The sequence below is a fragment of the Mycobacterium sp. MFM001 genome (assembly GCF_003402475.1).
In the GTDB taxonomy this organism is placed as follows: domain Bacteria; phylum Actinomycetota; class Actinomycetes; order Mycobacteriales; family Mycobacteriaceae; genus Mycobacterium.
Genome location: NZ_BFAB01000010.1, coordinates 1 through 110,244 on the forward strand (window position 1 = coordinate 1; position 110,244 = coordinate 110,244).

117 protein-coding genes and 2 pseudogenes (1 of these 119 only partly in view) are annotated in these 110,244 nt (G+C 67.7%); 82 read left to right on the forward strand and 37 right to left on the reverse strand.

The window, feature by feature from the left end; genetic code table 11:
• The 5 genes from infB to MFM001_RS17105 form a co-directional block, all read left to right on the forward strand.
• The coding region (infB, locus tag MFM001_RS17085) for a translation initiation factor IF-2 (protein WP_116376469.1) at window positions 1-1,989 on the forward strand (1,989 nt) is incomplete at its 5' end.
• A 2-nt stretch (window positions 1,990-1,991) separates the two neighbouring features.
• Window positions 1,992-2,474 carry a 30S ribosome-binding factor RbfA gene (rbfA, locus tag MFM001_RS17090; protein WP_116376470.1) on the forward strand — a complete coding sequence of 161 codons (483 nt, stop codon included), beginning with the start codon at window positions 1,992-1,994 and terminating at the stop codon, window positions 2,472-2,474.
• On the forward strand, window positions 2,449-3,444 hold the full coding sequence (locus MFM001_RS17095; protein WP_371685557.1) for a bifunctional oligoribonuclease/PAP phosphatase NrnA: 996 nt from the start codon (window positions 2,449-2,451) through the stop codon (window positions 3,442-3,444). The genes rbfA and MFM001_RS17095 overlap by 26 nt, the downstream gene beginning before the upstream one ends.
• Window positions 3,441-4,745, forward strand: a complete 1,305-nt coding sequence (locus MFM001_RS17100) for an MATE family efflux transporter (RefSeq protein ID WP_116376471.1) — start codon at window positions 3,441-3,443, stop codon at window positions 4,743-4,745. The genes MFM001_RS17095 and MFM001_RS17100 overlap by 4 nt, the downstream gene beginning before the upstream one ends.
• Window positions 4,746-4,751: 6 nt before the next feature.
• The gene (locus tag MFM001_RS17105) at window positions 4,752-5,321 is read left to right on the forward strand and encodes a sugar O-acetyltransferase (RefSeq protein WP_116376472.1); all 570 of its coding nucleotides are present in this window, start codon (window positions 4,752-4,754) and stop codon (window positions 5,319-5,321) included.
• A gap of 9 nt (window positions 5,322-5,330) precedes the next feature.
• On the opposite strand, the gene MFM001_RS17110 is transcribed toward MFM001_RS17105, so the two are convergent.
• Window positions 5,331-5,657 carry a hypothetical protein gene (locus tag MFM001_RS17110; protein ID WP_116376473.1) on the reverse strand — a complete coding sequence of 109 codons (327 nt, stop codon included), beginning with the start codon at window positions 5,655-5,657 and terminating at the stop codon, window positions 5,331-5,333.
• A 419-nt stretch (window positions 5,658-6,076) separates the two neighbouring features.
• Between MFM001_RS17110 and MFM001_RS17115 the strand changes: the two genes are divergently transcribed.
• Together MFM001_RS17115 and MFM001_RS17120 are read left to right on the forward strand one after the other, a co-directional pair.
• Window positions 6,077-6,340, forward strand: a complete 264-nt coding sequence (locus tag MFM001_RS17115; RefSeq protein ID WP_116376474.1) for a hypothetical protein — start codon at window positions 6,077-6,079, stop codon at window positions 6,338-6,340.
• Window positions 6,341-6,435: 95 nt separating this feature from the next.
• Window positions 6,436-7,164, forward strand: a complete 729-nt coding sequence (locus MFM001_RS17120) for a DUF5642 family protein (RefSeq protein WP_160118025.1) — start codon at window positions 6,436-6,438, stop codon at window positions 7,162-7,164.
• A gap of 334 nt (window positions 7,165-7,498) precedes the next feature.
• Here the strand turns inward: MFM001_RS17120 and MFM001_RS17130 are convergent, their stop codons facing one another.
• Window positions 7,499-8,245, reverse strand: coding sequence for an enoyl-CoA hydratase (locus MFM001_RS17130; RefSeq protein WP_116376475.1), 747 nt, complete (start codon window positions 8,243-8,245; stop codon window positions 7,499-7,501).
• A gap of 36 nt (window positions 8,246-8,281) precedes the next feature.
• Here MFM001_RS17130 and MFM001_RS17135 point away from each other — a divergent pair, with 36 nt between their 5' ends.
• Window positions 8,282-8,530, forward strand: a complete 249-nt coding sequence (locus MFM001_RS17135; protein ID WP_116376476.1) for a DUF2277 domain-containing protein — start codon at window positions 8,282-8,284, stop codon at window positions 8,528-8,530.
• Window positions 8,527-9,072 (forward strand): DUF1802 family protein, encoded by a 546-nt coding sequence (locus MFM001_RS17140; RefSeq protein ID WP_116376477.1) that lies wholly within the window; start codon window positions 8,527-8,529, stop codon window positions 9,070-9,072. The genes MFM001_RS17135 and MFM001_RS17140 overlap by 4 nt, the downstream gene beginning before the upstream one ends.
• Here the strand turns inward: MFM001_RS17140 and MFM001_RS17145 are convergent.
• From MFM001_RS17145 to MFM001_RS17155, 3 genes are read right to left on the reverse strand one after another with little or no spacing between them, the layout of a single operon-like run.
• Entirely contained in the window at window positions 9,031-10,038 is a 1,008-nt protein-coding gene (locus tag MFM001_RS17145) for an alpha/beta fold hydrolase (protein WP_116376478.1), read from the reverse strand. The genes MFM001_RS17140 and MFM001_RS17145 overlap by 42 nt on opposite strands.
• Before the next feature lie 3 nt (window positions 10,039-10,041).
• Window positions 10,042-11,679 carry a CocE/NonD family hydrolase gene (locus MFM001_RS17150; protein WP_116376637.1) on the reverse strand — a complete coding sequence of 546 codons (1,638 nt, stop codon included), beginning with the start codon at window positions 11,677-11,679 and terminating at the stop codon, window positions 10,042-10,044.
• A 3-nt stretch (window positions 11,680-11,682) separates the two neighbouring features.
• Window positions 11,683-12,276, reverse strand: coding sequence for a DUF3558 domain-containing protein (locus MFM001_RS17155; protein WP_116376479.1), 594 nt, complete (start codon window positions 12,274-12,276; stop codon window positions 11,683-11,685).
• Window positions 12,277-12,340: 64 nt separating this feature from the next.
• Between MFM001_RS17155 and MFM001_RS17160 the strand changes: the two genes are divergently transcribed.
• The 12 genes from MFM001_RS17160 to MFM001_RS17215 all read left to right on the forward strand — a co-directional run bounded on the left by MFM001_RS17160 (window position 12,341) and on the right by MFM001_RS17215 (window position 23,579).
• Window positions 12,341-13,300, forward strand: coding sequence for a metallophosphoesterase (locus MFM001_RS17160; RefSeq protein ID WP_116376480.1), 960 nt, complete (start codon window positions 12,341-12,343; stop codon window positions 13,298-13,300).
• On the forward strand, window positions 13,297-13,974 hold the full coding sequence (locus MFM001_RS17165) for a 4'-phosphopantetheinyl transferase (RefSeq protein WP_116376481.1): 678 nt from the start codon (window positions 13,297-13,299) through the stop codon (window positions 13,972-13,974). Before MFM001_RS17160 ends, MFM001_RS17165 begins: the two co-directional genes overlap by 4 nt.
• Window positions 13,971-14,849, forward strand: coding sequence for a tRNA pseudouridine(55) synthase TruB (gene truB, locus MFM001_RS17170; RefSeq protein WP_116376482.1), 879 nt, complete (start codon window positions 13,971-13,973; stop codon window positions 14,847-14,849). Before MFM001_RS17165 ends, truB begins: the two co-directional genes overlap by 4 nt.
• Window positions 14,850-15,000: 151 nt before the next feature.
• Window positions 15,001-15,582, forward strand: a complete 582-nt coding sequence (locus MFM001_RS17175; protein ID WP_116376638.1) for a TetR/AcrR family transcriptional regulator — start codon at window positions 15,001-15,003, stop codon at window positions 15,580-15,582.
• Between the two features lie 93 nt (window positions 15,583-15,675).
• Entirely contained in the window at window positions 15,676-16,866 is a 1,191-nt protein-coding gene (locus tag MFM001_RS17180) for a lipid-transfer protein (RefSeq protein ID WP_116376483.1), read from the forward strand.
• 2 nt (window positions 16,867-16,868) lie between these two features.
• Window positions 16,869-17,306 carry an SRPBCC family protein gene (locus tag MFM001_RS17185; RefSeq protein WP_116376484.1) on the forward strand — a complete coding sequence of 146 codons (438 nt, stop codon included), beginning with the start codon at window positions 16,869-16,871 and terminating at the stop codon, window positions 17,304-17,306.
• Entirely contained in the window at window positions 17,303-18,169 is an 867-nt protein-coding gene (locus MFM001_RS17190; protein WP_116376485.1) for a MaoC/PaaZ C-terminal domain-containing protein, read from the forward strand. The genes MFM001_RS17185 and MFM001_RS17190 overlap by 4 nt, the downstream gene beginning before the upstream one ends.
• Window positions 18,169-19,035 carry an SDR family oxidoreductase gene (locus MFM001_RS17195; protein WP_192886974.1) on the forward strand — a complete coding sequence of 289 codons (867 nt, stop codon included), beginning with the start codon at window positions 18,169-18,171 and terminating at the stop codon, window positions 19,033-19,035. Before MFM001_RS17190 ends, MFM001_RS17195 begins: the two co-directional genes overlap by 1 nt.
• The gene (locus tag MFM001_RS17200; protein ID WP_116376486.1) at window positions 19,032-20,264 is read left to right on the forward strand and encodes an acyl-CoA dehydrogenase family protein; all 1,233 of its coding nucleotides are present in this window, start codon (window positions 19,032-19,034) and stop codon (window positions 20,262-20,264) included. Before MFM001_RS17195 ends, MFM001_RS17200 begins: the two co-directional genes overlap by 4 nt.
• Complete coding sequence (locus tag MFM001_RS17205) at window positions 20,261-21,118, forward strand: alpha/beta fold hydrolase (RefSeq protein ID WP_116376487.1); 858 nt, start codon at window positions 20,261-20,263, stop codon at window positions 21,116-21,118. The genes MFM001_RS17200 and MFM001_RS17205 overlap by 4 nt, the downstream gene beginning before the upstream one ends.
• Complete coding sequence (locus MFM001_RS17210; protein WP_116376488.1) at window positions 21,115-22,725, forward strand: acyl-CoA synthetase; 1,611 nt, start codon at window positions 21,115-21,117, stop codon at window positions 22,723-22,725. The genes MFM001_RS17205 and MFM001_RS17210 overlap by 4 nt, the downstream gene beginning before the upstream one ends.
• Entirely contained in the window at window positions 22,722-23,579 is an 858-nt protein-coding gene (locus MFM001_RS17215; RefSeq protein ID WP_116376489.1) for an SDR family oxidoreductase, read from the forward strand. Before MFM001_RS17210 ends, MFM001_RS17215 begins: the two co-directional genes overlap by 4 nt.
• Here the strand turns inward: MFM001_RS17215 and mntR are convergent.
• Complete coding sequence (gene mntR, locus MFM001_RS17220) at window positions 23,576-24,271, reverse strand: manganese-binding transcriptional regulator MntR (RefSeq protein WP_116376490.1); 696 nt, start codon at window positions 24,269-24,271, stop codon at window positions 23,576-23,578. The two genes, MFM001_RS17215 and mntR, sit on opposite strands and share 4 nt — an antisense overlap.
• Window positions 24,272-24,309: 38 nt before the next feature.
• Here mntR and MFM001_RS17225 point away from each other — a divergent pair, with 38 nt between their 5' ends.
• The 6 genes from MFM001_RS17225 to MFM001_RS17250 all read left to right on the forward strand — a co-directional run bounded on the left by MFM001_RS17225 (window position 24,310) and on the right by MFM001_RS17250 (window position 31,072).
• Complete coding sequence (locus MFM001_RS17225; protein WP_116376491.1) at window positions 24,310-25,284, forward strand: bifunctional riboflavin kinase/FAD synthetase; 975 nt, start codon at window positions 24,310-24,312, stop codon at window positions 25,282-25,284.
• A 96-nt stretch (window positions 25,285-25,380) separates the two neighbouring features.
• A complete protein-coding gene (gene rpsO, locus MFM001_RS17230; RefSeq protein WP_062541288.1) occupies window positions 25,381-25,650 on the forward strand; it encodes a 30S ribosomal protein S15 in 270 nt (89 codons plus the stop codon).
• A 13-nt stretch (window positions 25,651-25,663) separates the two neighbouring features.
• Window positions 25,664-26,167, forward strand: a complete 504-nt coding sequence (locus MFM001_RS17235) for a hypothetical protein (protein WP_116376492.1) — start codon at window positions 25,664-25,666, stop codon at window positions 26,165-26,167.
• Window positions 26,168-26,453: 286 nt separating this feature from the next.
• Window positions 26,454-28,730, forward strand: a complete 2,277-nt coding sequence (locus MFM001_RS17240) for a polyribonucleotide nucleotidyltransferase (RefSeq protein WP_116376493.1) — start codon at window positions 26,454-26,456, stop codon at window positions 28,728-28,730.
• The gene (locus tag MFM001_RS17245) at window positions 28,708-30,054 is read left to right on the forward strand and encodes a pitrilysin family protein (protein ID WP_116376494.1); all 1,347 of its coding nucleotides are present in this window, start codon (window positions 28,708-28,710) and stop codon (window positions 30,052-30,054) included. The genes MFM001_RS17240 and MFM001_RS17245 overlap by 23 nt, the downstream gene beginning before the upstream one ends.
• 4 nt (window positions 30,055-30,058) lie before the next feature.
• On the forward strand, window positions 30,059-31,072 hold the full coding sequence (locus MFM001_RS17250; protein WP_116376495.1) for a nitronate monooxygenase: 1,014 nt from the start codon (window positions 30,059-30,061) through the stop codon (window positions 31,070-31,072).
• Here the strand turns inward: MFM001_RS17250 and ald are convergent.
• Window positions 31,061-32,179 carry an alanine dehydrogenase gene (gene ald / locus MFM001_RS17255; RefSeq protein WP_116376496.1) on the reverse strand — a complete coding sequence of 373 codons (1,119 nt, stop codon included), beginning with the start codon at window positions 32,177-32,179 and terminating at the stop codon, window positions 31,061-31,063. The two genes, MFM001_RS17250 and ald, sit on opposite strands and share 12 nt — an antisense overlap.
• Before the next feature lie 80 nt (window positions 32,180-32,259).
• Between ald and MFM001_RS17260 the strand changes: the two genes are divergently transcribed.
• The 5 genes from MFM001_RS17260 to MFM001_RS17280 are packed head-to-tail and all read left to right on the forward strand — an operon-like array spanning window position 32,260 to window position 35,368.
• Complete coding sequence (locus tag MFM001_RS17260) at window positions 32,260-32,775, forward strand: Lrp/AsnC family transcriptional regulator (RefSeq protein WP_116376497.1); 516 nt, start codon at window positions 32,260-32,262, stop codon at window positions 32,773-32,775.
• Between the two features lie 5 nt (window positions 32,776-32,780).
• Window positions 32,781-34,403, forward strand: coding sequence for an AMP-binding protein (locus tag MFM001_RS17265; RefSeq protein ID WP_116376498.1), 1,623 nt, complete (start codon window positions 32,781-32,783; stop codon window positions 34,401-34,403).
• Complete coding sequence (locus tag MFM001_RS17270) at window positions 34,396-34,857, forward strand: SRPBCC family protein (protein ID WP_116376499.1); 462 nt, start codon at window positions 34,396-34,398, stop codon at window positions 34,855-34,857. The genes MFM001_RS17265 and MFM001_RS17270 overlap by 8 nt, the downstream gene beginning before the upstream one ends.
• 50 nt (window positions 34,858-34,907) lie before the next feature.
• Complete coding sequence (locus MFM001_RS17275) at window positions 34,908-35,132, forward strand: hypothetical protein (RefSeq protein ID WP_371685558.1); 225 nt, start codon at window positions 34,908-34,910, stop codon at window positions 35,130-35,132.
• Complete coding sequence (locus MFM001_RS17280; protein WP_238159250.1) at window positions 35,132-35,368, forward strand: hypothetical protein; 237 nt, start codon at window positions 35,132-35,134, stop codon at window positions 35,366-35,368. The genes MFM001_RS17275 and MFM001_RS17280 overlap by 1 nt, the downstream gene beginning before the upstream one ends.
• Here MFM001_RS17280 and MFM001_RS17285 read toward each other — a convergent pair.
• Window positions 35,354-36,736 (reverse strand): HNH endonuclease signature motif containing protein, encoded by a 1,383-nt coding sequence (locus MFM001_RS17285; RefSeq protein WP_116376500.1) that lies wholly within the window; start codon window positions 36,734-36,736, stop codon window positions 35,354-35,356. The genes MFM001_RS17280 and MFM001_RS17285 overlap by 15 nt on opposite strands.
• Window positions 36,737-36,890: 154 nt before the next feature.
• Here MFM001_RS17285 and dapB point away from each other — a divergent pair, with 154 nt between their 5' ends.
• From dapB to MFM001_RS17330, 9 genes are all read left to right on the forward strand, one after another.
• Window positions 36,891-37,628, forward strand: a complete 738-nt coding sequence (gene dapB / locus MFM001_RS17290; RefSeq protein ID WP_116376501.1) for a 4-hydroxy-tetrahydrodipicolinate reductase — start codon at window positions 36,891-36,893, stop codon at window positions 37,626-37,628.
• Window positions 37,625-38,080 (forward strand): hypothetical protein, encoded by a 456-nt coding sequence (locus tag MFM001_RS17295; RefSeq protein WP_116376502.1) that lies wholly within the window; start codon window positions 37,625-37,627, stop codon window positions 38,078-38,080. Before dapB ends, MFM001_RS17295 begins: the two co-directional genes overlap by 4 nt.
• Window positions 38,077-38,532: a flavodoxin family protein gene (locus tag MFM001_RS17300; protein ID WP_116376503.1), complete on the forward strand. Its 456-nt coding sequence runs from the start codon at window positions 38,077-38,079 to the stop codon at window positions 38,530-38,532. Before MFM001_RS17295 ends, MFM001_RS17300 begins: the two co-directional genes overlap by 4 nt.
• A gap of 4 nt (window positions 38,533-38,536) precedes the next feature.
• Entirely contained in the window at window positions 38,537-40,063 is a 1,527-nt protein-coding gene (locus MFM001_RS17305) for a class I adenylate-forming enzyme family protein (protein ID WP_116376504.1), read from the forward strand.
• Complete coding sequence (locus tag MFM001_RS17310; protein WP_116376642.1) at window positions 40,060-43,245, forward strand: carboxyl transferase domain-containing protein; 3,186 nt, start codon at window positions 40,060-40,062, stop codon at window positions 43,243-43,245. Before MFM001_RS17305 ends, MFM001_RS17310 begins: the two co-directional genes overlap by 4 nt.
• A 65-nt stretch (window positions 43,246-43,310) precedes the next feature.
• The gene (locus MFM001_RS17315) at window positions 43,311-43,949 is read left to right on the forward strand and encodes a TetR/AcrR family transcriptional regulator (RefSeq protein ID WP_116376505.1); all 639 of its coding nucleotides are present in this window, start codon (window positions 43,311-43,313) and stop codon (window positions 43,947-43,949) included.
• Window positions 43,950-44,035: 86 nt separating this feature from the next.
• Entirely contained in the window at window positions 44,036-44,848 is an 813-nt protein-coding gene (locus MFM001_RS17320) for an SDR family NAD(P)-dependent oxidoreductase (RefSeq protein ID WP_116376506.1), read from the forward strand.
• Window positions 44,849-44,859: 11 nt separating this feature from the next.
• The gene (locus MFM001_RS17325) at window positions 44,860-46,080 is read left to right on the forward strand and encodes an acyl-CoA dehydrogenase family protein (RefSeq protein WP_116376507.1); all 1,221 of its coding nucleotides are present in this window, start codon (window positions 44,860-44,862) and stop codon (window positions 46,078-46,080) included.
• The gene (locus MFM001_RS17330; RefSeq protein WP_116376508.1) at window positions 46,077-46,841 is read left to right on the forward strand and encodes an SDR family oxidoreductase; all 765 of its coding nucleotides are present in this window, start codon (window positions 46,077-46,079) and stop codon (window positions 46,839-46,841) included. The genes MFM001_RS17325 and MFM001_RS17330 overlap by 4 nt, the downstream gene beginning before the upstream one ends.
• Window positions 46,842-46,850: 9 nt before the next feature.
• Here the strand turns inward: MFM001_RS17330 and MFM001_RS17335 are convergent, their stop codons facing one another.
• Together MFM001_RS17335 and MFM001_RS17340 are read right to left on the reverse strand one after the other, a co-directional pair.
• Window positions 46,851-47,864 (reverse strand): TIGR03617 family F420-dependent LLM class oxidoreductase, encoded by a 1,014-nt coding sequence (locus MFM001_RS17335; protein ID WP_116376509.1) that lies wholly within the window; start codon window positions 47,862-47,864, stop codon window positions 46,851-46,853.
• Window positions 47,865-47,875: 11 nt separating this feature from the next.
• Window positions 47,876-48,610 (reverse strand): dienelactone hydrolase family protein, encoded by a 735-nt coding sequence (locus tag MFM001_RS17340; protein ID WP_116376510.1) that lies wholly within the window; start codon window positions 48,608-48,610, stop codon window positions 47,876-47,878.
• 31 nt (window positions 48,611-48,641) lie between these two features.
• On the opposite strand from MFM001_RS17340, the gene MFM001_RS17345 reads away from it, so the two are divergent.
• The 4 genes from MFM001_RS17345 (at window position 48,642) to MFM001_RS17360 (ending at window position 51,974) form a co-directional block, all read left to right on the forward strand.
• On the forward strand, window positions 48,642-49,442 hold the full coding sequence (locus MFM001_RS17345) for a thymidylate synthase (protein ID WP_116376511.1): 801 nt from the start codon (window positions 48,642-48,644) through the stop codon (window positions 49,440-49,442).
• A complete protein-coding gene (locus tag MFM001_RS17350; protein WP_116376512.1) occupies window positions 49,439-49,915 on the forward strand; it encodes a dihydrofolate reductase in 477 nt (158 codons plus the stop codon). Before MFM001_RS17345 ends, MFM001_RS17350 begins: the two co-directional genes overlap by 4 nt.
• A gap of 84 nt (window positions 49,916-49,999) precedes the next feature.
• A complete protein-coding gene (locus MFM001_RS17355; protein WP_116376513.1) occupies window positions 50,000-50,767 on the forward strand; it encodes an ATP synthase F0 subunit B in 768 nt (255 codons plus the stop codon).
• Window positions 50,760-51,974 (forward strand): winged helix-turn-helix domain-containing protein, encoded by a 1,215-nt coding sequence (locus MFM001_RS17360; RefSeq protein WP_116376643.1) that lies wholly within the window; start codon window positions 50,760-50,762, stop codon window positions 51,972-51,974. The genes MFM001_RS17355 and MFM001_RS17360 overlap by 8 nt, the downstream gene beginning before the upstream one ends.
• On the opposite strand, the gene MFM001_RS17365 is transcribed toward MFM001_RS17360, so the two are convergent.
• Complete coding sequence (locus MFM001_RS17365; protein ID WP_116376514.1) at window positions 51,967-52,917, reverse strand: dipeptidase; 951 nt, start codon at window positions 52,915-52,917, stop codon at window positions 51,967-51,969. The two genes, MFM001_RS17360 and MFM001_RS17365, sit on opposite strands and share 8 nt — an antisense overlap.
• A 70-nt stretch (window positions 52,918-52,987) precedes the next feature.
• Between MFM001_RS17365 and thyX the strand changes: the two genes are divergently transcribed.
• From thyX to MFM001_RS17380, 3 genes are read left to right on the forward strand one after another with little or no spacing between them, the layout of a single operon-like run.
• Window positions 52,988-53,752: an FAD-dependent thymidylate synthase gene (thyX, locus tag MFM001_RS17370; RefSeq protein WP_116376644.1), complete on the forward strand. Its 765-nt coding sequence runs from the start codon at window positions 52,988-52,990 to the stop codon at window positions 53,750-53,752.
• Between the two features lie 23 nt (window positions 53,753-53,775).
• A complete protein-coding gene (dapA, locus tag MFM001_RS17375; protein WP_116376515.1) occupies window positions 53,776-54,678 on the forward strand; it encodes a 4-hydroxy-tetrahydrodipicolinate synthase in 903 nt (300 codons plus the stop codon).
• A 7-nt stretch (window positions 54,679-54,685) separates the two neighbouring features.
• A complete protein-coding gene (locus MFM001_RS17380; RefSeq protein ID WP_116376516.1) occupies window positions 54,686-56,362 on the forward strand; it encodes a ribonuclease J in 1,677 nt (558 codons plus the stop codon).
• Here MFM001_RS17380 and MFM001_RS17385 read toward each other — a convergent pair.
• From MFM001_RS17385 to MFM001_RS17400, 4 genes are read right to left on the reverse strand one after another with little or no spacing between them, the layout of a single operon-like run.
• The gene (locus tag MFM001_RS17385; RefSeq protein WP_116376517.1) at window positions 56,359-57,231 is read right to left on the reverse strand and encodes an SAM-dependent methyltransferase; all 873 of its coding nucleotides are present in this window, start codon (window positions 57,229-57,231) and stop codon (window positions 56,359-56,361) included. The genes MFM001_RS17380 and MFM001_RS17385 overlap by 4 nt on opposite strands.
• Before the next feature lie 2 nt (window positions 57,232-57,233).
• Window positions 57,234-58,055 carry a mycofactocin-coupled SDR family oxidoreductase gene (locus tag MFM001_RS17390; protein WP_116376518.1) on the reverse strand — a complete coding sequence of 274 codons (822 nt, stop codon included), beginning with the start codon at window positions 58,053-58,055 and terminating at the stop codon, window positions 57,234-57,236.
• Window positions 58,055-58,369: a putative quinol monooxygenase gene (locus MFM001_RS17395; protein WP_116376519.1), complete on the reverse strand. Its 315-nt coding sequence runs from the start codon at window positions 58,367-58,369 to the stop codon at window positions 58,055-58,057. The genes MFM001_RS17390 and MFM001_RS17395 overlap by 1 nt, the downstream gene beginning before the upstream one ends.
• A 46-nt stretch (window positions 58,370-58,415) precedes the next feature.
• Window positions 58,416-58,868, reverse strand: a complete 453-nt coding sequence (locus MFM001_RS17400) for a DUF2834 domain-containing protein (RefSeq protein WP_116376520.1) — start codon at window positions 58,866-58,868, stop codon at window positions 58,416-58,418.
• Between the two features lie 98 nt (window positions 58,869-58,966).
• Between MFM001_RS17400 and MFM001_RS17405 the strand changes: the two genes are divergently transcribed.
• Together MFM001_RS17405 and MFM001_RS17410 are read left to right on the forward strand one after the other, a co-directional pair.
• The gene (locus MFM001_RS17405; RefSeq protein ID WP_116376521.1) at window positions 58,967-61,423 is read left to right on the forward strand and encodes a DNA translocase FtsK; all 2,457 of its coding nucleotides are present in this window, start codon (window positions 58,967-58,969) and stop codon (window positions 61,421-61,423) included.
• Window positions 61,424-61,799: 376 nt separating this feature from the next.
• Entirely contained in the window at window positions 61,800-63,161 is a 1,362-nt protein-coding gene (locus MFM001_RS17410) for a sugar porter family MFS transporter (protein ID WP_255422436.1), read from the forward strand.
• Between the two features lie 70 nt (window positions 63,162-63,231).
• Here MFM001_RS17410 and MFM001_RS17415 read toward each other — a convergent pair whose 3' ends face one another.
• Window positions 63,232-63,720: an amino-acid N-acetyltransferase gene (locus MFM001_RS17415; protein ID WP_238159251.1), complete on the reverse strand. Its 489-nt coding sequence runs from the start codon at window positions 63,718-63,720 to the stop codon at window positions 63,232-63,234.
• A 78-nt stretch (window positions 63,721-63,798) separates the two neighbouring features.
• On the opposite strand from MFM001_RS17415, the gene pgsA reads away from it, so the two are divergent.
• From pgsA to MFM001_RS17435, 4 genes are all read left to right on the forward strand, one after another.
• On the forward strand, window positions 63,799-64,395 hold the full coding sequence (gene pgsA, locus MFM001_RS17420; RefSeq protein ID WP_192886975.1) for a CDP-diacylglycerol--glycerol-3-phosphate 3-phosphatidyltransferase: 597 nt from the start codon (window positions 63,799-63,801) through the stop codon (window positions 64,393-64,395).
• Between the two features lie 76 nt (window positions 64,396-64,471).
• A complete protein-coding gene (clgR, locus tag MFM001_RS17425) occupies window positions 64,472-64,789 on the forward strand; it encodes a transcriptional regulator ClgR (RefSeq protein ID WP_116376645.1) in 318 nt (105 codons plus the stop codon).
• A gap of 96 nt (window positions 64,790-64,885) precedes the next feature.
• The gene (gene pspA, locus MFM001_RS17430) at window positions 64,886-65,698 is read left to right on the forward strand and encodes a phage shock protein PspA (protein ID WP_116376525.1); all 813 of its coding nucleotides are present in this window, start codon (window positions 64,886-64,888) and stop codon (window positions 65,696-65,698) included.
• Window positions 65,699-65,700: 2 nt separating this feature from the next.
• Window positions 65,701-66,531, forward strand: a complete 831-nt coding sequence (locus MFM001_RS17435; RefSeq protein WP_116376526.1) for a hypothetical protein — start codon at window positions 65,701-65,703, stop codon at window positions 66,529-66,531.
• On the opposite strand, the gene MFM001_RS17440 is transcribed toward MFM001_RS17435, so the two are convergent.
• Together MFM001_RS17440 and MFM001_RS17445 are read right to left on the reverse strand one after the other, a co-directional pair.
• A complete protein-coding gene (locus MFM001_RS17440; protein WP_116376527.1) occupies window positions 66,528-66,938 on the reverse strand; it encodes a DUF5313 domain-containing protein in 411 nt (136 codons plus the stop codon). The genes MFM001_RS17435 and MFM001_RS17440 overlap by 4 nt on opposite strands.
• A gap of 8 nt (window positions 66,939-66,946) precedes the next feature.
• Window positions 66,947-67,369: a limonene-1,2-epoxide hydrolase gene (locus tag MFM001_RS17445; RefSeq protein ID WP_116376646.1), complete on the reverse strand. Its 423-nt coding sequence runs from the start codon at window positions 67,367-67,369 to the stop codon at window positions 66,947-66,949.
• A 43-nt stretch (window positions 67,370-67,412) separates the two neighbouring features.
• Between MFM001_RS17445 and MFM001_RS17450 the strand changes: the two genes are divergently transcribed.
• From MFM001_RS17450 to recX, 8 genes and pseudogenes are all read left to right on the forward strand, one after another.
• On the forward strand, window positions 67,413-68,579 hold the full coding sequence (locus MFM001_RS17450; RefSeq protein WP_116376528.1) for a glycosyltransferase: 1,167 nt from the start codon (window positions 67,413-67,415) through the stop codon (window positions 68,577-68,579).
• Window positions 68,580-68,589: 10 nt separating this feature from the next.
• Window positions 68,590-68,784 (forward strand): DUF3046 domain-containing protein, encoded by a 195-nt coding sequence (locus MFM001_RS17455; RefSeq protein ID WP_116376529.1) that lies wholly within the window; start codon window positions 68,590-68,592, stop codon window positions 68,782-68,784.
• A 148-nt stretch (window positions 68,785-68,932) separates the two neighbouring features.
• Window positions 68,933-69,217, forward strand: coding sequence for a PE family protein (locus tag MFM001_RS17460; protein ID WP_116376530.1), 285 nt, complete (start codon window positions 68,933-68,935; stop codon window positions 69,215-69,217).
• A pseudogene (locus tag MFM001_RS24915) lies at window positions 69,205-69,501 on the forward strand (PE family protein); the annotation flags it as partial. The gene MFM001_RS17460 and the pseudogene MFM001_RS24915, both read left to right, overlap by 13 nt.
• Window positions 69,502-69,795: 294 nt before the next feature.
• Window positions 69,796-70,044: pseudogene (locus tag MFM001_RS24920) on the forward strand (PE/PPE C-terminal domain-containing protein); the annotation flags it as partial.
• A 36-nt stretch (window positions 70,045-70,080) separates the two neighbouring features.
• Window positions 70,081-71,253, forward strand: coding sequence for a PPE family protein (locus tag MFM001_RS17470; RefSeq protein WP_116376532.1), 1,173 nt, complete (start codon window positions 70,081-70,083; stop codon window positions 71,251-71,253).
• 315 nt (window positions 71,254-71,568) lie between these two features.
• Window positions 71,569-73,713, forward strand: coding sequence for an intein-containing recombinase RecA (gene recA / locus MFM001_RS17480; protein WP_116376533.1), 2,145 nt, complete (start codon window positions 71,569-71,571; stop codon window positions 73,711-73,713).
• Window positions 73,679-74,212 carry a recombination regulator RecX gene (gene recX / locus MFM001_RS17485; RefSeq protein WP_116376534.1) on the forward strand — a complete coding sequence of 178 codons (534 nt, stop codon included), beginning with the start codon at window positions 73,679-73,681 and terminating at the stop codon, window positions 74,210-74,212. The genes recA and recX overlap by 35 nt, the downstream gene beginning before the upstream one ends.
• Here the strand turns inward: recX and MFM001_RS17490 are convergent.
• Genes MFM001_RS17490 through MFM001_RS17505 form a run of 4 tightly spaced genes read right to left on the reverse strand, consistent with a single transcriptional unit; the run spans window position 74,209 to window position 77,296 of the window.
• Window positions 74,209-75,036 (reverse strand): amino acid ABC transporter permease, encoded by an 828-nt coding sequence (locus tag MFM001_RS17490; RefSeq protein WP_192886980.1) that lies wholly within the window; start codon window positions 75,034-75,036, stop codon window positions 74,209-74,211. The genes recX and MFM001_RS17490 overlap by 4 nt on opposite strands.
• A gap of 56 nt (window positions 75,037-75,092) precedes the next feature.
• Window positions 75,093-75,773, reverse strand: a complete 681-nt coding sequence (locus MFM001_RS17495; protein ID WP_116376536.1) for an amino acid ABC transporter permease — start codon at window positions 75,771-75,773, stop codon at window positions 75,093-75,095.
• On the reverse strand, window positions 75,770-76,558 hold the full coding sequence (locus MFM001_RS17500) for a glutamate ABC transporter substrate-binding protein (RefSeq protein ID WP_116376537.1): 789 nt from the start codon (window positions 76,556-76,558) through the stop codon (window positions 75,770-75,772). Before MFM001_RS17500 ends, MFM001_RS17495 begins: the two co-directional genes overlap by 4 nt.
• 9 nt (window positions 76,559-76,567) lie before the next feature.
• Entirely contained in the window at window positions 76,568-77,296 is a 729-nt protein-coding gene (locus MFM001_RS17505) for an amino acid ABC transporter ATP-binding protein (RefSeq protein WP_192886981.1), read from the reverse strand.
• 54 nt (window positions 77,297-77,350) lie between these two features.
• Between MFM001_RS17505 and miaB the strand changes: the two genes are divergently transcribed.
• Both miaB and MFM001_RS17515 read left to right on the forward strand, forming a co-directional pair.
• A complete protein-coding gene (gene miaB, locus MFM001_RS17510; RefSeq protein WP_116376539.1) occupies window positions 77,351-78,802 on the forward strand; it encodes a tRNA (N6-isopentenyl adenosine(37)-C2)-methylthiotransferase MiaB in 1,452 nt (483 codons plus the stop codon).
• Entirely contained in the window at window positions 78,799-79,377 is a 579-nt protein-coding gene (locus MFM001_RS17515; RefSeq protein ID WP_116376540.1) for a hypothetical protein, read from the forward strand. The genes miaB and MFM001_RS17515 overlap by 4 nt, the downstream gene beginning before the upstream one ends.
• Before the next feature lie 3 nt (window positions 79,378-79,380).
• On the opposite strand, the gene MFM001_RS17520 is transcribed toward MFM001_RS17515, so the two are convergent.
• A complete protein-coding gene (locus MFM001_RS17520) occupies window positions 79,381-80,697 on the reverse strand; it encodes a DUF349 domain-containing protein (protein WP_116376541.1) in 1,317 nt (438 codons plus the stop codon).
• A gap of 199 nt (window positions 80,698-80,896) precedes the next feature.
• On the opposite strand from MFM001_RS17520, the gene MFM001_RS17525 reads away from it, so the two are divergent.
• The 9 genes from MFM001_RS17525 (at window position 80,897) to MFM001_RS17565 (ending at window position 90,493) form a co-directional block, all read left to right on the forward strand.
• Window positions 80,897-81,766 (forward strand): DMT family transporter, encoded by an 870-nt coding sequence (locus tag MFM001_RS17525; protein WP_116376542.1) that lies wholly within the window; start codon window positions 80,897-80,899, stop codon window positions 81,764-81,766.
• Between the two features lie 124 nt (window positions 81,767-81,890).
• Window positions 81,891-82,835 carry a DMT family transporter gene (locus tag MFM001_RS17530; RefSeq protein ID WP_192886983.1) on the forward strand — a complete coding sequence of 315 codons (945 nt, stop codon included), beginning with the start codon at window positions 81,891-81,893 and terminating at the stop codon, window positions 82,833-82,835.
• A gap of 10 nt (window positions 82,836-82,845) precedes the next feature.
• Window positions 82,846-83,763, forward strand: coding sequence for a DMT family transporter (locus tag MFM001_RS17535; RefSeq protein ID WP_116376543.1), 918 nt, complete (start codon window positions 82,846-82,848; stop codon window positions 83,761-83,763).
• A 1-nt stretch (window position 83,764) separates the two neighbouring features.
• On the forward strand, window positions 83,765-84,451 hold the full coding sequence (locus tag MFM001_RS17540) for a hypothetical protein (RefSeq protein WP_116376544.1): 687 nt from the start codon (window positions 83,765-83,767) through the stop codon (window positions 84,449-84,451).
• Complete coding sequence (miaA, locus tag MFM001_RS17545) at window positions 84,448-85,350, forward strand: tRNA (adenosine(37)-N6)-dimethylallyltransferase MiaA (protein ID WP_116376545.1); 903 nt, start codon at window positions 84,448-84,450, stop codon at window positions 85,348-85,350. The genes MFM001_RS17540 and miaA overlap by 4 nt, the downstream gene beginning before the upstream one ends.
• Window positions 85,351-85,354: 4 nt before the next feature.
• On the forward strand, window positions 85,355-86,227 hold the full coding sequence (gene dapF / locus MFM001_RS17550; RefSeq protein WP_116376546.1) for a diaminopimelate epimerase: 873 nt from the start codon (window positions 85,355-85,357) through the stop codon (window positions 86,225-86,227).
• A gap of 45 nt (window positions 86,228-86,272) precedes the next feature.
• Window positions 86,273-87,697 carry a GTPase HflX gene (gene hflX / locus MFM001_RS17555; protein ID WP_116376547.1) on the forward strand — a complete coding sequence of 475 codons (1,425 nt, stop codon included), beginning with the start codon at window positions 86,273-86,275 and terminating at the stop codon, window positions 87,695-87,697.
• Between the two features lie 258 nt (window positions 87,698-87,955).
• Window positions 87,956-89,245, forward strand: coding sequence for a DEAD/DEAH box helicase (locus tag MFM001_RS17560; RefSeq protein ID WP_116376548.1), 1,290 nt, complete (start codon window positions 87,956-87,958; stop codon window positions 89,243-89,245).
• Between the two features lie 87 nt (window positions 89,246-89,332).
• A complete protein-coding gene (locus MFM001_RS17565) occupies window positions 89,333-90,493 on the forward strand; it encodes an acyl-CoA dehydrogenase family protein (protein ID WP_116376549.1) in 1,161 nt (386 codons plus the stop codon).
• Here MFM001_RS17565 and MFM001_RS17570 read toward each other — a convergent pair.
• Window positions 90,490-91,677, reverse strand: coding sequence for a TerC/Alx family metal homeostasis membrane protein (locus MFM001_RS17570; protein WP_116376550.1), 1,188 nt, complete (start codon window positions 91,675-91,677; stop codon window positions 90,490-90,492). The genes MFM001_RS17565 and MFM001_RS17570 overlap by 4 nt on opposite strands.
• A 312-nt stretch (window positions 91,678-91,989) precedes the next feature.
• Between MFM001_RS17570 and MFM001_RS17575 the strand changes: the two genes are divergently transcribed.
• Window positions 91,990-93,867, forward strand: a complete 1,878-nt coding sequence (locus MFM001_RS17575; protein ID WP_238159271.1) for a hypothetical protein — start codon at window positions 91,990-91,992, stop codon at window positions 93,865-93,867.
• Between the two features lie 5 nt (window positions 93,868-93,872).
• Here the strand turns inward: MFM001_RS17575 and lexA are convergent, their stop codons facing one another.
• Window positions 93,873-94,562, reverse strand: coding sequence for a transcriptional repressor LexA (gene lexA, locus MFM001_RS17580; protein WP_116376552.1), 690 nt, complete (start codon window positions 94,560-94,562; stop codon window positions 93,873-93,875).
• 200 nt (window positions 94,563-94,762) lie between these two features.
• On the opposite strand from lexA, the gene MFM001_RS17585 reads away from it, so the two are divergent.
• From MFM001_RS17585 to MFM001_RS17595, 3 genes are all read left to right on the forward strand, one after another.
• Window positions 94,763-95,233 carry a LysM peptidoglycan-binding domain-containing protein gene (locus MFM001_RS17585; protein WP_116376553.1) on the forward strand — a complete coding sequence of 157 codons (471 nt, stop codon included), beginning with the start codon at window positions 94,763-94,765 and terminating at the stop codon, window positions 95,231-95,233.
• A gap of 103 nt (window positions 95,234-95,336) precedes the next feature.
• On the forward strand, window positions 95,337-95,801 hold the full coding sequence (gene nrdR, locus MFM001_RS17590; protein WP_045382293.1) for a transcriptional regulator NrdR: 465 nt from the start codon (window positions 95,337-95,339) through the stop codon (window positions 95,799-95,801).
• Between the two features lie 65 nt (window positions 95,802-95,866).
• Complete coding sequence (locus tag MFM001_RS17595) at window positions 95,867-96,352, forward strand: peroxynitrite isomerase (RefSeq protein WP_116376554.1); 486 nt, start codon at window positions 95,867-95,869, stop codon at window positions 96,350-96,352.
• Here the strand turns inward: MFM001_RS17595 and MFM001_RS17600 are convergent.
• Genes MFM001_RS17600 through MFM001_RS17610 form a run of 3 tightly spaced genes read right to left on the reverse strand, consistent with a single transcriptional unit; the run spans window position 96,349 to window position 99,084 of the window.
• Window positions 96,349-97,035, reverse strand: a complete 687-nt coding sequence (locus MFM001_RS17600) for a PhzF family phenazine biosynthesis protein (protein ID WP_116376555.1) — start codon at window positions 97,033-97,035, stop codon at window positions 96,349-96,351. The two genes, MFM001_RS17595 and MFM001_RS17600, sit on opposite strands and share 4 nt — an antisense overlap.
• A gap of 26 nt (window positions 97,036-97,061) precedes the next feature.
• The gene (locus MFM001_RS17605; RefSeq protein WP_116376556.1) at window positions 97,062-98,072 is read right to left on the reverse strand and encodes an alpha/beta fold hydrolase; all 1,011 of its coding nucleotides are present in this window, start codon (window positions 98,070-98,072) and stop codon (window positions 97,062-97,064) included.
• A gap of 34 nt (window positions 98,073-98,106) precedes the next feature.
• Window positions 98,107-99,084 (reverse strand): proteasome assembly chaperone family protein, encoded by a 978-nt coding sequence (locus MFM001_RS17610; protein WP_116376647.1) that lies wholly within the window; start codon window positions 99,082-99,084, stop codon window positions 98,107-98,109.
• A 139-nt stretch (window positions 99,085-99,223) separates the two neighbouring features.
• On the opposite strand from MFM001_RS17610, the gene MFM001_RS17615 reads away from it, so the two are divergent.
• Window positions 99,224-100,003 carry a serine protease gene (locus MFM001_RS17615; RefSeq protein WP_116376557.1) on the forward strand — a complete coding sequence of 260 codons (780 nt, stop codon included), beginning with the start codon at window positions 99,224-99,226 and terminating at the stop codon, window positions 100,001-100,003.
• Here MFM001_RS17615 and sthA read toward each other — a convergent pair.
• Entirely contained in the window at window positions 100,000-101,406 is a 1,407-nt protein-coding gene (sthA, locus tag MFM001_RS17620; RefSeq protein ID WP_116376648.1) for a Si-specific NAD(P)(+) transhydrogenase, read from the reverse strand. The genes MFM001_RS17615 and sthA overlap by 4 nt on opposite strands.
• Before the next feature lie 144 nt (window positions 101,407-101,550).
• Here sthA and MFM001_RS17625 point away from each other — a divergent pair, with 144 nt between their 5' ends.
• Window positions 101,551-102,600, forward strand: coding sequence for a DUF4192 domain-containing protein (locus MFM001_RS17625; protein ID WP_116376558.1), 1,050 nt, complete (start codon window positions 101,551-101,553; stop codon window positions 102,598-102,600).
• Here the strand turns inward: MFM001_RS17625 and MFM001_RS17630 are convergent.
• The 3 genes from MFM001_RS17630 to MFM001_RS17640 all read right to left on the reverse strand — a co-directional run bounded on the left by MFM001_RS17630 (window position 102,597) and on the right by MFM001_RS17640 (window position 104,988).
• Complete coding sequence (locus tag MFM001_RS17630) at window positions 102,597-103,283, reverse strand: metal-dependent transcriptional regulator (RefSeq protein ID WP_116376559.1); 687 nt, start codon at window positions 103,281-103,283, stop codon at window positions 102,597-102,599. The two genes, MFM001_RS17625 and MFM001_RS17630, sit on opposite strands and share 4 nt — an antisense overlap.
• 180 nt (window positions 103,284-103,463) lie before the next feature.
• Window positions 103,464-104,453, reverse strand: coding sequence for a sigma-70 family RNA polymerase sigma factor SigB (gene sigB, locus MFM001_RS17635; protein ID WP_116376560.1), 990 nt, complete (start codon window positions 104,451-104,453; stop codon window positions 103,464-103,466).
• Window positions 104,454-104,571: 118 nt separating this feature from the next.
• Window positions 104,572-104,988 (reverse strand): DUF3099 domain-containing protein, encoded by a 417-nt coding sequence (locus MFM001_RS17640; protein ID WP_116376649.1) that lies wholly within the window; start codon window positions 104,986-104,988, stop codon window positions 104,572-104,574.
• A 43-nt stretch (window positions 104,989-105,031) separates the two neighbouring features.
• On the opposite strand from MFM001_RS17640, the gene MFM001_RS17645 reads away from it, so the two are divergent.
• On the forward strand, window positions 105,032-105,271 hold the full coding sequence (locus MFM001_RS17645) for a DUF3039 domain-containing protein (protein ID WP_116376561.1): 240 nt from the start codon (window positions 105,032-105,034) through the stop codon (window positions 105,269-105,271).
• Here MFM001_RS17645 and MFM001_RS17650 read toward each other — a convergent pair.
• A complete protein-coding gene (locus tag MFM001_RS17650) occupies window positions 105,258-106,238 on the reverse strand; it encodes a YihY/virulence factor BrkB family protein (protein ID WP_116376562.1) in 981 nt (326 codons plus the stop codon). The two genes, MFM001_RS17645 and MFM001_RS17650, sit on opposite strands and share 14 nt — an antisense overlap.
• Before the next feature lie 61 nt (window positions 106,239-106,299).
• Complete coding sequence (locus MFM001_RS17655) at window positions 106,300-106,494, reverse strand: hypothetical protein (protein WP_116376563.1); 195 nt, start codon at window positions 106,492-106,494, stop codon at window positions 106,300-106,302.
• A gap of 125 nt (window positions 106,495-106,619) precedes the next feature.
• On the opposite strand from MFM001_RS17655, the gene MFM001_RS17660 reads away from it, so the two are divergent.
• Window positions 106,620-106,985, forward strand: a complete 366-nt coding sequence (locus tag MFM001_RS17660) for a DUF952 domain-containing protein (RefSeq protein WP_116376564.1) — start codon at window positions 106,620-106,622, stop codon at window positions 106,983-106,985.
• Here MFM001_RS17660 and MFM001_RS17665 read toward each other — a convergent pair.
• The 3 genes from MFM001_RS17665 to ppgK form a co-directional block, all read right to left on the reverse strand.
• Window positions 106,934-107,341 (reverse strand): RidA family protein, encoded by a 408-nt coding sequence (locus MFM001_RS17665; protein WP_116376565.1) that lies wholly within the window; start codon window positions 107,339-107,341, stop codon window positions 106,934-106,936. The genes MFM001_RS17660 and MFM001_RS17665 overlap by 52 nt on opposite strands.
• A gap of 34 nt (window positions 107,342-107,375) precedes the next feature.
• The gene (locus tag MFM001_RS17670; protein WP_116376566.1) at window positions 107,376-108,917 is read right to left on the reverse strand and encodes an RNA polymerase sigma factor; all 1,542 of its coding nucleotides are present in this window, start codon (window positions 108,915-108,917) and stop codon (window positions 107,376-107,378) included.
• Between the two features lie 189 nt (window positions 108,918-109,106).
• Window positions 109,107-109,877, reverse strand: coding sequence for a polyphosphate--glucose phosphotransferase (gene ppgK, locus MFM001_RS17675; RefSeq protein ID WP_116376567.1), 771 nt, complete (start codon window positions 109,875-109,877; stop codon window positions 109,107-109,109).
• Window positions 109,878-109,982: 105 nt separating this feature from the next.
• Between ppgK and MFM001_RS17680 the strand changes: the two genes are divergently transcribed.
• Window positions 109,983-110,244: the start of an inositol monophosphatase family protein gene (locus MFM001_RS17680; protein ID WP_116376568.1), read on the forward strand. The gene runs 602 nt beyond the window's last position; only the first 262 of its 864 coding nucleotides appear in the window; the start codon lies at window positions 109,983-109,985; its stop codon lies off the right edge, out of view.

The following is a 110,244-nucleotide window of genomic DNA, read 5'->3' on the forward strand; positions in this document are numbered from 1 at the left end:
GGAGCCCCGCCCGCCGGCGGTTTCCGCGGCCGCCCGGGTGGCGGTGGTGGTCGTCCCGGCCAGCGCGGCGGCGCGGCCGGCGCGTTCGGCCGTCCCGGCGGCGCCCCGAAGCGTGGCCGCAAGTCGAAGCGGGCCAAGCGCGCCGAATACGAAAACATGCAGGCGCCGGTCGTCGGCGGCGTGCGGTTGCCGCACGGCAACGGCGAAACCATCCGGCTGGCCCGCGGCGCATCGCTGTCCGACTTCGCCGAGAAGATCGACGCCAACCCAGCCGCGCTGGTGCAGGCGCTGTTCAACCTCGGCGAGATGGTGACCGCCACCCAGTCGGTGGGCGACGAGACCCTCGAGCTGCTCGGCAGCGAGATGAACTACAACGTTCAGGTCGTCTCCCCGGAGGACGAGGACCGCGAGCTGCTGGAATCGTTTGACCTGTCCTACGGAGAAGACACAGGGGACGAGTCCGCATTGCAGACTCGCCCGCCGGTAGTGACCGTGATGGGTCACGTCGACCACGGGAAGACCCGGCTGCTGGACACCATCCGTCAGGCCAACGTCCGCGAGGCGGAGGCAGGCGGCATCACCCAGCACATCGGTGCCTACCAGGTGCCGGTGGACCTCGACGGCGACCCGCGGCTCATCACCTTCATCGACACCCCCGGTCACGAGGCGTTCACCGCTATGCGTGCCCGCGGTGCCAAGGCCACCGACATCGCGATCCTGGTGGTTGCCGCCGACGACGGCGTCATGCCGCAGACGGTGGAGGCCATCAACCACGCCCAGGCTGCCGATGTGCCGATTGTGGTGGCAGTCAACAAGATCGACAAAGAGGGCGCCGACCCGGCCAAGATCCGCGGGCAGCTCACCGAATACGGTTTGGTGCCAGAGGAATTCGGCGGCGACACGATGTTCGTCGACATCTCCGCCAAGCAGGGCACCAACATCGAGGCGCTGCTCGAGGCGGTGTTGCTGACCGCCGACGCGGCACTGGACCTGCGGGCCAACCCGGACATGGAAGCCCAGGGTGTGGCGATCGAGGCGCACCTCGACCGTGGCCGGGGCCCGGTGGCCACCGTGCTGGTGCAGCGCGGGACGCTGCACGTCGGCGACTCGGTGGTGGCCGGCGACGCCTACGGCCGGGTGCGACGGATGGTCGACGAGTACGGCGAGGACGTCGAGGCGGCGCTGCCGTCGCGGCCGGTGCAGGTCATCGGCTTCACGTCGGTGCCCGGCGCCGGTGACAACTTCCTCGTCGTCGACGAGGACCGCATCGCCCGCCAGATCGCCGACCGGCGCAGCGCCCGCAAGCGCAACGCGCTAGCCGCGCGGTCGCGCAAGCGGATCAGCCTGGAGGACCTGGACTCGGCGCTGAAGGAAACCAGCCAGCTGAACCTGATCCTCAAGGGCGACAACGCCGGTACCGTCGAGGCGCTGGAAGAAGCCCTGATGGGAATCCAGGTCGACGACGAGGTGGCGCTGCGCGTCATCGACCGCGGCGTCGGTGGCATCACCGAGACCAACGTCAACCTGGCCTCGGCGTCCGATGCGGTGATCATCGGGTTCAACGTGCGCGCCGAGGGCAAGGCCACCGAGCTGGCCAACCGCGAGGGCGTGGACATCCGCTACTACTCGGTGATCTACCAGGCGATCGACGAGATCGAGAAGGCCCTGCGCGGCATGCTCAAGCCGGTCTACGAGGAGAATCAGCTGGGCCGCGCGGAGATCCGGGCGCTGTTCCGCTCGTCGAAGGTCGGTGTGATCGCCGGATGTCTGGTCACCTCGGGTGTGATGCGCCGCAACGCCAAAGCGCGGCTGCTGCGCGACAACATCGTGGTCGCCGAGAACCTCACTGTGCAATCGCTGCGACGGGAGAAGGACGACGTCACCGAGGTCCGCGACGGCTACGAGTGCGGTTTGACGCTGGGCTACAACGACATCAAGGAAGGCGACGTCATCGAGACCTATGAGCTGGTCGAAAAGGAGCGTCACTAGGCATGGCTGATCCGGCCCGCGCACGCCGGCTCGCCAAGCGGATCTCGACGATCGTCGCGTCGGCGATCGAGTACGAGATCAAAGACCCGCGGCTCGCCGGTGTCACGATCACCGACGCCAAGGTGACCGCCGACCTGCACGACGCGACGCTGTATTACACGGTGATCGGTCGCACGCTCGAGGACGAGCCGGATTACGCCGGAGCGGCCGCGGCGCTGGAAAGCGCCAAGGGCGTACTGCGCAGCAAGGTCGGGGCGGGCACCGGTGTGCGGTTCACCCCCACCCTGACGTTCAGCAGGGACACGGTGCCCGACGCCGCGCACCGGATGGAAGAGCTGCTGGCCCGCGCCCGCGCCGCCGACGCCGATCTGGCCCGGGTCCGCGCGGGTGCCAAGCCGGCTGGCGAGGCCGACCCCTACCGCCTGAGCCCGGCGGACGCCGGCGGAGAGGGAGACGCCGGTGACGACGATCGATCCGACGACTGAGCCGGCCGTGCAACGCGTCGACGCGCTCGGCGCTGCCGAGATGCTGTCGGCCGCCGCGACCGTCGGAGTGGTCTGCCACGTGTATCCCGACGCCGACACGATCGGCGCCGGGCTGGCGCTGGCGTTGGTGCTCGACCAGTGCGGCAAGGACGTGCAGGTCAGCTTCGCCGCGCCAGCGACCCTGCCGGAGTCGCTGCAGTCGCTGCCCGGCGGTCGGCTGCTGGTCGACCCGGACGCTTTCCGCCGCGACGTCGATCTGGTTGTCACCGTGGACATTCCGAGCGTCAACCGGCTCGGCGGGCTGGCTGATCTGGCGGCCGGTGGGCAGGAGTTGTTGGTCGTCGACCACCATGCCTCCAATCAGCTGTTCGGCACCGCCAATTTCGTCGACCCGTCGGCGGATTCCACCACGATGCTGGTCGCCGAGCTGCTCGACGCGTGGGGCAAGCCGATCGATATCGAAGTGGCGCACTGCCTTTACGCCGGGCTGACCACCGACACCGGATCGTTCCGGTGGGCCAGTGCGCGCGCGCATCGGCTGGCGGCGCGGCTGGTCGAGCTCGGCGTGGACAACGCCGCGATCAGCCGGGCATTGTTGGACACCCATCCGTTCGCGTGGCTGATGATGCTGTCGCGGGTGCTGGGCTCGGCGCAGTTGGTGCCCGACGCCGTGGGCGGCCTCGGGCTGGTGTATGCCGTCGTGGACCACCGGGAGTGGCTCGACTCGCGACCGGAGGAAGTCGAAAGCGTCGTCGACATTGTCCGCACCACCGCACAGGCCGAGGTGGCCGCGGTGTTCAAAGAGGTTGCGCCGCAACAGTGGACGGTATCGATGCGGGCCAAGTCCGCGGTGGACCTGGCCGCGGTCGCCTCGACGTTCGGCGGCGGGGGTCATCGGCTGGCCGCCGGCTATTCGATCACCGGTTCGGCCGACGACGTGGTGACGAGACTCCGGGCCGCCCTCGGGTGAGCGAGGCCGGCGGCCGTCAGATCGCCGGTTTGGCGTTGCCTGCGCTGGGTGTGCTTGCGGCCGAACCGCTTTACCTGTTGTTCGACACCGCGGTCGTCGGCCGGCTCGGCGCGCTGAGCTTGGCCGGGCTGGCCGTCGGCGCGCTGATCCTGGGCCTGGTCGGTTCTGACTCGACGTTTCTGTCCTACGGCACGACGGCGCGATCGGCTCGGTATTTCGGGGCCGGCGACCGGGTTTCGGCCGTGGCCGAGGGCGTGCAGGCGACGTGGCTGGCCATCGGGCTGGGCGTGCTGGTCATCGTCGTGGTGCAAATCGGGGCGGTGCCACTGGTATCGGTGATCGCGTCGGGCCGCGACATCGCCGCCGCAGCGCTTGTATGGCTGCGGATCGCGATCCTGGGCGCACCGGCGATTCTGGTGTCGATGGCGGGCAACGGCTGGCTGCGCGGCGTGCAGGACACCGTGCGGCCGCTGCGCTATGTGGTTGCCGGGTTTGGTCTTTCGGCGTTGCTCTGCCCGTTGCTGGTGTACGGCTGGCTGGGCCTGCCGCGGCTGGAACTCGCCGGGTCGGCGGTGGCCAACCTGGTGGGCCAGTGGCTGGCCGCGCTGCTGTTCGGGCGTGCGCTGTTGGCCGAACGGGTGCCGCTGCGGCTCAACCGCACGGCACTGCGCGCTCAGGTCGTGATGGGCCGCGACCTCATGCTGCGGACTCTGGCCTTTCAAGCCTGCTTCGTATCGGCGGCAGCGGTGGCGGCCCGGTTCGGCGCGGCGGCGCTCGGCGCGCACCAGGTGGTGCTGCAGCTGTGGGAATTCCTTGCGCTGGTTCTCGATTCGCTGGCGATCGCAGCGCAGGCGCTGGTAGGTGCGGCCCTGGGCGCGGGCCGCATCGAAAACGCCAAGTCGGTGGCGCGACGGGTCACCGTGTTCTCGGCGGTCGCCGCGGCACTGCTGGCCGTGGTGTTCGCCGCGGGCGCGTCCGTGCTGCCCGAACTGTTCACCGACGACCGCTCCGTCCTTGCTGTGATCGGGGTGCCGTGGTGGTTTTTGGTGGCCCAATTACCTATCGCTGGAGTCGTTTTCGCCCTCGACGGGGTGCTGTTGGGTGCCGGCGATGCGTCGTTCATGCGCACCGCGACAGTGCTCAGCGCACTGGTCGGGTTCTTGCCGCTGACGTGGCTGTCGCTGGTTTTCGGCTGGGGCCTTGCCGGAATCTGGTCCGGCCTGACCAGTTTCATCGTGCTGCGGCTGTTGTTCGTCGGTGCCCGCACCATCTCGGGCCGCTGGGCGGTAATCGGAACGTGAGGATGCATGGCTAGTCAACGTGATCGAATGCTCAGCGGAGCGCTCTACCAAGCGAGCGACCCCGATCTTGTCGAGGGCCGCACCGCATGCCAGCGCTTGCTCGATGCGTTCAACGCGACGCTGGCCGACGACGACGAGCGCAGACAGCAGCTGCTGCACGAGCTGCTCGGATCGTTGGGCGACGGTTCGGTGATACTGCCGCGATTCCAATGCGATTACGGAAGCTACATCAGCATCGGCGCGAACAGTTTTCTCAACTACGACGCGATTCTGCTGGACTGCGCGCCGATCACCATCGGCGACGACGTGTCGATCGGTCCCCGCGCGCAGCTGCTCACTGCGCATCACCCGGTCGACGACTACGACACCCGCCGCGAGGCCTGGGAATCAGCGTCTCCCATCGCAATTGGCAACAACGTATGGCTGGGCGCCGGAGTCATTGTCTGTCCGGGAGTGGCCATCGGCGACAACTCGGTTGTCGGCGCCGGCAGTGTCGTGACCAGGGATGTGCCACCGGGCGTGCTGGCGGCCGGCAATCCATGCCGTGTCATCAGGGAACTGCGCGGCCGGCGCTAGTCGCTGGATTCAGCGCCGCCCGGATTGGATGGCGCGCTGGATGCGGGCGGAGAGCTCGCGATCCATCAGCAGCTGGTCGATCAGCGCTGTCAGCACCTCTTGTCCGGTGACGCGGGCGAGGCCGAGGCGATCGGCGGCGTCTCGTTGCCAGATGTCCAGCGCCCGGTGCTGGGCCGGCGTGAGATCAACCGTGCGCCGTGTGCGTCGGCCGCGTGTTTGGCCGACGGCGATGCGTTCGGTCGCGGCACCCGAGCCCGGGAATGTGGGCGGGGCGGTTCTGCCGGGCGTGCCGGACCGTTCGGCGTCGGCCTCGAAGCGATCGGCGCCAGCGCTCATTGATGCGGACCTTCCATCGGCGGACGGGACATTGGGCCAAACTGGCGAGTCAGCATATCAGTATGGCTTCACGGCGGAAATCGGCATCCGGAACCGGAGTATGAGAGCAGAGTAGTAGCTAGGCGTCATTAACGTTGCTGCCTAGACGAATGCCATTGCCGGGTCTGCATTCTTATCTCATCGCATACGGAAATACAAAAGTCGAGGCATCAGTAAGCCAGTATAACGTTGTTACCAGGACAAACATGGTCTTTTGATGCTGAAAAAGTATCTACTGAACTCAGGCAATCCCATTCTTGGAAATCCGGTCGCAGCTACTTGTGAAATCGCTGAAAGGTCGCTACAAAAGTTGCTGACAATCAATTAGCTGCGTTAAGTTGGTTATCGAACCAGCAAGGAAATATCTCTAGGAGGTTGTTATGTCGAGTTGGGCGGGTTCGGTGCGCCGGGTGGCGGTCGGCGCGATCGGTGCCGGTGCGCTCAGTGGTGCGATGCTCTTTGGCGCCCTCCCGTCGGCGCAGGCGACCCCGACCGTGGCAAGCAGCACAGCCGCGCCGGCGGCCCTGGGCAGCCCGGCCGACCTCAACAACGTCGTCGCCGCGGGTTGGCACGGCGCACCCATGCCGGAGCACTGGTGGCGTCATCACCACCGGTGGTGGCACCACTGGTGGTGGTGGTGGTGACCCGCGCGATCGAGGCGACACCCGGCCGAAAGGCCGGGTGTCGCCTCGACAGACGCATAGACCTTCTCAACGGACCGACTATTAAGGCTCATGCAATGACTTCCTCACGACGCACCATCCGCCAAACCTCGTGCCTGCTCATCGCACTCGGCGCAAGCGTGGCCATCCCGGCGTGCAGCCATTCCGCAGAACACCCTGCCGGCACCTCGTCGACGCAGTCACAACCGCCGTCGCCAACCAATACGCCGGCCGCGGCAGCGCCCGCCGGCTACGACATCGCACGCGTCGACAATGTCAAGAACGACTTTCCGGCCGGCTTCGCGCCGGAGGCCGAACAACCGAAAACGTTGGCGCAACACGATATTGACAGCTCAGGCATCACCGCATTCACCAAAGCGCAGATCGATCCGCCGCAATGCCGCTCGATGGTCATCCCGCCGAACGTCGAACCGTCCGTCGGCGCACAGGCGGCCGGCGTGCGCGGCGAAGGCGATCAGGGCAACATCTACGTCGTGGCGCTCCGGTTGCCGCAGCCGGTGCCGGCCGGTCAGCCGCCCGCGGGCTGCGATCGGGTCACTTTGTCCGGCGACCCGCAGGCGGCCGGAACCGCCGAGCGCGTCCCCGCCCCGCACATCGACGGCGTCACCACCACGGGGGTCAAGTTGAGCGCTGACGCCTCGGACGACCCCGACTACATCTACACGGCGGCGCTCGACGACCAGACGTCCGTCGTGGTGATGGGCAGTACGGACACGCAACTCAATCCGCAACAGTTGCTGCCGGACTTACTGGTCAAGGCCACATCGGCGGTCCGCGGCCAGTAGCCCGATTGGGGTAGCGGACTACGCGCGACAACGGCGCGTGGCGGGACCAGATTGGTCGTAGCCACGAAGGAGATCTCGAGTGTCATCGCATCGATTCCACCGCGCCAAAGTCGATGCAGGCGTCTACCAGTTGACGGATCGTCTGCATAGGCGCACAGCGCGCGTCTCAGGCGAGGACATCGTGACGACGTTGTCCGCATGGCTGGCCGAGCTGGGCGCTACGACACCATTTGTCGAAGATCTGGCTCGAGCGGTACTTGCCGGCGATTGGCCGAAGGCGCATGCGCTCGCCGACTATTTGTCGGTGGACGTGACGGTGATCGCACCCACGCACTTATCGCACTTGCGCGCGGCCGCGCTGCAACACCGCTTCCCGGTTGGCGGCAATGTCGTCGCCGCTGGTCCGGTATTGCCTGGCCGCGTTCGCCTCCAGCCATAGCCCCGCGCTGGTCTGCGACTCGTCGATGCGGTGGTAGGAGGCCAGCAGCGCGCGCACCGCGTTCTGGTTGTTGCCGACGATCGAGGCGGCCACCTGCCGGGCGGCGGGCAACAGCTGCTCATGCGGCACCACTTCGGTGACCAGGCCGGCGCGCAGTGCGTCCTGGGCGGACAGGTAGTCACCGGTGAGGCTCATCCGGCGGGCCAGGCCGACCCCGACCTTCTGCGGCAGCCGCACGCTCAGCCCCCAAGTCGGCAAAAGGCCCACCCGCGCATGGGTGTCGGCGAACCGGGCCTGTTCGGAGGCGATCAGGATGTCGCAGTACAACGCCAGCTCCAGACCGCCGGTGACGGCCGCGCCGTTGATCGCGCCGATCACCGGTTTGGTCATCGCCGGCCAGCGCGGCGAGATGTCCGGCAGCGCCGACTGCCCGCCCAGCTCCTTGAGGTCCAGCCCCGCGCAGAACACCGGGTCGGCGCCGGTGAGGATCACGACGTCGACGGCGTCGTCCTCCTCGGCCTGCGACAACGCGGCGAAAAACCGGTCCCGCAGCGCCGCGGACAGCGCATTGCGGGACTCGGGGCGGTTCAGGGTCAGGGTGCGGACGCGCTCGTCGGTGTCGATCAGCAGAATGTCGCTCATCGCATCACCGTAGCCAGGCCCACCTATGGTTGATGCATGTGCCGGAACATCACCGAACTGCGCGGACTCGAGCCACCGGCGACAGCCGTGGAGATCGAGGCGGCGGCACGCCAATATGTGCGCAAGGTCAGCGGCATCACCCGGCCGTCGGCGGCCAACGGCGAGGCTTTCGAGGCCGCGGTCGCACAAGTCACGGAGGCGACGACGCGGCTGTTGGCGGCATTGCCCGCGCGGCGTCAACCTCCGAAAACCGTGCCGCCGTTGCGCCGGCTCGCGACGACATGACGGCTGCGCTCAAGGAGTGGAGCGCGGTCGTGCATGCGCTGCTCGACGGTCGTCAGACCGTGCTGTTGCGTAAAGGCGGGATCGGAGAGAAGCGCTTCGACGTCGCCGCCGACGAATTCGTGTTGTTCCCGACGGTGGCGCACAGCCACACCGAGCGGGTCCGGCCCGAGCACCGGGATCTGCTGACCGCAGCGGCCGCCGACAGCACCGACGACCGGCTGATCGTCCGTGCAGCAGCCAAAGTTGTTGCGGCGCTGTCGGTTAACCGTCCCGAACACCTCGAGGCGATCGAGGACCTGCATATTTGGACCACCGAATCGGTGCGCAAAGACCGGCTGGACTTCCGGCCCAAGCATCGGCTGGCCGTGCTGGTCGTGCAGGCCATCCCGTTGGCCGAGCCGGTAACCCTGGGCCGGATTGCGGACTACGCGGGATGCACCAGTTGGGTGCAGGTTCCGATCGCGCCGAGCCTGGAGTCACCCGTGTACGACGAGGCGGCGCTAGCGCGGATCTCCGCCCGGGTCCGCGACGCCGTCGGATGACGTCTGGTCGACAAGCACCGCGCCGTCGGGCCGGTTTCCCAGTGTCTGAAGGGAAATCGGCTCGTCCGCCGCGGTGAGCCGAACGACCTGCGCCAGTTGCTGCGGAGCGTCGCATTGCACATAATGATCCGCGCCCGGCACTATCCAGTATCGGTTGCGCCCGGGCTTGTCCTTCAAGAACGTGTGCCACACGAAGTTGGCGACCCGAACCGGGGCGACGTTGTCGTGCAGGCCCCACACCAGGCTCGTGTTGATCCCACTCTTGGAAAGCGCCTGTAGCCAACTGGTTTCGTCGGCGGCGCGCTCGTTGAGGTACTGGATCGTGTCGGGCAGCACCGCAATCCCGTCGTTGTGCGCGAAACACCGTGACAGCGCCGCGATCTCGGGGTCGTCAAGCGTCCGGCGCGGCGTGAACGTCGTCGCGCCCAGCCCCGCCGCCAGCATGTCGGGAGTCGTGGCCCGCGCCGTGTCGCGCGCGGTAGCGGGGTCGAGTAGTGCGATCTGAAACGCGGTGAGGTTGGCCAGCGGCAGAAAGATGTTGGCGTTGGTCAAAATGACTTCTGTCGGTGGGACAGCCGCATCCGACGACGCGATCATGCCGACACTGGTACCGCGGTCGTGGGTGAGCATCGTGTAGCGGGTCAGCTTCCACACGTTGGTGATCGCGTGCATCAGCAGGCGGGCATCGTCGTACAGCGAATATTTGTATGGCGCCGGCGGTTTGTCGGAGAGGCCGTAGCCGGGGAAGTCCAGCAGGAAGATGTCGAACTCGTCGCCTAGTTCCCGGGTCAGCGCGAAGTAGTCGATGCTCGACGTCGGGAATCCGTGCACGCAGACTAGCGCGGGTGCTCCCGGAGTTCCGCAGCGTCGGCTGAAGACAGCGACTTCCGCTTCGTCATTGTCGGCAGTGGTTGAGCACCAACGGATTTGCGTGCCACCGTGTCGCCACTCGTCGAAGATGTCCATCGTTCATTCGACCGGGAGCAGCAGCCGCGAGTCGCCGAAATGCACGCTGTGGGTGGTCGGTGTCATTCGGCTGCCGCTGACCACCGGCTCACCGGTGCCGAGGTTGCGCGCATAGCGGGGATGCCAACCGCCGGCGACAAGCACGCGGATGCGCGAGCCGGCGCGGAATCGGTGTGCGACAGCGTCGAGTTCGAGCCGCACGGTGTCCGACGGTTCGGCCAGCCGCCGATAGCCGTCGCTGACGTTGCGCGAGCGTCCCCGCGCGTCGACCTCGCTGACCCGGGCGAACACGTCGACGTGCGGATTGTCCGAGCTGTGTGCCAGCTCTACGACCGGGTTGCCGTGCACGTAGAGGTCTTCAGTGAGTGCGTCGCCGGTGAACACCAGCACGTCGTCGCGGCGGGCGAGCCGGCTGTCGTTGCGGTATCCGCTGTTCGGTGCCAGCAGCGGGCCGCCGATCGTGGGGGTCGGGTCGGCCGGGTCGAAGCGGAACGTGGCCGGCGGGGCAGGGGTGGGCGGTGTGGCGGCCAGCCCGCCACCGGTTTGCAGGTACAGCGACCGGGTGGTGGTGGCCGGCGGCCAGTCGGGCAGCTCGCGCCAGCCCTCCCCAGTGACGAAGGCGCGCACGGTGTTCGGCCGTCGTGTGCCCGAGGCGGCGCCGAGATGGGTGTCCAGCCAGGCCAGGGATTCCCGGGTGATCGTGGGCAGGCCCCTGAAGAGGAGCTGGGTGTGGGTCCACGGACCGATGGTCAGCGCCACCTCGACGCCGCGGTCACGTAGATGCCGGTACTGCTGGATCGTCTGCCGCAGGAACAGGTCCTGCCAGCCGCCGAACAGCAGTACCGGGACTTGTACGCGATCCAGTGCGGCGGTCAACCGCAGCGGCTTCCAGAACGGGTCGTCGGGGTCGGAATGTTCCAGCCAGGACTCGTACCACGGCGCGGCCTTGCCCAGCAGCGCCCGGCCGGCGGCGCCCAGCGGTAACTCGAGGGCCGCACGGGCCACCCGGCGTCGGGCCCGCAGCTGATGGATGCCGGCCCGGATCCGCGGGCGATCCTCCTGGTGGGCGATCAGGTCACTCCAGCGCAGGAAGTCGTTGACCCCGAACGAGCCGGTGCCCCACGACGATGCGCTGAAATCGTGCGGGCCGGCGATGATCACCGCCGCGGCCAGTTCCGGCGGTGGATCCTGCAGGATCGCCCACTGGGTGAAACCCAGATAGGAGATCCCGACGGTGCCGAACTGGCCGGTGAACCAGGGTTGCTGCCGCAGCCATGCGACGGTGTCGGCGCCGTCGTCGGCCTCACGACGCATCGGCTCGAACACGCCGGCCGATCCGAACGTCCCCCGGACGCTCTGCAGCACCACGTGGTAGCCGCGTGCGGCGTACAGCGCGCCGAACGCCAGTGAGAACGGAAACCTGCGGCCGTAAGGTCCGCGCGCCAGCAGGGTACCGACGGGTTCACCGCCCGTGGGTGCATAGTGGTCGGCCACCAGCTCGACGCCGTCGCGCATCGGCACCCGAACGGGCGAGACCGTGTACTCGGTCGTCGGCGCCGGCAAGTGCAGCAGGCGGCCGAGGGCATTGCCGGTCAGCACGTGCAGCTTCGACCGCACGGGTCGGGCGGACGTGGTGGTCACCATTTAGAACACGTAGTAGGGCGAAAGCTCGTTGGCCCGTTGCAAATTGGTGGCCGGGCAGTCGACGTCGGGTTCGGAGTAGACGGTCGAGTAGAACAGCGCCTGCTGGATCAGCCCGTAGCTGGTCTTGAACGCCACCATGCACGAAACCCACCAATGGCTGTTGTGGTAGGTCGGCTTGAGCACCCAGTACTGCGCGGCGCGGTGCCCGTTGACGGTGGTCTCGAGGGCATCGGCCGGCAATGTCTGCTCGTAGCTGCGCCAGATGATCGGCTCGACCGCCAACTGGTAGTTGCCCGCGTCGTAGTGGCAGCGCAGCCCCTCCTCGTGCTCGGGCGGGGTGTACGAGAGGCCGAGCCGCTGGACGACGTCGAACGGGATGTCCTCGCACGGGTCGAAAGGGCTGGGGTCGGTGGTCGCCACGATCGGGCTTTTCATCGTGGTGGCCGGTTCCAGCGGTGCGCCGGTGGACCGCAACTGCACGGCCATACCGCCGCTGCCGGCCGGCGGGGCAGTCTGGCAGACCACGACAACTGCCGTCACCAGCGCGCCCAGTGCCGTGATCAGACGCAATTTGACGAGCCACTTTCCGGCCATGGCGGGGAGTCTAACGAGAACACGTTCCAATCCGCACCCGGTTGCCCGGCTAGGCTGAGGAGTCGTGGCGGCAGAAACGACGAGGCACGAGCCGACGCTGTGGGCGGTCTCCGACCTGCACACCGGTCACCTCGGCAACAAGCCCGTCACCGAATCGCTGCATCCGTCGTCGCCGGACGATTGGCTGATTGTCGCCGGTGACGTCGCCGAACGCACCGACGACATCCGGTGGTCGCTGGATCTGCTGCGACGACGGTTCGCGAAGGTCATCTGGGTGCCCGGCAACCACGAGCTGTGGACCACCGGCAAGGACCCGATGCAGGTCTTCGGCCGCGCGCGCTACGACTACCTGGTCCACATGTGCGACGAGATGGGTATCGTCACGCCGGAGCATCCGTTCCCGGTGTGGACCGAGCGGGGCGGCCCGGCCACGATCGTGCCGATGTTTCTGCTCTACGACTACACGTTCCTGCCGGAAGGGGCGACGACCAAAGCCGAGGGCCTGGCGATCGCCCGGGAAAACAATGTGGTGGCCACCGACGAATTCCTGTTGTCCTCCGAGCCGTACGGCACCCGCGAGGCCTGGTGCCGGGATCGGCTGGCGGCCACCCGCAAACGGCTCGAAGACCTCGACTGGATGACGCCGACCGTGCTGGTCAACCATTTCCCGCTGGTGCGCGAGCCCTGCGACGCGCTGTTCTACCCGGAGTTCTCGCTGTGGTGCGGCACCACCGAGACCGCCGACTGGCACACCCGCTACAACGCCACCTGCTCGGTCTATGGGCACCTGCACATTCCGCGCACCACCTGGTACGACGGGGTGCGGTTCGAGGAGGTGTCGGTGGGCTACCCGCGAGAATGGCGGCGCCGCAAGCCTTTCAGCTGGCTGCGCCAGGTGCTGCCCGACCCGCAGTATGCGCCCGGGTACCTCAACGATTTCGGCGGCCATTTCGTCATCACCGCCGAGATGCGCAAGCAGGCCGAAGAGTTCCGGAAACGGTTGCGGCAGCGGCAGTCCCGATGACCGAGACGACGCTGATGTCGTCGGTGTTGCCCGACGACGGTCACGACCTGGCGTTTGCGGAGTTGTATTCCGACCCGCCCGGGCTGGCGCCGCTGCCCGAAGAAGAGCCGCTGATCGCCCGTTCGGTGGCCAAGCGGCGCAACGAGTTCATCACCGCGCGGCACTGTGCGCGAATCGCGTTGGGCGAACTCGGGTTACCGCCGGTGCCGATTCTCAAGGGCGAGAAGGGCGAACCGTGCTGGCCCGACGGGGTGGTCGGCAGCCTCACGCACTGCACGGGCTACCGCGGCGCCGTGGTGGGCCGCAGCACCGCGGTGCGCTCGGTGGGCATCGACGCCGAACCGCACGACGTGCTGCCCGACGGGGTGCTGGACGCGATCACGCTGCCGGAGGAGCGCCACGAAATCGGCGCGCTGCCCGAAGGCATGCACTGGGACCGAATCCTGTTCTGCGCCAAGGAGGCAACGTACAAGGCCTGGTTCCCGCTGACGCGGCGGTGGCTGGGATTCGAGGACGCCCACATCGTGTTCGACGTCGAACCCGAGGGCTCTACCGGCGTGTTCGTCTCCAAGATCCTGATCGACGGCGACGCGCTGTCTGGCCCGCCATTGACCGCGTTGCGGGGGCGGTGGTCGGTGCAGCAGGGCCTGGTACTGACCGCGATTGTGCTATGACCGCTGGCCTTGTCATCGTCGACAAGCCCGCCGGTATGACGAGCCACGACGTGGTGGGGCGCTGCCGGCGGATCTTCGGCACCCGCAGGGTCGGACATGCCGGGACGCTGGACCCGATGGCCACCGGCGTGCTGGTGATCGGGATCGAGCGGGCAACCAAGATCCTCGGACTGCTGACCGGGGCGTCGAAGTCCTACGCGGCCACCATCCGCCTCGGCCAGTCGACGTCCACCGAGGATGCCGAAGGCGAAGTGCTGCATGAGGTTTCGGCAGAGCACGTGAGCGACGACGCGATTGTCGCGGGGATGGCCGAACTGCGCGGCGACATCATGCAGGTCCCGTCGACGGTCAGCGCGGTCAAAGTCGGTGGCCAACGGGCGTACCGGCTTGCGCGGGAAGGCCAGGCCGTCGAACTTGCGCCGAGGCCGGTGCGCATCGACCGCTTCGAGCTACTGGCAGTGCGCCGGCACGGTCGGCTGGTCGCCCTCGACGTCGAGGTCGACTGCTCGTCGGGAACTTACATCCGTGCGCTGGCCCGCGATCTCGGCGACGCGCTGGGCGTCGGCGGTCACTTGACCGCACTGCGGCGCACCCGGGTCGGGCGCTTCGGGCTGGATCAAGCGCGCACGCTCGACGAGCTGGCCGAAGAGCCGCGGCTGAGCCTGGATCTCGACGAGGTGTGTCTGCAGCTGTTCCCGCGCCGTGACCTGACTGCAGAGGAGGCCGACGCGGCTAGCCACGGCCGGCCGCTGCAAACGGCCGGCATCGACGGCGTCTACGCCGCCGCCACCGGCGACGGGACGGTGATCGCGCTGCTGCGCGACGACGGCCCGCGCACCAAATCGGTGGTCGTGATCCGCCCGGCCACGTTGTAGTTGTAGTTCCCACGGTCCATCTCCCATGCAGTTACATGCAGCCGAGCATGTATGCTGAGTCGGGACGATCAGACAGAAAGGTGCAGTCAAAGTGGTGCCACGCGTCGACGGTGAGGCCGTTCGGCGAACGCAGGCCGAACGCAGCGCCACCATGCGCGCGCGTTTGCTCGACGCCACCATCGACTGTCTCGTTTCCTACGGGTACGGCGGAACGACGACCCCCCGTGTCGCGGAAATCGCCGGAGTCACCCGCGGTGCTCAGGTCCACCACTTCGGGTCGAAAGAAGACCTGGTAGTCGCGGCCATTGAACATCTCGCGCAGCAGCGAGCCCAGGCCGCGATACGCGAACTCGGGCGGGTCCAGGGCAGCCCTGACCCCATCACGACGGTGCTGGATTTCCTGTGGGAGTCCCATCAAGGGCCGATGTTCATTGCGACGATCGAACTTTGGGTCGCCGCCCGCACCAACCCGGTGTTGGCGCGGCAAATCGAGCGAGTCGAGCCAGTCGTCAACAGCACGCTGATCGCCGCGATCGCGCAACTGATCCCGGACCAGGCGGCGCAAAAACAGATCCGCAACGTCGTCTACACCGCGATGGACGCTCTGCGGGGAATCCTCGTGGCAAGCTTTGTCGACCAGGACCCGCAGCGTGCCCGGCGGCGCTGGGACCGCGCCTGCGAGCACCTGCGTGCCCTCAGCGCCGGCATGTTGCCGGCGCTGTCGTCAGACTAATTCGGGACTCGACCGCCTTCGTCTGGCCCAATGCCGACCTCTTGCCTAGATACATTCTGGTGTGTATGTTTCTGGGCAGTGGAAAGGAGCGCCATGTCCAGCAAGGTTTACGTCGTCGGCGTCGGCATGACGAAATTCGAGAAGCCCGGTCGCCGAGAAGGCTGGGACTACCCCGACATGGCCCGCGAGTCCGGGACCAAGGCGCTGCAGGACGCCGGCATCGACTACAGCGCCGTCGAACAGGGCTACGTCGGCTACGTCTACGGCGAGTCGACGTCGGGGCAGCGGGCGCTCTACGAGCTGGGCCTGACCGGGATCCCCATCGTCAACGTCAACAACAACTGCTCGACCGGTTCGACCGCGCTTTTCCTTGCTGCCCAGGCGATTCGCGGCGGGCTGGCCGACTGCACGATCGCATTGGGATTCGAGAAGATGAAGCCCGGCTCGCTGGGCACGATGTACGACGACCGCACCCAGCCGATGGACAAGCACGTAATGGCCATGGCCGAGATCTCCGAAGTGCAGTTTCCGGCTGCGCCGTGGATGTTCGGGGCCGCCGGTCGCGAACACATGAAGCAATACGGCACCACGGCAGAGCATTTCGCGAAGATCGGCTACAAAAACCACAAGCATTCGGTCAACAACCCGTATGCACAGTTCCAGGAGTCCTACACCCTCGAGGACATCCTCGGGTCGAAGATGATCTACGACCCGCTGACCAAGCTGCAGTGCTCGCCGACCTCCGACGGCTCGGGAGCCGCGATCCTGGCCAGCGAACAGTTCGTCGACAAGCACGGGCTGGCGGGTCAGGCGGTGGAGATCGTCGGGCAGGCAATGACCACCGATTTCGAGTCGACGTTCGACGGCACCTGCAAAGCGTTGGTCGGTTACGACATGAATGTTCAGGCAGCACAACGGGTTTATGACCAATCCGGCCTGGGTCCGGAGGATTTCCAGGTGATCGAGTTGCACGACTGCTTCTCCGCCAACGAGCTGCTGCTCTACGAGGCGCTGGGCCTGTGCGGCGAGGGTGAGGCGGCCAAGCTGATCGACAACGGTGACACCACCTACGGCGGGCGCTGGGTGGTGAACCCGTCTGGGGGCCTGATCTCCAAGGGCCATCCACTGGGCGCGACGGGTTTGGCGCAGTGCGCCGAACTGACCTGGCAGCTGCGGGGTGTCGCGGACAAGCGTCAGGTCGACGGCGTCACGGCGGCCCTGCAGCACAACATCGGACTCGGTGGCGCCGCCGTCGTCACCGCCTACCAACGAGCGGAGCGTTGACCATGGGACACATCGAAGCAACCCGGGAACTGAGCGCAAGCCCCGAAGCGCTGTGGGAGACCGTCAGCGATTTGGCCAACTGGGACAAGTGGTTCACTGTGCACGAGAAGTGGCTGCAGGAACCGCCGGCCACGCTCACCGAGGGCGCGAAGCTGACCGCCAAGATCGTGATGCTCGGGATGGCGAACAAGATCGAGTGGACGGTCGAATCGGTCGACCCACCGCGCGGTCTCGTGCTCGGGGGGACCGGAATGGCCGGTGTCAAGGCGCAATTCACCTTCACCATCGAGCCAAACGGGGCCGGATCCAAGTTCACCGTCCGCGGTGACTTCGAGGGTGCGATGATCAAGGGCGCGCTGGGCAAGGCGGTGGAAAAGGATGGCATCAAGCAACTCGACAAGACGCTCGACCAGCTCGACGCATTGGCTTCGGCCGCATGACGGAAACGCTGGAGTTCGACGACAGCGGACTGGACCGCTGGACTGACGACGAGCGGTTTGAAGTCACTCGCGAGCGGCTGGCCGAATATGCCGCCGCCACCAATGATCCGATCGACGCGCATCGCAGAGGGGACGTGGCGCCACCGGTTTTCGCGATCGTTCCGGTTTTCGAGGCGCTGCTGACTCCCGCCGTCGACGTGATGCCCGTCGAGGCTATTCCGCGAATCGTGCATGGCGAGCAGGATTTCCACTTCCACCGCCCGATCCGACCGGGAGACAAGCTGGTCTCCCGCGGCAAGATGATCGGATATCAGGGCCTGGAGAAGGGCACCCGCGCTGCGATCCTGCTGGAATGCCGCACCGAGGACGGCGAACTCGTCAACGAACAGTACGTCACCACGTTCGTTCGCGGCCTGTCCGTCGGCAAGTCCGTCGGCGAACTGAGTCCCGACCACAAGTTCGACGACGCGTTGCGCTCGAAGGCGCCGGCGGCCAAGGTGGTGCAGCACATCGACGCCGACCAGACCTTCCGCTACGCCCCGGCGGCCGGCGACCCAATGCCGATCCACCTCGACGAGGAGGTCGCCAAGAGCGCCGGACTGCCGGGCATCATCGCGCACGGCTTGTGCACCATGGCGTTCACGTCATGGGCGGTGCTCACCGAGTTGGCAGACTCGGATGCCAACCGACTCAAGCGGTTCGCGGTGCGGTTCTCCAAGCCGGTGTTGCCCGGTGACGATCTGGAGACCCGAATCTGGGAGAAGTGCAGCGAAAACGGGATCACCAGTTACGCATTCGAGACGGCCCGCGGTGACGACTTCGTGATCACCGACGGGCTAGCGGAAATCAGGGAGACGCGCTGATGGGTGCATTGGAGGGGCGGGTTGCCGTCATCACCGGCGCTGCCCGGGGGATCGGGCGTGAGCATGCATTGCTGTTCGCCAAGGAGGGTGCCAAGGTCGTCGTCAACGACCTCGGCGGCGACAACACCGGCGAGGGAGCCGATGCCGGCCCGGCCCATGAGGTGGTCGACGAAATCGGCGCCGCCGGCGGCACGGCCGTCGCCAACACCGAGAACATCGCCACCTGGGACGGTGCGCAAAACGCTGTGCAGCAGGCGATCGACGAGTTCGGCCGGCTCGACGTCCTGGTGAACAACGCCGGCATTCTGCGGGACGCGTTCATCGCCGGGATGGACGAAGCGCAGTGGGATGCGGTTCTGGCCGTGCACCTCAAGGGCCACTTCGCGATGCTGAGGCACGCCGCCGCCTACTGGAAGGCGCAGTCGAAGGCGGGGGATCAGCCCAACGCCGCGGTGATCAACACCGCATCGGGTTCCGGTGTGACACTGCCCAATCCGGGCCAGGCCAATTACGGCGCGGCCAAAGCCGGAATCGCGGCCCTGACGTTGATCGCCGCCGAGGAATTGGACCGCTACGGCGTGCGGGTCAACGCGATCGCGCCGATCGCGCGCACCCGGCTCACGTTGGCCACACCCGGGATGGGTGCGTTGATGGACGAGCCCGAGGACGGCGAGCTCGACCTGTTCAGCCCGGCCAATATTTCGCCGCTGGTGGCCTACCTGGCCACCGACAAATGCCCGATCACCGGGAAAGTGTTCGCTGTACAGGGCGGCGCGATCTCCGAACTGGCCGGCTGGCATGACGTGAAAACCATTGAGACCGACGGTCCGTGGGAGATCGATAACATTGCCGCGAGGTTGTCATGATCGAATGGTCTGAGACCGACCTGATCATGCGGGATGCGGTCCGCGGTTTCATCGATAAGGAGATCCGGCCGCATCTCGACGCGCTGGAAACCGGTGAGATGTCGCCGTATCCGATCGCCCGCAAGCTGTTCAGCGAATTCGGTCTCGACGTGCTGGCGGCCGAAGCCGTCAAGTCGATGCTGGACAAAGAACGCGCTGGGGAAGCCGATCGTAAGCGGGAATCAAGCGGGCTGGGACCCCTGGGCGCGCAGGCGTCGATGGCGGCGGTGCTGGTGTCCGAACTTGCCGGTGTCAGTATCGGACTGCTCAGCACGATCGGTGTCAGCCTGGGTTTGGGTGCGGCGACGATCATGAGCCGCGGCACGCTCGCCCAGAAGGAACGCTGGCTGCCCGAGCTGATGACGCTCGAGAAGATCGCGGCCTGGGCCATCACCGAGCCCGACTCGGGCTCGGATGCATTCGGCGGGATGAAGACCACCGTCAAGCGTGATGGCGTCGACTACATCCTCAACGGGCAGAAGACATTCATCACCAACGGTCCCTACGCCGACGTCCTCATCGTCTACGCGAAACTGGACGACGGCTCGCCAGATCGGCGCAACCGACCCGTGTTGCCCTTCGTCCTCGAGGCCGGAATGCCGGGACTGGCCCAAGGCAAGCCGTTCAAAAAGATGGGCATGATGTCGTCGCCCACCGGCGAGTTGTTCTTCGACAACGTGCGGCTCACGCCGGATCGGCTGCTCGGTGAAACGGAGCAACACAGTTCCGGGGACGGCCGCGAAAGCGCCCGCGCCAACTTCGCTGCCGAACGTCTCGGCGTCGCGCTGATGGCGCTCGGCATCATCAACGAATGTCACCGGCTCTGCGTCGATTACGCCAAGACCCGCACGCTGTGGGGGCAGAACATCGGCCAGTTTCAGTTGATCCAGCTCAAGTTGGCGAAGATGGAAGTCGCCCGAATCAACGTGCAGAACATGGTCTTTCAGACGTTGGAGAAGATGCAGGCCGGCACGGTGCCCTCTTTGGCGGAGGCGTCGGCGATCAAGCTCTACTCGTCGGAGGCGGCCACCGACGTCGCGATGGAGGCCGTGCAGCTGTTCGGCGGCAATGGCTACATGGCCGAGTACCGCGTGGAACAGCTTGCCCGCGATGCCAAATCGCTGATGATCTACGCCGGCAGCAACGAGGTCCAGGTGACGCACATCGCCAAGGATCTGCTGGCCACATGATCACCGAAGCTCGGGTGTCGTACAACGGCGTGGCCACCCGGGCGTTGTCGGTGTCGGGTGACGGCACTCCGATCATCGCGCTGCACGGATACGCCGACACTGCCGACACCTGGCGCGGCGTGCTCATCGGTTTGGAAGCCGCGGGCCGGCGTGCCGTCGCCGTGGACCTGCCCGGCTTCGGTTACGCCGACCCGCGCGCACCGGGCCCGATGCTGGGGCAGTTCGACGGCTTCGTCGACGACATCCTGGCCCAGTGCTCGCCGGCGGTGCTGATCGGCAACTCGCTGGGCGCCGCCACGGCCGTACGCGCGGCGAGCCGCAACCCAGTTCGTGTCAAAGCCATTGTGGCGCTCGACGACCCGCTCAACGCCCGGCACTGGCTGGCGCGGTTGGCGCGGTCGCGCGAGGTTCCCGAGCGGGTGTGGTCGCGACTGGGACGGGTCCGAGTCCCGCCGACCGTGCTGCGCCGCGGCGTGCGCTGCGCACTCGCCCGGGCGCTCTATGGGCCGGCCGGATCATGCCAAGCCGAGGTGCTCGACCAGTGGTGCGATCGGCTGACGACCGCCAATGACCTTGCGTCGCTGGGCCGTTACGCGTTCCAGTACGCGATGGAGACCGCGGGGGGACACCGGAACCTGACGGTGACCTGCCCGACGTTGATCATCCACGGGCGCCGCGACCGCGTCATCCCGGTCGACTCCAGTCGCCGCTTACACCACCAGGTACCCGGCAGCGAGTTCGTCGTGCTGAACCGATCGGGTCACTGCCCGCAGTTGGACGATCCCTGCGAAGTGGTGCGACTGGTGCTGGACTTCCTGCGAAGATCGGGGGATCACGTCGGGAGGGCGGGATGATCCGAGCGGTGCAGCAGGCGACGAATCTCGTCGGCGCCGCCGTTGTGGTGGCGCGGCGCGGCATGTTCAACCCGCTGCGGCCCGGCGAGGCGTTGCGCGGCTTTTCCGACGTCCGCCGCTACGGAACGTTCGGCGGGCTGGCCCGCCACGCCGCGGCCCGCTACGGTGACGCGCCGGCCATCACCGACGAGGCCGGCACGCTGAGCTTTCGTCAGGTGGAGGCGTCCTCGAACGCGTTGGCGCGCGGGTTGCGCACCCACGGCGTCGAGCCCGGCACGGTGGTGGCGATGCTGGGCAGGGGACACCATGCCACGATGCTTACGCTGATGGCCGCCAACAAGGTTGGTGCCCGGCTGGTGTTGATGAATACTGGATTCGCAGGACCGCAGCTGGCGGACGTCTGCGCCCGCGAAGGGGTCGGAGCGCTCGTCGCCGACCAGGAATACCTCGGCCTGCTCGACGCCATCCCCGAGCAGATCCCGCGGATCCTCGCTTGGTCCGAGGACTCGCCCCCGCTTCCGGCTGTCGAGCAGCTCGTTGTGGGCCACTCGCCGCAGCCGTTGCCCGCCCCGCTGAAGCCCGGCGGGCTGGTATTGCTGACAAGCGGAACCACCGGCACCCCGAAGGGCGCGCCACGCGACCGGGTCAATCCGCTGCAGACGGCTCAGTTGCTCGACCGTATTCCCTGGCCCGCAGGCAACACCTACTGCGTGGCCGCTCCACTGTTTCACGGCACCGGATTGGCCACCTGCTCACTGGGTTTGGCGTTGGGCAGCCGGGTCGTGTTGACGCGGCGGTTCGATCCCGAGTCGACGCTGGCCGCCGTTGCCGAGCATCGCGCCGCCACGCTGATTCTGGTGCCGACGATGCTGCAACGCATCCTCGACCTCGGGCCCGACGTGCTCGCACGATACGACACCTCGTCGCTGCGGGTGATCCTGGCCGCCGGGTCGGCACTGTCCCCAGGGCTGTGCGAACGAACACTCGACACGTTCGGCGACGTGCTCTACAACCTATACGGCTCAACCGAAGTCGCGATCGGCGCGGTCGCCACTCCGGCCGAGTTGCGCGCCGCTCCCGGTACGGTCGGTCGTCCGCCGATCGGTTGCGCATTGGCGGTTTACGACAGCGACCGCCGGCGGGTCAGCGAACCCGGCCGAACCGGCACGCTTTTCGTCTCCAGCGGGCTGAGCTTCAGCGGGTACACGGATGGGCGGAACAAGGAGACGGTGGATGGCTTGCTGTCGACGGGGGACACTGGCCATTTCGACTGCAATGGCCTGTGGTTCGTCGACGGCCGCGACGACGACATGATCGTCTCGGGTGGCGAGAACGTCTTTCCGCAGGAAGTCGAGAACCTGCTCAGCGACCACCCCGACATCGTGGAGGCGACAGTCGTAGGCGTCGACGATCCGGACTTCGGAAAGCGGCTTGCCGCATACGTTGTCAAGCACCCCGGCTCGGCCCTCGACGCCGACGCAGTCAAGGCGCACGTGCGCGCGCATCTGGCCCGGCACAAAATTCCCCGCGACGTCGTGTTCGTCGACCAACTGCCGCGCAACGAAACAGGAAAGGTCGTCAAGGCCAAGCTTGGGGAGTCCCAATGACATGGCGCCGCAACACCGTTCGGGACAAGGTCGTCGCGATCACCGGCGGCGCACGCGGTATCGGCAGGGCGACCGCTGAAGCATTTCTGCGCGCCGGTGCCCGCGTCGCACTCGGTGACATCGACACCGAGCTCGTCGAGAAGACCGCCGCCGAGCTGGCCGAGAAGACAGGCGGACAGGCCCACGGCGGTGCCCTCGATGTCACCGATCGTCGTTCGTTCGCAACGTTTCTCGACGAGTCGGAAGCCAGGTTGGGCGCACTCGACATCCTGGTGAACAACGCCGGCATCATGCCGACTGGACTGTTCGCCGACGAGGACGATGCGATGACCGACCGGATGCTCGGCATCAACGTGTGCGGCGTGCTGTATGGATCCAAGCTCGCGGCGCGGCGATTCGATGGCCGCGGCGGCCACATCGTCAACATCGCGTCGGTTGCGGGAATATGCCCCTATCCGGGCCTCGCGACCTATTGCGCCACCAAGCACGCCGTCGTCGGTCTCTCTAGGACGTTGCACTTCGAACTCGCCCCGGCAGGCATCGGCGTCACCGCGGTGCTTCCCGGAATGGTGCACACCGAGCTATCGGCCGGGCATGGCGCCCCGCGGTGGGTGCGGCCGATCACCGACGTGGAACCCGAAGACGTCGCGGCCGCGGTCGTGGCGGTGATCGGCAGCGGGCGAACCACGCTGGTTGTGCCGCGAAGGCTAGGCATCGTGTTGCGCGCGATGGACCTGTGGCCCGAGCGTGCGCGCAACGGGATGGCGCGCCTGGCGCGGTTCGACGCCGCCTTCACCCACGTGGATCCGCAACTACGCGAGGCGTACCACCGTCGGATCAGCGGAGCCGGTTAGGAATCCACGACCCAGATCGCGCACGCCGCGGGACTGCCCAGATCGACGGTGTTGGCCACGCCGTCGGCCGCCTCGACCGCCACCGAGATCATCCCGGCGAACTCGCGGCGGGTCAGCACCCGCAGTCGCGAGTCCAGGCTGATCCCGATGGAATCGAAGTAGCGCAGCATCTCCGGATCGGCGTCGGAGATGCGGGCCACGGTGCCGGCCTCGCCGTCGAGGCAGGCCCACAGCTGGCGCGCCGGCGGCGTCGGGACTTGGCCGTCGGATGCGGGGATCGGGTCGCCGTGCGGGTCACGGTGCGGATAGCCGAGCTTGGCGTCGATGCGGGACACCAGCCGGTCGGAGACCGCGTGCTCGAGCACCTCGGCCTCGTCGTGCACCTCGTCCCAGCCGTAGCCCAGCTCGTTGACCAGAAAGGTTTCCAGCAGCCGGTGCCGGCGCACCATCGCCAGCGCCGCCCGGCGCCCGGACTCGGTCAGCGTCACAGCGCCGTACTTCTCGTGGTTGACCAAACCCTGCTCGGCGAGCTTGCGAATCGACTCCGAGGCGGTGCTGGCCGACACCCCGATCCGGTCGGCCAGCATCTTGGTGCTGACCTTGTCCGGCGACCACTCCTGGGCGTTCCAGATGACCTTCAGGTAGTCCTGGGCAACAGGGCTGAGCTCGCCAGGCTCGTCGTCGGGGCGCACACACCGAAGTTTAAGCCCCGCGCCGTAGGCTTGCGGTTGTGCAACGGTGGCGGGGCCAGGACGAGATACCCACGGACTGGGGCAGATGCGTGCTCACCATCGGGGTGTTCGACGGGCTGCACCGGGGCCACGCGGAGCTGATCGCGCACGCGGTGAAATCGGGCCGGGCGCGTGGCGTGCCGACCGTATTGATGACCTTCGACCCGCACCCGATGGAGGTGGTGTTCCCCGGCAGCCATCCGGCGCAGCTGACCACGTTGACCCGGCGCGCCGAGCTGGCCGAGGAGTTCGGCATCGACGTGTTCCTGGTGATGCCGTTCACCACCGACTTCATGAAGCTGACGCCGGAGCGCTACATCCACGAGCTGCTGGTGGAGAACCTGCACGTGGTGGAAGTGGTGGTCGGCGAGAACTTCACGTTCGGCAAGAAGGCCGCCGGCACCGTCGAGACGCTGCGCCGGGCCGGGGAGCGGTTCGGGTTCGCGGTGGAATCGATGTCGCTGGTGTCCGAGCACCACGACAGCGAGACGGTCACGTTCTCGTCGACCTACATCCGCTCCTGCGTCGACGCCGGCGACGTGGTGGCCGCCGCCGAGGCGCTGGGCCGTCCGCACCGGGTCGAGGGCGTGGTCGTGCGCGGCGACGGGCGGGGCAAGGAGCTGGGCTTTCCCACCGCCAACGTGGCCCCGCCGATGTATTCGGCCATCCCGGCCGACGGGGTGTATGCCGCCTGGTTCACCGTGCTGGGCCACGGGCCGGTGACCGGCACCGTCGTGCCCGGCGAGCGCTACCAGGCCGCGGTGTCCGTGGGCACCAACCCGACGTTTTCGGGACGGACCCGCACGGTCGAGGCGTTCGTGCTCGACACCACGGCCGACCTGTACGGCCAGCATGTGGCGCTGGACTTCGTGGCCCGCATCCGCGGCCAGGAGAAGTTCGAATCGGTCGACGAGCTGATCACCGCGATGGGCGCCGACACCGAACGGGCGCGCGCCCTGCTGACCGTCAGTTGACCACTGCTAAACTGCCGCACGACACGGCGTGTGCTGCAGTTCGCGGCGGCCGCTGCCGATATCTGAACCTCGCGGACCGATTGATGGAGATATTTCGTGGCGCTGACGGCCGAGCAGAAAAAAGAAATCCTGGGCTCCTACGGCCTGCATGAGACCGACACCGGATCGCCGGAGGCGCAGGTCGCGCTGCTGACCCGGCGGATCGCGGACCTGACCGAGCACCTCAAGGTGCACAAGCATGACCACCACTCGCGGCGGGGGTTGCTGCTGTTGGTGGGGCGGCGCCGCCGCCTGCTCAAGTACGTGGCCCAGATCGATGTCGAGCGGTACCGCTCGCTCATCGAGCGGCTGGGTCTGCGTCGCTGATCCAAGCGCCGCCATGCGCGCGTGGCCCGCGGCCGTAGTCACCGCACTCGTCGTCGTCGGGGGGCTGACAGGTTGCTCGTCTGCGGCCAATGCCGCGGACCTCAAGGTCGGGGACTGCCTGCGGCTCGGCGGCACCGCCGACCGGCCGGAGGCAACCAAGGTGGCATGCGGCAGCCGTTCGTCGAACTTCAAGGTCGCGGCCAGAGTCGCCGACCGCGAACAATGCCCCGCCGACGTGGACTCGTCGTATTCGATGCGCAACACGTTCAGCGACTCCAAAAACACCGCCTGCCTGGACATCGACTGGGTGGTCGGCGGATGCATGAGTGTGGACCCGGAGCACAACGCCGACCCGGTCCGCGTCGACTGCAACGACAAATCGGCGCCACACCGCCAGCGGGCCACCCAGATCCTTCGCGATCTCGGAGACCCGGTCAGCGTCGACCAGTGCGCCAGCGGCGTGGGCTACACCTACTCCGAGCGGCGGTTCGCGGTCTGCGTGGAGGACCTGACGTAGGCAGCCCGGTGGAAACCGCCAGGTCGGCGTGTAGAGTGAGGACGTTCTGGGCCGGATCGGCCCGAACAGGTGCGGTTCGCGCAATCCGCGCGCACCGTCCCAGCGATGTCACGACGGGACCCGAAAAGGAAAGCCACGTCTGTATCGGGCGGTCTTCGGTAGTGGCGGCCGGGGCTTTCTTCCGGCCGCTTCGATCGACGGCCGTAGCCGCATCCAGGCCAGGCTCTGCGGGCTGTGCGTGACCACGCAAAACAGCTGAATAAACCAGAGAGGCCGCACGGACGTCATGTCTGTAGCTGAAATTGAACAAGGCGTGTTCGAGACGACCGCCGTCATCGACAACGGGAGCTTCGGCACCCGCACCATCCGCTTCGAAACCGGCCGGCTGGCCCAGCAAGCCGCCGGCGCCGTCGTCGCCTACCTCGACGACGAGAACATGCTGCTCTCGGCGACCAGCGCCAGCAAGAGCCCCAAGGAGCATTTCGACTTCTTCCCGCTGACGGTCGACGTCGAGGAGCGCATGTACGCCGCCGGGCGCATCCCGGGCTCGTTCTTCCGCCGCGAGGGCCGGCCGTCCACCGACGCGATCCTGACCTGCCGGCTCATCGACCGCCCGCTGCGCCCGTCGTTCGTCGACGGTCTGCGCAACGAGATCCAGATCGTGGTGACCATCCTGAGCCTGGACCCCAACGACCTCTACGACGTGCTGGCGATCAACGCCGCGTCGGCCTCCACCCAGTTGGCCGGCCTGCCGTTCTCCGGTCCCGTCGGCGGTGTGCGGGTCGCGCTGATCGACGGCACCTGGGTGGCGTTCCCGACGGTCGAGCAGACCGAGCGGGCGGTGTTCGACATGGTGGTGGCGGGCCGGGTAATCGGCTCCGCCGAGGAAAACCCAGATGTCGCGATCATGATGGTCGAGGCCGAGGCCACCGAGAACGTCGTCGAGCTGATCGAGGGCGGTGCCGGAGCGCCGACGGAAACCGTTGTGGCGCAAGGCCTGGAGGCCGCCAAGCCGTTCATCGCCGCGCTGTGCGCCGCGCAGCAGGAGCTCGCCGACGCGGCCGCCAAGCCGACCGCCGACTACCCGTTGTTCCCCGACTACGGCGACGACGTCTACTACTCGGTGTCTTCGGTGGCCACCGACGAGCTGGCCAAGGCGCTCACCATTTCCGGTAAGGCCGAGCGCAACAACCGCACCGAGGAGATCAAGGCCGAGGTGCTCGAGCGGCTCGCCGACACCTACGCCGGCCGGGAGAAAGAGGTCTCCGCGGCATTCCGCTCGCTGACCAAAAAGCTGGTGCGCCAACGCATCCTGACCGACCACTTCCGCATCGACGGCCGCGGCATCACCGACATCCGCGCTTTGAGTGCCGAAGTCGCGGTCGTTCCGCGGGCCCACGGCAGCGCGCTGTTCGAGCGCGGCGAAACCCAGATCCTGGGCATCACCACGCTGGACATGATGAAGATGGCTCAGCAGATCGATTCGCTGGGGCCCGAAACCAGCAAGCGCTACATGCACCACTACAACTTCCCGCCGTATTCGACCGGTGAGACCGGGCGAGTCGGCTCGCCCAAGCGGCGCGAGATCGGGCACGGCGCGCTGGCCGAGCGGGCGCTGGTGCCGGTGCTGCCCAGCGTCGAGGAGTTCCCGTACGCCATTCGCCAGGTCTCAGAAGCGTTGGGCTCCAACGGTTCCACCTCGATGGGCTCGGTGTGTGCGTCGACGCTGGCGCTGCTCAACGCCGGGGTTCCGCTGAAGGCGCCGGTGGCCGGCATCGCGATGGGCCTAGTCTCCGACGACGTCGAGATCGAGGGCGGCGGCACCGAGCGCCGGTTCGTCACGCTGACCGACATCCTCGGCGCCGAAGATGCCTTCGGCGACATGGACTTCAAGGTCGCCGGCACCAAGGACTTCGTCACCGCGCTGCAGCTGGACACCAAGCTCGACGGGATTCCGTCGCAGGTGCTGGCCGGTGCGCTGTCGCAGGCCCGCGATGCCCGGCTGACCATCCTCGAGGTGATGGCCGAGGCCATCGACCGCCCCGACGAGATGAGCCCCTATGCACCGCGGGTCACCACGATCAAGGTCCCGGTCGACAAGATCGGCGAGGTGATCGGCCCCAAGGGCAAGATCATCAACGCGATCACCGAGGAGACCGGCGCGCAGATCTCCATCGAGGACGACGGCACCGTGTTCGTCGGCGCGACCGACGGCCCGTCGGCGCAGGCTGCGATCGACAAGATCAACGCGATCGCCAACCCGCAGCTGCCCAAGGTCGGCGAGCGGTTCCTCGGAACCGTGGTCAAGACAACCGATTTCGGCGCGTTCGTGTCGCTGCTGCCCGGCCGCGACGGATTGGTGCACATCTCCAAGCTCGGCAAGGGCAAGCGCATCGCCCAGGTCGAGGACGTCGTCAACGTCGGCGACAAGCTGAGGGTGGAGATCGCCGACATCGACAAGCGCGGCAAGATCTCGTTGATCTTGGTCGCCGACGACGCCGCTTCCGAGGGCTCTGCCGATTCGGGGGCCGCGCCGGCCGATGCCGCGACCACCGGCAGCTAAGTCCGGCGCGTTGCGCCGCGGCAGGAACGGCGCCGAGCCGTCGGCCGCGGTGCGTCGCACCACCTTGCCGGGCGGCCTGCGCGTCGTCACCGAATACCTGCCCGCGGTGCGATCCGCGTCGGTGGGTGTCTGGGTCGGCGTCGGCTCGCGCGACGAGGGCGCCACCGTGGCCGGCGCTGCGCACTTCCTGGAGCACCTGCTGTTCAAGGCGACTCCGACCCGCACCGCGGTCGACATCGCGCAGGCGGTCGACGCCGTCGGCGGTGAGCTCAACGCGTTCACCGCCAAGGAGCACACCTGCTACTACGCGCACGTGCTCGACAGCGATTTGGAGCTGGCGGTCGACCTGGTCGCCGACGTGGTGCTCAACGGCCGCTGCGCGGCCGAGGACGTGGAGCTGGAACGCGACGTCGTACTCGAGGAGATCGCGATGCGCGACGACGACCCCGAGGACGCGCTCGCGGACGTGTTCCTGGCCGCGTTGTTCGGCGACCACCCGGTGGGCCGTCCGGTGATCGGCAGCGTCGCGTCGGTGTCGGCGATGACGCGCGCCCAGCTGCATTCGTTTCACCTGCGCCGCTACACACCCGAGCGGATGGTGGTCGCGGTGGCGGGCAACGTCGACCACGACGAGGTGGTGGCGTTGGTCCGCGAACACTTCGGGCCGCGGCTGGTCCGCGGGCGACGGCCGGTGCCGCCGCGCAAGGGCAGCGGACGAGTGACCGGACGACCCCGGTTGGCGGTGGCGAACCGGGACGCCGAGCAGACACATCTGTCGCTGGGTGTGCGCACGCCGGGTCGGCACTGGGAGCACCGGTGGGCGCTGTCGGTGCTGCACACCGCGCTGGGTGGCGGGTTGAGTTCCCGCTTGTTCCAACAGGTTCGCGAGTCGCGGGGGCTGGCCTACTCGGTGTACTCGTCGCTGGACGTCTTCGCCGACAGCGGCGCGCTGTCGGTGTACGCCGCCTGCTTACCCGAACGTTTCGACGAAGTGGTGCGCGTGACGTGCGACGTGCTGGAGTCGGTGGCCCGCGACGGCATCACCGACGCCGAGTGCCGAATCGCCAAGGGCTCGTTGCGCGGCGGGCTGGTGCTCGGGCTGGAGGACTCCAGCTCACGGATGAACCGGATCGGGCGCAGCGAACTGAATTACGGCGAGCACCGCAGCATCGAGCAGACGCTGCACGAGCTCGACCGGGTCACCGTCGACGAGGTCAACGCGGTGGCCCGCCGACTGCTGACCAAACCCTACGGTGTGGCCGTTGTCGGCCCGCACCGCTCGAAACGATCACTGCCGCAACGGCTTCGGGCGATAGTACAGTAGCCCCATGGTCTTGGGCTTCTGGGATCTCGCGGTGCCGGTGGTGGGCGCGCCGATGGCCGGCGGCCCCGGCACGCCGGAACTCGCCGCGGCGGTGTCCAATGCCGGCGGCATGGGCTTCGTCGCCGGCGGATACGTGACGCCTGAACGGTTTGCCGACGACATCGCGGCCGCGCGGGCGGCCACCAACGGGCCGATCGGCGCGAACCTGTTTGTGCCGCAACCCAGCGCGGCCGACTACGTCCAGTTGGACCACTACGCCGAGGCGCTCGACGAGCTCGCCGAGCACTACGACGTCGAGGTGGGCCGGCCCCGCTTCAGCGACGACGACTGGCAGCGCAAGCTGGAGGTCATCGCCGATGTGCGGCCCGAGGTGGTGTCGTTCACCTTCGGCGCGCCGCCGCCGGACGTCTTGCGCTGGTTCGGCGCGCTGGGGATCGTGCTGCTGATCACCGTCACGTCTGCGTACGAGGCCGGCATCGCGGCGGCCGCGGGAGCCGACGCGCTGGTGGTGCAGGGGCCGGACGCCGGCGGGCATCGCGGCACGTTCGCGCCGGACATGCCGCCCGGCCAGGAATCGCTGATCGACCTGCTGGACCGGATCGGCGCCACCCATCGGATCCCGCTGATCGCCGCCGGCGGCCTGGGCACCGCCGAGGACGTCGAGCGGGTCTTGCGCAGGGGAGCGGTGGCCGCCCAGGTCGGCACGGCGTTGCTGCTGTCCGACGAAGCCGGGACCAACTTCGCGCACCGAACCGCCCTGCAGAACCCGCAATTCGGCAAGACGACGGTCACCCGGGCCTTTTCCGGACGGTATGCGCGCGGCCTGGAGAACGACTTCACCCGGCTGCTCGACGACATCGCTCCGCTGGGCTACCCCGAGGTCAACCACATGACGTCGCCGATCCGCAAGGCCGCGGTCGAGGCCGACGACCCGCACGGTACAAATCTCTGGGCGGGAACGGCATTCGCCTCCGCGCGTTGCGAGCCCGCCGCCGAGATCGTCGCCTCACTCGTATAGCACGCGCACCGGGTCGGTGAACGGCAAACCCAGGTCGGCGGCGACCTGCTGTGACAGCAGTGCACCGTCGTGCGTCGAAAGTCCTTTGGCAAGTGCGGGATCCGATCGGCAGGCGGCTTGCCAGCCGCGGTTGGAGAGCGCGATGACGTAGGGCATGGTGGCGTTGGTCAACGCATACGTCGACGTCTTGGGCACCGAGGCCGGCATGTTCGTCACGCAATAGAACAAGGTGTCGTGGACAGCGAAGGTCGGGTCGTCGTGGGTGGTCGGCCGGGAATCCTCGAAACAGCCACCCTGGTCGATCGCGATGTCGACCAGCACAGCTCCCGGCTTCATGTGCGAGACAAGCGAATTCGACACGATAGTGGGTGCTTTGCCGCCGGGCACCAGTACCGCCCCGATCACCAGGTCCGCATGCTTGACGGCATCCTCGAGTTCGTACGCCGACGAGTAGCGGGTGTGCACCCGGCCGTCGAATTCGGCGTCCAGGCCCCGCAACTTGTCGATGTTGACGTCGAGAACCGTGACGGTAGCGCCCATCCCGCCGGCGACCCGGGCGGCGTTGCGGCCGGCGGTTCCGCCGCCGATCACCACCACATTGGCGGGCTCGACACCGGGCACGCCGCCCATCAACACGCCGCGACCGCCGCGGGTGCGCATCAAGTGATAGGCGCCGACTTGGGCGGAGAGTCGGCCGGCGACTTCGCTCATCGGCGCCAGCAGCGGCAGCGCGCCGACGGCCGTTTGGACCGTCTCGTAGGCGATCGACGTCGTCCTCGCCGCCAACAGCGCGTCGGTGCAGGATCGGGACGCCGCGAGGTGCAGGAACGTGAACAGTGTCTGCCCGCGCCGCAAGAGGGGGTACTCGGCCGGGGTGGGCTCCTTGACCTTGAGCAACAAGTCGGCCTCGGCCCACACCTGCTCGGCGGTGCTGATCAACTGCGCGCCCGCCGCCTTGAAGTCGCCGTCGCTGATCGCCGAGCCCTCGCCGGCGCCGGCCTGGACGAGCACGTCGTGGCCGCGCCGGGTGAGTTCGGCGACGCCCGCCGGCGTGATCGCCACCCGGAACTCGTTGTTCTTGGTCTCGGTGGGCACGCCGACTCGCATGATGACTCCTTCACGTTCAATTGTGAAGAAAGTTCGGCAAGCCAGCAAACAGGGCGATGATAATTCTGTAGAGTCGGGATATGCCGGTGCAGACAACGGATACGACGGGCGGGACCGGTAGCTCACCGAAGAATGTTCGGCCAGCCGACCTGGACGAGGTCGATCGCAAGATCCTGAGCCTGCTGCACGCCGACGCGCGGATGACCAACAGCGCCCTGGCCGAGAAGATCGGCCTCGCTCCATCCACGTGCCACGGTCGCTTGCGGCGGCTGCTGGATTTGGGTGTGATCCGCGGCTTCTACACCGACGTCGACCCGGTGGCGGTCGGATTACCTTTGCAGGCAATGATTTCGGTCAACCTGCAATCCACCGCACGCGGCAAGATCCGCAACTTCATTGCACAGATCCGGCGCAAGCCGCAGGTGATGGACGTCTATTTCCTGGCCGGCCCCGACGATTTCCTGCTGCACGTCGCCGCCCGCGACACCGAGGACCTGCGCGCGTTCGTCGTCGAAAACCTCAACGCCGACGCCGCCGTCGCTGGCACGCAGACGTCGTTGATCTTCGAGCATTTGCGTGGGGCGGCACCGATCTGACACCGATGAAGTCCTACGACGGCGGCCCGACGGACCCGCCGATCCTCGAGGAGACTATCGGCGAGAATTTGGAGCGCGTGGTGGCCGCGGACCCCGACGCGGAGGCGCTGGTCGAGGTGGCGCGGCGGCGCCGCTGGACGTATGGCGAGCTCAACGCCGAGGTCGATGTGATTGCGCGGGGGCTGATGGCGCTCGGGGTGGAGCGCGGTGAGCGGGTTGGGATTTGGGCGCCCAACTGCGCCGAGTGGACCATCGTGCAGTACGCGACGGCGAAGATCGGTGCCATCTTGGTCAACATCAATCCGGCGTACCGCACACACGAATTGGCCTACGCGCTCAAGCAATCCGGTGTCCGGACGCTGATTTCGGCAACCGCGTTCAAGACCTCGGACTACGCCCGCATGATCGACGAGGTGCGGCCTGAGTGCCCGACCCTGAAAGACGTCGTCTTCCTCGATGCCGACGACTGGGACGCTCTACGCGAACGCGGCGTGCCCGTCGATGAATTGCGCAGCCGCAGTGCATCTTTGAACAACCGCGACCCGATCAACATTCAGTACACGTCGGGAACCACCGGATTCCCCAAAGGTGCGACGCTGTCGCATCGCAACATCCTCAACAACGGCTTTTTCACCACCGAGCTGATCGGTTTGGGTCCCGCCGATCGGCTGTGCATACCAGTGCCGTTCTACCACTGCTTCGGAATGGTGCTGGCCAACCTGGGCTGCACCACGCACGGCGCCACCATGGTGATCCCCGCGTCGGCGTTCGACGCGGGCGCTACCCTGGGGGCGATCGAAGCCGAGCGCTGCACGGGTGTCTACGGCGTGCCGACGATGTTCATCGCGATGCTGGGTCATCCCGACTTCGCCGCTTTCGACCTGTCGTCGCTGCGCACCGGGATCATGGCCGGGTCGGTCTGCCCGGTCGAGGTGATGAAACGTTGTGTGGCCGAGATGAATATGGCCGAGGTGGCCATCGCCTACGGCATGACGGAGACGTCCCCGGTGTCGTGCCAAACCCTCATCGACGACGACCTCGAGCGGCGTACGGCGACGGTCGGCCGGGCGCACCCGCATGTGGAGATCAAGATCGTCGACCCGGATACTGGCGAGGTTGTCGAGCGCGGGCAGCCGGGGGAGTTCTGCACTCGCGGCTACTCGGTGATGCTGGGCTACTGGCGTGACGAGGCGCAAACGCGCGAGGTGATCGACGCCGACGGGTGGATGCACAGCGGAGACCTTGCCGTGATGCGAGAAGACGGCTACTGCAACGTCGTTGGGCGACTCAAGGACATGGTGATCCGCGGCGGGGAGAACGTGTATCCACGCGAGATCGAGGAATTTCTGCTGACGCATCCCGACGTCGACGAGGCGCAAGTGGTCGGCGTGCCGGACGAGCGCTACGGCGAAGAGATCTGCGCGTGGATTCGGATGAAGCCCGGGCGGCGCCCGCTCGACGCGCCGGCGGTGCGCGCCTTCGCCACCGGCAAGCTGGCGCACTACAAGATCCCCCGTTACGTCCACGTCGTCGACGAGTTCCCGATGACCGTCACCGGCAAGATCCGCAAGGTCGACATGCGCGAGGAGAGCATCCGATTGCTGCGCTTATCATCAGCCAATGACTGAGCCCTCCGCTACGGCCACCGTGCACATCAACGCGAGCGCCGACGAGGTGTATGCGCTGGTCACAGACCTGCCGACGCTGGCGTCGATGGCCGAGGAGACCGTCGCGATGCAGTGGCGCAAGGGTGACGGCGCCCGCCCGGGCGCGGTGTTCACCGGCGCCAACAGAAACGGCAGCCGGCGGTGGAGCACGACGTGCACGGTCACCGACGCCCAACCCGGGCGGGTATTCGCATTCGAGGTGCGCTCCGGCGTGATCCCAGTAGCGCGGTGGCAGTACGACTTCGCCCCCGCCGACGGCGGTTGTCGCGTCACCGAGAGCACCTGGGACCACCGGTGGCGCTGGATCCGCCGGGTAACGCCGTTAACTACTGGTGTCCGTGACCGCACCGCGGCCAACGCCGAGCACATCCGCCTCACCTTGCAGCGGTTGAAGGAACGCGCCGAGGCGTCATAGCCGTCGACTGCCGCGAATCCGCGACGATCGGTGAGAATCGTCGTTAACATATGGATGTGCTCACCGCGATTGAACGGCTACTGAGCTTTCAGCTGACCATCGTCGAAATCCTCTGCGTCGGTGTGGTGTTGGGCGTTCCCTACCTGGCTATGGGCATTGTCTGGACCAGCACCCACACCGCTCATCTGGACCAGCTGCAGGGCGTGCACCTGATGATGTCGCTACTTTTCTCGATCCTGCTGTGGCCGGCGCTCGGATTTGCCGGGTGTGCCTGATGCTGCTCACCACCTTGCGCAGGGTGCTGAACTATCCAGTCAGCATCGGGGCGCTCGTCGAAATTGCGCTGCTGGCCGCGATTCCCTACTTGATCGTCGGCGCTGTCGTGTCGGGTGCATACGGCGAGAAACTGCATCAGGTACAGGTCGAGCAGGGCAACGAGGCGTTGGTGACGCTGATGGCGTCCATCGTCTCGTGGCCTGTGCTGTTGTTCTCCCACTCATGCGGGAGCTGATCCTGGTGGGTCGTGGTTGGGTTTGTAGCGTTCGGGGTGGTGGTAGTTGTTGGTGCGGGGTTGCCCATGGTCGAGATGTGGTGGGGGGATCCATTGGGTGTGTCCGTTGGTGGATTTGGTTGTGAGCCAGCCGTGTTCGGCGATGTCGTTGTCGGGTTTGCAGGCTAGGGTGAGGTTGGTGATGTCGGTGCGTCCGCCGCGGGCCCAGCTGTGGAGGTGGTGGGCTTCGGTCCAGTAGCCGGGTGTGTCGCAGTTGGGCCGGGTGCAGCCGCGATCTTTCGCGTAGAGCACGATGCGTTGGTCGGGTGAGGCGATGCGTTTGGTGCGGCCCAGATAAAGCGGGCGGCTGTCGTGGTTGTCGAAGATGGCTAGGTAGTGGTGGGCGTGGCTGGCCATGCGGATCAGATCGGGCATGGGTAGCAGGGTGCCGCCGGCGGTGAGGGCGTGTCCGCTGGCCGCGGTGAGCTCGGCCAGGGTGGTGGAGACGATGGCGGTGACGGGTAGGCCCTTGTGGGTGCCGAGTTTGGGGTCGCCGAGTTGGCCGCGGACTAGGGCGTTGAGGGCGTCGTGTTGGCGTTGGGCGTGTCCGCGGGCATCGGTGCGGGCCAGCTCCTCGGCCGGCTCGCCGGCGGTGCAGGGTTGGGGGTCGTCGGGGTTGCACATGCCGGGGGCGGCGAAGCGGGCGAACCAGGCTTCCAGGTTGGCGCGCAGCTCGGGGGTGGCGGTCAGTTTGGCGATGCTCATGCCGTCGCGGCGTTGCGGTGCCCAGCTAAAACCGCGTTGGCGGGCTCTATCTTCGTCGGAGAAGGTGCCGTCGGGGTTGATGGTGATGGCGTAGCGCTCGGCGACCTTGGCCAGTTGGTCGGGGCGCAGGGCGGTGGCTTGGTCGGCCAGAAAGGCTTCGGCTTTTGTGACGATGGCCGCTGGGGTGTCGGCGGGTAGGTCACGGATGAAGCCCTGGATGATGCGCAGGTGCTGGGTGTCGAGTTGGCCCTCGCGCCACATCAGTGCGGTGGCGGGTAGTTCGGGTGGCTGCGGTTGGCCGGTCAAGGTGGTGCGCGGGGCCAGTTGGGTGGCGTCGTGCAGGCGGCGGCGGGCCTCGGCGCAGCTGATGCGCAGCCAGTCGGCGACCACTTTGTGGACCGCGCCGCCGATGTCGGCCGGGACTTCCTTGGTGAGCCCGACGATGATGTCGTGGCCGGCCACGGCCTGGCGACGCGCGGCGGTTTCCAGCCGCTCCAACATGCGCAGCCGCACCGCCGGCTCGTAGCTGTCGACGTTGAGTTCGCGGATGCGCGCCACCGCCGCGTCCAGCGCATCCAGGGCCGACGCCAGCTCCGCTGCATCGGCCACGCATGTCGAACTCATGTTCGAAACACTACTAGCGCCCACCGACAAGAGGAGGCCAAGAAGGAGGGGCTGTGGATCAAAGTCGAACTGTGCGCAAAATGCCGCCGCCAAGCGGCATTCGATCGGGGACACGTACGCTCGCGGCCAGGGGGACCCCCACTAGGCTGCACCTATGCGGGTTGGCGTGCTGGGAGCAAAGGGCAAAGTCGGTGCGACGATGGTGCAGGCGGTGCAGGCCGCCGATGATCTGACCCTGTCCGCCGAAGTGGACGCCGACGACCCGCTGACACTGCTGACCGACAGCCAGACCGAGGTCGTCATCGACTTCACCCATCCCGACGTCGTGATGGATAACCTGAAGTTCTTGATCGACAACGGGATTCATGCAGTCGTCGGAACCACCGGCTTCACCGACGAACGGCTGCAACAGGTTCGGTCGTGGCTGGCCGCCAAACCGGGCACCGCGGCGATCATCGCGCCCAACTTCGCGATCGGGGCGGTGCTGTGCATGCACTTCGCCAAGCAGGCCGCGCCGTTCTACGAGTCGGTGGAAGTCATCGAACTGCACCACCCACACAAGGCCGACGCTCCTTCAGGCACCGCGGCACGCACCGCCGAACTGATCGCCGAGGCTCGAAAAGACTTGCCGCCCAACCCCGATGCCACCAGCACCAGCCTGCCCGGAGCCCGCGGCGCCGACGTCGACGGCGTGCCTGTGCACTCGGTGCGGCTGGCCGGCCTGGTGGCCCACCAGGAAGTGTTGTTCGGCACCGCGGGCGAAACGCTGACCATCCGCCACGACAGCATCGACCGCAGCTCGTTTGTACCTGGTGTGCTGTTGGCGGTCCGCCGGGTGGCCGAACACCCGGGCCTGACAATAGGCATCGAATCGCTACTGAACTTGCAATGACCAGAGCGCTCCGTCTCCAGCTGCTGATCGCGTTCATGTGCGTGGCGCTGCTGGTGTACCTGGTGCTGCTCGGTCGCACCGCCCTGCTGCTGATCGGCTCGGGCCGCGCCGCCGGCATCATGCTGGGCGCCGCGCTGCTGATACTGCCCCTCATCGGGTTGTGGGCGATGGTGGCCACCCTGCGTGCCGGTTTCGCCCACCAGAAGCTCGCGCGGCTGATCGCCGACGACGGAATGGAACTCGACGTCAGCGCGCTGCCGCGGCGTCCCTCCGGGCGCATCGACAAAGACGCCGCCGACGTACTGTTCGACACCGTCCGCAACGAACTGCACGACGACCCGGACAACTGGCGGCGCTGGTACCGGCTGGCCCGCGCCTACGACTATGCCGGTGACCGCAGCCGCGCGCGGGAAGCCATGAAGAAGGCCGTCGAGCTGCAGGCGCACGAATGACCAAGAAGCTCTTGGTGATTCACCATACCCCGTCGCCCGCTACTCGCGAGCTGCTGGAGGCCGTGCTCGCCGGGGCCAGCGACCCCGAGATCGACGGCGTGGACGTCGTCGTGCGACCGGCGCTGGCCGGAACGGTCCCGGACATGCTCGACGCCGACGGCTACCTGTTCGGGACGACGGCCAACCTCGGTTACATGTCCGGGGCGCTCAAGCATTTCTTCGACACGGTGTATTACCCGAGCCTGGATCATGTGGCGGGCCGGCCATACGGTCTATGGGTGCATGGCAACAACGACACCGTCGGCGCGGCGACCGCGGTGGACAAGGTGGCTACCGGGTTGTCGTTGGCCAAGGCCGCCGACGTGCTCGAGGTCGTCGGCGGAATCGATGCCGCGATTCGCGAGCGGGCTTACGAGTTGGGTGGGACGCTGGCTGCGACACTGATGGAGTGAGCTGATGAGCGCAGTTATCGAGATTCCAAGGGGCCACAATCCGTTCCCGACGACGGGGGTGACCCGGGACCGCGACGGCATCCCGCACTACGACGAACTGCCGGCCACATTGCTGGACGTGCTCGCCCACCACGTCGAGACCCGGCCGGGCAGCGAGGCCGTCGCGGAAGTGGGCGCCGAACGCCTGACCTACCAACAGCTCTGGGACGCCGCAGCGCGAGTAGCCGGCGGTCTGCGCGCGGACGGACTGCAACGAGGTGACCGCGTCGCGCTGCGATACCCGGCCGGCCTCAACTGGGTGCTCGCGTTCTGGGGCACCGTCATGGCCGGCGGGGTGGCGGTCCCGGTCAACACCCGGTCGGCCGGGCCGGAGGTCGAGTTCATCCTGTCCGACGCCGGCGCCCGGGTTGACCTGGCCGCAGACACGGCCCTGCCCGACGGCGAACCCTATGTGGCGCAGGGACTCGATCGCACCGACGTCGCCGCACTGTTCTACACCTCGGGCACCACCGGGCGGCCCAAAGGCGTGCCCACCACTCACGAGGCGTTTCTGACCAACGCCGAAAACATGGTGCGCTGTGTGGGTCTCGAGCGTGACGCCGCCGAGGAATTCCGCACCCTCATATCGGTGCCGCTGTTCCACGTGACCGGCTGCAACTCCCAACTGCTGGCCGCCGCTTACGTGGGCGGCGCGTCGGTGATCATGCCCGCACTGGATCTTGTCCAACTGATACGGACATTGTCCGCCGAACGGATCTCCTCCATGGTGACCGTCCCCGCTGTCTACGCATTGCTGTTGAGGCACAACGATTTCAAGGACGCCGACGTGTCCGGCGTCCGGTGGGTCGGCTACGGGGGCGCGCCTATCGCGCCGTCTTTGGTGGCCGCGGTCAAGGATGCGTTTCCAAACGCGAAGGTGTTCAACGGGTACGGGATGACCGAAACCGCCTCGCTGATGACGACATTGCCCCACGACGACGCCGTCGAGCACGCCGACTCGGTCGGTTACGCGGTGCCCTCGGTGGACCTTGGTGTCGTCCCTTACGGCGACGACCCGACGGTGGGGGAGTTGGTGACGCGCGGCGCCAACGTGACGGCGGGCTACTGGAACCGGCCGGAAGCCACCGCCGCCACCATCGTCGACGGCTGGCTGCACACCGGCGACGTGGTTCGGGTCGACGACGCCGGGCGGGTGCACATCGTCGACCGGCTCAAGGACATCATCAACCGTGGCGGCGAGAACGTCTCCAGCGTCGAGGTCGAGGCGGCGTTGCTGTCGGCGCCCGGTGTCGCCGACGCCTGCGTGCTGGCGGTACCCGACGAAGTGATGGGTGAGAAGGTCGGCGCGGTGCTATACGGCGAGCAAATAGATGTACCTGCAGTGCTGGACCATTGCCGAGGGCAACTCGCCGATTTCAAGGTTCCCCAGTACGTCACCGTGGTCGACCAGCCGTTGCCCCGCAACCCCGGCGGCAAACTACTCAAAGGCCAACTGCGCGAACAGGTGCAGTGGGGTCCGGCGCTGCGATGACCCTGCTGGTCGCCAACCGCGGCGAAATCGCACTGCGGATCATCCGCACCGCAACCGAATTGGACATCGGCACCGTCGCGGTGTACGCCGAAGACGACGCCGACAGCCCGCATGTGCATGCCGCCGACGAAGCCATCGGCTTGTCGGACACCGGTCCCGCCGCATACCTGGATCACGCCGCGATGCTGGCGGCGGCCAAGCAGTCCGGCGCCGAGCTGATCCACCCCGGCTATGGGTTCCTGTCCGAGAACCCGGAATTCGCGCGCGCCTGCGCCGCAGCGGGATATACGTTCGTCGGGCCGGATCCCGACGCACTCGAGTTGTTCGGCAACAAGTCGGCCGCCCGCCGGGCGGCCGCCGAGGCGGGAATTCCGGTGTTGGCGGCCACCGAAGGTCCCAGCAGCGTCGAGGAGATACGGGAGTTTGCGGCAGGGCAGCCGGACGGCATCGTGATCAAAGCGCTGGCCGGTGGCGGTGGGCGTGGTATGCGAATCGTCAAAGACGCCGCCGCTATCGACGACGCGTACCGCCACTGCGCTGCCGAGGCCCAACTCGGCTTCGGCGACTCGGCGGTGTTCGCCGAGGCCTTGTTCGACAATGCTCGGCACATCGAAGTGCAGATCGTCGCGACACCAGACCGTGCCCTCGCGCTGGGTGACCGGGACTGCAGCATCCAGCGCCGCTACCAGAAGCTCGTCGAAATCGCGCCGGCGCAAGGAATTTCCACGGCGTTGCGCCGTGACCTGCACCGCGCCGCGGCCGTGCTGTGTGCCCGGGTCGGGTACCGCGGGCTGGCCACGGTCGAATTCCTGGTCGCCGGTGAACAGTTCGTCTTCCTCGAGGTCAACCCGCGAATCCAGGTGGAGCACACCGTGACCGAGGAGGTCACCGGGATAGACCTCGTCGCGCTGCAGCTGGGAATTGCTCGCGGCGCGTCGTTCCACCAGCTGCGGTTGCCGGCCGGCATCGTCGCCGACGGAACGGAAGTCACCGGAGCGCCCGCGGCGGTGCGCGGTATCGCGATCCAGACCCGGGTCAACATGGAGACCATCGACGCCGACGGGTCGGTCGTGCCTGCCGGGGGCACTCTCAGCGTGTTCTCGCCGCCGAGCGGCCCGGGAGTGCGCGTCGACACCTACGGGCGACCCGGGTTGACGCCGAGCCCGCGCTACGACTCATTGCTGGCAAAGGTGATCACCCACGTCCGCGGATCGTCGTTTCCCGCTGCGATGCGCAAAGCGCAGACGGCGCTGGAAGAGTTCGGCATCGAGGGCATCCGCACCAACATCGGGTTCCTGCGGGAGGTGCTGTCGCACATCCAGATTCAGTCGGAGGTGGTGACGACGGGATTCGTCGACGCGAACCTTCCCGCGCTGGCCACAGCCGCGATGTCGCATCACTCCGAAGTCCGCGTCGCACCTCTCGAGCTGTACCCGGGTGAGGAGGTACTGCGCGCACAACTTGCCGGCACCGTCGTCGACATCGCGCCCGACGGTGCCGAGTTGACCGCGGGCCAGCAGGTCGTCGTGCTCGAGGCCATGAAGATGCAGCACGTGCTGGCCGCACCGGATGCGCTGCGCACGGTGCGAAACCTCGTGACGCCGGGACAGGTCGTCGGAACGGGCGATCCGCTGGTGGTTTTCACCCGCACGAGGGCCGGTGCAACCGGCGAGACCGCGGCCGAACTCGACCTCGACCGCAGCCGCGCCGACCTCGACGAAGTCCGTCGCCGCCACCTGCTCACCCTCGACGAGGGCCGGCCGGCCGCTGTCGCCAAGCGGCACAAGCAGAATCGCCGCACCGCGCGCGAGAACATCGCCGACCTGGTGGACCCCGGCAGCTTCGTCGAGTACGGCGCGTTAGCGGTCGCCGCGCAGCGCAGCCGGCGCTCCGAAGAGGACCTGATCGCCAACACGCCGGCCGACGGCCTGGTCGCCGGACTGGCCCGAATCAACGGGGGCGAGGCCGCGGTGCTGTCCTACGACTACACCGTGCTCGCCGGCACGCAGGGCATGCGCAACCATGCGAAAACCGACCGCGTCTTCGATGTGGCTGCCCGCAAAGGGATTCCGCTGGTGCTGTTCGCCGAAGGCGGCGGCGGCCGGCCCGGCGACACCGACGTCGCCAACATCGCCGGACTGGACGTGCCGACCTTCCGCGCACTGGGCGCGCTGAGCGGACGGGTGCCGCTGGTGTCGATTGTCTCCGGACGGTGCTTCGCCGGCAACGCCGCGCTGGCCGGGACGTGCGACGTGATCATCGCGACTCCGGACGCCAACATCGGCATGGGCGGGCCCGCGATGATCGAGGGCGGCGGGCTGGGAGTGTACCGGCCGGAGGACATCGGACCGATCGACGTGCAGCGCCGCAACGGGGTAGTTGGCCTGGCCGCGCGCGACGAGGCCCACGCTGTCGCGCTGGCCAAGCAGTACCTGTCCTACTTTCAGGGCGGCATCGACGACTGGGAGGCGCCCGATCCGCGGCTGGCTCGGCATGTGGTGCCGGAGAACAGGTTACGGGCCTACGACGTGCACCGCGCCATCGAATCGGTTGTCGATGTTGATTCGGTGCTGGAGCTGCGTCCCGACTACGGCGTCGGCGTGGTCACCGCACTGGTCCGCGTCGAGGGCACGCCGTATGGGCTGCTGGCCAACAGCAGCCATCATCTCGGCGGGGCGATCGACGCCGAGGCGGCCGACAAGATCGCCGACTTCCTGATCTTGTGCGAATGCTTTGGGCTGCCGATCGTCTCGCTATGCGACACCCCGGGATTCATGGTCGGTCCGGACGCCGAAGTCGACGGTGCCGTGCGACGGATGAGCCGGCTGTTCGTGCACGGCGCACGGCTGACCGTGCCGTTCGGAATGATCATTCTGCGCAAGGGTTACGGCCTGGGCGCGATGGCGATGGCCGGCGGCTCCTTTCATGCCCCGGAGTTCACCGTCGCCTGGCCGACGGGCGAGATCGGCGGGATGGGTCTGGAAGGCGCTGTGCGGCTGGGGTTTTCCAAGGAGCTGGCCGCCGAGTCGGATCCCGTCGAACGGCAGAAGCTGTTCGACAAGCTGGTCGAGGCCGCCTACCAGCACGGCAAGGCGCTCACGTCGGCCACCACGTTCGAGCTCGACGACGTGATCGACCCGGCGGACTCCCGGGCGTGGATCGCCAGGTTGTCGCGGCGCTGAGCACGCGCCCCCGGCTGCGCTCCCATAATACGAACCTGACGTCAAATTCAGGTAGCATCGGTGGCATGGATACGACGGCGCCTGCTCGCCAACCGCCGGCGACGGTGCGTGGTGCCCGGACCCGGGCCGCCCTGATTGCCGCCGCACGCAAGGTGTTCGAGCGGGACGGCTATCTCGATGCCAAGCTGAGCGACATCACCAAGGCGGCGCGTTGCGCGACCGGGTCGTTCTACACCTACTTCGCGAACAAGGAAGAGATCTTTGCCGCCGTCCTCGCGGAAGCGCAGCAAGACATGATGCATCCGGGCATAGGCCGGGTGAGCGACACCGACAACCCGTACGCGGTGTTAGAGGCCAGCAATCGTGCCTACCTGGAGGCATACCGGCGCAATGCCAAGCTGATGGGTCTGCTCGAACAGGTCGCGCACGTGGACCCGAAGTTCCACGAGTTGCGGAGGCGCCGGGCCGACGCATTCATCCAGCGCAACGCTCGCGGGATCGCCGATTTGCAGGCGCGGGGGATCGCCGATCCCGGCATCGATCCGTTGCTCGCCTCGCGGGCGCTATCGGGCATGGTCAGCCGGCTGGCCTACAGCGTCTTCACTCGCGGGGAGGCAGACGACGATGCGCAGGTCGACTTCGAGGAGCTGGTGTTCACCGTGACCCGGCTGTGGGCCAACGCGCTGCGGTTCGGCGGATCATGACCGATCCGACAGTTGAACTTGAGTCCGGATTCAAGTAGGGTCGTGATTCATTCGGGCTCTACCCTTGTGAGGAAGAAGATCCCTTTGTGAAGGTTGACCAGAAGGTCGCCATCGTCACCGGCGGTGGCGGCGGCATCGGCGGCGCACTGGCCGCGAAGCTGACCCAACAGGGCGCGCAGGTCGTCGTCGCCGACCTCGACGCCGACGCCGCCAAGGCGGTGGCGGACGCAATCAACACAGCGCAACCCGGTAGGGCCGTCAGTGCGGGCGCGGATGCATCCGACACTGCGCAGATCCAGCGCTTGATCGATCTCGCGGAACGCGAATTCGGCCCAGTGGACCTGTATTTCGCCAACGCGGGCATCACCGGTGCGGCCGGCCTCGACGTCAGCGAGGCAGATTGGGACCGGTCCATCGACGTCAACCTGCGCGCGCACATCCGGGCCGCCCAATTGCTGGTGCCCGGCTGGATCGAGCGCGGCGAAGGATATTTCGTGTCCACCGCCTCGGCGGCCGGGCTGCTCACCCAGCTCGGTTCGGCCACCTACTCCGTCACCAAGCACGCGGCTGTGGGCTTCGCCGAGTGGCTCAACATCACCTACGGCGATCAGGGGGTGCGGGTCAGCTGCCTGTGCCCGATGGGAGTGAACACCAAACTGCTGTACTCCGGGGAACAGTCCGGCGACCCGCTGGGCGACCTCGCCACCCGCGCGGTCACCACCGCCGGCACCGTGTTGGAACCCGACGCGGTCGCCGACATCGTCCTGGAGGCTGTCGGCGACGAGCGGTTCCTGATCCTTCCGCACCCGGAAGTGCTGGAGATGTACCGCCACAAGGCAACCGATTACGACCGTTGGCTGCGCGGCATGCGCCGCTACCAGCGCAGTCTGCTGAGTTGACAGGAGCCGCGATGTCGCTGTTCGAATTGTCCGATCGCGCAAAGAAATACCAGGCGGATCTGCTGGAGTTCATGGATTCGCACGTCTACCCGGCCGAAGCCGTCTACGACGAGCAGATGCGGCAATCCGGCGACCCTCACTTCCAGCCGCCGATCATGGAAGAGCTCAAGGCCGAGGCCCGCGAGCGCGGACTGTGGAACCTTTTTCACCCGCACCCGGAGTGGGGGCCCGGGCTGACCAATCTGGAGTACGCGCCGCTGGCGGAGATCATGGGGCGCAGCCACCTTGCCTCCGAGGCGTGCAACTGCAGCGCACCCGACACCGGAAACATGGAAGTGCTCACGCTGTTCGGCAGCGACGAGCACAAGGAGAAATACCTCAAGCCGCTGCTCGCCGGGACCATTCGCTCGGCGTTCGCGATGACCGAGCCGCAGGTGGCCAGCTCGGACGCCACCAACGTGCAGCTGTCGATGGTGCGCGACGGCGACGGGTATGTGCTCAACGGCCGGAAGTGGTTCGCGTCCAACGCTTTACACCGGAACTGCAAAGTGATGATCGTGATGGGCAAGACCGACCCGACGGCCGCCCCGCACCGCCAGCAGTCGATGATGGTCGTGCCCATCGACGCTCCCGGCGTCACCGTGATGCGCGGCCTGCCCGTGTTCGGCTACCAGGACCGCGAGGGCCACGCCGAGATCGACTTCAAAGACGTTCGGGTGCCGGCCAAAGATGTGCTCAAGGGCGAGGGTGAGGGCTTCGCGATCAGCCAGGCGCGCCTCGGTCCCGGACGCATCCACCACTGCATGCGCGCAATCGGCATGGCCGAGCGGGCGCTCGAATTGCTCTGCACGCGTGCCCAATCCCGGGTCACCTTCGGCAAACCGATCAGCGAGAACGCCAACATTCAGGATTGGATTGCCGAGTCGCGCATCGACATCGAGATGATCCGGCTGCTCACCCTCAAGGCCGCCTACCTGATGGACACCGTTGGCAACAAGGCGGCGCAGACCGAGATCGCCGCGATCAAGGTCGCGGCCCCGCAAGTGGCGCTGAAAGTCGTCGACCGCGCCATCCAGGTACACGGCGGCGGCGGCGTCACCGACGACTTTCCGCTGGCCATGGCATGGGCACACCTGCGCACGCTACGTTTGGCCGACGGTCCCGACGAGGTGCACAAGCGCGCAATCGCCCGCCGCGAACTGCGCAAGTACCAGGAGGCAAGCCAACGATGACGTCACCCGACTTCAAAGGTCGCACCGCGATCGTCACCGGAGCATCCCGCGGGATCGGGCTGGCCATTGCGCAGCGGCTGGGCGAGGGGGGCGCGAACGTCGTACTCACGTCGCGCAAACAGGAGAGCGCGGACGCCGCGGCAGCGCAGGTGAATGGCAACGCGTTGGGTGTCGGTGCCCATGCGGTCGACGAAGAGGCCGCGCAACGGTGCGTCGAAACCACCCTGGACCGGTTCGGCAGCATCGACATCCTGGTCAACAACGCCGGAACCAACCCCGCCTACGGGCCACTGATCGAGCAGGACCATGCACGTTTTGCCAAGACCTTCGACGTCAACCTGTGGGCGCCGCTGCTGTGGACATCGCTGGTGGTCAAGGCGTGGATGGGCGAGCATGGCGGCGCGGTGGTCAACACCGCCTCGATCGGCGGTCTGCATTTCGGGGCCTACATGGGGATGTACAACGCGACCAAGGCTGCGCTGATTCACGTGACCAAGCAACTGGCGCTGGAACTTTCGCCGCGGGTGCGGGTCAACGCGATCTGCCCGGGTGTGGTGCGCACCCGGCTCGCCGAGGCGCTGTGGAAGGACCATGAGGACCCGCTCTCGTCGTCGATCGCATTGGGCCGCATCGGCGAACCGGTCGATGTGGCAGGCGCGGTGGCGTTTTTGGTCTCGGATGCGGCGAGCTGGATCACCGGCGAAGCCATGGTGATCGACGGCGGGCAGCTGCTCGGCGACGCGTCGGCGTTCCGGGGCTGACGGCCGCCGTCACCACTGCAGCCGGCGGGCCACCTCGCCATAGCGCTCGATGCGCTCCTGATTGGCCAGCGCGTTGTAGAGCACCAGCCGGGTGGCGAACCCGGCGTATTTCTCGGTGAGCGCGTCGGCCAGCTTGTCCCACGTCGACTCGGTGGCGAAGGCGGCCAGGTGCTCGTCGGTAATCTGGGCCGCCATGCCGGCGACGTCGCCGGCCTTCTGCTTTTCCCGGATCCGCGCGGTGGTGCCCTCGAAGCCGGCCTCGTCCCAGATGAACGCGTAATTGGGCGTGCTTCCGTAGAAGGCCAGACCGGCGCGCGCGGTTTCTCTTTCCTTGTCGCGCTCCTCGTCGCTGTCGCCCACGATCGTCATCTCCGGCACGATCACCGCGATGTCCGACACGGCTCGTCCGGCTTTCGCCGCTCCCTCGGCGATGTTCGGCAGCGCGTGCCGGGTGAGGTAGCCGGGCTCGGCCAGCGGATGGATGTGCACGCCGTCGGCCACTTCGCCGGCCATCCGCAGCATCCACGGATTCACCGCCGCAATATCGACTTTGGGGTCGGGACAGTCAATAGGGCCCGGGCTCCACTGCGGGGTGATGAAGTCGAGGTCGTAGAACTCGCCGTGGTAATCGAGCTGCCCGGACCGAAACGCCGCGAAGCACGCCTTCACCGCCAGCACGTAGTCGCGCAGCCGTGGGCCCGGCCGCTCGAACGCCGCGCCGTAGCGCCGCTCGATGTGACGGCGCACCTGAGTCCCCAGCCCCAGCCGGAATTTCCCGCCGGTGGCCTGCTGAAGTTCCCACGCCGTCGTCGCCGTGACGAAGGGACTGCGCGGGAATGCCACCGCGACGCCCGTCGACAACTCGAGCCCGGGCGCGGCTTGCGAGGCCACCGCGGCGTTGAGGTAGGCCGTGCGGCCGGTCTCGGTGAACAACAGACCGGAGAACCCGGCCGATTGAGTTCGCCTCGCCAAATCGCCGATCTGGCCCAGCGGCGCGGGCGTCGTCATCGCGTCGACGTGCATGGCGCCGGCGACTAGAGCTTGGCCCCGAAGAAGTCGCGCATCGCCGTCCAGTGCCGCTCGGCGGCGTCGGCGTCATACGGCGGGTTGTCCGGCACGGCGAAACCATGCTCGGCCGGATAGGTCTCGATGGTGTGCTCGACGCCGGCCGCGGTCAGCGCCTTGTCGAGCTGCTCGGCGTGCTCCGCGGTGAACGAGCCGTCGTTGCGCGCGCCGGCTACGTAGATGGCGCCCTGGATCTGGTCGGCCAGCAGATGCGGGCTGTCGGCGCTGTCGGTGACCAGCCCGCCGCCGTGGAACGACGCGGCCGCCGCGACCCGCTCCGGCTGGCGACCCGCCACCACCAGCGACGTCCGCCCGCCCATGCAGTAGCCGCACACGCCGAACCGGTCACCTTTGACCTCCGGCCGGTCGGCGAGGTAGTTGAAAAACGCCTCGGCGTCGATCGCCATCTTCAGCGGCGTGACGGTGCCGATCATCGAGAACAGCCGCTGACGTTCTTTCGGGTCGCTGAACGCGGTCGACATGTCGAACGGCTCCCAGTCGCCCGAGCGGTAGTACACGTCGGGCAGCAGCACGACGTAACCGAAACCGGCCAGCTTGGCGGCCATCTCGTAGAAGGTGTCGCGCACCCCGCCGGCGTCGGGATACATGACCACACCGGGCCACGGGCCCTCCCCGTCGGGGGTATACAGGCGGACCGTGCAGTCCCCGTCTTGGGTGGTGACACTGTCGGTGATGTTCGGCATGGTTACCGTTCTACTCGCTACGCTGAGGGGCGTGCCGATCGCCACACCGTACGAGGATTTGCTGCGCCTGGTACTCGAGCAGGGCACGCCGAAAGCCGACCGCACCGGCACCGGCACCCGCAGCCTGTTCGGTCATCAGATGCGCTACGACCTCTCGGCCGGCTTCCCGCTGATCACCACCAAGAAGGTGCACTACAAATCGGTGATCTATGAGCTGCTGTGGTTTTTGCGCGGCGACTCCAACATCGGCTGGCTGCACGAGCACGGCGTCACGATCTGGGACGAATGGGCTTCTGCCACAGGCGATCTCGGACCGATCTACGGTGTTCAGTGGCGCTCCTGGCCCACGCCGTCGGGCCAGCACGTCGACCAGATCAGTGCCGCGGTGGACTTGCTGCGCACCGACCCCGACTCGCGGCGCATCATCGTGTCGGCCTGGAACGTCGGCGACATCCCGCAGATGGCGCTGCCGCCGTGTCATCTGCTGTTTCAGTTCTACGTGGCCGAGCAGAAGCTGAGCTGTCAGCTCTACCAGCGCAGCGCCGACCTGTTTCTCGGCGTGCCGTTCAACATCGCCAGCTACGCGCTGCTGACTCACATGATGGCCGCCCAGGCCGGCCTCGGGGTGGGCGAGTTCATCTGGACCGGCGGCGACTGCCACATCTACGACAATCACGTCGAGCAGGTGACCGAGCAATTGCGCCGCGAGCCGCGGCCGTATCCCGAACTTGTTCTGGCGCCAAGGGCTTCGATCTTCGACTACACCTACGACGACATCGTCATCAAGAACTACGACCCGCATCCGGCGATCAAAGCGCCCGTCGCCGTATGACGAGCCTGATCTGGGCCCAGTCGACGTCGGGGATCATCGGCCGTGCTGGCGGCATTCCGTGGCGGCTGCCCGAGGACCAGGTCCGCTTCAAGGAACTCACGATGGGCCACACCGTGGTGATGGGCCGGCTGACCTGGGAATCGCTGCCTGCCCGGTTCCGGCCGCTGCCCGGCCGCAGAAATGTCGTGCTGACCCGCCAGCCTGGTTACGCCGCCGAAGGTGCGCAGGTCGTCGAAACCATCGAGCAAGCACTCACCGAACCGGAGACGTGGGTGATCGGCGGCGAGCAGATCTACGCGCTCGCAATGCCATGGGCCACGCGCTGTGAGGTCACCGAGGTCGAGATCGACCTTCCCCGCGACGACGGCGACGTGCTGGCTCCGGTTCTCGACGAGACGTGGACGGGCACGACGGGGGAGTGGCTGACCAGTAGCACGGGGCTGCGCTACCGGCTGCACAGTTATCGGCGTTGATAGCAGCAGCCGTTCGAGCGTGACATACTCGGCTGGGAGCGGTTTTACCGTGTGTGCCAAGCATTTCAGAAGGGAGAATATTCAGTGACAACTGGATCTCAACCCAAGTTCTCTCGCGTGGTGGTTGGCTACGATCCGGTGGCTGTCGATGCGTGTATCGACGAGTTGATCGCCAAGCAGCAGTTACTGCTCGACGACATCGAGACCCTAAGGGCCCGGCTGAAAGAATCGTGCGATGAAGTAGCGGCCCTTCGGAAAGAGGTCGCTTTCCTCAACGACACCTCGCCGTCGCCGCACGCAGTGCCGCAGCGGATGTCGAAACTGTTGCGGCATGCCATCGACGAGGTGTCCGAGATGCAGGCCGAGGCCAAGGCCGAGGTGCAGGCGCTGGTAGCGACCATCGAGTCCGAGGCTGAAACCGCGCACCGAAAGCACGAGGAGCTGTTGGCGGACATGGCCGCGCAGCGAAGCGCCCTGGACGCCGAGTGTGCCGAAACCAGGAGCCAACTCGAAGCCGAGTGTGCCGAAACGAGGCGCCAACTCGAAGAGGAACTGGCCGGCAAGCGCGCAGAGGCGCAGTCGGAGATCGACGACGCGATGCAAAAAGCTCAACAGGAGCGCGACCAGCTGCTCGCCGAGGCCAGGCAGGAGGCCGAGCGCCTTCGCGAGGAGGCGCGCCGAGTGGTCGACGAGGCCAGTGCGCAGCGGATCAAGATCCTGGAACAACTGATGGACGTCTACCGCGGGGTTGAAACGATTCCGGCCGCTTTGGAGTCGGCGTACCAGGATCGCGACAAACCGCCGGAGGCCGGCGTGGTGGTGCCCTTCGAGCAGAAGAGAAGCACTGGCTAACACGCTGACCGCGGCACAGGCCCGCAGGATAGCCGTTGCGGCGCAGGGGTTTAGCGAGCAGCGCCCCGCCAGGCGGATCGATCGTGCGCATCTGCGGCGGTTGATATCCAGAATTCAAGTGCTGCAACTGGATTCGGTGTCGGTCACGGTGCGTGCGCACTATGCGCCGGTGTTCAGCCGGCTCGGCCCGTACGACCGCGACGTGCTGGACCGGGCGGCGTGGAGCCACAGCACGCGTTCGCCGCGGCTGTTGGTCGAGTACTGGGCGCACGAGGCGGCGCTGATGGCCGTCGACGACTGGCCGCTGCTGCGCTGGCGGATGCGGCAGTACCGACACGGCCGCTGGGGCACCCACATCGTCAAGGCCAACCCGCGGCTAGCCGACGACATCGTGGCCGCCGTCGCGCAACTCGGGCCGTGTACCGCCGGGCAGATCGAGGCCCACCTGGCCGCCGAACCGCGGACCACCAAGGGCGCCTGGTGGAACCGCAGCGACACCAAGTGGGTCGCCGAGGCGCTGTTCGCCGCCGGCGTGCTCACGACCGCCACCCGGGTAGGGTTCGCCCGGCACTACGACCTGACCGAGAACGTGCTGCCGCCCGACGTGCTCGGACGGCAGGTCGACCACGCGGACGCCATCCGCGAGTTGGTGCTGCGGGCCGCCGCCGCGCTGGGCGTGGGCACCGAGGCCGACATCCGCGACTACTTCCGGTTGAGCGCCCAGCAGGCCAAGCCGGCGATCGCCAAGCTGGTCGCCGACGGCGAGCTGGAACGGGTGAGCGTGGACGGCTGGTCGGCGCCGGCCTATCTGCGCGCCGGGCAGGCGGTGCCGCGGCTCGACCGCGGCACGGCGCTGCTGTGTCCGTTCGATCCGCTGATCTTCTTCCGGTCGCGGGTGGAGCGGCTGTTCGGATTCCACTACCGCATCGAGATCTACACACCGGCGGCCAAGCGCCGGTACGGCTACTACGTCTGGCCGTTCCTGCTCGACGGTGAACTGGTCGGCCGGGTCGACCTCAAGGCGGACCGTAGCCGCGATGCGCTGCACGTGGTGGGTGCCTTTGTTGAACCGGAGCAGTCGCCGTCGCGGGTGGCTGCGGCGCTGGCCGACGAACTGGCGACGATGGCGTCGTGGCTCGGGCTGAGTGACGTCACGGTCGGCGACCGCGGCGACCTGGCCGGCGAACTGCGCGCAACGATCAGCTAGGCCACACCTGTCGGGCAACCCGCTGAAAATTCCCGCCGAGCACCGCGGTGACGTCGGCATCGGACCAGCCGCGCTCGCGAAGGTGCCCGCCGATCGTGGCGAAGGTTTCCGGTGGCATCCATTGGATGGGTCCCCAGCGGGTGTAGCTGTCGTCGAAGAATTGCGTGTTGGCGTCCAGTTCGGTGACGAAGTCGGCGTAGTCGAAGGAGAAGTCGGTGCTGATGCCGACGTGGTCGATCCCGACCAGTTCGACGGCGTATTCGAGGTGACGGGTCATCGCCTCGAGGGTGGGGGTGTTGGGGCCCAGGAAGATCCCGACGCCGGTGATGCCCACGACGCCGCCGGTGGCCGCGCAGGCGCGCGCCTGGTCGTCGGTGATGTTCCGCGGGTGATCCCACACTGCCCGCATGCAGGAGTGGCTGTAAATGACTGGGCTGCTGGAGATTTCGCACATGTCCAGGCCGGTGCGGGCGCTGCAGTGCGAGCCGTCGGGCACCATACCTGCAGCGTTCATCGCGCCGACCAGCGACCGGCCCCAGGCCGTCAGCCCGTCGTCCCGCGCGTCGAGGCATCCGCAGCCGGCGGCGTTGGCGTAGTTGTAGGTGGGCAGCATCGTGCGCACGCCGAGATCGGCGAACACCCGCACGTTGTCGAGATCGCCGTCCAGCGGCCGCGAGTCTTCCAGGTCGAACGCCACCGCCGTGCGGCCTGAGCGGGCGATCGTCGGGACATCCTCGGCGGCGTCGGCCAACTCGAGGTCGGGGTGCGCGTCGATTGATCGCCGGAAGTGGTTCAACAGCGCCGACGCGTCGTCGAAGGAGTGCGGTGCGTACCCGGCGTTGACGGACACGAACGCCCCGCTCGGGTAGCGGGTCAGCTCCGAAACGTCGGCGTCGAGTTGCAGCGGCAGGCACGCGTGTTGGTCCCACAGCAGTGGCGTCATGTAGAGGAATCTTGGTCGCTCGGGACTCGCTCGATCAACACTGTCCCGGCCGCCCGATAGGGTGAGCGCCGTGGCCGAGACCGCGCCGCTGCGCGTGCAATTGATCGCCAAGACCGAGTTCTTGGCGCCCCCCGACGTGCCGTGGAGCACCGACGCCGACGGCGGTCAGGCGCTGCTCGAGTTCGCCGGCCGGGCCTGCTACCAGAGCTGGTCCAAGCCCAACCCGAAGACCGCGACAAACGCCGACTACCTGCGGCACATCATCGACGTCGGGCATTTCTCGGTGCTCGAGCACGCCAGCGTGTCGTTCTACATCACCGGGATCTCCCGATCGTGCACCCACGAGCTGATCCGGCACCGGCACTTCTCCTACTCCCAGCTCTCCCAGCGCTACGTGCCGGAAAAGAATTCGCAGGTCGTGGTGCCGCCGGGGATGGAAGACGACCCCGAGCTGCAGCAGATCCTGACCGCCGCGGCCGACGCCAGCCGCGCCACCTACACCGAGCTGCTGGCCAAACTGGAGGCCAAGTTCATGGCGGGTGAGCCCGCCGGAAGTCTGGGGGTCCTGCGGCGCAAACAGGCCCGTCAGGCCGCCCGTGCCGTGCTGCCCAACGCCACTGAGACCCGCATCGTCGTCACCGGCAACTACCGGGCCTGGCGGCACTTCATCGCCATGCGGGCCAGCGAGCACGCCGACGTGGAAATCCGGCGGCTGGCCATCGCGTGCCTGCGCCAGCTCGTCGACGTCGCGCCCGCGGTGTTCGCCGATTTTCAGATCGCCGCGCTGGCCGACGGCAGCGAGGTCGCGACCAGTCCGCTTGCGACGGAGGCTTGAGGAGGCCAGGTAACCTTGGCACCGTGACTACCGGCGGAATCGACGTCCACGCCCGCCTGGGCGCCCTGCTCACCGCGATGGTGACGCCGTTCACGCCGGACGGTTCCCTGGACCTGCCCGCCGCCGCGCGGCTGGCGAACCACCTCGTCGACGCGGGCTGCGACGGGCTGGTGGTGTCCGGCACCACCGGCGAGTCGCCGACCACGACCGACGCCGAGAAACTCGCCCTGCTGGGCACTGTGCTGGAGGCGGTCGGCGACCGCGCCCGGATCGTCGCCGGCGCGGGCACCTACGACACCGCACACAGCGTCCACCTGGCCAAGGCGTGCGCCGCCGAGGGCGCACACGGACTGCTGGTCGTGACGCCGTACTACTCGAAGCCGCCGCAGAGCGGGCTGATCGCCCACTTCACCGCCGTCGCCGACGCCACCCCGTTGCCGGTACTGCTCTACGACGTCCCGCCCCGGACGGTGGTGCCGATCGCCCCCGAAACGATCCGCGTGTTGGCGTCGCACCCGAACATCGTCGGTGTCAAAGACGCCAAGGGTGCCTTGGACATCGGTGGGCAGTTGATCGCCGAAACCGGGCTGGTCTACTACTCGGGCGACGACGCACTGAACCTGCCCTGGCTGGCGATGGGCGCCGTCGGCTTCATCAGCGTGTGGAGCCACGTGGCCGCGGGTCCGCTGCGAGAAATGTTGTCCGCGTTCAACGCCGGCGACGTCGCGACGGCCCGCAAGATCAACGCCTCATTGGCCCCGCTCGGTGCAGCCCAAACCCGGTTGGGCGGGGTGACGATGTCGAAGGCCGGCCTGCGCCTGCAGGGCATCGAGGTGGGCGACCCACGGTTGCCGCAGATGCCCGCGACCGGCGCAGAAGTGGACGCGTTGGCGGCCGACATGCGTGCCGCGTCGGTGCTGCGGTGAGATTCAAGTGGACGTAGCCCTCTCCCCGCCAGGTCCCCTGACTCCTGGCGGGTTGCGGGTCACCGCGCTCGGCGGCATCAGCGAAATCGGCCGCAACATGACGGTTTTCGAGCATCTCGGCCGGCTGCTGATCATCGACTGCGGGGTCATGTTTCCCACCCACGACGAGCCGGCCGTCGACCTGATCCTGCCCGATCTGCGTCACATCGAAGACCGGCTCGACGACGTCGAAGCGCTGGTGCTGACCCACGCGCACGAGGACCACATCGGCGCAATTCCGTTCCTGCTCAAGCTGCGCCCTGACATCCCGGTCGTCGGCTCGAAGTTCACGCTGGCGCTGGTCGCGGCGAAATGCCGTGAGCACCAACTCAAGCCGGTATTTTTCGAAGTCTCCGAAGGCCAGCGCAGCACGCACGGCGTGTTCGAATGCGAGTACTTCGCGGTCAACCACTCGATTCCCGACGCGCTGGCGATCGCGGTGCGCACCGGCGCAGGCACCGTTCTGCACACCGGCGACATCAAGCTCGACCAGCTGCCGCTCGACGGGCGCCCCACCGACCTGCCCGGCATGTCGCGACTCGGCGACGACGGCGTGGATCTGTTCCTGTGCGACTCGACCAACGCCGAGATTCCCGGTGTCGGACCAAGCGAAAGCGAGGTCGGCCCGACGCTGCACCGGCTGATCCGCGGCGCCGAAGGCAGGGTGATCGTGGCCTGCTTCGCCTCCAATGTCGACCGGGTGCAGCAGATCTGCGACGCCGCAGTGGCGTTGGGCCGGCGGGTGTCGTTCGTCGGGCGGTCGATGGTGCGGAACATGGGCATCGCTCGCGACCTCGGCTTTCTGCGGGTCGACGACTCCGACCTGATCGACATCGGCGCCGCGGAGATGATGCCGCCCGAGGGGGTGGTGCTGATCACCACCGGCACCCAGGGCGAACCGATGTCCGCGTTGTCGCGGATGTCGCGCGGCGAGCATCGTAGCATCACGCTGAGCGCCGACGACCTGGTCATCCTGTCGTCGTCGCTGATCCCGGGCAACGAGGAAGCCGTCTACGGCGTGATCGACTCGCTGTCCAAGATCGGCGCCCGTGTAGTCACCAATCAGCAAGTGCGCGTGCATGTTTCCGGTCACGCCTATGCCGGCGAGCTGTTGTTCCTCTACAACGGGGTGCGCCCGCGCAACGTCATGCCGGTGCACGGAACGTGGCGGATGCTGCGCGCCAACGCCAAGCTGGCCGCTCGCACCGGGGTGCCGGAGGAGTCGATCCTGTTGGCGGAGAACGGCGTCAGCGTCGACCTGGTCTCCGGCAAGGCCAGCATCGCCGGCGCGGTGCCGGTCGGCAAGATGTTCGTCGACGGGCTGATCACCGGCGACGTCGGCGACATCACCTTGGGCGAACGGCTCATCCTGTCATCGGGTTTCGTGGCGGTCACAGTGGTGGTGCGTCGCGGCACCGGCCAGCCCGCGGCGCCGCCGCATCTACATTCGCGGGGCTTCTCCGAGGACCCCAAGGCGCTGGAGCCGGTCGCGCGCAAGGTGGAGGCCGAGCTGGAATCGCTGGTGGCCGAGCATGTTACCGATCCGGTTCGGATCGCCCAGGCGGTGCGCCGCACGGTCGGCAAATGGGTGGGGGAGACGTATCGCCGCCAGCCGATGATTGTGCCGACTGTGCTGGAGATCTAGCGTTTTTCGGCATACGCCGACCACTCGACTTGCGACGCGGATAGGTTACGGCCGGTCGGCCTGACGTATCGTTCGACGATGTCGTCGGGGCCGATCTGTTCGACCAGCCGCCAACCGAATTCGTCGAGAAACGCCGAGACCTCCTCGGGCTGTATTCCGAAGTGCCACAGTTGTTGCCGCTGGCACACCTTGCGGTAGAGCGCACGCGCGCCGTACAGGTTGACGCCGTCGATGAAATCGCGCCGGACATAGGTGAACACCAGCCGACTGCCCGGCGCCACCGGCCGCAGCCCGGTCAACGTGGCTCGCACGGCGTCGGCAGAGAGGTACTGCGTCACGCCTTCCCAGATGAAGAACGTCCGGTAGTCGGTGCGATAGCCCTGTTCGGCCAAAGCGGTGAGCAGATCGTCCCGCTCGAAGTCCAACGGCACCAACCGAACCGACCTCGGCAGCTCACCCAGCACGCGTCGCACCGTCGCCGCCTTGCGGTCGATGTTGACGGGTAAGTCCACCTCGAAGATCGGGATCGGAGTTGTGCGCGCCAACCGGTAAGCGGTGGTGTCCATTCCGGCGCCCAGCACGACCACCGCGTCGACGCTGTCGAGCGCCTCGGTGAGTTTGTCGGCGATATAGCGCTTGCGGCAAGCGAAGTTGGCCCACAGCCCCGGGCCGCTGCGTTCGATCGCGGTGGTCATCATGCGGCGCAGCAGTGCGGGTGGTGTCGCGGCAAGCAGCCACCGCGTGGGTGTCGGCAAGAACCGCGCGGCCAGGTCATCCTCCACCAGCCGCCGCTCCGGCGGCTCGTGCTGTTCGACGGCCGCGAGCACCATCGGGCCGAAAGCTGTTTGCGCCGCCGGGTTTCGGGCCATCGCTACCGCTTGTTCAAAAAGCCGGCGTCGACCGGCAACGTGATGCCGGTGATGTAGCGCGCTTGGTCGGACACCAGCCACGCCACCGCGTTGGCGACGTCGTCGGGCTCCAACACCTGCACGGGCAGTGCGTTGCCCATGTCCGGCGGCGAGCCGGTCTGGGCGACCAGGTCCGCCAGCCACTGTCGGGTGTGCTCGTTGTTGATCATCGGCGTGTCGACGCCGGCCGGGTGCACCGAGTTGACTCGAATACTATGCGGCGCAAGGTGGTTGGCGTAGACCCGCATCAGCCCGACCAGGCCGTGCTTGGCGGCCGCGTAACCGATGGAGCCCGCGTCGGCGCTGCCGATGCCGGCCAGTCCGGCGGCCGAACTGATCAGCACGATCGACCCGCCGTCGCCCTGGGCGATCATCGTCGGGATCGCGACCTCGACGGTGTGGTGTACGCCGGTCAGGTTCACGTCGATCACGTCGTACCAGCCGTCGGCGCCGGCCTGCATCGGGGCGATGCCGGCGTTGGCCACCACGATGTCAAGCCGACCCAACTCGTCGAGACCGGCTTGCAACGCGGCGGCCAGCGACTCCCGATCGCGCACATCGCCTTGGCGTGCCACGATGCGGGCCCCGGTGTCCTCGACGAGCTTGACGGTGGCGGCCAGGTCGTCGGCGGTGGCCAGCGGGTAGGGCACGCTGGCGATCTGAGCGCACAGGTCGACGGCGATGATGTCGGCGCCGTCGGACGCCAGTCGCAGTGCATGGGCGCGGCCCTGACCGCGGGCTGCGCCGGTGATCAGCGCGACCTTGCCGGTTAGCGGCCCACCCATCAGGGGCGCAACTGGCCCTTGGCGGGGTCGCCGGCAACGACGGGTTGGAGCATCTTGATGTCCGGCGCACCGGCCAGATGCTCGCCGGCGTCTTTGAACATCGCCCCTATCGCGGGCGCAGTGCTGTGGGCCTTGAGCGCGTCGGCGTCGGCCCACTGCTCGACGAACACGAACGTCTCGCCGGATTCGTGCAGCGAGTACAGCTGACAGCCCGGCTCGTCGTGCACGTCTTTGACCGCGCGGGTGAGGATCTCGCGGACGGTGTCGACCGATTCGGGTTTGACGGTCAGGGTGGCGACGACAACGACGGGCATGCGATGACTCCTCACTGAGTGCAAACCGGACAGGCGTCAACCCTACTCAGGTGTCGACCCAAATGGTCAGGGCAGCCACCACGATCGCGAATACCGCGAGCCCGATGGCGTCGGCCACGCCCGGTCGCGGCGAAACTGTTCTCCCCACGCGCAATTCCCGGGCGATCAGGAACAACGGAAACGTCACGCTGATCGCGATCGCCGCTCCGCCGAGAATGTAGAGCCACACGAACCTGACACCGTGCTTTCTGGCCTCGACGACCATGAGCACCGCTGCGGCGAGGAAGAAGAGCAGGATGTCGGCCGTCAGCGACCGCGACGCCGCCGTGATTTTCGAGTCGTCCAGGAATGCCGTGAGGAAGCTGTCCGGGTGGCCGAAGTAGGCCGCGTTCTGACTCCACGTCGCCACCAATGCGGCGAGCGCAATGACGGCATAGACGACACAGAGAACCTTGCTGGTGGTCGGCACGCCCTGCTGCGGAGCTGCAATTTCGGTCATTGCGGGATGCTAGGACGCGACGGCGACGGAACTGACACAATTCTGTGACCCGTGTGGCACATGGTGTATCTGAGGCTTGTGCGACTAGGCTTGGGCCCATGGCTAGTAAGACCGCCGCGCGATCGCGTGCCCGAACGAGCAGGTCAAAGGCCGGTTCGCGGTCAGCGACCCGGCCTGCCCGTCCGGCGCCGCCGCGCCGCAAGCCACCGAAGCGACGCCATCCGTCGCCCGTCGCCGGGGTGGGCGCCACCGTCGGCCGGGGCGTGCGCGCAACCTGGCTGATGCTGGCCAAGGGCACCGGCACCGCGGCGCGGTCGGTTGGCCGTGCCCGCGACATCGACCCCGGACACCGCCGCGACGGGATCGCCCTGGCGCTGCTCGGGGTGGCGGTCGTGATCGCGGCCAGCTGCTGGTTCGACGCAGCCCGCCCCGTCGGTGCGTGGATCGACTCCGTGCTGCGGCTGTTCATCGGCTCGGGCGTCGTCCTGCTGCCGGTGGTCACCGCCGCAGTGGCGGTGCTGCTGATGCGCACCGAGCCGGACCCCGACGCGCGGCCGCGGCTGGTGCTCGGCGCGGCGATGGTGACGCTGCCCGTGCTGGGCCTGTGGCATCTGTGGGCCGGTTCGCCGGACACCCCGGACGGGCGCCGGCACGCCGCGGGTTTCATCGGCTTCGCGATCGGCGGCCCGCTCTCCGAGGGCCTGAGTGTGTGGATCGCCGCTCCGCTGCTGTTCATCGGTTCGCTGTTCGGGGTACTGCTGTTGACCGGCACCACGATCCGCGAGGTGCCCGACACGGTGCGCGCCATGTTCGCCACCCGGATGTTCGACGAAAGGTATCTCGACGAAGCCGAGCCTGAATCCGAAGACGTTGCGACCGAAGACTTTTCCGACGGCTACTACGACGACGCGTCCAGCTATGGCGACGAGTCGCAACCCTGGCCGTCCGGCAACGATCCCGTCGCCCCCGACGAAACGCCGACCGTGCCCGAGCCCACCGTGTCGCGCAGCCGTCGTAAGGCCAAGCGGGACACCATGGTTGTCGACCGCGTGGTCGAAGGGCCCTATACGCTGCCGTCGCTTTCGCTGCTGGTCGCCGGAGATCCGCCCAAGCGGCGCAGCGCCGCCAACGAGGCGATGGTCGACGCCATCACGTCGGTGCTGCAGCAGTTCAAGGTCGACGCCGCGGTCACCGGCTGCACCCGCGGCCCGACCGTCACCCGCTACGAGGTCGAGCTGGGCCCGGGCGTCAAGGTGGAGAAAATCACTGCGCTGCAACGCAATATCGCCTACGCGGTGGCTACTGAGAGTGTCCGGATGCTGGCCCCGATCCCCGGCAAGTCCGCGGTCGGCATCGAGGTGCCCAACACCGACCGGGAAATGGTGCGGCTGGCCGACGTGCTCACTGCGCCGTCCACCCGTCGCGACCACCATCCGCTGGTGATCGGGCTGGGCAAAGACATCGAGGGCGACTTCATTTCGGCCAACCTGGCCAAGATGCCGCACCTCTTGGTCGCCGGCTCCACCGGCTCCGGCAAGTCCAGCTTCATCAACTCGATGCTGATCTCGCTTCTGGCCCGGGCCACCCCGGAGGAGGTCAGGATGATCCTGATCGACCCGAAGATGGTGGAACTGACGCCGTACGAAGGCATTCCGCACCTGATCACCCCGATCATCACCCAGCCGAAGAAGGCTGCCGCCGCGCTGGCCTGGCTGGTCGAGGAGATGGAGCAGCGCTACCAGGACATGCAGGCCTCGCGGGTGCGCCACATCGACGATTTCAACGCCAAGGTGCGCTCCGGGGAGATCACCGCGCCGCTGGGCAGCCAGCGCGAATACCGGCCTTACCCGTACGTGGTGGCCATCGTCGACGAGCTGGCCGACCTGATGATGACTGCGCCCCGCGACGTCGAGGACGCCGTCGTGCGGATCACCCAGAAGGCCCGCGCGGCCGGTATCCATCTGGTGCTGGCCACGCAGCGGCCGTCGGTCGACGTGGTGACCGGGCTGATCAAGACGAACGTGCCCTCGCGGCTGGCGTTCGCGACGTCGTCGCTCACCGATTCACGGGTGATCCTGGACCAGGCGGGCGCGGAGAAACTGATCGGGATGGGCGACGGCCTTTTCCTGCCGATGGGCGCCGGCAAGCCGATCCGCCTGCAGGGGGCGTTCATCACCGACGAGGAGATCCACGCCGTCGTCGCCGCCTGCAAGGAGCAGGCCGAGCCCGAGTACACCGAAGGCGTCACCACCGCCAAACCCACCGGCGAGCGCAAGGACGTCGACCCCGACATCGGCGACGACATGGACGTGTTCCTGCAGGCCGTCGAGCTGGTGGTGTCCAGCCAGTTCGGCTCGACGTCGATGCTGCAGCGCAAGCTGCGGGTCGGCTTCGCCAAGGCGGGCCGGCTGATGGACCTGATGGAGACCCGCGGCATCGTCGGGCCCTCCGAGGGGTCCAAGGCGCGCGAGGTGCTGGTCAAGCCCGACGAGCTGGCCGCCACGCTGGCGTCCATCCGGGGGCTGGGCGACGACGGCGAGTCGGACGAGGACTAGCTCACGCCTGCACCCGGGACTGTGGCGCGCAACACACACCGACGGGGGTTATCCCCGCCGAATAGCGTTTTAGTACAGTGCAACTGGAATCTATGGCAGCTCCGACTCACCCACAGTTCGTGACCGGTCTCTCGCCGGGACCCATAGGGAAGTCAAACGGCACGTCGGGGCCATCCGCAGGAAACACTCGTAGGCCGCTCGTCCTCAACGGGCATCAGCTTCGCTAGTGACCGCAGACGACTCGACAGGCCGCGAATGGTGGCCAGGTGCCCGCGATCAGGCTCTGGCCCTGTCGAGTCGGCTCTCTCGTCTGGCCCGATTACGCAAGGAGACCGACCCGGCTGCGGCCGGCGCCGGCGCGGAGGCGGGAAAGCAGCTGACCGGCGCCGTCGTCATCATCGCGCTCGTCTCGGCGATCTCAGGCATGCTCTACGGCTACGACACCGGCGTCATCTCCTGGGCTCTGTTGGAGCTCACCGAGGAATTCAGCCTCACCGCCGGCTTGAAGCAGATGGTCGCCGCCAGCATCCTCCTCGGCGCCGTCGTCGGGGCATTGACGTGCAGCTGGCTTTCCGATCGGTGCGGCCGCCGCGGCACATTGTTGATGCTGGCGGTGGTGTTCATCGTCGGCGCGCTGTGGTGCGCCGACGCGTCCGACGCCGCTGTGTTGTCGCTGGGACGGCTCGTGCTGGGCTTCGCCGTCGGCGGGGCCACGCAGACCGCACCGATGTATGTCGCCGAGCTCTCTCCGCCTGCCTACCGGGGACGGTTGGTGCTGTGCTTCCAAATCGCCATCGGGGTGGGCCTTCTCATCGCTACCCTCGGCGGGGTCTTCAACTCGATCTCGTGGCGAGGGGCGATCGGAATCGCGTGCGTACCCGCCGCGATCATGCTGTGGCTGTTGCTGCGCCTCCCGGAAAGTCCGCGCTGGCTGGTCAAGCAAGATCATCGGAACGCTGCACGAGCCGTGTTGGAGCGTGTCCGGCCCGACGGCTACGACGTCGACGTCGAGTTGGACGAAGCGATCGAACTCGCGCGCGTCGAACGCACGGCCAGCACCCGGGGGTGGCGCGGGCTGCGCGACGCCTGGGTGCGCCCGGCCCTGGTCCTGGGTTGCGGCATCGCGGTGTTCACGCAGCTCAGCGGCATCGAGATGATCATCTACTATTCGCCGACCATCTTGACCAACGACGGCGTGTACCGGTACGTGGCTCTGCAGGTGTCGGTGGCCTTGGGCGCGGCCTACCTGATCGCCCAGCTGGTCGGGTTGGCCATCATCGACCGGGTGGGTCGACGCCGGCTCACCCTCATCATGGTGCCGGGTGCGGCGATCAGCCTGTTCGTGCTTGGCCTGCTCTTCGTCACCAGCAACAGCGGTCACGAGGTAATCCCGTACATCATGATCTGCCTGATCGCCTTCATGCTGTTCAATGCCGGCGGTCTGCAGCTGATGGGCTGGCTGACCGGCTCGGAGACCTATCCGCTGGCGGTGCGACCCGCGGCCACCGCCGTACAGTCGGCGACGCTGTGGGCGACCAACCTGCTCATCACGCTGACGATGCTGTCGCTCATCAATGCGATCGGGCCCGGGCTCTCGATGTGGCTCTACGCGGCGTTCAACGTGGCGGCGTGGATCTTCGTGTACTTCCGCATGCCCGACCTGACCGGTAAGAGCCTGGAGGAGATCGAGAACAAGCTGTTCGAAGGGAAATTCCGACCGTCGGACTTCACGCGCTGAGGTATTCGGCGAAAGTGCGGCCAGCCGCACGTTCGGCCCCGAGTGTGCGGCCAGACGCACGCTCGACGCGTCAGAGCAACAGCAGCATCCGCGAATTGCCCAGGATGTTCGGCTTGACGTAGCTCAGGTCCAGGAACTCGGCGACACCGATGTCATAGGAGCGGCACATCTCCTCGTACACCTCCGCGGTCACCGGGGTGCCCTCGATCTCGGTGAAGCCGTGCTTGGCGAAGAACTCCGTTTCGAAGGTCAACACGAACAGCCGCTTCAGCTCGAGATCGCGGGCGACCTCGAGCAACCGGTCGACGATGGCATGCCCGATGCCGCGGCCGGTCATGGCCGGGTCGACGGCGACGGTGCGCACCTCGCCGAGATCGGACCACAGCACGTGCAGCGCGCCACAGCCGACGACCTCGCCCTCGTGTTCTGCGACCCAGAACTCCTGGACGGACTCATACAGCGTCACCAGGTTCTTTTCCAGCAGGATCTTGCCGGCATACGTGTCCACGAGACGTTTGATCGCCGGGACGTCGGAGGTTCGCGCGCGCCGCACAAGCACGGCTTGCACAGTAGCGGTTTCGGTTTGGCGGGTCGCCGCCATTCGGCCCAGCGGTAAGCAACCGATATTCTGATGGCCGTGTCGGGACAGCCTCAAACCGGTCCACTGGTCCGGCGTGTCCGCGTCACCAATCTCGCCAACATGCTGACGCTGCTGCGATTGGTGTTGGTCCCGATTTTCCTGCTCGCGCTCTTTGCCGGCGACGGGCACCAAACCCCAAGTCGCATCGTGGCTTTCGTGATTTTCGCGGTGGCCGTCGTCACCGACCGCTTCGACGGTGCGCTGGCGCGCAACTACGGCATGGTGACCGAATTCGGCGCGCTGGCCGATCCGATTGCGGACAAGACGCTGATCGGTGCGGCGCTGATCGGACTGTCGATGCTCGGCGACCTTCCGTGGTGGGTCACCGTGCTGATCCTGGTCCGTGAGGTGGGCATCACCACACTGCGATTCGCTGTACTGCGGCGCGGCGTGATTCCCGCCAGCCGGGGCGGCAAGCTCAAAACCCTGGTGCAGGCGGTCGCGATCGGATTGTTCGTGCTGCCGCTGTCCGGATCCTGGCACGTCACGGCGTCGGTGGTGATGGCGGCGGCCATCGTGCTGACCGTCGTCACCGGTGTGGACTACGTCGCATCCGCAGTGCGCGACGTTCGGCGCCGATCCACGCCTGCATGACGGGGAACCAATCCGCGGCCAGTCGGCGTTGACCTAGGTGACCACTGTCAAGCCCGACCGGACCGAGGGGAGCACTATGCCGTCACTGCTGCGAGAGGTCATCGGCGACGTGCTGCGCCGGGCCCGGACTTCGCAAGGCCGCACGCTGCGTGAGGTGTCCGACGCCGCACGCGTCAGCCTCGGCTACCTGTCCGAGGTCGAGCGGGGCCGCAAAGAGGCGTCCAGCGAGCTGTTGAGCGCGATCTGCGACGCCCTGGACGTTCCGCTCTCGGAGCTGCTGGTCGACGCCGGCGAGCAGCTGGCCCGCCAGGAGCCCGCCAAGGCCTCCGCCGCCAACATCGATCCCGACACCAAGGTCGTTATCCCCCCGGTGGTCTCGCTGGCTTTGGCATGAGAACCGCCTGACGCACGCCCAACAAGGGTGTGGCGATCGGCACAGAACCGATAAATTGGCGGCAGTAGTCCATCAATCCGAAGGCGGAGCTCACTTATGGCCAATCCGTTCGTCAAAGGGTGGAAGTACCTCATGGCGTTGTTCAACGCCAAGATCGATGAGCACGCCGACCCCAAGGTGCAGATCCAGCAGGCCATCGAGGAAGCCCAGCGCACCCATCAGGCGCTGACGCAGCAAGCCGCGCAAGTGATCGGCAACCAGCGCCAGCTCGAGATGCGGCTGAACCGGCAGCTGGCCGACATCGAAAAGCTTCAGGTGAATGTGCGCCAGGCGCTGACCTTGGCCGACCAGGCCACCGCCGCCGGAGACTCCGCCAAGGCCACCGAATACAACAACGCCGCCGAGGCGTTCGCGGCCCAACTGGTGACCGCCGAGCAGAGCGTCGAAGACCTCAAGGGATTGCACGACCAGGCGCTGCAAGCCGCGGCGCAAGCCAAGAAGGCCGTCGAGCAGAACGCGATGGTGCTGCAGCAGAAGATCGCCGAGCGCACCAAGCTGCTCAGCCAGCTCGAGCAGGCCAAGATGCAGGAGCAGGTCAGCGCGTCGCTGCGATCGATGAGCGAACTGGCCGCCCCGGGCAACACCCCGAGCCTCGACGAGGTGCGGGACAAGATCGAACGTCGCTACGCCAACGCGTTGGGCGCCGCCGAGCTTGCGCAGAATTCGGTTCAGGGCCGCATGCTCGAGGTCGAGCAGGCCGGCGTGCAGATGGCCGGGCACTCGAGGCTGGAGCAGATCCGCGCGTCGATGCGCGGTGAGGCGCTGCCGGCGGGGGGTCAAGGCAATGCGCCCACTCCGGCGACCGCCGCCGACCCCGCTGCGGCCGAGAAGCCGCTCGGTCAGCAGTAGCCATGGCGGTGAAGTCGCAGCAGAGAGCCATGGCGAGCGGACCGTGGCGTTCGCTGCTGCAGCGCTGGTTCGACGTCGCCACCGACGTGTCCGACTTGGTGGCGCGAAAGATCAACGCCGCCACCGATCCTCGGGCACGACTGCTGCGCCGACGCCGTCGCGCGTTGCGGTGGGGCCTGATATTCGCCGGCGCATGCGCGTTCTGGGCGGTGGTGACGGTGTTGCTGGCGGCCTGGGGATGGTTCGCGCTGCTGCTGGTCGGCACCGGCTCGATCGCGGTGGGCGCGGCGATTCCGGCGACGCTGTTGCTGCTGCGCTACCGGTGGCTGCGATCGGTGCCGGTGCCCGCCCAACGGCCGGCGAGCAGCCGCCGACTGCCGCCACCGGGTTCGGCGGCGCGGCCGGCGATGTTCGCGCTGGGCGCCTCCGAACGTGGCCTCTTTTCACTGCTGGGTGTCATGGAACGTGGAAACATGTTGCCCGCGGCCGAGATTCGTGACCTGACCGCCGCGGCCAACCAGACCGCCGCGGCCATGGCCGCCACAGCGGCGGAGGTGGTGTCGATGGAGCGGGCGGTGCAATCCGCTCCACAGTCCCGGTCACATTTGGTGCCCACCATCAACGCGTTCACCACGCAGTTGAGCACCGGCGTGCGACAGTACAACGAAATGGTCACCGCCGCAGCACAATTGGTCTCCGCGGCAAACGGTGACTCGGCGGCGACGACGCCGATGTCACAGCAACGCTATCGCGACGAGCTGGTGGGTGCGACGGATCGGCTGCTGGGTTGGGCGCAGGCCTTCGACGAGCTCGGCGGGCTGCCGCGAGCCTAGACGTCGTGGCTGCGGTACTCCGCTGAGTCGGGGCGCGGGCCGTAGCGTTCGGCATAGCGCCGGTGCATGTCGGCGTCGCGTTCCCGTCGTCGTGCGTCGACTAGATCTGGATCCAGGTTGTGCATCCGCAGCATGTGGCGGCGCCACACCTTGTTCAGTGCATGCGAGAAATACACGAACGGGATCAGAATCGGCAGCGTCATGCCCAGGTGGACGTCCAGCGTCGTCGGGATCAGCCAGAACGGGGCGAGCACCAGCACCGCCGGAACCGCGACCCGGATCATCATCCGGGCTGTCGCGCCCTTGCCGGCCAAGTCGTTGCGCACCCAGTCCCGCATCGAGTCGGGCAGCGGATGCCCATAGCAATACCGGATGTACTGGATGACGCCCGGCCGGTTGGCGCTCATCGGTGTCCTTAGAAAGATGTCCGCAGCGACGGGATCACCAACGCGGCCAGGCCGCGCGCCGTCGCCTTGAACATGTCGAAGAAGTCGAAATAGTCGCGCCAGAGGGTGATTCGGCCGTCGTGCACTTCGAACACGCCGCAGACCCAGAACTGCAGTCGCAGTGGCCCGAAGATCAGCGCATCGGTGCGCTCGGTCAGCACCGCGGCGCCGTCGGCGGCGATGCGATGAATCTTCACGTCGAACCCGGCGCGGCCCTCCATCCGCCGGAACAGCTTCATTGCGCGGTGCCTGCCGTAGATCGTCGGAAGCCCGACGTTCTCATACACCAGGTCGTCGGCCAATGCGGCGTTCGCTGTGTCGAAGTCCTGGTCGGCCAGCGCGTTCAGGAAGACCTCGACCGTGCGGGTGTTCTCAAGGGTTTGCTCGGTCATGGTTGCCAGCGTATCCAGTGTGCGCTGTGACAGGGTAGGGCCCATGCGCGTCGCCGTCGTCGCCGGTCCCGATCCGGGGCACTCGTTTCCTGCGATCGCGTTGTGCCAGCGCTTCATTGCCGCCGGCGACACGCCGGTGCTGCTCACCGGAATCGAATGGCTCGACGCCGCCCGCGCCGCCGGCGTGCACGCCGTCGAGCTGGCCGGGCTCGACCCCACCGCCGCCGACGACGACCGCGACGCCGGTGCCAAGATCCACCAGCGCGCCGCGCGAATGGCCGTGCTCAACCTCGGCCCGCTGCGCGACCTGGCTCCGGATCTGGTGGTGTCCGACGTGATCACCGCCTGCGGCGGGATGGCCGCCGAACTGGTGGGCATCCCGTGGGTCGAGCTCAACCCGCATCCGCTGTATCTGCCGTCGAAGGGCCTGCCGCCGCTGGGCAGCGGTCTGGCGCCGGGCACCGGCATCCGCGGCCGGCTCCGCGACTCGGTGATGCGGGCACTGACCGCGCGGTCCTGGCGTGCGGGTTTGAAGCAGCGCGCGGCGGTTCGCGTCGAGATCGGTCTGCCGGCCCGCGACCCGGGACCGTTGCGGCGGCTGATCGCCACGCTGCCCGCGCTGGAGGTGCCCCGCCCGGACTGGCCGGCCGAGGCCGTCGTCGTGGGACCGCTGCACTTCGAGCCCACCGACCAGGTGCTTCCGATCCCGCCCGGAAATGGGCCCGTCGTGGTGGTGGCGCCGTCGACGGCGTTGACCGGGAGCCGCGGGATGGCCCAGACCGCGCTGGACTGCCTGGTGCCCGGAGCGGGATTGCCCGCGGGCGCGCGGGTGGTGGTGTCGCGGTTGAACGGCCCCGACCTGGCGGTGCCCGACTGGGCCGTCGTCGGGCTCGGACGCCAGGACGAGCTGCTGGCACACGCCGACCTGGTGGTGTGCGGCGGCGGGCACGGCATGGTGGCCAAGACGCTGCTGGCCGGCGTGCCGCTGGTGGTGGTTCCCGGTGGCGGCGACCAGTGGGAGATGGCCAACCGGGTGGCGCGCCAAGGGAGCGGGAAGCTGATCCGGCCGCTGACCGCCGAGGCGCTGGTCGCCGCGGTCGGTGAGGTATTGGCGACGCCGAGCTACCGCGAGGCCGCCCGACGGGCCGCGGCCAGCATTGCCCAGGTCGCCGATCCGGTGGATGTGTGTCGCCAAGCGCTCGCTGGGTAGTTTGTAGCCCGTGCGGCTGACGGAGTTTCACGAGCGCGTGACCTTGCGATTCGGTGCCGCCTATGGCGCCTCGGTGCTGGCCGATCATGTGCTGAGCGGGTTCGACGGGCGCACCGCCGCGCAGGCGATCGAGGACGGCGTTGACCCGCGCGACGTGTGGCGGGCATTGTGCGTCGACTTCGACGTTCCCCGCGAGCAGTGGTAACGCCTGCGGTCACCCGTTAAAAATCCGTAAGGATTCGGGAGCCATCCGTCAAGAACTCGTTTGAGTTAACCCCGCTGTCACAACAGTCTGCTGACGCGACCTAACCTCTGAATTGGGTTGGTACCCAACAGCATTGAGGAGGAGCGTTATGCCTTTGGCAACTATTCAGCCAAAAACGCTGGCGGCAGCCGCTGCAAACTTGCAGGGGATCGGCGCGGCGATGGCGGCAAGGAACGCGGCCGCGGCCGTCCCGACAACCAGGCTGGCCCCGGCCGCCGGCGATGAGGTCTCGGCCCTTACCGCAAGCCAGTTCGCCATGCACGGCGCGACATATCAAGAGGTCAGCGCGCAGGCGGCCGCGATCCATCAGATGTTCACGGCGCTCATGTCGGCGGGCGCAGCGATGAGTGAGGAGAAGCCATGTCTTTCGTGACCACCGTGCCCGAGGCGTTGACGGCCGCGGCCACGCAACTGCAGGGAATCGGTTCCACGATGGCCGCCCAAAACGCGGCGGCAGCAACCCCGACTACGGCTGTGGTTCCCGCGGCCGCCGACGAGGTGTCAGCCCTGCAGGCAACCCAGTTTGCCGCCTACGGCAATCTCTACCAACAGGTCAGCGCCCAGGCCACGGCGATTCATGAGATGTTTGTCAACACCTTGGGCGCCAGCGCAGGTTCGTATGGCGCCACCGAGGCCGCCAACGCGGCCGGCGCCGGTTCGGGGTCTGGCGGACTCCTCGGTCTGTTCACCGGCGCCGCATCCGGACCGTACGGGCTTCTCCCCAGCGCCATGAGCAACATGGGCATCATCGGCGCCATGCAGGCGGGCAACTTCGGCTCCGCCGCGTCGGATCTGTTCGAGTTCGGAAGCGCCGGGCTTTCCGCTCCGGGCGAAATGGGCCCCGAGGTCGGGGCCGTCGGAGCAGTCGCTCCGACCGGCCCGAGCGGAGCGGTGCTCACGACGGCCGGTGGTTCGGCTGGCATCGGCGGGATGCCGGTGGCGGCGGGGGTCGGCCAGGCGGCCTCGATCGGCCGGTTGTCGGTCCCGCCCGGTTGGGCCGGCGCGGCCGCTGCGTCCAGTACGGCCCCTGCGACGTTGACGGGCGCAGGCTGGACCGCCGCCGCCCCGCAAAGCACGCCGGTGACAACCATGCCGGCAGGGATGCCGTCGGTGGCCTCCGCCGGACGCGCAGGTGTCGGCTTCGGCGCACCGCGCTACGGCGTCAAGCCCACGGTGATGCCCAAACCGGCAGTCGTCTAGCAATCAAATCGGTTATCAGAGAGCAGGTTTCACGAAATGGATTTCGGAGTATTGCCGCCGGAGATCAACTCGGCGCGGATGTATGCGGGCCCGGGTGCGGGGCCGATGATGGCCGTCGCGGCGGCGTGGCATGCGCTGGGCGCCGAACTCGCGACGACGGCAGCGTCCTACGAGTCGGTGATTTCGGCGCTGACCGGTGAGGAGTGGCTGGGTCCGTCGTCGGCGGCGATGGCCGCCGCGGCCGCGCCCTACGTGGCATGGATGAACTCCACCGCTGCCGCCGCCGAACACGCGGCCGCCCAGGCCACGGCATCCGCGGCAGCGTTCGAGGCGGCGTTTGCGATGACGGTGCCGCCGCCGGTGATCGCCGCCAACAGGGCGCAGTTGGCGGCGCTGGTCGCCACCAACTTCCTCGGCCAGAACACCCCGGCAATCGCGGCCACCGAGGCGCACTACGGCGAAATGTGGGCCCAGGATGCGGCCGCCATGTATGGCTACGCGGGCTCCTCGGCGAGCGCCGGGGTACTGCAGCCGTTGTCCTCTCCTGCGCCGACCACCAACCCGGCCGGGCTGGCCGGCCAGGCCGCTGCGGTGTCGGGCGCCGGCACACAGGCACAGCTGTCGCAACTGGTCTCCACGTTGCCCGGCGCGGTGCAAGGGATGGCTTCCCCGCTGGCGGGATCGGGCGGGTCCGGTGGTTTCCTGTCGGATTTCATCAACTCGACGCAGAACATCGGGATTTGGAACACCATCCAGACCTACAGCCAAGCGGCGGGAAACGTCGCAGCGTGGAACATGTTCGGCGGCATCATGGGCGGCATCGGGGCCGCGAAGGCCGAAAATGCGCTGCCTGCGGCCATGGCCATGGGTGCCGGCGAGGCGTCGGGAGGGACGGTCCTGATGGGGACCGTGGGGCCGGTGAGCTTTGGCGGCCTCGCCGGGGCGCCGGTGGCTGCGGGTCTGGGTCAGGCGTCCTCGGTCGGCGGGTTGTCGGTGCCGGCCAGCTGGTCGGCGGCCACCCCGGCGGGCACCGGTTCGGCGACGCTGGCCGGCACCGGATGGACAGCCGCGGCAGAAGAAACCACGTCGGTGGCGGCGGTGCCGGCCGGGATGCCGGCGGTGGCTTCGGCCGGGCGCGGCGGGTTCGGCTTCGGCGCACCGCGTTACGGCTTCAAGCCCACGGTCATGCCGAAATCGGTGGTGGTCTGATCTCCTAACGGCATGATGGGTGAGTGTTCGAGCGATTCACCGATGCGGCTTACCCGCCAGCTGGTAACGGGTCGCCGCCGCCTCGGTGATCGCTCTGCGCTCTGCCAACGTCAACCCCATCCACTGGGCGTACGCGCGCATTTTTGACGAGTCAACGCGTACGGCGCGCCTCCTTGCCATCGAACACACGTTCGTTACTGTGGAGCGTGTTCGAACGCTGCGACGCTGGTCAGGCCGTCTTGTCGGTGCCCTTCTCTAGCGTCATGGCCAATTGACCGACACCGGTCAACCGAACACCGACTACAGGAGAAGCACATGGCACAGGTCCCTGACCGCGAGAAAGCTCTCGAACTGGCGATAGCCCAGATCGATAAGAATTACGGCAAAGGTTCGGTGATGCGCCTCGGTGACGAGGTGCGCCAGCCGATATCGGTCATTCCGACCGGGTCGATCGCACTCGACGTTGCCCTGGGCATCGGCGGCCTGCCCCGTGGCCGTGTCATCGAGATTTACGGCCCGGAGTCCTCGGGTAAGACCACCGTCGCCCTGCACGCGGTGGCCAACGCCCAGGCCGCCGGCGGCATCGCGGCGTTCATCGACGCCGAGCACGCGCTGGACCCCGAGTACGCCAAGAAGCTCGGGGTGGACACCGACTCGCTGCTGGTGTCTCAGCCCGACACCGGTGAGCAGGCGTTGGAGATCGCCGACATGCTGGTCCGCTCCGGCGCACTGGACATCCTGGTCATCGACTCGGTGGCCGCACTGGTGCCACGTGCCGAGATCGAAGGCGAGATGGGCGACAGCCACGTCGGACTGCAGGCCCGGCTGATGAGCCAGGCGCTGCGGAAAATGACTGGCGCACTGAACAATTCGGGTACCACCGCGATCTTCATCAACCAGCTGCGCGAAAAAATCGGGGTAATGTTCGGCTGCGGATCCTGGTACACCAATGTCACGCTGGCCGACGGCTCGACCGAGAAGCTCGGCAAAATCGTGGACCAAAAAATGGATGTCGAGGTCTTGTCCTATGACTTCGAATCCGGACAGATTGTGCCGCGCAGGGTAACCAACTGGTTCAACAACGGCAAAACCGAAGAGTTCCTACACTTCAAAGTTGATCGAGCCGGCGGCGGGTCAGGGCATGGCCAAGCCCGCTTGGCGATGACGCGTAACCATCTCATTCGGACCCCGGGCGGCTGGCGTGAAGCCGAAGAAATCAAAGTCGGTGATCGAGTCATGCTGGCGCAACCGAGTCTGCTCAGTGATCAACAATGGGAAGTTGTGCTGGGTACGTTGATGGGTGACGGATGCCTATCTCCACCAGTGCGACAAGATTCGGAATCTGCCCGGCTCCGTATGGGACACGCAGCGAGGCAGTCGGACTATCTTGACTGGAAAGTCTCGCTGCTGGGGAATATCCCTCACTGCCGCACCAGTAACAGCAAGGGCGCAGTGTTCGCCGACTTCACCCCACTCGCCGAGCTTCACGAGTTGAGGTCCGCGGTGTATTTGGGCGACGGCAAGAAAGTCCTTTCTGAGGAATACCTCAAGGCGCTTACGCCGTTAGCGTTGGCGATCTGGTACATGGACGATGGAACATTCACTGTGCGCTCCAAGGGGCTGCAGCAGCGTACCGAGGGGGGTAGCGGGCGCATCGAGATCCATGTGGAGGCCATGAGCGAGGGATCGCGCGTGCGCCTTCGTGATTACCTTCGCGATACCCATGGGCTCGATGTCCGTTTGCGATACCCAGGTTCGCGGGGCAAGGCAATGCTGGTCTTCTCTACGCAGGCCACTGCCAAATTCCAGGAACTCATCGCGCCGTATGTGCATCCGTCCATGGAATACAAGCTGCTGCCGCGCTTTCGCGGTCAGTTCAACGTGGAACCGCAGTTTGTTGCGCCCACGATGCAACTGATGCCAGCACGTGTTACCGACATCGAGTCGAAGACGAACTATCAGAAGATGGACCGCTTCGACATCGAAGTTGAGGGGTCGCATAACTACTTCGCCGACGGCGTGATGGTGCACAATTCGCCTGAAACGACAACGGGCGGAAAGGCTTTGAAGTTCTATGCCTCAGTTCGCCTGGACGTCAGGCGAATTGAAACCCTTAAGGACGGCACGGACGCGGTCGGTAACCGCACCAGGGTCAAGGTCGTTAAGAACAAGGTGTCTCCGCCGTTCAAGCAGGCGGAGTTCGACATCCTCTACGGCAGGGGCATCAGCCGGGAAGGTTCACTGATCGACATGGGTGTGGACCAGGGCTTCATCCGTAAGTCCGGCTCCTGGTTCACCTACGAAGGTGAGCAGCTCGGCCAGGGCAAGGAGAACGCCCGGAACTTCTTGCTGGAGAACACCGAAGTGGCCCACGAGATCGAGAAGAAGATCAAGGAGAAGCTCGGCATTGGCGCCGTGGTGACCGATGACGAAGTCCTGCCCGCCCCCGTCGACTTCTGACGGAGCGCCGGCCCGCGAGGAGCAGGCGCGGGCATTGTGCCTGCGCCTGCTCACCGCACGGTCGCGCACCCGCGCAGAGCTCGAAGGTCAGCTGGCCAAACGGGGATACCCCGACGACGTCAGCACCCGGGTGCTGGACCGGCTGGCCGACGTCGGCCTGATCAACGACGTCGACTTCGCCGAACAATGGGTGCATTCCCGCCGAACAAATGCCGGAAAAGGCAAGCGGGCGTTGGCTGCTGAGTTGCGCACCAAGGGCGTCGACGACGACGTGATCACCGCGGTGCTCGACGGCATCAAACCCGCCGCCGAACGCGATCGGGCCGAGAAGCTGGTGCGGGCCAGGCTGCGCCGGGAGTCGCTGAACAATGAGGACGAGGACGCACGAGCCACCCGAAGGCTGGTGGCGATGCTGGCGCGCCGTGGCTACAGCCAGACCATGGCGTACGACGTGGTCGGCACAGAATTGGCTGCCGAACGGGAGCGGCGGCGCGTCTAACCTGGCGCCTGTACCACTGGGGCGCCGGGCGCGCCCTCCGGCTCGATGGTTGTGGCCTCCAGCGGTGGACGGCGGGTGCGGCGCAGCCGCTGTTCGATGCCGAAGGCGACGCTCGACAGCGCCATGTTGACGGCAATCATCAACGCGGCGATAACCGCCAGTGCCGGAAGAAAATTGCCGTACTGCGAGCCGACTACCGTGCCCTGACGCACCATCTCGACGAACGTGATCTGATATCCGATCGCCGTGTCCTTGAGCACCACCACGAGTTGCGACACCAGCACCGGCAGCATCGCGGTGACGGCCTGGGGAAGGAGCACCAGGCGCATGGTTTGGGTCCAGCGCAACCCGAGCGCCGCAGCGGCCTCCGACTGACCGCGCGGCAGCGTGTTCACTCCCGCCCGCACGATTTCGGCGATTACCGCGCCATTGTAGAGCGTCAACCCGGTCACCACTCCGGCGAGCGCCAGCTGCCGACCCGGAACGACGTCGTAAGCCGCATAGCAAAAGTAGGCGAAGATCATCAGGATCAGCACCGGGATGGCGCGGAAGAATTCCACCACGACCGCGCACGGCCACCGGATCGCCGAGACGGTCGACAACCGGCCCACCCCGAGCACGGCGCCGAGACCCAGTGCCAGCACAATCGACCAGGCCGCCGCCGTCAGCGTGCCCCGAACACCCGGCAGCACATAGGTTTTCCAGAGGTTCGCAGTCAGAAACGGCGTCCACTTCGCGGCCTCGAACTGCCCCTTGGCGTCCAGTCGGCAATACACCACCCAAAGCAGCAGCGCCGCAACCACAATCGTGACCACCGACAGCATCCGGTTGCGGAGCCGTCCGCGCGGGCCGGGTGCGTCGAACAGCACCGACGCGCCCGTCACCGCGCCACCGCCCAGCGTTTGCCCAGCCAGCCGAACAGCAGCCCCAGCGGCAGCGTCAGCACGACGAACCCGATCGCGAAGATGACGCCCACCTCGATCAGCGCTGCGGTGTTCTCGATCATCGACTTCATCAGCAGCGCCGCCTCGCCGACCCCGATCGCCGATGCGATCGTCGTGTTCTTGGTCAGCGCGATCAGCACCGAGCCCAGCGGAACGATGACCGCGCGAAAAGCCTGCGGCAGCAAGATGAGTCGCAGGTTCTGGCCGAACGTCAACCCCAGCGACCGCGCAGCCTCGGCCTGCCCCAACGGCACGGTGTTGACACCGGCCCGCACCGACTCGCACACGAACGATGCGGTGTAGACGGTGAATCCGAGCACTGCCAGTCGAAAATTGCTGTCGTCGATCGACGTCGGCGATGCCGAATCAGCCAGCGTCATACCCAATGTCTGGGACAGCCCGAACGAACAGAACAGAATGATCAGCGTCAGCGGGGTGTTGCGGACCAGGTTCACGTAGACACCGCCGATGCAGTTCAGCACCGGCACCGGTGCCAGCCGCATCGCGGCCAGCGCGGTCCCGAGTATCAGTGCGCCACCAGCCGACAGCAGACTCAGTTCCAGGGTGACCCAGAACGCCGAAAAGATCTGCGAGCGATACTCGTCGAACATGATCAATACCGATCGACCGCGGGTGGTTTCGGCACCGCAAGACCGGACGCCCCAAAGTTCTTCTCGAACGCCGCTTTCCACGACCCGTCGTGCTCCATCTTCTCGATCGCGTCGTCGATCTTGTTGCGCAGCGTCGTGTCGTCCTTCTTCAACCCGATTCCGTATTTCTCGACCGAAAACGGCTTACCGACCAGTTTGAAGGCGCCGGGGCTCTGTGCGGCAAAGCCCGCCAAGATCACGTCGTCGGTGCTAACGGCGTCCACTGCGCTGTTTTTGAGCGCTTCGACGCACGCCGAATACGTGTCGTAGCGCTGCAACTGCACACCGCTATACCGGTCCTTGATCAACTGCGCCGCTGTCGAACCCGCGACCGAGCACAGCTTCTTATTGCGCGCCAGCGACTGCGGACCGGTGATCCCGGTTTCGCCGGCGCGCACCAGCAAGCTCTGGCCGGCAACCAGATACGGGCCGGCGAAGCCGACCTTCTTCTTGCGGGCCTCGGTGATCGAGTAGTTGGCGACGACGTAGTCGACCTGCCCGTTGCGGATCAGCATCTCCCGTTGCCCGGCCGGGGCTTCGACCCACACGATGTCGTCGGCCGAGTAGCCGAGCTGCCGGGCGACGTAGCGCGCCACGTCGACGTCGAACCCGCTCATCGTCCCGTCCGGGTTCTTCAGCCCCAGCCCCGGCTGGTCGAACTTCACCCCGATCACGAGCTTGCCGCCCTGCCCGCCGCCGCATCCCGCAGCCAACACCGCCACCGCGAGCGCAACCAAGACAAGCCGCAGCATGGTGACCTTCTAGTGGTTGAGGATCTTCCCGAGGAAGTCTCTCGCACGCTCGGTCGCAGGGTGCTCGAAAAACGCAGCCGGTTCGGTGTCCTCGACGATCGCTCCGTCGGCCATGAAGACGACGCGGTCGGCGGCGTGCCGCGCGAAGCCCATCTCGTGGGTGACCACCAGCATCGTCATGCCGTCGCCGGCCAGCGCGGTCATCACCGCCAGCACCTCGGAGATCATCTCCGGATCCAGCGCGCTGGTCGGCTCGTCGAACAGCATCACCTTGGGGTTCATCGCCAGTGACCGCGCGATCGCCACCCGCTGCTGCTGACCGCCCGACAGCTGCGCGGGGTGCTTGTCGGCCTGATCGGCCACTCCGACACGCTCCAGCAGGGCCATCGCGGTGTCCCGCGCCTCGGCCTTCGACACCTTGCGGACCTTCATCGGGGCCAGCATCACGTTGGCCAGCACCGTCTTGTGCGCGAACAGGTTGAACGACTGGAACACCATGCCCACATCGGAGCGCAGCCGTGCCAACGCGCGGCCTTCGGCGGGCAGCTCGACGCCGTCGATCACGATGGTGCCGGAGTCGACGGTCTCGAGCCGATTGATCACGCGGCACAGCGTCGACTTGCCCGATCCGGACGGACCCAGCACCACGACCACCTGCCCGCGACCGACGTCCAGGTCGACATCGCAGAGCACATGCTGACCGCCGAAATACTTGTTGACCCCGCGCAACGAGATCATCGGCCCGGTGGCCTCCATGCGCTGTGACCTTACTGGTCGCCGTACCATGGCCCCGTGACTTCGACGGCGCTAGCAGGACGGACCTACCAGGTCCGCACCTACGGCTGCCAGATGAACGTCCACGATTCGGAGCGCCTCGCCGGGCTGCTGGAAGCCGCCGGCTACCACCGGGCACCCGACGGGGCCGACGCCGATGTCGTCGTCTTCAACACCTGCGCGGTGCGCGAAAACGCCGACAACAAGCTCTACGGCAACCTCAGCCACTTGGCGCCGCGCAAGCGGACCAACCCGGACATGCAGATCGCCGTCGGCGGCTGCCTGGCGCAAAAGGACCGCGACACCGTGCTGCGCAAGGCGCCCTGGGTCGACGTCGTCTTCGGCACCCACAACATCGGATCGCTGCCCACGCTGCTCGACCGGGCCCGGCACAACCGCGCCGCGCAGGTGGAGATCGCCGAGGCGCTGCAGGAGTTCCCGTCGAATCTGCCCACCGCCCGCGAATCCGCCTATGCCGCTTGGGTTTCCATCTCGGTGGGGTGCAACAACAGCTGCACGTTCTGCATCGTGCCGTCGCTGCGCGGCAAGGAGGTCGACCGCAGCCCGGCCGACATCCTGGCCGAAATCCGATCGTTGGTCGCCGACGGCGTGGTGGAAATCACGTTGCTGGGCCAGAACGTCAACGCCTACGGGGTCTCGTTCGCCGACCCGGCCCTGCCGCGCAACCGCGGTGCGTTCGCCGAACTGCTGCGCGAATGCGGACGCGTCGACGGGCTGGAACGGGTGCGGTTCACCTCACCGCATCCGGCCGAGTTCACCGACGACGTCATCGAGGCGATGGCGGAAACCCCGAATGTCTGCCCGGCCCTGCACATGCCGCTGCAATCCGGCTCCGACCGGGTGCTCAAGGCCATGCGGCGGTCCTACCGCGCCGAGCGCTACCTCGGCATCATCGACCGGGTCCGGGCGGCCATGCCGCACGCCGCGATCACCACCGACCTGATCGTCGGGTTTCCCGGCGAAACCGAGGAGGACTTCGCGGCCACACTCGACGTGGTGCGACGGGCCCGGTTCTCCGCCGCGTTCACCTTCCAGTACTCCAAGCGTCCCGGCACCCCGGCCGCCGAGCTCGACGGGCAGCTGCCCAAAGCCGTCGTGCAGGAGCGCTACGAGCGCCTCGTCGCACTGCAGGAGCAGATCTCACTCGAGGAGAACCGCGCGCAGATCGGGCGCACCGTCGAGCTGCTGGTCGCCACCGGGGAGGGCCGCAAGGACGACCGCACCGCGCGGATGAGCGGCCGCGCCCGCGACGGCCGGCTGGTGCACTTCGCGCCCGGAAATGCCGGCCCGCGTCCCGGCGACGTCGTCACCACGGTGGTGACCGACGCCGCACCGCATCACCTGATCGCCGACGGACAGCTTGTCACCCACCGCCGTACCCGCGCGGGTGACGCCCACGAAAGTGCCCCGCGGGGAGTGGGTTTGGGAATGCCGGCGGTGCGACGATGAACGCCAAAAACGACGGCGACTTCGACGCCTTCCGCGACGACATCGAAGCGGCTGAGCGCCGCATCGCCCGCGAAATCGAGCCCGGCGCAAGGGCTTTGGTGGTCTCCATCCTGGTATTCGTGCTGCTGGCGTCGTTCATCCTGCCGCACACCGGCGACGTGCGCGGCTGGGACGTGTTGTTCGGCAGTCACGGCTCCGCCGACGCCGCGGTGGCGCTGCCATCGCGGGTGTTCGCCTGGCTCGCACTGGTATTCGGTGTCGGCTTTTCGATGCTCGCGCTGCTGACCCGCCGCTGGGCGCTGGCCTGGGTGGCGCTGGCCGGCTCCGCGCTGGCCAGCGGTGTCGGCCTGCTGGCGGTGTGGTCACGGCAGACGGTGTCGGCGGGACACCCCGGCCCGGGCATCGGCCTCATCGTGGCGTGGATCACCGTGATGGCGTTGACTTTTCACTGGACTCGGGTGGTGTGGTCGCGCACGATCGTGCAGCTCGCCGCCGAAGAGCAGCGCCGCCGCGCCGCTGCGCAGAAACAGTCCCGGACGCTGCTGGAAACTCTGGACGACGACGAGACCGAGTAGCGCTTAGGATTTCAGCGCTTCGGCCGCCGCATCGGCCCACTGCCGCCACTGCTCGGCGTTGGCTTTGGCCTCCTCGGCCTCTTTCTCGCGCCCGGCCGCCTCGGCCTTGGCGGCCTGGCGTTCGAACTGCTCGGCACGGGCCTTGAATTGCTCGGCGCGCGCCTGCGCCTGCGGATCGGCCCAGTCCGACTCGCCGGCCTCGCGCACCTTCTTCTCCACGGCGCGCAGCCGTCGCTCCAACTCGGCCGCGCGCTCCCGCGGCACCTTGCCGATCGCATCCCACTTCTCGGCGATCGTCCGCAGCGCTGCCCGGGCGGCCTCCAGATTGGAGGTGTCGATCTTTTCCGCCTCGGCCAGCAACGCCTCTTTGGCGGTGGCGTTGGCCCGCAGCTCGGCGTCGCGTTCGGCCGTCGCCGCGTTGCGCGCCTTGAAGAAAGTGTCCTGCGCGGCCTTGAAGCGGCGCCAGAGCGCGTCGTCGACGTCGCGCGCCGCCCTGCCCGCGCCCTTCCATTCGGTGAGCAGCTTGCGAAACTCGGCGCTCGTGGCGCTCCACTCGGTGGACTCGGACAGCTCTTCGGCCCGCTCGCACAGCCGCTCCTTGACCTCGCGGGCGCCGGCGCGCTCGCGGTCAAGCTCGGCGAAATGCGATCCGCGCCGCCGGTTGAACGTCTCCCGGGCCGCCGAATAGCGCTTCCACAGCGCGTCGTCGGTCTTGCGGTCCAGCCCGCTGATCGTCTTCCACTCGTCGAGAATCGCGCGCAGCCGATCCCCGGCGGCTTTCCACTGCGTCGAGTTGGCGGCCAGCTCCTCGGCTTCGGCCGCCAGCGCCTCCTTGCGGGCGGTCTGGGCGGCGCGGTGCTCCTCGCGGCGGGCGCGTTCCGCGGCGGCGACGGCGTCGGCGTGGTCGGCGATGGCGGCCAGCCGGGCGGCCAGCGCGTCGACGTCACCGAGCACACTCGCCGTCGGCAACGTCTCGGCCAGCGCAGCGGCGGTGGCTTTGATCTTGCGGGCGTCGCCGGTGCCCGACGCCAGCCGCTCCTCCATCAGCGCGACCTCGGTGCTCAGGTCGTCGAACCGCCGCCCGAAATGGGCGAATGCGGCCTCCGGGTCGCCGGCCTGCCAGGAGCCGATCACCCGCTCGCCGGAGGAGCTGATCAGCCACACGGTGCCGTCGGGGTCGACGCGGCCGAACCTGTGCGGATCGGTGGCCAGCGGCGCAATCACGGGATGCGGAGACGGTCGCGGGGTGGGTCGGGGACCGGGACGCGGCCCTGGCCGGGGCACCGGCCTGGATTCGTTGCTGCGTGGCTCGTCGGCCATCTACCGTCACCTACCCCTTCGCGCGGGCTCATCCCGCGCACCTGCCGCGCATTGCGGCGCCGCCTGCCATACCTCCCGGAGATATCCCTAGGGGTTCCCCATCAGTATTGAAGCAGCTTGGTGGACGCCGCACCCCCACCTTTTCGTTGCCGGCCCATGACACAGTGGGTGTACCCACCAGCCCGACGAGGGGATACCCATGGCAGATGCAGACATCGCCAGTCTGCTTGCCCTGGGTGCGGCGCTGTTCATCGCGATAGGCGACGTCCTTCACCAGCGCTCGGCGCACGAGGTCACCGACGAACCCGTCGGCAACATCGGCCTGTTCGCCAAATTACTGCGCGATCGGCGCTGGTGGCTGGGCAGCCTGATATCGGCGGGGGGCTTCGCGTTGCAGGCCGCCGCGCTCGGCTTGGGTTCGGTGCTGTTGGTGCAGGCGCTGCTGGTCAGCTCCCTGCTGTTTGCGCTGCTGGTCAGCGCGCGGCTATCCCGTCGCGCGGTGACCCGCTGGGAGTGGGTGTGGGCGGCGCTGCTGGCGGGCGCGGTGGCGGTGATCGTCACGGTCGGCAACCCGCAGGCCGGGCAGTCGCGGGCGTCGTGGCAGACCTGGGCGTGGGTGGCCGCCGTGCTGGGGCCAGCGTTGGTGGCTTGTGTGCTCGGCGCCCGGGCGATCGGCGGCCGGGTGGCGGCGGTCCTGCTCGCCATCGTGTCGGGTTCGCTGTGGGGCCTGTTCGCGGTGCTCACCAAGGGCGTCGTCGGCCAGATTCCGCACGGCGTCGGCGAGCTGCTGCGGACCCCCGAGCTCTACGCATGGGGGCTGGTCGCGCTGGCCGGCACCAGCTGGCAGCAGTCGGCATTCCGGGCCGGCGCGCTGACCGCGTCGCTGCCGACGATGACGGTCACCGAGCCGGTCGTCGGGGCCGTGCTCGGCGTCGTCGTGCTCGGCGAGACGCTGCACACCGGGCGGGCCGGATTCGTCGCCCTGGCGGCCGCGGTGGTCGTGATGGCTGCGGCCACGGTCGCGCTCGCCTACAGCGAGGCTGCCGCGACAGCGCCCCAGTCCGCTTAGTTATCAAGGCGCACAACGGATTTCGCTACAGCGACACGCCCGGGCCGCGAATACCGCCCAGTGCCAGCGACTTTTGTGACACTGGCAGACAACAGCAAGCCGCACACCGCGAGGGGGTCCACCCATCACGTATGTCGATATCGCGGCGGCGCTTGCGCTGGTCGCAGCACTGATCTCCGGGGTCGGGGACGTGATCCGCCAGCGCTCCGCGCAGGAGATCACCGACGAACCGGTCGGCCACGTCGAGTTGTTCCGCATGTCGCTGCGCGACACCCGCTGGTGGGTGGGCGGCGTCGCGGCCGCCGCCAGTTTCGGTCTGCAGGCCGTGGCACTGGCCCTGGGGTCGGTGGTGCTGGTGCAGGCGCTGCAGGTGACGGCGCTGCTGTTCGCGCTCCCGATCAACGCGCGGCTGACCGGCCAGCCGGTGACCCGCCGGGAGTGGATGTGGGCGGTGCTGCTGGCCGGCGCGGTGGCCGTCTTCGTGACCGTCGGCGATCCGGCTGCGGGCTATCAGCGCGCCTCGCTGGGCAGCTGGGCGGTGGTGGCCGCGGTGCTGGGCCCGGCGCTGGTGGTGTGCGTGCTCGCGGCGCGAGTATGCGCTGGCCCGGTCGCTGCGGCGCTGCTGGCGGTGGTGTCGGCCTCGTCGTGGGCGCTGTTCGCGGTACTGACCAAGGGTGTCGTCGACGTCCTGCCGAACGGCGTCGGGGCCCTGCTGCGGGCGCCGGAGCTTTACGCGTGGATCGCGGTCGCGTTGATTGGCACGGTGTTTCAGCAGTCGTCGTTTCGGGCCAGCGCCCTGACTGCCTCGTTGCCGACGATGACGGTGGCAGAGCCGGTGGTGGCCTCGGTGCTGGGGGTCACGCTGCTCGGCGAGACGCTCGACGCCGACGGCCCCGAGATGCTTGCCCTGGCGGCGTCGGTGGTCGTGGTGGTCGTGGCGACGGTCGCGCTGGCCCGCGGCGAGGCCGCGACCATGGCGGGCAGCGACGAAGCGCCGACCCGAACCGCTGGCCTCGCAGACGCCCCGGCAGTGGCGGCGGCCAGCGCCCCACTCGGCCCGACGCAATAGAGTGGCAGCAATGTGGAGGACCGATCTAGCAGCGCTGATCGCGCTGTGCGCCGCGCTGGCATCCGCGTTCGGGGATGTGATTCGTCAGCGCTCGGCGCAGGAGATCACCGACAAGCAGGTCGGCCACCTCGAGCTGTTCGGCATGTCGTTGCGCGACCCCCGCTGGTGGCTGGGCGGTATGGGCGCCGTCGCCAACTACGCGCTGCAGGCCGGGGCGCTGGCGTTGGCTTCGGTGATGTTGGTGACGTCCCTGCAGGTGACGGCGCTGCTGTTCGCCCTGCCGATCTACGCGCGGTTCACCGGCCACCGGGTCACCCGCTGGGAGTGGATGTGGGCGGCGGTGCTGGCGGTGGCGCTGGCCGTGGTCGTCATCGTCGGGGACCCGACCGTCGGCCATTCGCGGGCGTCGTTCGAAACGTGGATCGTGGTCGCGATCGTGATGGGCCCGGCTCTGGTCTTGTGCGTGCTGGGAGCGCGGATCTGGTCCGGCGGTCCCACGTCGGCGGTGCTGCTGGCGGTGGTGGCGGGTTCGTCGCTGGCGTTGTTCGCGGTGCTGACCAAGGGTGTCGTCGAGGTGCTCGAAGGCGGCTTCGGGGCGGTGCTGCGGACACCCGAGTTCTACGCCTGGATACCGTCTGCGCTGGCCGGCATGATCTTTCAGCAGTCGGCGTTTAGAGCGGGCGCGCTGACCGCGTCGCTGCCGACGATCACCGTGGCCAAGCCCGTCGTGGCCTCGGCGCTCGGTGTCACCGTGCTCGGCGAGTCCCTGCGGATCGACGGCGCCGAAGGCTTCGTGCTGACCGCGGCCGTCGCGATGGTCATCGTCGCGACGGTGGCGCTGGCCCGCGGCGAGGCCGCCACCATTGCCGCCGGCGCCGGCCGGGACGTGACGAGCGCTCGCGAGTCCACGGCGTCCGTGGGGCGCTAACGTGCTGGGCGCTATTGCGATCATTCCGTCGGCGCCGGTGCTGGTCCCCCAGCTGGCCGGGGCCGCGGCCGTCGAGGTGGCCGACGTCCGGGCGGCGGTGATCGCCGCGGCCGCCGCGCTGCCCCCGCGGTGGGTTGCGGTCGGAGTGGGCGCGACGGACGCCGTGTTCGGCCCGGAAAGTGTCGGCACGTTCGCGGGTTTCGGCGCCGACGTTCCGGTGCTGTTGGGGCCCGACGCTGCCGGCGCGCCAACCGAGTTGCCCCTGTGCGCGTTGTTCACCGGCTGGGTGCGCGGGCAGGCGCAGCCCGACGCGCGCGCCCAGGTGCGGGTCTACTCCGCCGGTCTCGGCGCCGACGCGGCGCGGGATTGCGGACGGCAACTGCGGGCCGAGCTCGAGCAGGCAGCCGACCCGGTCGGCGTGCTGGTCCTCGCCGACGGCGCCAACACCCTGACCGCCGCTGCGCCCGGCGGCCACCACCCCGACGACGTCGACGTCCAGCGTGCGCTCGACGAGGCGCTGGCCACCGGCGACCTCGCCGCGTTGGGTGCGTTGCCGGAGCGGGTCGTCGGCCGGGTGGCGTTCCAGGTGCTGGCGGGCCTCGCCGAGCCGGCGCCGCGATCGGCCAAGGAGCTCTACCGCGGGGCGCCCTACGGGGTGGGCTACTTCGCCGGCGTCTGGCAGCCGTGAGGCCGCTGGCGATCGTCGGGCCGACAGGCACCGGCAAATCGCAGTTGGCGCTGGACGTCGCCGAGCGGCTCGGCGGGCAGATCGTGAACGCCGACGCGATGCAGCTCTACCGCGGAATGGACATCGGCACCGCGAAACTGCCTGTGGCACAACGCCGCGGCATCCCGCACCATCAGCTCGACGTCCTCGACGTCAGGCAAACCGCGACCGTCGCCCGCTACCAGCAGGCGGCCGCCGCCGACGTCGAGGCCGTGATGGCCGGGGGAGCGGTGCCGGTCATCGTCGGCGGGTCGATGCTCTACGTCCAGTCGCTGCTCGACGACTGGTCGTTCCCCGCGACCGACCCGGCGGTGCGAGCCCGCTGGGAGCAGCGGCTGGCCGAGGTCGGAGTGGCCTCGTTGCATGCCGAGCTCGCGGGCCGCGATCCCGCCGCGGCCGCGTCGATCCTGCCGTCGGACGGCCGGCGCATCGTGCGGGCGCTGGAGGTGCTGGAGCTCACCGGGCAGCCGTTCGCGGCGTCGGCGCCGGACATCGGTACACCTCGATGGGACACCGCGATCATCGGATTGGATTGCGACACAGAGCTTCTCGACGAGCGACTGGCCCGGCGCACCGACGCGATGTTCGAGCAGGGCCTGGTCGGCGAAGTCGTCGAGTTACTGGACTGCGGGCTGCGCGACGGCGTCACAGCGTCCCGGGCACTGGGCTACGCGCAGGTGATCGCCGACCTCGACGCGGGCGGCAGCGGCGATGGTGCGCGGGAACCGACGTTCGTCGCGACCCGCCGCTATGTGCGACGGCAGCGGTCCTGGTTTCGCCGCGACCACCGCATCCACTGGCTCGACGCGACCGCCGGCACCGTCGACGACGCGATACGGGCCTGGCGGCACGTATCCTGAGCTGGTGAATTTCGCCAAGGGCCACGGCACGCAGAACGATTTCGTGCTGTTGCCCGACGTGCACGCCGAGCTGGCGCTGAGCCCGGCGGCCGTTGCCGCGTTGTGCGACCGGCGCCGCGGGCTCGGCGCCGACGGGGTGCTGCGGGTCACCACCGCCGGCGCCGCGCTGGCGGCCGGAGTGCTCGATCGGCTGCCCGACGGCGTCGACGCCGGCGACTGGTACATGGACTACCGCAACGCCGACGGCTCGGTCGCCCAGATGTGCGGCAACGGCGTCCGGGTGTTCGCGCATTACCTGCGGGTCAGCGGGCTGGAGTCGCGCGACGACTTCGTCGTCGGATCGTTGGCCGGCCCGCGGCCCGTGAGAATGCACCACGTCGGCCCGGTCTACGCCGACGTCACCGTCGACATGGGCAAGGCCAACCGGCTCGGCACCGGGGAAGCCGTCGTCGGTGGTCACCGGTTCGCGGGCATCGCGGTCGACGTCGGCAACCCGCACCTGGCGTGCGTGGACGCCGACCTGACCGCCGAATCCTTGGCTGCGCTGGATGTCGCCGCGCCGGTGAGCTTCGACACCGCCCAGTTCCCGGACGGCGTCAACGTCGAAGTGCTGACGGCGCCCGCCGACGGCGCGGTCACCATGCGGGTGCACGAGCGCGGGGTGGGCGAAACCCGCTCGTGCGGCACCGGGACCGTCGCCGCCGCCGTCGCCGCGCTGGCCCACACCGGCCTGGCCACCGGCACGCTGACCGTCCGGGTGCCCGGCGGCGAGGTCGTCGTCACCGTCACCGAGGCCACCAGCTACCTGCGCGGGCCGTCGGTGCTGGTGGCCCGCGGCGACCTCAGCGAGGAATGGTGGCGTGCCGAGCAGCGTTAATTGGGATGCGTGCCGCCGTCGAAGCGGGCACCATCGTTATTACCTATGACTGAATTTCCCGAACTCACGCCCAGCGCTGGCGAATTGGCGCTCGACGACCGCTCGGCGCTGCGACGTGTCGCCGGGCTGTCCACCGAACTCGCCGACATCTCCGAGGTCGAGTACCGCCAGCTGCGCCTGGAGCGGGTCGTGCTCGTCGGCGTGTGGACCGACGGCAGCGCCGCCGACGCCGAGGCCAGCCTCGCCGAGTTGGCCGCGCTGGCCGAAACCGCCGGTTCCCAGGTGCTCGAAGGCATGATCCAGCGCCGCGACAAGCCTGACGCGTCGACCTACATCGGCTCGGGCAAGGCCCAGGAGCTGCGCGAGGTGGTGCTGGCGACCGGCGCGGACACGGTGATCTGCGACGGCGAGCTGTCCCCGGCGCAGCTGACCGCGCTGGAGAAGGCCGTCAAGGTCAAGGTCGTCGACCGCACCGCGCTGATCCTCGACATCTTCGCCCAGCACGCCACAAGTCGTGAAGGCAAGGCGCAGGTGACGCTGGCGCAGATGGAATACATGCTGCCGCGGCTGCGCGGCTGGGGTGAGTCGATGTCCCGGCAGGCCGGTGGCCGCGCCGGCGGCAGCGGCGGCGGAGTGGGTCTGCGTGGCCCCGGTGAGACGAAGATCGAAACCGACCGGCGCCGTATCCGCGAGCGAATGTCGCGGCTGCGCCGTGAGATCAAGGCGATGAAGCAGGTCCGCGACACTCAGCGCAGCCGCCGGCTGCACAGCGACGTGCCGTCCATCGCGATCGTCGGCTACACCAACGCCGGCAAGTCCAGCTTGCTCAACGCGCTGACCGGCGCCGGGGTGCTGGTGCAGGACGCGCTGTTCGCCACGCTCGAACCCACCACGCGCCGTGGACAATTCGACGACGGACGGCCGTTCGTGGTCAGCGACACGGTCGGTTTCGTGCGGCATCTGCCCACCCAGCTGGTCGAGGCGTTCCGCTCGACGCTGGAAGAGGTCGTCGACGCCGACCTGCTGGTGCATGTGGTCGACGGCTCCGACGTCAACCCGCTGGCCCAGATCAACGCAGTGCGCCAGGTGATCTCCGAGGTGATCGCCGACCATCACGGCAACCCCGCGCCGGAGCTGATCGTGGTCAACAAAGTCGACGCCGCAAGCGATTTGGCGCTGGCCAAGCTGCGCCGCGCACTGCCGGGCGCGCTGTTCGTCTCCGCGCGCACCGGAGAGGGCATCGACGCGCTGCGCCGGCGGATGGCCGAGCTGGCCGCCCCCACAGACACTGCCGTCGACGTCGTGATCCCGTACGACCGTGGCGATCTGGTGTCGCGCGTGCACGCCGACGGGCGGGTGCAGCAGACCGAGCACAACAGCGACGGCACCCGCATCAGGGCCCGCGTTCCGGTGGCGCTGGCCGCCAGTCTGCGGGAATTCTCGGCAAACGGCGATCAATCAGACGTATAGCATTGTGCTGGAATAACTTTCGCCTGCGTGGGGATGGGCGGACGAGCAGATCCCAAACATGCGGTATGCTGTGAGCCGAACGTTGGTGTCACGAGGAATGACGCCAATACGTCGTGGAACGCCCCAGTGCATCCGCACAAGCTCTTCTCGCGGCGATCGATTTTGCCGACCGGCAATCTCGCCCCCTGTGTGCGCTTGCGCCGCTTGACATCTCGTCGCGGCAGCTCGCACAACCAATGCCTGAAAGGCACTCAAGCAATGACGACATCCTTCGCCGATCTCGGCGTGCCCACACCACTTGTCCAGGCGCTCGCCGCCCGTGGTGTCACGACGCCGTTTCCGATTCAGGCCAACACCCTTGCCGACACACTGGCCGGCCGTGACGTGCTTGGCCGCGGCAAAACCGGCAGCGGCAAGACCCTGGCCTTCTCGCTTCCGCTGGTGAGCCGGCTCGCCGACGCCACGCGACGCCCGTCGCGCCCCTCAGGCCTGGTGCTGGCGCCGACGCGCGAACTGGCCACCCAGATCTGCGAGGCGCTCGAACCGCTGGCCGCGGCCTACGGGCTGAAGGTCACCACGATCTTCGGTGGCATCCCGCAGGCCCGCCAGGTGGCCGCGCTCAAGAGCGGTGTCGACATCGTGGTGGCCTGCCCCGGACGGCTCGAAGACCTGATGAAACAGCGTCTGGTCAGCCTGGACGCCGTCGAGATCACTGTGCTCGACGAGGCCGACCACATGGCGGACCTCGGCTTTTTGCCCGGCGTCACCCGCATCCTGGCGGCGACCCCGGCCGGCGGCCAGCGGCTGCTGTTCTCCGCGACGCTGGACAACGGCGTGGACAAGCTGGTCAAACGTTTCCTGCGCCACCCGGTGTCGCACTCCGTCGACGAGGTCAGCGCGCCGCCGGCGGCGATGACCCACCACGTGTTCCACGTCTCCGGCGCCGGCGACAAAAAGGAACTCGTGCACCGGCTGGCCTCCGGCGCCGGCCGCCGCATCCTGTTCATGCGAACCAAGCACCAAGCCCGCAAGCTCGCCAGGCAGCTCACCGAATCCGGCGTGCCCGCGGTCGACCTGCACGGCAACCTGTCCCAGCCTGCGCGGGACCGCAACCTCGCCGCGTTCGCCGCGGGGCGGGCGCGCGTCCTGGTCGCCACCGACATCGCCGCGCGCGGTATGCACGTCGACGACGTCGAGCTGGTGGTGCACGTCGATCCGCCCGCGGAGCACAAGGCGTACCTGCACCGATCCGGTCGCACGGCACGGGCCGGCAGCGCGGGCGACGTGGTCACCGTCGTGCTGCCCGAGCAGCGCGACGACACCCGGCGATTGCTGCGCAAGGCCGGAATCACCGTGACGCCGCAGCTGGTGGCGCCCGACTCGGCGCCGGTGCGGGCACTCGCCGGCGAGCTCGCGCCGCTTCGCCGTCCGGCCGGCCATGACCACCCGGTTGGGCGTTCCCGCCAGCAGCGACGCGGTCCCGGCGGACAAAGTCCCCGGCAGCACAGCCGCCGCAGGGCCCGTCGTCCCCAACAGATCACCGGCTGACGCCCGGCGGCAAGCCCGCCGCCGCCGACCAACCGCCCGGTTGGTATATGTTGGGCGGCAGAGTCCCCATTCGCCGGAGGTTGATCCATGGGTAGCGCCGTCAAATATGAGCGCACGCTGTTCGAGCCCGAGCATGACCTGTTCCGCGAGGCCTACCGCGCCTTTCTGGACCGCCACGTCGCGCCCTTCCACGACGAGTGGGAGAAAGCCAAGATCGTCGACCGCGGGGTGTGGCTGGAGGCCGGTAAGCAGGGCTTCCTGGGCATGGCGGTGCCCGAGGAGTACGGCGGCGGCGGCAACCCCGACTTCCGTTACAACACGATCATCACCGAGGAGACCACCCGGGGCCGCTACAGCGGCATCGGCTTCGGGCTGCACAACGACGTCGTCGCGCCGTATCTGCTGCGGTTGTGCAACGACGAGCAGAAGCAGCGCTGGCTGCCGAAGTTCTGCACGGGGGAGCTGATCACCGCGATCGCGATGACCGAGCCCGGCACCGGCAGCGACCTGCAGGGCATCAAGACCCGCGCGGTCAAAGAGGGCGACCACTACGTGCTCAACGGCTCCAAGACGTTCATCACCAACGGCATCAACTCAGACCTGGTGATCGTGGTGGCCCAGACCGACCCCGACAAAGGCGCGCAAGGCTTTTCGCTGCTGGTCGTCGAACGCGGCATGGAGGGATTCGAGCGCGGCCGGCATCTGGACAAGATCGGCCTGGACGCCCAGGACACCGCAGAGTTGTCGTTCACCGACGTGCACGTGCCCGCGGAAAACCTGCTCGGGCAGGAGGGCATGGGCTTCATCTACCTGATGCAGAACCTGCCGCAGGAGCGCATCTCGATCGCGATCATGGCGGCCACCGCGATGGAGACCGTGCTCGAGCAGACCGTGCAATACACCAAGGAGCGCAAGGCTTTTGGCCGGCCGATCGGCAGCTTCCAGAACAGCCGGTTCCTGCTGGCCGAGTTGGCCACCGAGGCCACCGTGGTGCGGATGATGGTCGACGAGTTCATCCGGCTGCACTTGGAGGAGAAGCTGACCGCCGAGCAGGCCGCGATGGCCAAGTGGTACTCCACCGAAAAGCAGGTGCACCTGATCGACCGTTGCCTGCAGTTGCACGGCGGCTACGGCTACATGCGCGAATACCCCATCGCCCGGGCCTATCTCGACGCGCGGGTGCAGACCATCTACGGCGGCACCACCGAGATCATGAAGGAGATCATCGGCCGCGGCCTCGGCGTCTAGCCTTCGTTGTAGCCGTCGTGGGCCCGGTGGGCCCGCTCGAGCAGTTCCATCAGCTCGTCGGATTCCCGGATTCGCGCGCGGTATTTCATTGGCAGCGCTTTGATCTGGTCCTCTTCGCCCACTAGCCGGGAGAAGATCTTCTCCCGCTCGACCGGATCGACCTCGTAGTGGCGGTCCAGGTACTCCGTCGCGTGCCGGCGGGCGTTGGCGACGGTGTTCTGCACCCGGCCGCGCTCCGAGGTCAGCGACGCCACGGTCGTGATCACCAGGATGACGACGATCACCGTCAGCGAGACGGTGGTGCTGACCTCGCCGACCGGAACGGGCTTGCCGCCGTTGATGAATGGGACGTTGTTCTCGTGCAGCGCCTGCAGCATCAGCTTGACGCCGATGAAGCCCAGAATGCCCGCCAAGCCGTAGGACAGGTAGATCAAGCGGTCCAGCAGACCGTCGATCAAAAAGTACAGCTGCCGAAGACCCAAGAGCGAGAACGCCGTAGCGCTGAAGATCAGGTAGACGTTCTGAGTCAGACCGAACAACGCCGGGATCGAGTCGAAGGCGAACAACAAGTCGCTGCCGCCGACCGCGACCATCACCAGCAGCATCGGCGTCATCACCCGCTTGCCGTTTTCGACGATGAACAACCGGTCGCCGTCGTAGCGATCGGACGTGCGCAGGAAACGCTTGGCAATACGGATGACCGCAAGGTCCGCGGTACGTCCCTCCGACGCCGTCGGCCTGGCGAGGTTGCCCGCGGTGATCAGCAGGACGACACCGAAAAGGTAGAACGCCCAACCGAACAGGGTGATGAACGCGGCGCCCAGGAAGATGAATCCGGTGCGCGCCACCATCGCGACCACGATGCCGAACAACAGCACTTTCTGCTGGGCGGCCCGCGGTACGGCGAAACTACCGATGATCACCAAAAAGACGAACAGGTTGTCGACGGAAAGCGCTTCGTTACTCAAGTAACAGGCGAAATATTCGACGCCCATCGTGACGTCACCGAAGATCATCACGGCGACGCCGAAAAGCATTGCGATTCCCAGATAGGACGCCGACCAGACGGCGGCCTCAGGTAGCGTCGGCGCGTGCGATTTACGCACATGGAAGAAATAGTCGAACGCCGTCAGGCCGATGAGTATGACGATGGTCAGGGTCCAGACCAGCGCGGAAACACCCATGTCAGATGCTTTTCCTCCTGTGGCGTTCCGCGCTGAGCCCTTCCGGCACGGTAACGCACCCCTCGTGAATGTGCAGCGCACCGACCGCGACACCGACGCAGTCGGGCATCATTTCGACATCGGCTGGATATCTGTTTCCGTAATGTCTGCGATATGACTTCGCAATTCTCGTTGCGCTGGCGCAAAGTAGTGGAGCCCCGCGACGATGCGGGCTTTGGAGGTGTGGTGAGACGGCAGCAACGGCGATTCGGCGCGGCGGTGCGGCATGTGACGCTCGGTGTGGCGGCAGTGGCGTTGGGCGCTTTCCTGGTGATGCCCACTGCGGCGGCGTCTCCGGAAAGCGACGCCGACGACGCGATCACCGCCGCCTGGGAGGCAGCCGGCGGCGAGAACTCCGACCTCGGCGCCAAGCAGGGCGACGTCTACGCCGTCGGCGCCGGGTTCGCCCAAGACTTCGAGCACGGCAAGATCTTCTTCACGCCGCAGACGGGTGCGCGGTCGATATATGGCGCGGTGCTCGACAAATACCAGTCGCTGGGCGGACCCGCGGGCAGCGACCTTGGCTTCCCGACCATCGACGAGGTGCCGGGCCTGGCCGGACCCGACAGCAGGGTCAGCACGTTTTCGGCCAGCGACAAGCCGGTGATCTTCTGGACACCCGAGCACGGCGCGTTCGTGGTGCGCGGCGCGATGAACGCGGCCTGGGACAAGCTGGGTAGCTCCGGCGGCGTGCTCGGCGTGCCGGTCGGCGACGAAACCTACGACGGCGAAGTCGCCACCCAACCGTTCAGCGGCGGCAAAGTCTCCTGGAACCGGCTGACCAAGACGTTCACCACAACCCCGCCGGAGCTGGCGCAGCAGCTCGCGGACCTGCAGGTCCCGATCGACCCGAGCGCGGCCATCAACATGGCCTGGCGCGCGGCCGGCGGGGAGTCCGGTCCGCTGGGCGCCAAACAGGGTGGGCAGTACCCGATCGGCGACGACGGGCTGGCCCAGAACTTCGCCGGCGGCAAGGTTTTCTTCAGCCCCGCCACCGGCGCCAACGCCGTCGAAAGCGACATCCTGGCCAAATACGAGTCGCTGGGCGGGCCGGCCGGCAGCGACCTGGGTTTCCCCACCGCCAACGAGGCCGACGGCGGGATCAAGCCGGCCAGTCGAATCAGCACGTTCTCGGCCAGCGACAAGCCGGTGATCTTCTGGACGTCCGACCACGGCGCGTTCGTGGTGCGCGGCGCCATGAAGGCTGCCTGGGACAAACTCGGCGGCGCCACCGGCAAGCTCGGCGCGCCGGTGGGCGACCAGAGCGTGGACCGCGACGTGGTCAGCCAAAAGTTCACCGGCGGCAAGATCGCCTGGGACCGCGCGAAGAACACCTTCAGCACCGAGCCGGCGAACCTGGCGTCGTCGCTGTCCGGCCTGCAGATACCCGGACAGAACGCGCCGGCCGGTCCGGCACGGCCCGCCGGCACCGGCGCCGGCGCCGGCCCCGGGCATGCGTGGCACTGGTGGTGGCTGCTGGCCATCATTCCGGTGCTGCTGCTGATCGGACTGGTTGCGCTGGTCGCCCGCGGGTGGCAGCGGCGGCGGCGCCGCGCTGCCCCGCGCGTCGCGGCGTTCGAGCCCGAACCCCAACCCGACACGGAGGCCGGCTATGACAGCGCCCCGGAGCCGGATCGGCGCTGGGCCGCCGACGCCGAAGGCGAGCCCGCCACGTCGCCGTTCTCGCGCGCCTACCCGGAACCTGCGGAGCCGTCGCCGATGGCCGAGGCCGGCCGCCCAGACGCCGGCTGGATGCCCAGAGCCGGCACCGACGTGGCCGAGGGCCTGGTGACGGAGGAAACGCCCAGCGCCGCAACCCCTTCCGAGTTCGGCCAGGACGTGGAGGAGGACGAGGACCCCGACGCCGTGGACACGGCGCCGACGCGGATTCCCACCGAGAGCGAGCTGCGCTCGGGCCGGCATGCAGCCGCCGACGGAGACACCGAGGAACCCGGCGGGCCTGCCCACCCGGCGATCCACCTTCCGCTGGACGACCCGGACGAGGCGCCGGAGGGCTACCCGGTCAAGGGTAACGCCAGCTTCGGCCTGTACTACACGCCCGACAGTGCGCTCTACGCCGACGCGTTCGCCGAAATCTGGTTCGCCAGTGAGGAAATCGCGCAGGTCAACGGTTTCACCCGGGCGGAGTAGCCGCCTTAGACCTTGCGGATGACGGTGACGACCTTGCCGAGCACGGCGGCGTCGTTTCCGGGGATGGGATCGAACGCCGGGTTGTGCGGCATCAACCAGATCTGGCCGCCGGTGCGCTTGAACGTCTTGACGGTGGCCTCGCCGTCGATCATCGCCGCGACGATGTCGCCGTTGTCGGCGACGTTCTGCTGACGCACCACCACCCAGTCACCGTCGCAGATCGCGGCGTCGACCATCGAGTCGCCGACCACCCGCAGCAGAAACAGCGCGCCCTCGCCGACCAGTTCGCGCGGCAGCGGAAAGACGTCCTCGACGGCCTCCTCGGCGAGGATCGGCCCGCCGGCCGCGATGCGCCCCAACACTGGCACAAAAGTTGGCTCCGGCAAGGCATCCGAGCCTGACACGTCGGTGAGCACCGTGGGCCCGGCGGTCTCGTCGGCGCCGCGGACGTCGACCGCGCGCGGCCGATTCGGGTCCCGGCGCAGATAGCCCTTGCGCTCCAGGGTGCGCAGCTGGTGCGCCACCGAGGACGTGGACGTCAGTCCGACCGCGTCCCCGATTTCCCTGATGCTCGGCGGGTAGCCGCGGCTGGTGACCGAGGCGCGGATGACGTCCAGGATGGTGCGCTGTCGCTCGGTCAGGCCGGAATCCGTGGATCGACGGCTGGTACCCGGGGTATCGCTGCGCTCGCTCATAGGAACGAATGTAGACCCAATCACGCCGAAGCTCAAACATGTGTTCGAGGCGTGTCGCCCGCTCGCCGGGAGCTTGTCGGTGGCCCGGGTTACCGTCCGAGTCGCAATGCAACAATTCGATCACACGTTCGGAATTCGAACGCACTATCGATTACAGTTCGAACAGGCGATCGATACGGCATCGACGGAAGGGGCACCACATGACTATCATCGAGACAATCCGGCCGGACCTGCCGCGCCGAGCTCGGCCGATGCGGGTTGGCCCCGCCGGCCAGCGTGACCGGCGGCCACGCGGTCCGCGGCCGTCGCGGCCGGCCGTCGCGCCGCCGCACTACCGGGGCACCGGCGTGTCGATGTCCGTTGCGCCGCACCGGCCGCGGTCGATCACGCCGGCAACCACGGTGGCGCTGGCCCTGCTCGCCGCGCTCATCACGGTGTGGCTCGGGATCGTCGCCCAGTTCGGCGCGGCGGTGCAGGGGGGTGCCGCGGGCCAGGTGCCCGACCGGCTCGCCGTGGTGCGGGTCGAGCCGGGGGAGACGCTCTCGCATCTGGCCGCACGGGTGGCGCCGGACGCACCCGCCGGGCAGGTGGCCGAGCGGATCCGGCAACTCAACGGCCTCGAAACCGCGTCGGTGGCGGCGGGTCAGACCCTGATCGCGCCGGTGGGCTGACAGCGCCGTGCACGGCAGCACGACGCTGGGCCTATCTGGTCGCGCGCGGGTACGCTCGGGATGTTCTGAGGTACCCGGCTATCAGCGCGGCGAAGGAGCGGCCATGCACTGTCCGTTCTGTCGTCACCCGGATTCCAGGGTGGTCGACTCCCGGGAAACCGACGAAGGTCAGGCCATCCGGCGCCGCAGGTCATGTCCCGAGTGCGGGCGGCGGTTCACCACCGTCGAAACCGCGGTCCTCGCGGTGGTCAAGCGCAGCGGGGTCACCGAGCCATTCAGCCGGGAGAAGGTCATCAGCGGCGTGCGCCGGGCCTGCCAGGGCCGCCAGGTCGACGACGACGCGCTGAACCTGCTGGCCCAGCAGGTCGAAGACACCGTCCGCGCCAAGGGATCGCCGGAGGTGCCCAGCCACGAGGTCGGCCTGGCGATCCTGGGGCCGCTGCGCGAACTCGACGAGGTGGCATACCTGCGGTTCGCCTCGGTGTACCGGTCCTTTTCCTCCGCAGACGATTTCGAGCGCGAGATCGAGGCGCTGCGCGCGCATCGCAAGGTTTCGGCGCCCGGCTGAGCTTGCTGGTGGCGACCCGTTGCGGCCGGCTTCGCCGACCTTGCGATCGCCGCTAGGCTTCGTGCATGCCGCCCGACTTGCATCCCGACCTGAAAGAGCTTGCGCCGCTGCTAGGCACCTGGACGGGCCGGGGGTCGGGGAAATATCCGACCATCGAGCCGTTCGACTATCTCGAGGAAGTCGTGTTCGGCCATGTCGGCAAGCCGTTTCTCGCCTACGGGCAAAAGACCAAGGCCGCTGCCGATGGCAAGCCTCTGCACGCCGAAACGGGATACCTGCGAGTGCCGCAACCCGGTCATGTCGAGCTGGTGCTGGCCCACCCCAGCGGGATCACCGAGATCGAGGTCGGCACCTACACCGCGGACGGCGACGTCATCGACATCGAGCTGACCGCATCGACGATCGGCCTGACACCCACCGCCAAAGAGGTGACGGCGCTTGGCCGCCGCTTCCGCGTCGACGGCGACGAGCTGTCATATTCGGTGCAGATGGGGGCGGTCGGCCAGCCATTGCAGAACCACCTCAGCGCGGTGCTGCGCCGTAGCGACTAGACGAAGTGCGTGACGCCGTCGTCGACCACCCGACCGGCAACGCGAACCCATCCCTCCGGGTGCCAGGTTGTCTCGATCACCGATCCCTTGCCTTGGACGATGGTCAGGTCGCGGCTCAGGTAGTCGGTGATGCGTACCGCCGCCGACCCGGTCGCTTCGTCCTCGGGGACGCCCAGGCCGGGCGCAAACATCCTGGCGCGCAACGATCCCGCCGCCTCGTCGGTCCAGGCCCACAGGTAGTGGCCGATGTCGTCGGGAAAGTCGGCGGGGTCGGCGGAGGCCAGCTCGTCCAGCGACTCGAGATCGTGGATCGCCATTTCGGGAGCCCATTCCGAGCGGGCGTGGATGGCGGTGACGTCGTCGTCGTAGCTCACCTGCACGATGCCGGCCGGCAGTTGCAGGGTACGGATCGGCGTGCCCCGCTGGCGCAGCCACCACGACAGTCCCACCGACGGGTGTCCGGCGAACGCGAGCTCGCTCATCGGCGTGTAGATACGGGCATGCGCGGTCGTCAACCCGGGCGCGGGCAGGTCAACGAATATCGTTTCGCTGTAACCCAATTGGCGTGACAGCCGCTGCCGGTCGTGGACATTAACGCTGCCGGCATCGATGACACCGAGCGGATTGCCGAAATTGCCGGCCGAGTCGGTGAAAACGCGCAACACCGTCACGTCGATGCTCATGGGGTGAGCCTACGACGCCGCGACATTCAGGTGGCGCTGCGTTCGTCGGAGCCCATGGCGTTCAACACCGCAACCCGGGTGTCGCGCGAACCGGAGACCGTCCCGGCGCCACCGCCGTTGCGCAGCAACTCGCGCAGCGCGGCGTGGTCGCACTCGGCGGGCTCGGTGGTATCGATGAATCGCTCGACGACTTCAATGAAGCGGTCGGGGTCGTCGTGGAACGGGAAATGCCCGGAGCGCTCGAAGATCTCCAGCCGCGAACCGGGCATCGCGGCGTGTGCCATCCAGGCGTGGCTGACCGGCACCACCACATCGTCGGTGCCCCAAATGATCTGCGTCGGAATGGATTCCATCAAATAACATCGGTCCAGCACGGTGACCATCTGACCGCGCCAGTCCACCACGGCGCGCAGGGTGCGGGTGAACGCCGAGGATGCCATCGGCTCGGGCAGGTCGGCCAGTATTCGCAGCACGTCCGGCAAGTCGCGGCCCAGCGCGGTGGAGCCCAGCAGCAGGCCCGCCGCGCGACCCGCGATCTGCACGGCCGGCAGCACCAGCGGCAGCCGCAGCAGCGCCAGCGCCTCGGCGCCCAGCGGCAGCGAGGCCAGTCGCAGCACCAGGTTCACGTCCTTGGTGATACCGCCGGCGCCGACCAGCACCAGCCGTTCGACCAATTGCGGGAATTGGTAGGCGAATTGCATCGCCACCCCGCCGCCCAGCGAATGGCCCACCACGGTGACGCGCTCGATGTCGAGCACCGACAACAGGTCTCGCATCCCGTTGGCGTAGGCCGCGGCCGAATAGTCGGCGCGCGGCTTGTCCGACTGCCCGTGGCCGAGCAGGTCGACCGCGATCACGGTGAACCGCTGCGCGAGCCGGGCGTGTACCGGCCCCCACGTGGTCGAGTTGTCGCCGATCCCGTGGATCAGCAGAATGACCGGCCCGGAGCCCGCTATTCGGTAGGCCCGCCGATACCCGTGGATGGTGCGGAACTGCAGTGACGGCGTGACCTCACGCACCGGGCGGAGTCTGGTCATGTCGCCAACTGTATTGCGCCGCCCGGCGCGGCGCTCAGGACGGATCGTCGTCGTCGAACTTCTTCTGGGCCTGCTGCGCCAAAAACCGCTCGAACTCCGCGCCGAGTTCCTCGCCGCTGGGCAGGTCCTCGTCGCGCGTCAGCAGCGACCTGTTCTCCTGGGCGGTGACGTACGCGTCGTACTGGCGTTCGAGCGCCGCCACCACCTGGGCCACCTCGGGACTGGCCTCGACCTGCTCGTCGATCTTGGCCCGGATGTCCTCGGCCGCCTCTTCCAGCGCCTGCAGCGGCAGCTGCAGCGACCCGGTCTTGCCGACCTGCTCGAGCAGGGCCTGCGCGGCGGCCGGATAGTCGGTCTGGGCCAGGTAGTGCGGGACGTGCACAGTGAACCCGACCACCTCGTGGCCGTGCTGTGCCATCCGGTACTCGAGCAGGTTCGACGCGCTGCCGGGCACCTGGACCTCGGCGATCCACGGCGTGAAGTCGGCAATCAGCTCGCGGTTGTTGGAGTGCGCCGTCATGGTCACCGGCCGGGTGTGGGGGACCGCCATCGGGATGGTGCCCAGCCCAATGGTCTGCCGGACCCCGAGACGCTCGGCCAGCAGCCGCACCGCGCTGATGAAGCGCTCCCACTTGAGGTCCGGCTCCATGCCGGCCAGCAGCAGAAACGGGGTGCCGACGCTGTCGTGCAGGGCGTACAGGCTCAGCTCGGGGTCGTCGTAGCTGGTGAAGTGGTCGGTCTTAAACGTCATCAGCGGGCGCCGCGACCGGTAGTCCAGCAGCTCGTCGATCGCGAACGACGCCACCAGCTCGGTGTCCAGCGTCTCCCTGAGGTGGGTGGCGGCCAGCCGGATCGCGTGACCTGCGTCGGAGAAGCCTTCGAGGGCATGTACCAGTACCGGTCCGCGGCCATCCGACGACGACAACTGCGGCGCGGGGAACTCGAGCTCATACATCCCGTTCTGTTCGGGCTGGTAGTGCTGTCCCTGGTCCGGGGGCTGGTGATCGCCCATCAATGTTGCCTCCTCGTCGCGGTGCCGGTATCGCACCGCCTCACACATTCTCTCTCAGATCGGCGGGTGAGGTCCGCCTCTAGGTCGAAACGCGATGCGCCAAGGCCGCATTCCACATGATCGGGCATGATCGGCAGCGATGCGCACAGTGGTGGCGGGCCTGTCGGTCCTGGCAGTGATGCTGGCCGCGTGCGGGCAGCGGGCCGCATCCGCACCGGTCACCGGCACATCCGAGCAAGCCGTCGCGCACGGCGTTTCGGCAGCTCCGCTGCCGTCCGATCCGCGGGTGGGCGCCATCTTTCTCGGCGGCGGCGACCTGCACACCTGCACCGGGTCGGTGCTGCATTCCGCCCGCGGCGACCTGGTGCTGACGGCGGCGCACTGCCTGGCCGCCGGGCCGCCGACCGGCTTCGTTCCCGGTTTTTCCGGATCTGCCGCGCCGACAGAGGTCTGGACGGTCGACGCCGTGTATCTCGATCCGCGCTGGCTGTCGGCCCAGGACCCGCGCGCCGACTATGCGATCGCGCGGGTCAGCCGCGCCGACGGCACGCCGATTGAACAGCAGACCCGCTCGGCACTGTCGCTGGGCAGTGCGCCGGCGCCGGGCACCCGGGTCAGCATCGTCGGTTATCGGGTCGGGGTCGGTGGCACGCCGATCGGCTGCCAGGCCGAAACCACGCTGACGCAGGGGAGCTATCCCACGCTGCCCTGCGCCGGGCTGGTCGACGGCACCAGCGGCGCGCCCTGGATCACCGGGTCGACGGTGACGGGCGTGATCGGCGGCCCGGACGGCGGCGGCTGCGAGGAGAGCGTGTCGTACTCGGCGCCGTTCGACGAGCAGACGGCCGCGCTGCTGGCGCGCGCCGAGGCCGGCGGCCCGGGGGACGCCGCCCCGCAAGCCTTCAACGATCCGTGTTAAGCGCGGAACTGGTTGAGCGCCCGCATCTTGTTGGTCACGTCCAGCGCCGCGACCTTGTAGGCCTCTGAGAATGTCGGATAGTTGAACACCGCGTCGACCAGGTAGTCGACGGTGCCGCCGCAGCCCATCACGGCCTGCCCGATGTGCACCATCTCGGTGGCGCTGGTGCCGAAGATGTGCACGCCCAGCAGCTTTCGGTCTTCGGTGGACGCCAGCAGCTTGAGCATGCCGTAGGAGTCGCCGGCGATCTGCCCGCGGGCCAGTTCCCGGTAGCGGGCCACGCCCACCTCGTAGGGGATTGCGTCCTTGGTCAGCTCGACCTCGGTGGCGCCCACGTAGGACACCTCGGGGATCGAGTAGATGCCGATCGGCTGCAGCTCGGTCATGCCGTCGGTGGGCTCGCCGAACGCGTGGTAGGCGGCCAGCCGGCCCTGGTCCATCGAGGTCGCGGCGAGGGCGGGGAAGCCGATCACGTCGCCGACGGCGTAGATGTGGTCGACCTTGGTGCAGAACTGGTCGTCGACGAAGATCCGCCCGCGGTGGTCGGTCTCCAGGCCGGCGTTCTCCAGGTCGAGGTCCTCGGTCTGGCCCTGCCGCCCGGCGGAGTACATCACGGTCTCGGCGGGGATCTGCTTGCCGCTGGCCAGTGTCGTGACGGTGCCGACGGAGCCGACGTCCACTGCGGTGACTTCCTCGCCGAACCGAAACGTGACGGCCAGGTCGCGCAGATGGAATTTCAGCGCCTCGACGATCTCGGGGTCGCAGAAGTCCAGCATCGTCTCGCGCTTTTCGACGACGGTCACCTTGGTGCCCAGCGCGGCGAACATCGACGCGTATTCGATGCCGATCACGCCTGCGCCGACCACCACCATCGACGACGGCAGCGACTTGAGATCGAGGATACCGTCGGAGTCCAGCACGCGTTCCTCGTCGAACTCGACTCCGCCGGGGCGTACCGGCGTGGTGCCGGTGGCGATGACGATGTAGTCGCCGGAGACGGTGACGCGTTCGCCGCGCGACGCGTCCTCCACCAGGATGGTGTGCGGGTCGACGAAACGGCCGTGACCCACAATCAGGTCGATTCTGTTGCGCATCAACTGGTTTCGCACGACGTCGACCTGTTTGCCGATAACGTGCTGGGTGCGGGCCAGCAGGTCGGCCGGCGTGATCTTGTCCTTGACCCGATAGCTTGCGCCGTACAGTTCGCGCTGACTCATCCCGGTGAGGTAGACGACCGCTTCGCGCAAGGTTTTCGACGGGATGGTCCCGGTGTTGACGCAGACCCCGCCCAGCATCCGGCCGCGCTCGATGACGGCGACCGACTTGCCCAGCTTGGCCGCGGCGATCGCCGCCTTCTGCCCACCCGGACCTGAACCGATGACGACTAGGTCGTACTCCCGCATCGAACCCATGAGTAGACATCTACGCTGATTCGTCAAATCTCGCACGCTGACGCGCGATGCACAGTCGCGAGTTCATCCCCAGCCTGGCTATCGCGAGGCCCGGGCGGGCGAACCATGACGGTGCCGGTTGCCAGCGTTCGTCCCATGACAACGCATCGAGCAGACTTTGAACTGAACCGCCCCGGCGCATTGATCGCGGCACTGCCGGCCGTTTTGGGTTTCGTGCCGGAGAAATCACTGGTGCTGGTGTCGATCGACGCCGGCGAGCTCGGCTCGGTCATGCGCGTCGACCTGTCCGACAAGCTGCCCGACCGGCTTGGCCACCTCGCTGACGTCGCCGCCGCAGCCGATCCCGAGGCCGCCATCGCGGTGCTCGTCGACGCCGACGGCGCCGGTTGCCCGGTTTGCAACAAGGAATACCGGCAGCTGTGCGCGACCCTGACCGACGAATTGTCGCAGCGCGACATCGTGTTGTGGGCCGCGCACGTCGTGGACCGGGTGGCCGCCGGCGGGAGGTGGCACTGCGTCGACGGCTGCGGTTCCGGCGGGGCCGTCGACGACCCGTCGTCCTCGCCGCTGGCGCTGGCCGCCGTGCTGGACGGCCGGCGCCTCTACGCGCGGCGGGCCGACCTGCAGGCGGTCATCGCCGCCGACGACAGTGCCGAACTCGCCGCGCTCGTCGAGGAACTCGCCGCCGCCCGGGACGCGGCGTGCCGCGCGGATCCGGTCGACTGCGGCCGCCGCGACGTCGAAGCGGCGATGGCCGCCGCCGCACGGGTCGCCGACGGGCACGAGCTCGGCGATGCCGAGTTGGCGCGGTTGGGCTGCGCGCTGACCGATGTGCAGGTCCGCGACACGCTCTACGCGTTGGCAGTCGGCGAGGATGCCGGTGCGGCCGAGTCGCTGTGGGCACTGCTGTCGCGCCGGCTGCCCGCGCCGTGGCGAACTGAGGCGCTGGTGTTGCTCGCGTTCAGTGCCTACGCCCGCGGCGACGGGCCGCTGGCGGGCGTGTCGCTGGAGGCCGCGTTGCGCTGCGAGCCCGGCCATCGGATGGCGGGCATGCTGGACACCGCGTTGCAGTCGGGGCTGCGGCCGGAGAACATCCGGCAGCTTGCGCTCACCGGCTATCGGCTGGCCCGCCGGCTCGGGGTGCGGCTACCGCCGCGGCGGACGTTCGGCCAGCGAGCGGGTTAGACCTTCTCCACCTTGACGGCGTGGGCCATCTCGTGCGGCAGGCTCACATTTTCGTGGCCCGGTATCACGATGGTCACCCCGCCGGCGGGGTTGGTCTCGACAGTCACCCGCGCGTTGGGCACCACGCCGGCGTCCTTCAGGCGGGTGATCAGGTCGATGTCGCCCTGGACGTGCTCGGTGAGCTGGCGCACGACCACCGCCACCGGCGAGCCGGCCGGAAGCTCGGTCAAACGCACCAGGTTGGCGTCCTCGGCGCCCGTCTCCACGCCGAGGTCCAGCAGCCCCGGGATCGGGTTGCCGAACGGCGAGGTGGTCGGGTTGTTGAGCACCTGCACCAGGCGACGCTCGACGTCCTCGCTCATCACGTGCTCCCAGCGGCAGGCCTCGGCGTGCACGTCTTCCCACGGCAGCCCGATGACGTCGACCAGCAGCCGCTCGGCGAGCCGGTGCTTGCGCATCACGGCGATGGCCAGCGCCCGGCCCTTGTCGGTCAGCTCGAGGTGGCGGTCGCCGGCGACGTGCAGCAACCCGTCGCGCTCCATCCGGGACACGGTCTGGCTGACGGTGGGGCCGCTTTGGTCGAGCCGCTCGGCGATACGCGCACGCAGCGGCGTCACGCCCTCTTCCTCGAGGTCGTAGATCGTCCGCAGATACATCTCGGTGGTATCAACCAGATCGTTCATTCCGCACCCTCCGTCGCAGCTCGAGTCTACTTGGCCAGCTGCGTGAATGGTTCGCTAACACACTCGCCCGGTTTGGTGGCGACCCGCCGCGCCCGGCTATGCCGCGCTTGCGATCGCCACCGCATGGCGGCTGGCAGCAGAATGCCCGCCGCAATCGCGGCGGGCATCCTCTGTGCTCGCTCAGCTGGCGTAGGAGCGTAGCCGGTCGGCGCGTTCGCCGTTGCGCAGCTTGGCCATCACCTCGCGCTCGATCTGGCGCACCCGCTCGCGGGACAGACCGAACAGCTTGCCGATCTGGTCCAGCGTGCGCGGCTGCCCGTCGTCGAGACCGAAGCGCAACCGGATCACCTGGTGCTCCCGCTCGTCGAGGGTTGCCAGCACGCTGCGGATGTCGGTGTGCAGCAACTCGGCGATCACAGCGTTCTCGGCCGACATCGCTTCGGCGTCCTCGATGAAGTCGCCCAGCGGGGCTTCCTCCTCGGAGCCCACCGGCATGTCGAGGCTGACCGGGTCGCGGCTGTGCTCGAGCAGGTCGTTGATCTTGTCGACCGGGATGCCCGACTCGGCGGCGAGCTCCTCGTCGGTGGCCTCGCGGCCGAGGTTCTGGTGCATCTCCCGCTTGATCCGCGCCAGCTTGTTCACTTGCTCGACGAGATGAACCGGCAGCCGGATGGTGCGGCTCTGGTCGGCCATCCCGCGGGTAATCGCCTGCCGAATCCACCAGGTGGCATACGTCGAGAATTTGAATCCCTTTGTGTAGTCGAACTTCTCCATTGCGCGGATCAGTCCGAGATTGCCTTCCTGGATCAGATCCAGCAGCGGCATCCCGCGACCGGTGTAGCGCTTGGCCAGCGACACCACCAGCCGCAGATTGGCTTCGAGCAGATGGCGGCGCGCCGCCTGGCCGTCGCGAACCACGGCCTGCAAATCACGTTTGCGGTTCTCGCCGAGGCGCTTACGGGTCTCCAGCAGATGCTGGGCGTAAAGCCCGGCCTCGATGCGCTTGGCGAGTTCGACCTCGTCAGCGGCATTGAGCAACGCCGTCTTCCCGATGCCGTTCAGATACACGCGCACCAGATCCGCGGCGGGGCTTTGAGCGTCCAGATCGCTGTCAACCCGGCTTGTGGTGGCATTTGCCATAGCGGCCTCCTGATCGGCTTGAACTGTCATGTGGTCCAACGACCAACCCGAGCCAAGAGTTCCCACCGCACGCCGATCTCACACGCTTTGACGTGCAGAAATGTGCTCGCGACCTGTGAATGTGCTGAGAAACGCGGCAGGCGGGCGATTACTCGGAACCCGTGCCGTCCGGCGACTCGGGTTGCGGCGCCGAATGGCGGCGCGGCTCGAGCGCGGGCCGCTCGGCGGTGGGGAAGATCGGGGTGCGCCGACGGGTGTTGTCGAACCGCCGCGGCTCGTCGGCCCGGCGCGGCGGCCGGTCGTTGGCAATCAGCACCGCCATCCACGGCAACGGAATCGACGCGACCAGAATCAGAAGCGAGATCAGACCGTTGTGCCAGGCGCCGTAGGCCAGCGCGGCCAGCACCAGCGCGGGAATCCGGAATGCCATGAGAGTCAGGTATTTGCGCACCCGCTGCCGGTGCTGCACCTCATAGGAAGGCGCAGCCGCGGTGATCAGCACCGGCCGACCGTCGTCGTCGAAACCCAGCTCGGGGCCGTGCTTCATCTCTTTACTGTCCCACACTCCGTCGGCTCTGTCGTAACGGGTTTCCGGCACAATATGAGGCATGCAGACCCAGACGATCGAGCGCACCGACACCGACGAACGCGTCGACGACGGGACGGGCAGCGACACTCCGAAATACTTCCACTACGTCAAGAAGGACAAGATCGCCGAGAGCGCGGTGATGGGCACGCACGTGGTCGCGCTGTGCGGCGAAGTGTTCCCGGTGACGCGCTCGGCCAAGCCGGGCTCGCCGGTGTGCCCGGACTGCAAGCGGATCTACGAGCAGCTCAAGAAGAGCTGACCGGTTCGGCGCTGACGCAGGGCGCGCAGTTCGCGCCGGCGTCGTCGGTGTCGTCGCCGTTGCCGATCCCGGTGCGCGACTTCAGCCAGCGCCGCAGCCGGTGAGCATGGGTGGCCGGCGCCGGCCACTCCTCCTGGATGGCGGCGTTGAGCTCGGCGCCCAGCATGATCGCGAACCCGCCGAAGAAGGCGAACAACAAGAAGGCGATCGGGGTGGCCAGCGCGCCGTAGGTGTAGCCGGTGCTGTTGATCCAACGCAAATAGAAGCGCAGGCCCAGGGTGGCGATCAGGAAGACGGCGGTGGCCAGCATCGCGCCGAGGACCAGCCGGTGTGTCGGCAGCGCTTCGGGCAGCGCGACCCGGTACAGGATCATCACGGCGACCAACAACCCGCCGATCAGTGCCGGGTAATAGCCGATGTCCAACCAGCTGTCGGGGACGAATTGCTCCACCTTCCGCGGGCCCTGCACCATGAGCGGCGCCGTGGCGATCAGGAACAGCAGCATCGCGACGTACAACCCCAGCGCGTAGAAGCGCTGACGCACCGGATGGCGCAGAGGCGTTTGGTCGTGGGCTTCGACCACCGCATCGACGAACGCCGAGACGGCCGACGAGCCCGCCCACAGCGAGATCACGAAGCCCAGCGACACCACTTCGCCGCGGGCACCCTTGTCGATGTCACTGATCGTCGGCTTGATGATCTCGTTGACGACGTTGTCGGAAAAGAAGCTGTGCGCCATGGTCACCAAGCGATGCTCGATGGCGGGCAGGGTGTCCGGACCGAACAGCGGTGCCACGTAGGCGAGGCTGCCCAGCATGCCCAACAGCAGCGGCGGCAACGACAGCGCCGACCAGAACGCTGCCTGCGCCGACTCGGAAAAGATGGAGTCGTCCCAGCTTTTCGAGAGCGTCCGTCGTGTGACGCGCCAAATGTGGTGGCGCGAGGGCTTCGGGATCTGGCTGCTCATTCAGTCCAGGATTCCTGACGTGACGTCATGCCGTCCGGATTGCCGACGGGCGAGTTGTGGCTTACGACTCCACCGGGGCGCTGACTTCCAGCACGGCGGCCAATTCGATCAGCTTGGCCTCGTGTTGGTTCGCGTGATGCTGGCAGAAGAGAAGTTCGGCACCTGAGGGCAGCTTGGCACGCACGCGGGCGGCGGCGCCGCACCGGTCGCATCGATCAGCCCTGGTGAGTTCCGGACTGGTCAAGGTTGCGTTCATGGCTACTCCTTCTGGCCTAACTCCACTGTCTCAAATGTCGGGGGGTTTGGCCTTCTTCCCCATGGGTTACCCGGTGTGTCGTTTCTCACGCCTGCCGAGTTACCGGCTCGGGCAGGCTGGTTCGGGTGAACTCGGAACCCGCGGTGCTGCTGCACCTGTGTTCAACAGACGAGTGGTCGCGGGCGCAGGCCCTCGGCGAGCTTCGCCCGGAGTCACTGGCCGACGCCAGCTACGTCCATCTGTCGACCCCCGAACAAGTGCACCTGCCGGCCAACCGGCTCTACCGTGGTCGCACCGACTTGGTGCTGCTACACATCGACCCGGCCCGGTTGGCTTCGCCGGTGCGTTGGGAACCCGGTGTAGCAACGGATCCGCAGGCGATGCTGTTCCCGCATCTGTACGGTCCGCTGCCAATCGGCGCTGTGATCGACGTCACCAGTTACCGGCCCGGCGCCGACGGCGTCTTCCCGCCGGCCACGGAATCTATGTAGGCGTCGGCCTCGATCTCCACGAGCAAGTCGGGCGCGATGAGCGCCGAGACCTCGACCATGGTGGCCGCGGGCCGGATCTCGCCGAAGACTTCCGCATGTACTTCGCCAACGTCGCGCCAGCGCGAAATGTCGGTGACGTAGATGCGGGTGCGCACGACATCGGCGAGGGCCGCGCCGGCTTCGCCGAGAGCAATCTCTATGCGGCGCAAGCAATCCCGGGTCTGCGCGGCGATGTCGTCGCCGGTGCCCGTTGTCCCCGATACGACCACATGCGGGCCGACCCGCACGGCCCGGGAATAGCCGACCGTGGATTCGAAATCCGATCCGGACGAGACGAGGACGCGGCGCGATGGCATGCCGTCAGGCTATTGCATTGCCCCGCAATATCGCTCAGTCGAGATAGTCGCGCAGAACCTGCGAACGGCTGGGGTGGCGCAGCTTCGACATCGTCTTGGACTCAATCTGGCGGATGCGTTCGCGGGTGACGCCGTAGACCTGGCCGATCTCGTCGAGGGTGCGGGGCTGGCCGTCGGTGAGCCCGAAGCGCAACCGTACGACGCCGGCCTCGCGCTCGGAGAGCGTCTCCAGCACCGACTGCAGCTGGTCCTGCAGCAGGGTGAACGAAACGGCGTCGACCGCTACTACAGCTTCACTGTCCTCGATGAAGTCGCCGAGTTGGCTATCACCCTCGTCGCCGATGGTCTGGTCCAGCGAGATCGGCTCGCGGGCATACTGCTGGATCTCCAGGACCTTTTCCGGGGTGATGTCCATTTCCTTGGCGAGCTCTTCGGGAGTGGGCTCGCGGCCCAGGTCCTGCAGCAGCTCTCGCTGGATGCGGCCGAGCTTGTTGATCACCTCGACCATGTGCACGGGGATGCGGATGGTGCGGGCCTGGTCTGCCATCGCGCGGGTGATCGCCTGGCGGATCCACCATGTCGCATACGTGGAGAACTTGTAACCCTTTGTGTAGTCGAACTTTTCGACCGCGCGGATCAGACCCAGGTTGCCTTCCTGGATCAGGTCGAGAAATGCCATGCCGCGACCGGTGTAGCGCTTGGCCAGTGACACCACCAGCCGCAGATTCGCTTCGAGGAGATGGTTTTTCGCGCGATCGCCGTCACGACAGATCCACATCATGTCGCGGCGCTGGGCGGCCGGCAGTTTCTCGCCGCGCTCGGCCATCTCGGCCATCAGCTGAGTGGCGTACAGGCCGGCCTCGATGCGCTTGGCCAGCTCGACTTCCTCTTCGGCGTTGAGCAGCGCCACCTTGCCGATCTGCTTGAGGTAGGCGCGCACCGAGTCCGCCGACGCGGTGAGCTCGGCGTCCTTGCGGGCCTGGCGCAACGCCTCGGACTCGTCCTCGTCCCACACGAAATCGCCTGAGGCCTTGTCCTTTTCGGTGGGCTCGGCGATCTCCTCGTCGTCGTCGGACGCCTCGGTGCTCACCGCGGCCGGGTCGGCCTCGCCCTCGGGCTCGCTTTCGGTGTCGTCGTCGCCTTCGGACGACACGTCGTCCTCGAGGTCCTCCAGGCTGATGTCGGCCTCCAGCTCGATGTCTTCGCCGGGCTCGGCGTCCAGTTCCGGCTCGGCGTCGAGCTCATCGACCTCTTCCTCGAGGGCGTCGGCTACGACTTCGGCGCCCTTCGGAGCATCCTTGGCCGACGTCGCCTTCTTGGCGCGTCCACGCGCGGGCGCCGACTTGGTGGCGCTTTTCGCCGGTGCGCGGCCCTTTTTCGCGGTGTCGGCCGCCGCCTTGGCGGTTTTGGCGGGTGTTTTGCTGGCTCGCGTTGCTGTCTTGGTAGCCCGTTTGGCGGGGGCAGCGCCGTTGGCGGACTTGGCCGCGGATCGCTTCGCCCCGGCTTTGGCGGGGGACTTGGTAGCGGTGCGCTTCACCGGCTCATCGGTTGCCGGGCTTGCTTTGGTCGCTGCCACGAAAACCCCTTCGGTCGCCTCAAGTTGTCACGCCGAGCCTTCGGCGCGGTTGGCGTGCGCTACCGAAAGTGTCGGCTATGTCGGATGTCGGCCTTGATATCAGCTTGGATGCTCGCCGCTAGTGGTTGGGCGGCTGCCGGTGACCATTGTAACGACACACAGGGGTGGTGCCGCCCCGAGCGCGCAAATTCAGTGGGTGACGTCGCTGGTAGCAGCCATCGCCGCGCCGACGATCCCGGCGGTGTTCAGCAGCGCGGCCGGAACCACCGGCGTCCGGTTCTCCAGCAGCGGCACCCATTTGTCGGCCTTGCGGCTTATCCCGCCGCCGGCGATGAACAGGTCGGGCCAAAACGCGTTCTCGAAGGCGACCAGCACCTTGGTCACCTGCTTGGCCCACTTCTTGTAGCTCCAGCCCTTGTTGTCCCGGACCGACGACGCGGCGCGGTGTTCGGCTTCTTTGCCGTCGACGTCGACGTGTCCCAACTCGGTGTTGGGCAGCAGTATCCCGTTGTGAATCAGCGCCGACCCGATCCCGGTTCCGAACGTGAGCAGGATTACCAACCCGGTCTGGTCTTTGCCCGCCCCGTAGCGCTCTTCGGCGAGCCCGGCGGCGTCGGCGTCGTTGAGGACGACGATCTCCTGACCGTTCAGCTCGGCGCTGATGATGTCGCGCGCGTTGGTGCCGATCCACGCCTTGTCGACGTTGGCCGCGGTCTGCACGACGCCCTGGGTGACGACGCCGGGATAGGTCACTCCCAGCGGGCCCGACCACCCGAATTCGTTGACGACGGCTGCAATGGTCTTGGCGACGGCCGGCGGGGTGGCCGGTTGAGGCGTCGCGAGCTTGTAGCGGTCGCCGATCAGCTGGCCGGTGTCCAGGTCGACGATCCCGCCCTTGATGCCGCTGCCGCCGACGTCGACACCGAAACCGCGCCGCTGCGGCGAGTCGCTACTGGTCATCGGATCTCCTCGGGCGAGACGGGCCTGTCCGACCACACCCTAATGCGTCGTTGCGCGGCCCACCGCGGGATCGGTGTGCTGCGCGCACTGTGCTGCGATAGACCGGTGACGACTCCTGACAACGAGCCCGCACGCCTGCGTGCAGTCGCCGAAGAGCTGGCCGGAGAGGCTGCCGCCTTCGTGCGCCGCCGTCGTGCCGAAGTGTTCGGCGCCGACGCCAACGGCGAGGCGAGCGCGGCGGTGCAGACCAAGACCACCCCGACCGATCCGGTGACCGTCGTCGACACCGAAACCGAGCGGCTGTTGCGGGATCGGTTGGCGCAGCGCCGATCCGGCGACCCGATTCTCGGTGAGGAGGGCGGCGGGC

What these genes read in the sequence shown, in the direction of transcription:
- MFM001_RS17390 (WP_116376518.1), bottom strand. Translation starts at nt 58,055, where the DNA reads ATGGGTGGGCCGCTAACCGGCAAGGTCGCGCTGATCACCGGCGCAGCC.
- ppgK (WP_116376567.1), bottom strand. Translation starts at nt 109,877, where the DNA reads ATGACCAGTAGCGACTCGCCGCAGCGGCGCGGTTTCGGTGTCGACGTC.
- MFM001_RS17285 (WP_116376500.1), bottom strand. Translation starts at nt 36,736, where the DNA reads ATGAGTTCGACATGCGTGGCCGATGCAGCGGAGCTGGCGTCGGCCCTG.
- MFM001_RS17330 (WP_116376508.1), top strand. Translation starts at nt 46,077, where the DNA reads ATGACGTCACCCGACTTCAAAGGTCGCACCGCGATCGTCACCGGAGCA.
- MFM001_RS17405 (WP_116376521.1), top strand. Translation starts at nt 58,967, where the DNA reads ATGGCTAGTAAGACCGCCGCGCGATCGCGTGCCCGAACGAGCAGGTCA.
- sthA (WP_116376648.1), bottom strand. Translation starts at nt 101,406, where the DNA reads ATGCGGGAGTACGACCTAGTCGTCATCGGTTCAGGTCCGGGTGGGCAG.
- MFM001_RS17365 (WP_116376514.1), bottom strand. Translation starts at nt 52,917, where the DNA reads ATGACGCCACTGCTGTGGGACCAACACGCGTGCCTGCCGCTGCAACTC.
- MFM001_RS17605 (WP_116376556.1), bottom strand. Translation starts at nt 98,072, where the DNA reads ATGACCAGACTCCGCCCGGTGCGTGAGGTCACGCCGTCACTGCAGTTC.
- MFM001_RS17490 (WP_192886980.1), bottom strand. Translation starts at nt 75,036, where the DNA reads ATGCTGTCGGTGGTCACGATTGTGGTTGCGGCGCTGCTGCTTTGGGTG.
- recX (WP_116376534.1), top strand. Translation starts at nt 73,679, where the DNA reads ATGACGAAGTCCTGCCCGCCCCCGTCGACTTCTGACGGAGCGCCGGCC.
- ald (WP_116376496.1), bottom strand. Translation starts at nt 32,179, where the DNA reads ATGCGAGTCGGCGTGCCCACCGAGACCAAGAACAACGAGTTCCGGGTG.
- MFM001_RS17305 (WP_116376504.1), top strand. Translation starts at nt 38,537, where the DNA reads ATGAGCGCAGTTATCGAGATTCCAAGGGGCCACAATCCGTTCCCGACG.
- MFM001_RS17215 (WP_116376489.1), top strand. Translation starts at nt 22,722, where the DNA reads ATGACATGGCGCCGCAACACCGTTCGGGACAAGGTCGTCGCGATCACC.
- MFM001_RS17210 (WP_116376488.1), top strand. Translation starts at nt 21,115, where the DNA reads ATGATCCGAGCGGTGCAGCAGGCGACGAATCTCGTCGGCGCCGCCGTT.
- MFM001_RS17655 (WP_116376563.1), bottom strand. Translation starts at nt 106,494, where the DNA reads ATGAACGCAACCTTGACCAGTCCGGAACTCACCAGGGCTGATCGATGC.
- MFM001_RS17520 (WP_116376541.1), bottom strand. Translation starts at nt 80,697, where the DNA reads ATGGCCGACGAGCCACGCAGCAACGAATCCAGGCCGGTGCCCCGGCCA.
- MFM001_RS17505 (WP_192886981.1), bottom strand. Translation starts at nt 77,296, where the DNA reads ATGATCTCGTTGCGCGGGGTCAACAAGTATTTCGGCGGTCAGCATGTG.
- hflX (WP_116376547.1), top strand. Translation starts at nt 86,273, where the DNA reads ATGACTGAATTTCCCGAACTCACGCCCAGCGCTGGCGAATTGGCGCTC.
- MFM001_RS17200 (WP_116376486.1), top strand. Translation starts at nt 19,032, where the DNA reads ATGATCGAATGGTCTGAGACCGACCTGATCATGCGGGATGCGGTCCGC.
- MFM001_RS17240 (WP_116376493.1), top strand. Translation starts at nt 26,454, where the DNA reads ATGTCTGTAGCTGAAATTGAACAAGGCGTGTTCGAGACGACCGCCGTC.
- MFM001_RS17595 (WP_116376554.1), top strand. Translation starts at nt 95,867, where the DNA reads ATGCCGCCCGACTTGCATCCCGACCTGAAAGAGCTTGCGCCGCTGCTA.
- MFM001_RS17350 (WP_116376512.1), top strand. Translation starts at nt 49,439, where the DNA reads ATGACGAGCCTGATCTGGGCCCAGTCGACGTCGGGGATCATCGGCCGT.
- lexA (WP_116376552.1), bottom strand. Translation starts at nt 94,562, where the DNA reads ATGAGCGAGCGCAGCGATACCCCGGGTACCAGCCGTCGATCCACGGAT.
- MFM001_RS17315 (WP_116376505.1), top strand. Translation starts at nt 43,311, where the DNA reads ATGGATACGACGGCGCCTGCTCGCCAACCGCCGGCGACGGTGCGTGGT.
- pspA (WP_116376525.1), top strand. Translation starts at nt 64,886, where the DNA reads ATGGCCAATCCGTTCGTCAAAGGGTGGAAGTACCTCATGGCGTTGTTC.
- MFM001_RS17440 (WP_116376527.1), bottom strand. Translation starts at nt 66,938, where the DNA reads ATGAGCGCCAACCGGCCGGGCGTCATCCAGTACATCCGGTATTGCTAT.
- MFM001_RS17625 (WP_116376558.1), top strand. Translation starts at nt 101,551, where the DNA reads ATGACAACGCATCGAGCAGACTTTGAACTGAACCGCCCCGGCGCATTG.
- MFM001_RS17275 (WP_371685558.1), top strand. Translation starts at nt 34,908, where the DNA reads ATGGATGTGCTCACCGCGATTGAACGGCTACTGAGCTTTCAGCTGACC.
- MFM001_RS17515 (WP_116376540.1), top strand. Translation starts at nt 78,799, where the DNA reads ATGAACGCCAAAAACGACGGCGACTTCGACGCCTTCCGCGACGACATC.
- MFM001_RS17535 (WP_116376543.1), top strand. Translation starts at nt 82,846, where the DNA reads ATGTGGAGGACCGATCTAGCAGCGCTGATCGCGCTGTGCGCCGCGCTG.
- MFM001_RS17195 (WP_192886974.1), top strand. Translation starts at nt 18,169, where the DNA reads ATGGGTGCATTGGAGGGGCGGGTTGCCGTCATCACCGGCGCTGCCCGG.
- MFM001_RS17385 (WP_116376517.1), bottom strand. Translation starts at nt 57,231, where the DNA reads ATGGCCCGAAACCCGGCGGCGCAAACAGCTTTCGGCCCGATGGTGCTC.
- MFM001_RS17500 (WP_116376537.1), bottom strand. Translation starts at nt 76,558, where the DNA reads ATGCTGCGGCTTGTCTTGGTTGCGCTCGCGGTGGCGGTGTTGGCTGCG.
- MFM001_RS17335 (WP_116376509.1), bottom strand. Translation starts at nt 47,864, where the DNA reads ATGCACGTCGACGCGATGACGACGCCCGCGCCGCTGGGCCAGATCGGC.
- MFM001_RS17265 (WP_116376498.1), top strand. Translation starts at nt 32,781, where the DNA reads ATGAAGTCCTACGACGGCGGCCCGACGGACCCGCCGATCCTCGAGGAG.
- MFM001_RS17585 (WP_116376553.1), top strand. Translation starts at nt 94,763, where the DNA reads ATGACTATCATCGAGACAATCCGGCCGGACCTGCCGCGCCGAGCTCGG.
- MFM001_RS17120 (WP_160118025.1), top strand. Translation starts at nt 6,436, where the DNA reads ATGACTTCCTCACGACGCACCATCCGCCAAACCTCGTGCCTGCTCATC.
- MFM001_RS17450 (WP_116376528.1), top strand. Translation starts at nt 67,413, where the DNA reads ATGCGCGTCGCCGTCGTCGCCGGTCCCGATCCGGGGCACTCGTTTCCT.
- MFM001_RS17175 (WP_116376638.1), top strand. Translation starts at nt 15,001, where the DNA reads ATGCGCGCGCGTTTGCTCGACGCCACCATCGACTGTCTCGTTTCCTAC.
- MFM001_RS17300 (WP_116376503.1), top strand. Translation starts at nt 38,077, where the DNA reads ATGACCAAGAAGCTCTTGGTGATTCACCATACCCCGTCGCCCGCTACT.
- MFM001_RS17250 (WP_116376495.1), top strand. Translation starts at nt 30,059, where the DNA reads ATGGTCTTGGGCTTCTGGGATCTCGCGGTGCCGGTGGTGGGCGCGCCG.
- MFM001_RS17165 (WP_116376481.1), top strand. Translation starts at nt 13,297, where the DNA reads ATGACCGAGACGACGCTGATGTCGTCGGTGTTGCCCGACGACGGTCAC.
- MFM001_RS17325 (WP_116376507.1), top strand. Translation starts at nt 44,860, where the DNA reads ATGTCGCTGTTCGAATTGTCCGATCGCGCAAAGAAATACCAGGCGGAT.
- MFM001_RS17185 (WP_116376484.1), top strand. Translation starts at nt 16,869, where the DNA reads ATGGGACACATCGAAGCAACCCGGGAACTGAGCGCAAGCCCCGAAGCG.
- clgR (WP_116376645.1), top strand. Translation starts at nt 64,472, where the DNA reads ATGCCGTCACTGCTGCGAGAGGTCATCGGCGACGTGCTGCGCCGGGCC.
- dapB (WP_116376501.1), top strand. Translation starts at nt 36,891, where the DNA reads ATGCGGGTTGGCGTGCTGGGAGCAAAGGGCAAAGTCGGTGCGACGATG.
- MFM001_RS17395 (WP_116376519.1), bottom strand. Translation starts at nt 58,369, where the DNA reads ATGCCCGTCGTTGTCGTCGCCACCCTGACCGTCAAACCCGAATCGGTC.
- MFM001_RS17245 (WP_116376494.1), top strand. Translation starts at nt 28,708, where the DNA reads ATGCCGCGACCACCGGCAGCTAAGTCCGGCGCGTTGCGCCGCGGCAGG.
- MFM001_RS17235 (WP_116376492.1), top strand. Translation starts at nt 25,664, where the DNA reads ATGCGCGCGTGGCCCGCGGCCGTAGTCACCGCACTCGTCGTCGTCGGG.
- MFM001_RS17525 (WP_116376542.1), top strand. Translation starts at nt 80,897, where the DNA reads ATGGCAGATGCAGACATCGCCAGTCTGCTTGCCCTGGGTGCGGCGCTG.
- MFM001_RS17145 (WP_116376478.1), bottom strand. Translation starts at nt 10,038, where the DNA reads ATGGACATCTTCGACGAGTGGCGACACGGTGGCACGCAAATCCGTTGG.
- nrdR (WP_045382293.1), top strand. Translation starts at nt 95,337, where the DNA reads ATGCACTGTCCGTTCTGTCGTCACCCGGATTCCAGGGTGGTCGACTCC.
- MFM001_RS17565 (WP_116376549.1), top strand. Translation starts at nt 89,333, where the DNA reads ATGGGTAGCGCCGTCAAATATGAGCGCACGCTGTTCGAGCCCGAGCAT.
- sigB (WP_116376560.1), bottom strand. Translation starts at nt 104,453, where the DNA reads ATGACAGTTCAAGCCGATCAGGAGGCCGCTATGGCAAATGCCACCACA.
- MFM001_RS17180 (WP_116376483.1), top strand. Translation starts at nt 15,676, where the DNA reads ATGTCCAGCAAGGTTTACGTCGTCGGCGTCGGCATGACGAAATTCGAG.
- MFM001_RS17435 (WP_116376526.1), top strand. Translation starts at nt 65,701, where the DNA reads ATGGCGGTGAAGTCGCAGCAGAGAGCCATGGCGAGCGGACCGTGGCGT.
- MFM001_RS17470 (WP_116376532.1), top strand. Translation starts at nt 70,081, where the DNA reads ATGGATTTCGGAGTATTGCCGCCGGAGATCAACTCGGCGCGGATGTAT.
- MFM001_RS17190 (WP_116376485.1), top strand. Translation starts at nt 17,303, where the DNA reads ATGACGGAAACGCTGGAGTTCGACGACAGCGGACTGGACCGCTGGACT.
- MFM001_RS17270 (WP_116376499.1), top strand. Translation starts at nt 34,396, where the DNA reads ATGACTGAGCCCTCCGCTACGGCCACCGTGCACATCAACGCGAGCGCC.
- recA (WP_116376533.1), top strand. Translation starts at nt 71,569, where the DNA reads ATGGCACAGGTCCCTGACCGCGAGAAAGCTCTCGAACTGGCGATAGCC.
- MFM001_RS17205 (WP_116376487.1), top strand. Translation starts at nt 20,261, where the DNA reads ATGATCACCGAAGCTCGGGTGTCGTACAACGGCGTGGCCACCCGGGCG.
- MFM001_RS17665 (WP_116376565.1), bottom strand. Translation starts at nt 107,341, where the DNA reads ATGCCATCGCGCCGCGTCCTCGTCTCGTCCGGATCGGATTTCGAATCC.
- MFM001_RS17310 (WP_116376642.1), top strand. Translation starts at nt 40,060, where the DNA reads ATGACCCTGCTGGTCGCCAACCGCGGCGAAATCGCACTGCGGATCATC.
- MFM001_RS17600 (WP_116376555.1), bottom strand. Translation starts at nt 97,035, where the DNA reads ATGAGCATCGACGTGACGGTGTTGCGCGTTTTCACCGACTCGGCCGGC.
- MFM001_RS17105 (WP_116376472.1), top strand. Translation starts at nt 4,752, where the DNA reads ATGGCTAGTCAACGTGATCGAATGCTCAGCGGAGCGCTCTACCAAGCG.
- MFM001_RS17110 (WP_116376473.1), bottom strand. Translation starts at nt 5,657, where the DNA reads ATGAGCGCTGGCGCCGATCGCTTCGAGGCCGACGCCGAACGGTCCGGC.
- MFM001_RS17155 (WP_116376479.1), bottom strand. Translation starts at nt 12,276, where the DNA reads ATGGCCGGAAAGTGGCTCGTCAAATTGCGTCTGATCACGGCACTGGGC.
- MFM001_RS17610 (WP_116376647.1), bottom strand. Translation starts at nt 99,084, where the DNA reads ATGGGCGATCACCAGCCCCCGGACCAGGGACAGCACTACCAGCCCGAA.
- truB (WP_116376482.1), top strand. Translation starts at nt 13,971, where the DNA reads ATGACCGCTGGCCTTGTCATCGTCGACAAGCCCGCCGGTATGACGAGC.
- MFM001_RS17630 (WP_116376559.1), bottom strand. Translation starts at nt 103,283, where the DNA reads ATGAACGATCTGGTTGATACCACCGAGATGTATCTGCGGACGATCTAC.
- MFM001_RS17135 (WP_116376476.1), top strand. Translation starts at nt 8,282, where the DNA reads ATGTGCCGGAACATCACCGAACTGCGCGGACTCGAGCCACCGGCGACA.
- MFM001_RS17130 (WP_116376475.1), bottom strand. Translation starts at nt 8,245, where the DNA reads ATGAGCGACATTCTGCTGATCGACACCGACGAGCGCGTCCGCACCCTG.
- MFM001_RS17340 (WP_116376510.1), bottom strand. Translation starts at nt 48,610, where the DNA reads ATGCCGAACATCACCGACAGTGTCACCACCCAAGACGGGGACTGCACG.
- MFM001_RS17295 (WP_116376502.1), top strand. Translation starts at nt 37,625, where the DNA reads ATGACCAGAGCGCTCCGTCTCCAGCTGCTGATCGCGTTCATGTGCGTG.
- MFM001_RS17140 (WP_116376477.1), top strand. Translation starts at nt 8,527, where the DNA reads ATGACGGCTGCGCTCAAGGAGTGGAGCGCGGTCGTGCATGCGCTGCTC.
- MFM001_RS17615 (WP_116376557.1), top strand. Translation starts at nt 99,224, where the DNA reads ATGCGCACAGTGGTGGCGGGCCTGTCGGTCCTGGCAGTGATGCTGGCC.
- MFM001_RS17400 (WP_116376520.1), bottom strand. Translation starts at nt 58,868, where the DNA reads ATGACCGAAATTGCAGCTCCGCAGCAGGGCGTGCCGACCACCAGCAAG.
- MFM001_RS17280 (WP_238159250.1), top strand. Translation starts at nt 35,132, where the DNA reads ATGCTGCTCACCACCTTGCGCAGGGTGCTGAACTATCCAGTCAGCATC.
- MFM001_RS17650 (WP_116376562.1), bottom strand. Translation starts at nt 106,238, where the DNA reads ATGAGCAGCCAGATCCCGAAGCCCTCGCGCCACCACATTTGGCGCGTC.
- MFM001_RS17560 (WP_116376548.1), top strand. Translation starts at nt 87,956, where the DNA reads ATGACGACATCCTTCGCCGATCTCGGCGTGCCCACACCACTTGTCCAG.
- MFM001_RS17115 (WP_116376474.1), top strand. Translation starts at nt 6,077, where the DNA reads ATGTCGAGTTGGGCGGGTTCGGTGCGCCGGGTGGCGGTCGGCGCGATC.
- MFM001_RS17575 (WP_238159271.1), top strand. Translation starts at nt 91,990, where the DNA reads ATGCCCACTGCGGCGGCGTCTCCGGAAAGCGACGCCGACGACGCGATC.
- MFM001_RS17260 (WP_116376497.1), top strand. Translation starts at nt 32,260, where the DNA reads ATGCCGGTGCAGACAACGGATACGACGGGCGGGACCGGTAGCTCACCG.
- MFM001_RS17460 (WP_116376530.1), top strand. Translation starts at nt 68,933, where the DNA reads ATGCCTTTGGCAACTATTCAGCCAAAAACGCTGGCGGCAGCCGCTGCA.
- MFM001_RS17445 (WP_116376646.1), bottom strand. Translation starts at nt 67,369, where the DNA reads ATGACCGAGCAAACCCTTGAGAACACCCGCACGGTCGAGGTCTTCCTG.
- MFM001_RS17570 (WP_116376550.1), bottom strand. Translation starts at nt 91,677, where the DNA reads ATGGGTGTTTCCGCGCTGGTCTGGACCCTGACCATCGTCATACTCATC.
- MFM001_RS17645 (WP_116376561.1), top strand. Translation starts at nt 105,032, where the DNA reads ATGCAGACCCAGACGATCGAGCGCACCGACACCGACGAACGCGTCGAC.
- rbfA (WP_116376470.1), top strand. Translation starts at nt 1,992, where the DNA reads ATGGCTGATCCGGCCCGCGCACGCCGGCTCGCCAAGCGGATCTCGACG.